This is a genomic window from Nostoc sp., assembly GCF_036916655.1.
Lineage (GTDB): Bacteria > Cyanobacteriota > Cyanobacteriia > Cyanobacteriales > Nostocaceae > Nostoc.
The window spans coordinates 1-89,083 of sequence record NZ_JBALFY010000100.1; the positions used below are offsets into that span (position 1 = coordinate 1).

Annotated in this window: 70 protein-coding genes and 3 pseudogenes; 41 read left to right on the forward strand and 32 right to left on the reverse strand. The window is 40.7% G+C overall.

The window, feature by feature from the left end; genetic code table 11:
* The first annotated feature begins 100 nt into the window (after positions 1 to 100).
* The gene (locus V7L31_RS26970) at positions 101 to 850 is read left to right on the forward strand and encodes a calcium-binding protein (protein WP_334699089.1); all 750 of its coding nucleotides are present in this window, start codon (positions 101 to 103) and stop codon (positions 848 to 850) included.
* Positions 851 to 1,117: 267 nt separating this feature from the next.
* Here V7L31_RS26970 and V7L31_RS26975 read toward each other — a convergent pair whose 3' ends face one another.
* The 4 genes from V7L31_RS26975 to V7L31_RS26990 all read right to left on the reverse strand — a co-directional run bounded on the left by V7L31_RS26975 (position 1,118) and on the right by V7L31_RS26990 (position 8,521).
* Positions 1,118 to 2,851 carry a DUF262 domain-containing protein gene (locus V7L31_RS26975; RefSeq protein WP_334699090.1) on the reverse strand — a complete coding sequence of 578 codons (1,734 nt, stop codon included), beginning with the start codon at positions 2,849 to 2,851 and terminating at the stop codon, positions 1,118 to 1,120.
* A gap of 157 nt (positions 2,852 to 3,008) precedes the next feature.
* A complete protein-coding gene (gene acnB / locus V7L31_RS26980; RefSeq protein ID WP_334699154.1) occupies positions 3,009 to 5,669 on the reverse strand; it encodes a bifunctional aconitate hydratase 2/2-methylisocitrate dehydratase in 2,661 nt (886 codons plus the stop codon).
* A 354-nt stretch (positions 5,670 to 6,023) separates the two neighbouring features.
* A complete protein-coding gene (gene cydB / locus V7L31_RS26985; protein WP_334699091.1) occupies positions 6,024 to 7,028 on the reverse strand; it encodes a cytochrome d ubiquinol oxidase subunit II in 1,005 nt (334 codons plus the stop codon).
* Positions 7,029 to 7,078: 50 nt separating this feature from the next.
* Complete coding sequence (locus V7L31_RS26990; RefSeq protein ID WP_334699092.1) at positions 7,079 to 8,521, reverse strand: cytochrome ubiquinol oxidase subunit I; 1,443 nt, start codon at positions 8,519 to 8,521, stop codon at positions 7,079 to 7,081.
* 608 nt (positions 8,522 to 9,129) lie between these two features.
* On the opposite strand from V7L31_RS26990, the pseudogene V7L31_RS26995 reads away from it, so the two are divergent.
* Positions 9,130 to 9,276: pseudogene (locus tag V7L31_RS26995) on the forward strand (iron chelate uptake ABC transporter family permease subunit); the annotation flags it as partial.
* Positions 9,277 to 9,310: 34 nt separating this feature from the next.
* Here V7L31_RS26995 and V7L31_RS32735 read toward each other — a convergent pair.
* Both V7L31_RS32735 and V7L31_RS27000 read right to left on the reverse strand, forming a co-directional pair.
* Positions 9,311 to 9,428: pseudogene (locus V7L31_RS32735) on the reverse strand (IS5/IS1182 family transposase); the annotation flags it as partial.
* A 32-nt stretch (positions 9,429 to 9,460) separates the two neighbouring features.
* Positions 9,461 to 10,846, reverse strand: coding sequence for a response regulator (locus tag V7L31_RS27000; RefSeq protein WP_334699093.1), 1,386 nt, complete (start codon positions 10,844 to 10,846; stop codon positions 9,461 to 9,463).
* 760 nt (positions 10,847 to 11,606) lie between these two features.
* On the opposite strand from V7L31_RS27000, the gene V7L31_RS27005 reads away from it, so the two are divergent.
* The 24 genes from V7L31_RS27005 (at position 11,607) to V7L31_RS27120 (ending at position 44,221) form a co-directional block, all read left to right on the forward strand.
* Entirely contained in the window at positions 11,607 to 12,281 is a 675-nt protein-coding gene (locus V7L31_RS27005; RefSeq protein WP_292847023.1) for a vWA domain-containing protein, read from the forward strand.
* Between the two features lie 49 nt (positions 12,282 to 12,330).
* Positions 12,331 to 13,113 (forward strand): PP2C family serine/threonine-protein phosphatase, encoded by a 783-nt coding sequence (locus tag V7L31_RS27010; RefSeq protein ID WP_334699094.1) that lies wholly within the window; start codon positions 12,331 to 12,333, stop codon positions 13,111 to 13,113.
* A gap of 56 nt (positions 13,114 to 13,169) precedes the next feature.
* Entirely contained in the window at positions 13,170 to 15,335 is a 2,166-nt protein-coding gene (locus V7L31_RS27015) for a tetratricopeptide repeat protein (protein WP_334699095.1), read from the forward strand.
* A gap of 629 nt (positions 15,336 to 15,964) precedes the next feature.
* Positions 15,965 to 16,738: a glucose-1-phosphate cytidylyltransferase gene (rfbF, locus tag V7L31_RS27020; protein WP_334699096.1), complete on the forward strand. Its 774-nt coding sequence runs from the start codon at positions 15,965 to 15,967 to the stop codon at positions 16,736 to 16,738.
* A 151-nt stretch (positions 16,739 to 16,889) separates the two neighbouring features.
* Complete coding sequence (gene lhgO, locus V7L31_RS27025) at positions 16,890 to 18,104, forward strand: L-2-hydroxyglutarate oxidase (protein WP_334699097.1); 1,215 nt, start codon at positions 16,890 to 16,892, stop codon at positions 18,102 to 18,104.
* A gap of 448 nt (positions 18,105 to 18,552) precedes the next feature.
* Positions 18,553 to 19,581 carry an NAD-dependent epimerase/dehydratase family protein gene (locus V7L31_RS27030; protein WP_334699098.1) on the forward strand — a complete coding sequence of 343 codons (1,029 nt, stop codon included), beginning with the start codon at positions 18,553 to 18,555 and terminating at the stop codon, positions 19,579 to 19,581.
* A 186-nt stretch (positions 19,582 to 19,767) separates the two neighbouring features.
* Positions 19,768 to 21,036, forward strand: coding sequence for a class I SAM-dependent methyltransferase (locus V7L31_RS27035; RefSeq protein WP_334699099.1), 1,269 nt, complete (start codon positions 19,768 to 19,770; stop codon positions 21,034 to 21,036).
* A 183-nt stretch (positions 21,037 to 21,219) separates the two neighbouring features.
* Entirely contained in the window at positions 21,220 to 22,173 is a 954-nt protein-coding gene (locus V7L31_RS27040; protein WP_334699100.1) for a glycosyltransferase family 2 protein, read from the forward strand.
* Between the two features lie 89 nt (positions 22,174 to 22,262).
* A complete protein-coding gene (locus tag V7L31_RS27045; RefSeq protein ID WP_334699101.1) occupies positions 22,263 to 23,270 on the forward strand; it encodes a glycosyltransferase family 2 protein in 1,008 nt (335 codons plus the stop codon).
* 42 nt (positions 23,271 to 23,312) lie between these two features.
* On the forward strand, positions 23,313 to 24,164 hold the full coding sequence (locus V7L31_RS27050; protein WP_334699102.1) for a phytanoyl-CoA dioxygenase: 852 nt from the start codon (positions 23,313 to 23,315) through the stop codon (positions 24,162 to 24,164).
* A 100-nt stretch (positions 24,165 to 24,264) separates the two neighbouring features.
* On the forward strand, positions 24,265 to 24,822 hold the full coding sequence (gene rfbC / locus V7L31_RS27055; RefSeq protein ID WP_334699103.1) for a dTDP-4-dehydrorhamnose 3,5-epimerase: 558 nt from the start codon (positions 24,265 to 24,267) through the stop codon (positions 24,820 to 24,822).
* Between the two features lie 60 nt (positions 24,823 to 24,882).
* Complete coding sequence (locus V7L31_RS27060) at positions 24,883 to 26,109, forward strand: glycosyltransferase (RefSeq protein WP_334699104.1); 1,227 nt, start codon at positions 24,883 to 24,885, stop codon at positions 26,107 to 26,109.
* 357 nt (positions 26,110 to 26,466) lie between these two features.
* A complete protein-coding gene (locus V7L31_RS27065; protein ID WP_334699105.1) occupies positions 26,467 to 27,780 on the forward strand; it encodes an NAD(P)H-dependent oxidoreductase in 1,314 nt (437 codons plus the stop codon).
* Positions 27,781 to 28,082: 302 nt separating this feature from the next.
* Entirely contained in the window at positions 28,083 to 29,174 is a 1,092-nt protein-coding gene (locus V7L31_RS27070) for a glycosyltransferase (protein ID WP_334699106.1), read from the forward strand.
* 178 nt (positions 29,175 to 29,352) lie between these two features.
* Positions 29,353 to 31,584, forward strand: a complete 2,232-nt coding sequence (locus V7L31_RS27075; RefSeq protein ID WP_334699107.1) for a GumC family protein — start codon at positions 29,353 to 29,355, stop codon at positions 31,582 to 31,584.
* A gap of 618 nt (positions 31,585 to 32,202) precedes the next feature.
* Positions 32,203 to 32,934 (forward strand): heterocyst development glycosyltransferase HepC, encoded by a 732-nt coding sequence (hepC, locus tag V7L31_RS27080; RefSeq protein ID WP_334699108.1) that lies wholly within the window; start codon positions 32,203 to 32,205, stop codon positions 32,932 to 32,934.
* Between the two features lie 209 nt (positions 32,935 to 33,143).
* Positions 33,144 to 34,994: a heterocyst formation ABC transporter subunit HepA gene (hepA, locus tag V7L31_RS27085; RefSeq protein WP_334699109.1), complete on the forward strand. Its 1,851-nt coding sequence runs from the start codon at positions 33,144 to 33,146 to the stop codon at positions 34,992 to 34,994.
* Positions 34,995 to 35,175: 181 nt separating this feature from the next.
* Complete coding sequence (locus V7L31_RS27090) at positions 35,176 to 36,336, forward strand: glycosyltransferase family 4 protein (RefSeq protein WP_334699110.1); 1,161 nt, start codon at positions 35,176 to 35,178, stop codon at positions 36,334 to 36,336.
* 65 nt (positions 36,337 to 36,401) lie between these two features.
* Positions 36,402 to 37,394, forward strand: coding sequence for a glycosyltransferase family 2 protein (locus V7L31_RS27095; protein WP_334699111.1), 993 nt, complete (start codon positions 36,402 to 36,404; stop codon positions 37,392 to 37,394).
* Positions 37,395 to 37,595: 201 nt separating this feature from the next.
* Entirely contained in the window at positions 37,596 to 38,798 is a 1,203-nt protein-coding gene (locus V7L31_RS27100; protein ID WP_334699112.1) for a glycosyltransferase family 4 protein, read from the forward strand.
* Positions 38,716 to 39,645 (forward strand): glycosyltransferase family 2 protein, encoded by a 930-nt coding sequence (locus V7L31_RS27105; protein WP_334699113.1) that lies wholly within the window; start codon positions 38,716 to 38,718, stop codon positions 39,643 to 39,645. The genes V7L31_RS27100 and V7L31_RS27105 overlap by 83 nt, the downstream gene beginning before the upstream one ends.
* A gap of 111 nt (positions 39,646 to 39,756) precedes the next feature.
* On the forward strand, positions 39,757 to 41,196 hold the full coding sequence (locus tag V7L31_RS27110) for an O-antigen ligase domain-containing protein (protein WP_334699114.1): 1,440 nt from the start codon (positions 39,757 to 39,759) through the stop codon (positions 41,194 to 41,196).
* Positions 41,197 to 41,247: 51 nt separating this feature from the next.
* Positions 41,248 to 42,381: a glycosyltransferase family 4 protein gene (locus V7L31_RS27115; protein ID WP_334699115.1), complete on the forward strand. Its 1,134-nt coding sequence runs from the start codon at positions 41,248 to 41,250 to the stop codon at positions 42,379 to 42,381.
* 190 nt (positions 42,382 to 42,571) lie between these two features.
* On the forward strand, positions 42,572 to 44,221 hold the full coding sequence (locus V7L31_RS27120) for a GMC family oxidoreductase (RefSeq protein WP_334699116.1): 1,650 nt from the start codon (positions 42,572 to 42,574) through the stop codon (positions 44,219 to 44,221).
* Positions 44,222 to 44,320: 99 nt separating this feature from the next.
* Here V7L31_RS27120 and V7L31_RS27125 read toward each other — a convergent pair whose 3' ends face one another.
* From V7L31_RS27125 to V7L31_RS27155, 7 genes are all read right to left on the reverse strand, one after another.
* Positions 44,321 to 44,518: a type II toxin-antitoxin system HicA family toxin gene (locus tag V7L31_RS27125; protein ID WP_334699117.1), complete on the reverse strand. Its 198-nt coding sequence runs from the start codon at positions 44,516 to 44,518 to the stop codon at positions 44,321 to 44,323.
* A complete protein-coding gene (locus V7L31_RS27130; protein WP_334699118.1) occupies positions 44,519 to 44,764 on the reverse strand; it encodes a DUF1902 domain-containing protein in 246 nt (81 codons plus the stop codon). It abuts the gene before it with no gap.
* A gap of 333 nt (positions 44,765 to 45,097) precedes the next feature.
* Positions 45,098 to 45,517, reverse strand: a complete 420-nt coding sequence (locus V7L31_RS27135) for a hypothetical protein (protein ID WP_334699119.1) — start codon at positions 45,515 to 45,517, stop codon at positions 45,098 to 45,100.
* A 184-nt stretch (positions 45,518 to 45,701) separates the two neighbouring features.
* Positions 45,702 to 46,241, reverse strand: a complete 540-nt coding sequence (locus V7L31_RS27140) for a DOMON-like domain-containing protein (RefSeq protein ID WP_334699120.1) — start codon at positions 46,239 to 46,241, stop codon at positions 45,702 to 45,704.
* The gene (locus V7L31_RS27145; protein WP_334699121.1) at positions 46,238 to 47,356 is read right to left on the reverse strand and encodes a phosphotransferase enzyme family protein; all 1,119 of its coding nucleotides are present in this window, start codon (positions 47,354 to 47,356) and stop codon (positions 46,238 to 46,240) included. Before V7L31_RS27145 ends, V7L31_RS27140 begins: the two co-directional genes overlap by 4 nt.
* Positions 47,357 to 47,518: 162 nt before the next feature.
* On the reverse strand, positions 47,519 to 48,823 hold the full coding sequence (locus V7L31_RS27150; RefSeq protein WP_334699122.1) for a Tudor-knot domain-containing protein: 1,305 nt from the start codon (positions 48,821 to 48,823) through the stop codon (positions 47,519 to 47,521).
* Between the two features lie 256 nt (positions 48,824 to 49,079).
* The gene (locus tag V7L31_RS27155; RefSeq protein ID WP_334699123.1) at positions 49,080 to 49,466 is read right to left on the reverse strand and encodes a hypothetical protein; all 387 of its coding nucleotides are present in this window, start codon (positions 49,464 to 49,466) and stop codon (positions 49,080 to 49,082) included.
* 299 nt (positions 49,467 to 49,765) lie between these two features.
* Here V7L31_RS27155 and V7L31_RS27160 point away from each other — a divergent pair, with 299 nt between their 5' ends.
* The 4 genes from V7L31_RS27160 (at position 49,766) to V7L31_RS27175 (ending at position 55,432) form a co-directional block, all read left to right on the forward strand.
* Positions 49,766 to 51,625: a response regulator gene (locus V7L31_RS27160; RefSeq protein ID WP_334699124.1), complete on the forward strand. Its 1,860-nt coding sequence runs from the start codon at positions 49,766 to 49,768 to the stop codon at positions 51,623 to 51,625.
* Positions 51,622 to 54,174, forward strand: a complete 2,553-nt coding sequence (locus V7L31_RS27165) for an ATP-binding protein (RefSeq protein ID WP_334699125.1) — start codon at positions 51,622 to 51,624, stop codon at positions 54,172 to 54,174. The genes V7L31_RS27160 and V7L31_RS27165 overlap by 4 nt, the downstream gene beginning before the upstream one ends.
* A 110-nt stretch (positions 54,175 to 54,284) precedes the next feature.
* Positions 54,285 to 54,662: a response regulator gene (locus tag V7L31_RS27170; protein ID WP_334699126.1), complete on the forward strand. Its 378-nt coding sequence runs from the start codon at positions 54,285 to 54,287 to the stop codon at positions 54,660 to 54,662.
* A 350-nt stretch (positions 54,663 to 55,012) separates the two neighbouring features.
* Positions 55,013 to 55,432 carry a response regulator gene (locus V7L31_RS27175; RefSeq protein WP_334699127.1) on the forward strand — a complete coding sequence of 140 codons (420 nt, stop codon included), beginning with the start codon at positions 55,013 to 55,015 and terminating at the stop codon, positions 55,430 to 55,432.
* Positions 55,433 to 55,678: 246 nt separating this feature from the next.
* On the opposite strand, the gene V7L31_RS27180 is transcribed toward V7L31_RS27175, so the two are convergent.
* Positions 55,679 to 55,891, reverse strand: a complete 213-nt coding sequence (locus V7L31_RS27180) for a hypothetical protein (RefSeq protein WP_334699128.1) — start codon at positions 55,889 to 55,891, stop codon at positions 55,679 to 55,681.
* Here V7L31_RS27180 and V7L31_RS27185 point away from each other — a divergent pair.
* Positions 55,890 to 56,201 (forward strand): threonine dehydratase, encoded by a 312-nt coding sequence (locus V7L31_RS27185; RefSeq protein WP_334699129.1) that lies wholly within the window; start codon positions 55,890 to 55,892, stop codon positions 56,199 to 56,201. The two genes, V7L31_RS27180 and V7L31_RS27185, sit on opposite strands and share 2 nt — an antisense overlap.
* 62 nt (positions 56,202 to 56,263) lie before the next feature.
* On the opposite strand, the gene V7L31_RS27190 is transcribed toward V7L31_RS27185, so the two are convergent.
* From V7L31_RS27190 to V7L31_RS27220, 7 genes are all read right to left on the reverse strand, one after another.
* The gene (locus tag V7L31_RS27190; RefSeq protein WP_334699130.1) at positions 56,264 to 56,404 is read right to left on the reverse strand and encodes a hypothetical protein; all 141 of its coding nucleotides are present in this window, start codon (positions 56,402 to 56,404) and stop codon (positions 56,264 to 56,266) included.
* Between the two features lie 327 nt (positions 56,405 to 56,731).
* Positions 56,732 to 56,941 (reverse strand): hypothetical protein, encoded by a 210-nt coding sequence (locus tag V7L31_RS27195; protein WP_292846924.1) that lies wholly within the window; start codon positions 56,939 to 56,941, stop codon positions 56,732 to 56,734.
* Positions 56,942 to 57,444: 503 nt separating this feature from the next.
* A complete protein-coding gene (locus tag V7L31_RS27200) occupies positions 57,445 to 57,588 on the reverse strand; it encodes a hypothetical protein (RefSeq protein WP_334699131.1) in 144 nt (47 codons plus the stop codon).
* A gap of 130 nt (positions 57,589 to 57,718) precedes the next feature.
* Complete coding sequence (locus tag V7L31_RS27205; RefSeq protein WP_334699132.1) at positions 57,719 to 58,984, reverse strand: hypothetical protein; 1,266 nt, start codon at positions 58,982 to 58,984, stop codon at positions 57,719 to 57,721.
* Positions 58,985 to 58,999: 15 nt separating this feature from the next.
* Positions 59,000 to 60,217 (reverse strand): diaminopimelate decarboxylase family protein, encoded by a 1,218-nt coding sequence (locus V7L31_RS27210; RefSeq protein ID WP_334699133.1) that lies wholly within the window; start codon positions 60,215 to 60,217, stop codon positions 59,000 to 59,002.
* Between the two features lie 25 nt (positions 60,218 to 60,242).
* Entirely contained in the window at positions 60,243 to 62,114 is a 1,872-nt protein-coding gene (locus V7L31_RS27215) for an asparagine synthetase B family protein (RefSeq protein ID WP_334699134.1), read from the reverse strand.
* 5 nt (positions 62,115 to 62,119) lie between these two features.
* Entirely contained in the window at positions 62,120 to 62,743 is a 624-nt protein-coding gene (locus V7L31_RS27220; protein ID WP_334699135.1) for a DUF3859 domain-containing protein, read from the reverse strand.
* Between the two features lie 277 nt (positions 62,744 to 63,020).
* Between V7L31_RS27220 and V7L31_RS27225 the strand changes: the two genes are divergently transcribed.
* A complete protein-coding gene (locus tag V7L31_RS27225) occupies positions 63,021 to 64,052 on the forward strand; it encodes a VOC family protein (protein WP_334699136.1) in 1,032 nt (343 codons plus the stop codon).
* A 204-nt stretch (positions 64,053 to 64,256) separates the two neighbouring features.
* Here the strand turns inward: V7L31_RS27225 and V7L31_RS27230 are convergent, their stop codons facing one another.
* Positions 64,257 to 64,514, reverse strand: a complete 258-nt coding sequence (locus tag V7L31_RS27230; protein WP_334699137.1) for a DUF7219 family protein — start codon at positions 64,512 to 64,514, stop codon at positions 64,257 to 64,259.
* 668 nt (positions 64,515 to 65,182) lie between these two features.
* Positions 65,183 to 67,021, reverse strand: coding sequence for a ShlB/FhaC/HecB family hemolysin secretion/activation protein (locus V7L31_RS27235; protein WP_334699138.1), 1,839 nt, complete (start codon positions 67,019 to 67,021; stop codon positions 65,183 to 65,185).
* Between the two features lie 193 nt (positions 67,022 to 67,214).
* Between V7L31_RS27235 and V7L31_RS27240 the strand changes: the two genes are divergently transcribed.
* Positions 67,215 to 72,071, forward strand: a complete 4,857-nt coding sequence (locus V7L31_RS27240; RefSeq protein ID WP_334699139.1) for a CHAT domain-containing protein — start codon at positions 67,215 to 67,217, stop codon at positions 72,069 to 72,071.
* On the opposite strand, the gene V7L31_RS27245 is transcribed toward V7L31_RS27240, so the two are convergent.
* A complete protein-coding gene (locus tag V7L31_RS27245; protein ID WP_334699140.1) occupies positions 72,046 to 72,189 on the reverse strand; it encodes a hypothetical protein in 144 nt (47 codons plus the stop codon). The genes V7L31_RS27240 and V7L31_RS27245 overlap by 26 nt on opposite strands.
* A 78-nt stretch (positions 72,190 to 72,267) precedes the next feature.
* On the opposite strand from V7L31_RS27245, the gene V7L31_RS27250 reads away from it, so the two are divergent.
* Both V7L31_RS27250 and V7L31_RS27255 read left to right on the forward strand, forming a co-directional pair.
* Positions 72,268 to 72,747 carry a YbjN domain-containing protein gene (locus V7L31_RS27250; protein ID WP_334699141.1) on the forward strand — a complete coding sequence of 160 codons (480 nt, stop codon included), beginning with the start codon at positions 72,268 to 72,270 and terminating at the stop codon, positions 72,745 to 72,747.
* A 677-nt stretch (positions 72,748 to 73,424) separates the two neighbouring features.
* Positions 73,425 to 73,772, forward strand: coding sequence for a hypothetical protein (locus tag V7L31_RS27255; RefSeq protein ID WP_334699142.1), 348 nt, complete (start codon positions 73,425 to 73,427; stop codon positions 73,770 to 73,772).
* Positions 73,773 to 73,821: 49 nt separating this feature from the next.
* Here V7L31_RS27255 and V7L31_RS27260 read toward each other — a convergent pair whose 3' ends face one another.
* Positions 73,822 to 74,832, reverse strand: coding sequence for a cyanophycin synthetase (locus tag V7L31_RS27260; RefSeq protein WP_334699143.1), 1,011 nt, complete (start codon positions 74,830 to 74,832; stop codon positions 73,822 to 73,824).
* Between the two features lie 838 nt (positions 74,833 to 75,670).
* On the opposite strand from V7L31_RS27260, the gene V7L31_RS27265 reads away from it, so the two are divergent.
* The 3 genes from V7L31_RS27265 (at position 75,671) to V7L31_RS27275 (ending at position 82,139) form a co-directional block, all read left to right on the forward strand.
* Positions 75,671 to 75,907 carry a hypothetical protein gene (locus V7L31_RS27265; RefSeq protein WP_179066311.1) on the forward strand — a complete coding sequence of 79 codons (237 nt, stop codon included), beginning with the start codon at positions 75,671 to 75,673 and terminating at the stop codon, positions 75,905 to 75,907.
* Between the two features lie 1,097 nt (positions 75,908 to 77,004).
* Entirely contained in the window at positions 77,005 to 81,174 is a 4,170-nt protein-coding gene (locus V7L31_RS27270; protein WP_334699144.1) for a PAS domain S-box protein, read from the forward strand.
* Positions 81,171 to 82,139, forward strand: a complete 969-nt coding sequence (locus V7L31_RS27275; protein WP_334699145.1) for a PleD family two-component system response regulator — start codon at positions 81,171 to 81,173, stop codon at positions 82,137 to 82,139. Before V7L31_RS27270 ends, V7L31_RS27275 begins: the two co-directional genes overlap by 4 nt.
* A 91-nt stretch (positions 82,140 to 82,230) precedes the next feature.
* On the opposite strand, the pseudogene V7L31_RS27280 reads toward V7L31_RS27275, so the two are convergent.
* The 3 genes and pseudogenes from V7L31_RS27280 to V7L31_RS27290 form a co-directional block, all read right to left on the reverse strand.
* Positions 82,231 to 82,494, reverse strand: a pseudogene (locus V7L31_RS27280) (helix-turn-helix transcriptional regulator); the annotation flags it as partial.
* Complete coding sequence (locus tag V7L31_RS27285; RefSeq protein WP_334699146.1) at positions 82,427 to 82,657, reverse strand: hypothetical protein; 231 nt, start codon at positions 82,655 to 82,657, stop codon at positions 82,427 to 82,429. The pseudogene V7L31_RS27280 and the gene V7L31_RS27285, both read right to left, overlap by 68 nt.
* Positions 82,658 to 82,660: 3 nt before the next feature.
* The gene (locus tag V7L31_RS27290) at positions 82,661 to 83,797 is read right to left on the reverse strand and encodes a cob(I)yrinic acid a,c-diamide adenosyltransferase (RefSeq protein WP_292846879.1); all 1,137 of its coding nucleotides are present in this window, start codon (positions 83,795 to 83,797) and stop codon (positions 82,661 to 82,663) included.
* Between the two features lie 338 nt (positions 83,798 to 84,135).
* On the opposite strand from V7L31_RS27290, the gene fraC reads away from it, so the two are divergent.
* From fraC to V7L31_RS27305, 3 genes are all read left to right on the forward strand, one after another.
* Complete coding sequence (gene fraC / locus V7L31_RS27295; RefSeq protein WP_334699147.1) at positions 84,136 to 84,684, forward strand: filament integrity protein FraC; 549 nt, start codon at positions 84,136 to 84,138, stop codon at positions 84,682 to 84,684.
* Between the two features lie 64 nt (positions 84,685 to 84,748).
* On the forward strand, positions 84,749 to 85,765 hold the full coding sequence (gene fraD, locus V7L31_RS27300) for a septal junction protein FraD (protein WP_334699148.1): 1,017 nt from the start codon (positions 84,749 to 84,751) through the stop codon (positions 85,763 to 85,765).
* Between the two features lie 130 nt (positions 85,766 to 85,895).
* Positions 85,896 to 86,675, forward strand: a complete 780-nt coding sequence (locus V7L31_RS27305; protein WP_334699149.1) for an ABC transporter permease — start codon at positions 85,896 to 85,898, stop codon at positions 86,673 to 86,675.
* 170 nt (positions 86,676 to 86,845) lie between these two features.
* On the opposite strand, the gene V7L31_RS27310 is transcribed toward V7L31_RS27305, so the two are convergent.
* From V7L31_RS27310 to V7L31_RS27325, 4 genes are all read right to left on the reverse strand, one after another.
* The gene (locus V7L31_RS27310) at positions 86,846 to 87,280 is read right to left on the reverse strand and encodes a four helix bundle protein (RefSeq protein WP_334699150.1); all 435 of its coding nucleotides are present in this window, start codon (positions 87,278 to 87,280) and stop codon (positions 86,846 to 86,848) included.
* 48 nt (positions 87,281 to 87,328) lie between these two features.
* Positions 87,329 to 87,724, reverse strand: coding sequence for a hypothetical protein (locus V7L31_RS27315; protein ID WP_334699151.1), 396 nt, complete (start codon positions 87,722 to 87,724; stop codon positions 87,329 to 87,331).
* A 271-nt stretch (positions 87,725 to 87,995) separates the two neighbouring features.
* Positions 87,996 to 88,214, reverse strand: a complete 219-nt coding sequence (locus V7L31_RS27320; protein WP_334699152.1) for a hypothetical protein — start codon at positions 88,212 to 88,214, stop codon at positions 87,996 to 87,998.
* A 109-nt stretch (positions 88,215 to 88,323) separates the two neighbouring features.
* The coding region (locus tag V7L31_RS27325; RefSeq protein ID WP_334699153.1) for a WD40 repeat domain-containing protein at positions 88,324 to 89,083 on the reverse strand (760 nt) is incomplete at its 5' end.

Here is an 89,083-nt window from a genome sequence, read left to right on the forward strand (position 1 = left end):
TTACCCTAGCCTGGATAGTGCCACTTTGTTTCTAACTTGATTGCTGATCAGGTAAATCCGCTTGTCAATAGGGTTTGAGACGCGCTAACCCTGGAGTGGAGTGAGTCAATACTATGTCAATGCCTTCATCTATTACGATCGCAATAATAATGGATTGATTGAGAGTGGAGAACAACTTTACTCTGATTATGCTAGTAATGGTCGGAATGGTCAAATTACTGCAACATTAGGAGCCGGGAATTACTATGTTGGAATTGCAGCCAATACCAACGTTAATTCCAATTATTCCTTACAGTTAGCCAACAATACCAGCACAAGCAATCAGCGTCTTACTGGTAATGCACTGAATAATACTCTGATTGGCGGTGACGGAAACGATCAATTGCAAGGGTTAGCAGGAAATGACACCCTCCAAGGAGGTAATGGTAATGATATTCTCACTGGTGGAACTGGTGATGATTTACTCTGGGGAGGACTGGGCGATGATATTCTTAATGGTGGAGCCGGGAGGGATAAATATCTGTTCCAAAGTAGTGGGGTTTTTAACACAAGCTTAGGTGTTGATTACATAACCGAGTTTGAAGCTGGACAAGACCAGATTGTGCTAAGTAAAACTACCTTCAATGCTATTACTAATACTGTAGGACAGGCTTTCACTAACTTTGCAGTTGTCAGTGACGATCAATTTGTCAATGCTAGTAGTGCGCGTATTGTCTTTAGTCAAAGTAGTGGCAGCCTATTCTATAACCAGGATGGTAATGCTTTGGGTACAGGAACAGTGTTTGAGTTTGCCCGTTTAGGAAATCCTGATATTACTCTGAGTAGTAGCAATTTCAGTCTGATTGCCTAGCTTTTTAGGTATTACATACGGGAACATCCCAATTTTGTAAATTTACCAAAATCGTTACTTGTCATTGCGTTCGCCCCTGGCGTTCCCGAAGGGTATGAAGCCTTTGCAGTAGCGTCTCCAAGAGTTCTGGAATAAAGCAATCGCAAACTACAGATGTGCGATTGCTTTGCTTCAGATCGCACGGATTTACCTCTCGGCTTTCTCTCATAGGTTGGGGGATTAGGTTTGTCTACAAAGTTATGAGGGTGCGATCGCATACAAATTCTTTTATCGAGGCCATACTTTAATCGCTATATTAGCTAAATATTCAGCACGATTTTTGATTTCCTCTTCATTCCAGATGTCTACCTTTCGGAAATACTGATTCAAAGTTACATTACTAGCCCTTAATATTTTCAATTTTTCCTCAAACGGTTTGTTAGATAATTCAGAGTTATATTGTGTTAGCGTGAGATTACCCAAAGTGTGAAGCCATTCCTTATGCACCTTGTTATAATTTTCGCCTAGCATTTCTTGCCATTCTTTACGTAAAGGTGACTTTTGGGGCATAATATGCTCAAGACTCATGGGTAGAGTATCAACACGCTCTTTGCTCAGAGATTTTTCTATACTTTCTAATAAAAATTTTACCCGCTCATTTGCTGTCGAGCTTTTATTATTATATAAAGGTTCATTGATGATATGTTGACAGAATAATTTGTCATCAGGGAATATTTGAGTTTTCTCAAAGCTGATTAGAACTTGGCGTAATCCATCTACTAAATTTTCAGGATTTTTTTCCTTTACTTGCTTATACAAATTGTTAAAGGTGATGCCTAAAGCTCTAGTAGGAATACCAACAATCCAACGGCGTACAAAGTATGATTCTAAATATTGCAGGATTTTCTCAAAATCTTGAATAGATAACTGTTTAGCCTCATACTCATAATAAATATTCAGCAGAAATATATGACAAGTAGTGAAATCCAGTTTTTTTAACCGCTGAAACCAATACTTTAGTTTTGGTTCTTGTTCTTCCTGATCAAAATTAAGACGTAGATAATAGTTAGTAAACTTTATAAGGTTCTGCAACTCAGCCTTGATACCTAATTCCGGTTTTTCAAAGCGTTTAGCAGATTCATCAAAACGTTGTTTTATTGATTTATAAACAGCTTTTTCATTAACTGCCTCTCCATCTTTACGTAGATAAAACCAAAAAGCATTAGTTAGTTCGTCCGCATATTCTTTTTGCTTCATGTTTAATTTAAAACTTTCTTGAAGAGGCAACCATTCGCTGTTGTAAACTCCATCTCTTTCTTCAGAAGGTAACTTCATAAATATATAGTTCCGAACTAAGTCTGCCTGAGTTAATTCTTCTCCTTTATTGTTCAAGCTTTCAAAAATAAGATATGGGTTATCGTTGTTGTCAGAAGTAATATTTACTAAGACTAAACGCTCTAGAATAATATTTTTAAATTTTACAAAATCTAACAAAATATCCTCATCTGCAAAAGGTTTTTTGAGCTTACCATCAAAAAATTTATAAGCTTCATATATTGCTCCTGATTGTGATTCTTTATTTTTAGTTTTAGGTGTCTTGTTGTCGATAATACTTTTATATGCGTCGCAGTCATCCTGAGTAGGTAGGACTTTATAAAAATCATCATTTTTTTGATACTTATTTATCAAAAAAAATTCATGTATCTGCTCTGCTATTTGTTTGTCAGACTTCTTAAGATAGTTTCTTAATGCCGCCAAAAGAATACTAAGAGTTGTAAAACGTTGTTGTCCATCTATAACAATATATCGACTTATACCATCAGCGGTTCCTAGTTCAGCTTGGGTTACTATAGGGCCAAGAAAATAAAAACCTTTTTCATCATCATTATAAAGACTCATCAAATCTTCCCACAAAGTCTCCCAGTTCTCTTTTTTCCAAGAGTATGGTCGTTGAAAAAGAGGTATTTGAAACTGTTTACCACCTTCTAGTAAGTTACGGAGAGTTGTTTCTGATGCTTTCATGCTTGTTATTTGCTTTATGTATTATATACGATAATAACTAATTTTTTGTATTATCAAAGACTTCAATGTGAGGGATTTATATTAAAAAGCCCGCTAATGCGGGCTTCCTTCCTGTAGCCACAGATTAAAACCTGGGGCATTTCACGTCAATTATTACCTACCTCGCCACAGTCGGCATACCCAAAATATCTTCAAGCCTTGGCATATCTTCCAACGCAATCACACGCCCTTCATCCTCAAAACCAGCAATTTGATCGAAGTTCAAATACCGATACAAATCATCGGCAAAAGGCTCAATTTTACTCGCCACAATATCCAAGTATTCCTGCACTGTCGGCAGTCGCCCCAGCAGCGCACAAACTGCGGCTAATTCTGCTGAACCAAGATACACTCGCGCATCTTTACCCATGCGATTATTGAAGTTGCGGGTAGAGGTAGAAAACACTGTTGTGCCATCAGCAACTCGCGCCTGATTACCCATACACAAACTGCATCCGGGCATTTCTGTTCTAGCACCCGCAGCGCCAAAAATACTGTATACACCTTCTTCTTTTAATTGGTGTTCATCCATACGGGTTGGTGGTGCTATCCACAGGCGGGTTTTTACTTCACCTGCACCTTCCAAAACTTTTGCTGTTGCCCGATAATGACCAATATTCGTCATACAAGAACCGAGGAATACTTCTTGTACTGGATCGTTAGCAACTTCCGATAATAACTTAACATTATCGGGGTCATTGGGAGCAGCTACAATTGGCTCTTTGATTTCGTTCAAATCAATTTCAATTATTTCGGCATACTCTGCATCGGCATCGCCTTCTAATAACACGGGATTTGCTAACCATTCTTCCATCTTGGCCACACGGCGCAGCATGGTACGCGGATCGTGATAGCCCCGTGCTATCATATTTTTCAGCAACGCTACGTTAGAACGCAGATATTCAGAAATTGTCTCTACACTCAGCTTAATTGTGCATCCGGCACAAGAACGTTCGGCACTAGCATCAGTGAGTTCAAAGGCTTGTTCGACTTTTAAATCTGGCAAACCTTCTATTTCCAGAATTCGCCCAGAGAAGACATTTTTCTTATTCTGCTTCTCTACTGTCAGCAAACCTTTTTGAATTGCCACGTAGGGAATGGCATTCACCACATCGCGCAGGGTAACACCTGGTTGCAATTCTCCTTTAAATCTTACCAATACTGACTCTGGCATATCTAAAGGCATGACACCCAAGGCGGCTGCAAAGGCTACCAAGCCAGAACCGGCGGGGAAGGAAATACCCAAGGGAAAGCGGGTGTGAGAGTCGCCGCCAGTTCCCACGGTGTCGGGTAGCAGCATCCGGTTTAGCCAAGAATGGATGATACCATCACCAGGACGGAGGGCGACACCGCCACGAGAGGCAAAGAAATCGGGGAGTTCGTGATGAGTTTTGATATCTACTGGTTTGGGATAAGCAACAGTATGGCAGAAACTTTGGATAACTAAGTCTGCACTGAAACCAAGACAGGCGAGTTCTGTCAATTCGTCGCGGGTCATGGGGCCTGTGGTATCTTGAGAACCAACAGTGGTAATAATGGGTTCGCAAGATGTGCCGGGACGCACACCTGGTAATCCGCAAGCTTTACCTACCATTTTCTGTGCTAGGGTGTAGCCTTTCCCTGTATCAAAGGCTTGCTGGGGACGGGTAAAAACGGTGCTGGGTTCTAAACCAAGTGCAAGACGGGTTTTATCAGTGAGGGTACGTCCAATAAGTAGAGGGATGCGTCCACCTGCACGGACTTCATCGAGGATAGTATCAGGTTTAAGGGCAAAGGTGGAAATGATTTCGCCTGCTTCATTGGTGATTTCACCTTTGTAGGGATGGATGGTAATTACCATGCCGGTTTCGAGTTTGGTGACATCGCACTGAATAGGCAAAGCACCGGCATCTTCTGCTGTGTTAAAGAAAATTGGCGCGATCGCACCACCTAAAACATAACCCCCAGCGCGTTTGTTTGGCACAAAGGGTATATTATTTCCTGTATGCCACAACACTGAGTTAATGGCAGATTTCCGCGAGGAACCAGTACCAACTACATCTCCTACGTAAGCTACAGGATGCCCTTTTTTCTTCAGTTCGGCAATGGTTTGTAAACTTCCCGGTTGCCGTGACTCTAACATCACTAAGGCGTGTAAGGGAATATCCGGGCGAGTTGTGGCGCTTTGGGCGGGTGATAAATCGTCGGTATTGGTTTCGCCAGGAACTTTAAAAACGGTGACAGTAATCGCTTCTGGGACTGTAGGACGACTGGTAAACCATTCAGCTTCCGCCCAAGAGTCAATCACCAGCTTGGCGAAAGGATTGGTTTTAGACAACTCTAAAACATCGTGGTAAGCGTCATACACCAAAAGAATCTTGCTTAAGGCGTTGGCGGCGTAGGCGGAAATGGGTTCCTTTCCTTGTCCGCCCATTACCAGGGGTGTTTCGGATGAGTCGGAGAGGGATACAGTGGGCAATTGCAGCAAATCGATTAAAGATTGCACATTGTAACCACCGATCATTGTGCCCAGCAATTGCACTGCTTCTATGGGCGCAATTAACGGACTAGTGATTTCTTCCTTAGCAATGGCGGTGAGAAATCCAGCTTTGACATAAGCTGCTGGATCGACACCAGGAGAAACGCGATCGCTCAATAAATGTAATAATATCTCCTCTTTACCCTTGGGCGGATTTTTCAGTAATTCACATAATTCTGATGTTTGCTTCGCATCCAATGGTAAGGGAGGAATACCGAGTGCTGCTCTTTCGGCAAGGTGTTTACGATATTGTTCTAGCATTTTTATCTTCTCCATTGGGATTTTCTCCCTTTAATTATGAAATATTTTTAGGCAATACTTGGCTATAAAAGTTTAGCTTACTTTTATTACTAAAAGTCTTACTGGTAATCGGTTATTAGCAGTTTTTTTTATACTGAAAGTTTGGAAGGTATTAGCAAATAGAATTCGCTACTACACAAACATCGTCCACCTCCGTGGACTAAAAGAAAATCAAGGATTTTTAACCAAAGTCGGCGGTTTCTGTCTGTATAGCGGCAATTTCTAGTACCGGAAGGCGGAATTAAGAAGTAAGATGTAGGAGTCTTAAACCCTTTAATTTACGATAATTATTTCTCAAATTGGTATTACCTATTCTCAATGTGTACCTGCCACTTTCCCTCGAAACACAATGTAATTATAGATGTTGTAGAACAACATAATGGGAATCAGAAATCCAATGAAAATAATCATGAACACTAACGCACTAGGTGCTGCGGCTGCCTGATAAATGGTGATACCTGGGGGGATGATATAGGGAAAAACAACTAATCCTAACCCCACAAAGGTAAGTAGAAAAAGCAGCACTGTCCAAACTAGGGGAGTAGTTTCTGCTTTGCGGTTCAGGCTTTGAACTAATAACCCAATCAGCAACACACCTAACACTGGAATGATTGAAAATAGATACACTTCTGGCTGATGAAATAACTTTGCCCTGGCATTTTCATACACAACAGGAGTGGCGATCGTGATTAAGATTGCACCTACAAGTGTTGTCCAGGCAGCGATTTTTGCTGTGCGGTAATGGGATGTTTGCAGTTCTCCCTCAGTTTTTAAGATGAGATAGGTAGAGCCAATCAATACATAACCCTGGATTAATGTCAAGGCAACTAAGAGCGATCGCCAATCGAGCCAATCCCACATACTGCCGATAAAGTGACCCGCTTCATCCACCTTAATGCCTTCTAAAATGGTGCCCAAGGCAAACCCTTGAAACAGCGCCGCCATAAAACTACCGACTCCAAATGCCACATTCCAAAATACTTTGTTTGTAGAATGCTCCCGAAATTCAAACGCCACAGCCCGAAAAATTAAGCCAAAGATCATGCCAAAAATGGGAATGTAGAGCGCATTCAAAATAGTGCCATAAGCGAGAGGAAATGCCCCAAACAACGCACCCCCCATCAACACTAACCAGGTTTCATTAGCATCCCAAATATTACCCAAACTCGTCATTAAGATGTCGCGTCGGTCGTCATTGGAACTGGTTAGCGATAGGATACCTACGCCTAGATCAAACCCGTCTAACATGACGTAGAGAAATAAAAACAGAGCCAAAATGACAAACCAAACTTGTGCTAGAAAGTGTTCTAGATTCTCCATACAGTTTACCTATTGATTTACCATACTCAATACTCAATAGTCAGCACTCTTTATTGCTCTGCTTCGACAGGACGTTGATCTGGAACAAATTCAGCCGGAGTAGTTTCTGCGGCAGGTTCGGTGTCAATGCCTGGAATCGGAAGCTCTAGGTTCGGGCCTTGACGAATGATCCGACTACCAAAGAATAAAGCACAAATAAACAGGGATGTATAAATTACAGCAAAAATCACCAGGGATGTTAAGATCTCACTAGCAGGTAGGTGAGAAACTCCATCTGCTGTGCGAATTTGCCCATAAAGTACCCAAGGTTGCCGCCCAACACAACGCACAATCCAGCCTGATTCGACGGCAATATAGCCCAATGGAGCCGCCAAAATCCAGATTCGCAGTAGCCATTTCTGCTTGGCGATCGCTTCTGGTGAGAGTTTGCCTCGCAACCACTGAATCACACTAAGTCCCATCAATCCAGCTAAGAAGAAGCCAATGCCGCTCATAATACGGAAGGAATAATAAATCAAACCCACCATCCGGGGGCGATCTTCAGGCTGCCAATGTTTCAGTCCGAGAACGGGTTTAGAGAGGTTCTGTTTGAATTCTAAAATGTAGCCTAAGCCGTTGGGAATTGAGATTTCCCAGTCATTTTGTTCGGTCTGGTTATTGGGTAATGCCACCACACTCCAGGGCGCAGGAAGACCTGCTGGAGAGGTTTCCCACTTGGCTTCCATCGCCGCAAGTTTGGTAGGCTGATAATCAGCTACTTGCTCGGCGCTGAGGTGTCCGACATAGATTTGTAATGGGGTGACAGCGATCGCAATTGCCAAGACAATTTTGAGCGATCGCCCAAAGAAAGCCTCATGACGGTTATTGAGAATATACCAGGCGCTAATTCCTCCAATCACAAACAGAGAAGTTTCCAGCGTCGCCAAAAACATGTGCGAGACGCTGTTGAGCATGAAGGGATTTAAGATTGCCTGAAAGTAATCATCGACAACAAACTTTCCGTTCACCATTTCCCCACCTGCCGGGGTCTGCAACCAAGAATTTGCCGCTAAAATCCAGAAGGTAGATAGGTTTGCGCCAAAGGCAACCATAATTGTGGCGAAATAGTGAACCACTGGGTTGACTCGTTCCCAGCCAAACAGCATAATCCCCAAAAATCCGGCTTCTAGCATGAATGCCATTGAAGCCTCAAAGCCTAAAATGCTGCCAAAAAAGTCGCCTACCGCTTCGGAAAACGGGGCCCAGTTCGTGCCAAATTGAAACTCCATCGGTAAGCCGGATGCTACACCAATACCGAAATTCAACACATATAGCTTTGCCCAGAAACGAGCATGGTGGTAGTAATCAGGATTGCGTGTTTTGAGCCACATTCCTTCAACGATAACCAGATAAATTCCCATCCCAGTGGTGAGAACAGGCCATAGCATGTGAAAAATCGCCGTTAGTGCAAACTGCATCCGCGATAGGGCAACGGTATCCGATAGAAAATCCATGAACTAACCTCTGAATTCGTTTAAATCTTGACTTGCACAGCATCTTTGGGTCATAGCCGTCTGTGAGATTTTAAGAAAAAGTACATTTTGTCAATCAGCTAAAATACTCAAAAGTTTTTAAATAAAAATGATAATCGTAGCAAAGGTGGGGGGAGGAGGCACTTTGCTGCAAAAGAGAATCAAGATTTAGAGTAGTCAAATTCTTGTCTAAAGTCCTGCATAAGCTAGGGCGTGTCAGCGATGAAGTCCAATTTCATTTTAGAACCAGCAAAGGATCTATCAAAATTCTTACTAAGGTTATTTTAAGTATTTTGACTGATTGATAAAAGGCACTTTATCTTAAATTTTCACGAATGCCCTCCCCCCCCTGTCCTCCATCGGTGCAAATATCCTGCACTTAGTTAAAGTTAACAAATATATTTTTCAAATAATCTATTTAATAAAGATTTATCTAGATATTCTTTAACTTTTTCCTAGATTTTTTAGTTTGACTAAATGTCATCGAAAAGAATGACAGTCTGTCTTTTGACATTTGTAAAAAGCTCATCATAAAATGGACAGACTTATTTATATTGCTTATAGCTCATCTGGGTCAAATAGAGATGATGAGTGCATCTATATTAGCTGGCGCAATTACCGCTTTTTTCGACCCCATCGCATTTTTAGGTGTAGCAATCCCCCATTTATATCGTAGTATGTTCAATACTTACGACCATCGGATACTAATTCCTCGTGTAACAATGATGGGTGCAATCTAAGAGGCTGTTTAAAAAGTTTTGAGGGGTAATTTTATGCTAATAATCGTCTTATCATAATCCGAATCATGGCAAGGTAGATAAACGTCTCTGATGTTTCCGGTAATAACTCAACGTCTGTTGACCAATCACCAACAGCCCATTAGCCACCCAACGTTTTTTGAGCTTATATTTTACCGTTAATTTAAGCCAAATGCATGAAAACTATTTTTAGTAATTCGGCGCGGGTAAACGGTTTCGTCAGATATCCAGAGGCCCCGACTAATTTCGCTTTTACTTTGTCTACAATTCCTTTATTACCAGTGACAAAGATGATAGGAGTTTTCTGAAATATTGAATTATTTCGTATAATCCGACACAACTCATAACCATCGATTCCTAGCATGTTTAAATCCAGCAAAATTAAGTCTGGTTTATGCCTTATAATTGACAAAACTGCTTTTACTGGGTCGTTGATAGTGACTACAGAAAAATTTTCGTTTTCTAAGAAATAGCTAATTTCTTTAAGAATTGTCGGGCTATCATCTACAGAAACGATTTTATGGACTTTTTTTGCTGTGACAGTAGCAGCCGTTACTCTTTGGGAAGTAGGATTTATGTTATTTAATATTGTTGGTTCCTGAAAGTTTTCTTTTGGAGGAGTCGAAATCTGTGGTAATCGCTGAACAGGAACTATTTTCTCTTCAGGAATATTTGGATAAGAATTGACAGTGGTACTTAGTTCTTGTTTGGTGTCAACTAACCCTGAAATCAATTTTGAGAAAAGCGATTGCTCCTCAAAAATCTTTGGTAATCTATCATAAGGTGGATCGGGTTCATGTAAAATAATCGCACCCTGAAGGATGTAAGGGTATAAATTGCGAGCTAATTGGATTTCATCTTGATTCAAAATTGCAGCCAGATGACACAGGCTAAAACCCTTCATCCAAGTAGTTAAATCTGGCTGAAGTTTTGGTAAATCTTGGTTCTCAAGTTTACTATTAATCAACAGGTATGGACGTTGATATGGAGAAGAAATTTGAGGAACAAAAGCTTGCCAATTCTGTAATCTTAGTTGGCAACGATCTAGGATCTTTTCTATATCTAGCCTGCAAATTTTTGTCATTCTACTAAGTGGTTCTGCTAATTCATAACTACCTTCTTTGATTAGCAAAAATGATTCAATCACTTCTTTAACTAATTCTTGAACCAGCACTGCTGCTTGCGTAGAATGTAGATGTTGTTGACTAACAAGCCAAGATATAGCCTGATACTCAGGAGGATAGTTTCTCGAATTGCTGTCATCTTCGATTAACTGACTGTGTACATCAGGTTCAAACATCAGCCTGACTTGAACACGAACTTCACTGCTAAGGAGTGGAATTTGGTGGCTGAGGCGACGTAAATGGCGTTCTAGTCTATCAAAGGGTTCTACTGAATGGGTGGCGTAGGTTATTTTGCCCTGTTCTAAGTAAATTGACCAAGAAACTGAGTTACTCGATGCTTGTAAACAAGTACTGTCGGAGCAATTGGATAACTGTCTTAACAAACTGAGAGGACGTAGTTGGGTGAATGCGCCTGAGTTATTCATATTTTTCAAGTTTTTTTGCGGAATCAATAATGGAACATTTGTAGATTAAAAATATCAGTTATGAAGTATTTTCTTCTTTGTAATATTTCTCTATGCACAAATTATTTCTTTGAAAATATGTATATATATTATTAAAAACTATAAGTTTTATAACCGATTTGTTACATTTGGCACGTCCTACTTAATTTATCTCAAAAAACAATTAGTGGGTATGAATAAAAGTAAATAATTATCATGGCTAGACTAACAGTCGATGTTAGTTCCTTCTAACCTTTACTGACTACTGACGAGTCTTGGGTGAAGACCTTAAATAATGACGTTTATTTATGCCTACTCAGAAAAACAAGCAAATTTGATTCCAAGTTAGTACAGTTACACTGGTATACTTCTAGAGTTAACGAGCTTAATTATGGTTAATTACTTTTCTCTTAAGGAACAGTTCTTCTACATAAAATCTTTAAAAAGTTATCTAGGAAAGTTTACGTATTTATTGTACTGTAGGTTTAAGGGATATAAATTTTTGGTAAATACATTACAACAGGTAATGCTAGATTTTGATAAACTATTTTTTGCTAAACTAAAATCTACTCCAGTTCTTCTTAAATATATAGACAACTTCATGAAAATAATTTGTTTAATAAAGATTAGAGCATCTACCACTAGATACTATATTCTATAGTCGCGGAAGCGGCTAGCTGAAATTACATACTCTCGAGCAAAGGGAAATAAAGCTTTGAACTTTAACATAACACAAAAAGTTATGCATGATACATTAAGACTTGATGAAGTAGTAGAATTTGCTGAGAACCCAGAGCCACGTTGTCCTTGTGTACTTCTATTAGACACATCTGGATCGATGCAAGGAGATCCGATTGAGGCTTTAAATCAAGGTTTACTCAGCTTAAAGGATGAATTAGTCAAAAATTCCTTAGCTGCAAGACGGGTAGAAGTGGCGATCGTCACTTTCGATAGTAATATCAATGTAGTACAAGACTTTGTGACTGCCGATCAATTCAATCCGCCTATTTTGACAGCACAAGGCTTGACTACAATGGGTGCGGGAATTCATAAAGCTTTGGACATCATTCAAGAACGGAAATCTCAGTATCGTGCCAATGGCATTGCTTACTATCGTCCTTGGGTGTTTATGATTACCGATGGAGAACCGCAAGGCGAGTTAGAACAGATTGTAGAGCAGGCATCCCAGCGCTTACAGGGAGATGAAGCGAATAAGCGCGTAGCATTTTTTACGGTAGGTGTAGAAAATGCGAATATGACCCGTTTAAATCAAATAGCTGTACGTACTCCCCTGAAGCTGAAAGGGCTGAACTTTATCGAGATGTTTGTCTGGCTGTCAACTAGTATGTCAGCTGTTTCTCATTCTCAGGTAGACGAACAGGTAGCGCTACCGCCGATTGGTTGGGGGACTGTTTAATTAAAATTGCAGCTTGGTGTTTACACAGCCGGCTGCTGGAAAAAAATCTATGAACATATCAAAACAGGTTACTCAATGGCGGATTGTTGCTGCGTCTGTATGTGGTACAAGTCACTTAAAAAACAATCAATTATGTCAGGATGCTCATCATTGGCAGATATTGTCAGATAACGTTTTAGTGGCGGCGGCAGCAGATGGCGCGGGTTCTGCTAGCCTGGGAAAAGTGGGAGCAATGATTGCTGTAGAGACAGCAATAGAAAACATTTCCACAAAAGGGCTGAACCGAAAAAGTTTGAGTGATGATGTCTACGTGCGATCGCTTTTAAATGATGCCATACTAGCTGCTAAAAAAGCTGTAGAAGCTGAGGCAGCTACTTCAGACAAACAGCCTCAAGATTTAGCAACTACTTTAATTATGACGGTTGCCACACCAGAAGTTGTCGCTGTGGCCCAGATAGGTGATGGTTTGGCAGTAGCAAAAGATCGTCTGGGCAATCTGTTGGCACTGACTATGCCTGATAGCGGTGAATATATCAACCAAACCACTTTTTTAACATCGCCCAATGCCTTAGATACAGCGCAGATGAGATTATGGCGCACAGACATAGTAAATGTTGGTATCATTACCGACGGACTACAAATGTTGGCTTTGAATATGGTTGTTGGCGAACCTCACAAACCGTTCTTTTTTCCCCTGTTTGAATTTGTCGCCAATACCGAGGATAAGATATTAGCTAAGGAGCAATTGGTAAAATTTTTACGCTCAGAGCGGATTACGCAACGCACCGACGATGATTTGACACTCATTATAGCCGCATTCAACGACTTATAAGCAATAAATTTACAGGTTTCTCATCTTAAATAACTCCCGTTAGCGGTAATTTCATTATGCAGGTACTACGTTGTTCCCCTAGAAAAGAAATCCTCAGCCTCAATGTTAGTTTGGGGCGTGGCGGTGAAGCTTGTGTTTACACAGTGCCATCCGATAACAACTTGGTGGCGAAGATTTACCACAAGCCAACCACTGCCCATGCTGATAAACTCCAGGCGATGCTAGCCAATCCGCCAGAAAATCCTACGGCTAGTTTGGGGCATATCTCTATCGCTTGGCCAGAGGATTTATTACGGGCGGCAGATGGCAAAAATAGCATCCTGGGGTTTTTGATGCCACGCATTCAAGGGATGCGTCCAATCATCGACTTTTACAACCCCAGAACCCGTCGCCAACATTGCCCCCTATTCAACTATCAGTACCTGCTCCGCACGGCGCGTAACCTAGCGGCGGCTTTTGCAGCTTTGCACGCTAGTGGATATTGTATTGGTGATGTGAACGAGTCCAATATTCTCGTCAGTGACACCGCACTGGTGACTTTGATAGACACAGACTCTTTCCAAGTACCAGATCCAAACAATAATGTTGTTTATCGCTGTCCGGTGGGTAAACCAGAGTTTACTCCACCAGAACTACAGAATAAAACTTTTGCTCAACACGATCGCGAAATCTCTCACGATTTATTTGGGTTATCGGTGCTAGTCTTTCAACTCTTAATGGAAGGCACTCACCCATTTTCGGGGATATTTCAAGGCGCGATTGAGCCACCACCCTACGAAGCACGCATTGCATCGGGTCATTTCACTTACAGCGAAAAGCGTTACGTACCTTACCTGCCAACACCCATTGCACCCCCTTGGGAAATTCTTCATCCCAGCTTACAAGAATTATTTATCCGTTGTTTTGAAGACGGTCACAACAACCCCCAACTGCGCCCCAGTGCCCAAACTTGGCTCTCAGCCATCGCAGAAGCCGAAGATTCCCTGATTACCTGCACGACAAATCCCCAGCATCGCTACAACAACCACATGCGTAGCTGTCCGTGGTGTGAACGTACTGTGCGCTTAGGTGGACGCGACCCCTTTCCATCACATCGGGCTATAGAAGCTAGAGAACATCTCCAACCGCGAATCAAGCCAAGAAAGCGCTACAATCAGACACCGCATTTTCCGCAGCGTGGGATGTCACCGCAGCTAAATTACTGGCAGCCAATAATTACCCCTAGTGGTTCATCTTATAAACCTTCCAAGAAGTCAAAATTGTATCCGGTTCTTTTCTGCTTGCTGGGTTTTGGTTTATTGGGATATGCGGACTTAATGATTAAATTTACTCAGCCGTTGGTTTCCCAAAATGCCTACACCCAACAAACCATCAAGTCTCTCAAGCCAAATAATAAACTCAGCTTTGCTGATTCTTATCAGCAAGGTTATATTGCTTACAAAGAACGAGACTATGACAAAGCAATTGTCAGCTTTACCGAAGCGATTGAACAAGAACCTACACATGCCAGAGCAATTGTAAATCGCGGTAATGCTCGCTATAACCTGAAAGACTATGAAGGGGCAGTTACAGATTATAGCCAAGCTCTCCAAATCAATCCCAATCAAATCAAAGCTCTGGTAAATCGGGGCAATGCCCGTTATATGCTTGCCGAGTATAGCAACGATCCCGATCATGAGTATAAACTAGCGATCGCTGACTATAATCAGGCTATTGGTCTGGATAAGAATGAAATCGAAGCTTATATCAGACGGGGAATTGTCCGCGCCCAAATGGCTAAATATAGCGGTGAATCTCAACAAGTTTACAGAAAAGCGATCGGAGATTTTACTCACGCCATCAAACTTAATCTATCCAAAGCCGAAGCTTACTTTCAGCGGGGTGCTGTCTACTATCAAGTTGCTCAATATAGCACCAACTATGAGCAAGAATATCATCAAGCGATCGCTGACTTTAACCAAGCATTAATCCTCAGCCCCAAACTAGCAAAAGCATATCTCAAACGAGGTATGGTTCGGTATGAACTAGCACAATATGGCGGTAGTGAATCTAGCCAAAACCAGACGAAAGCTGTCGAAGATATACAGGCATCTGCCAAAATCTTTCTTGAGCAAAATGACATGGATAACTATCAGCAAGCACTCAGTAACTTATGCGTAGTCGTAGAAAATAAATGCGATCCTTTATTCCAAGGAGCAAATAATGGGGACAAAACTAACTAGAAATAAGTAGTTTTTGTTACCTGCATATTGTGGTTTTGATTGAAAAAATCAATCCTTACTAGGGTTAGCTGGTGCTAATCCTAGTTATTTTGACGTGAGTTCGACAAGTCTGATTTGACCTCTCCCCCAGCCCCTCTCCGTGTCGGAGAGGGGAGCAAAAAGCGGAATTTTTCTTGCTCCTCCCTTTCCGTTTCGGAGAGGGAGGCTGGGAGGGAGAGGTTCATCGAACTCACGTTATTTTATTGGTAATATTTTTATTCAATTAATTAAGTAGTTTATTTTCATGTCTATAGATATTCATACAGCTTTTATATAGAAAAGATTTTAATTTATCTTTCCTTTATAATTTTGCCGGAAATTACAGTTAGATTATTGACGGAGAAAAAGAAATCAGAAATCAATTTTCCTCCATCTAAGTGCATCCTCTTCATTTCGATAAAGTTAACCAATTTTAGATTTTAGGTTTGCGGTTTGGGATTAGTCATTGAACGTCACCAGCGTCAGAGTAGATTTATTACACCCACTTTCAGAACGGGGTATGTACCAAAAAACTCTTTTAATCCAAAATCCAAAATCTGAAATTGGCACGGTCAAATAATAATATCCCTACAAATCTCCGAGGTAATTGCATGAAAGCGGTGATTTTGGCTGGAGGTCTTGGTACACGCCTCAGTGAAGAAACTAGTATCAGACCTAAGCCGATGGTTGAAATTGGTGGTAAGCCAATTCTCTGGCACATCATGAAAACTTACTCAGCCCACGGCATTAATGACTTCATCATTTGTTGTGGTTACAAAGGTTACGTCATTAAAGAGTATTTTGCTAACTACTTTTTACACATGTCAGATGTTACCTTTGACATGCGCTTTAACCAGATGAATGTGCATTCTGGTTATGCGGAACCCTGGCGCGTCACTTTAGTAAATACGGGTGATAATACCATGACAGGCGGACGCTTAAAGCGAATCAGCGAACATCTTGGTAATGAGACTTTTTGCTTTACTTATGGTGATGGTGTAAGTAATATTAATATCACAGAGCTAGTTAACTTTCACAAACAGCAAAAAAGCTTAGGAACACTCACAGCCGTTCAACCAGCCGGACGTTTTGGTGCTATTTCTTTAGGATATGAGCAAACCAAAATCACCAGCTTTCGGGAAAAGCCTGAAGGTGATGGAGCTTGGATTAATGGCGGTTATTTTGTGTTAGAACCAGAAGTAATCAACTTAATTGCTGATGACTCTACAGTGTGGGAGCAAGAGCCATTAGAAAAGCTAGCTGATATGGAACAGCTATCTGCTTTTAGACATGATGGATTTTGGCAACCAATGGACACCTTACGCGATAAAAACTATCTCGAAGGGCTGTGGAAAAACAATCAGGCTCCTTGGAAGGTATGGTAAGGAGACTGGGGACTGGGGACTAGGGATTGGGAAGATTTGAATGAAGATTCACATCCAAACCAAATCTTACTTATATTTTCTTACCCAGTACCCAGTACCCAATCCCAAATAACTTTATAGATTTACTGTAATTTGAAGTGCGATAATACTAATGTATGATTTTGCGATTATCGGTGGGGGAATAGTTGGACTCTCGACAGCGTTGGCTTTAGGAAAACGCTATCCCAATGCCCGGATTTTAGTACTAGAAAAAGAGAGTCAATGGGCATTTCACCAAACAGGCAATAATAGCGGAGTAATTCATTCTGGTATTTACTACAAACCAGGAAGTTTCAAAGCTAAATTTTGTCGTGATGGTTCTCGCTCAATGGTAGAATTTTGCCAAGAGCATGGAATTGACCATGAAGTTTGTGGGAAAGTGATTGTCGCAACTGAAGAACAAGAGCTACCACGCTTAGAAAATCTCTACAAACGCGGCTTAGATAATGGCATAGAAGTTCAGAGAATCAGCCCCGAAGAAGTCAAGCAAATTGAACCTCACGTAAGATGTGTCGGTGGAATTCGGGTATCCTCAACTGGCATTGTTAATTACAAGCAAGTTTGTTTGAAATATGCCCAGCTAATTGAACAGCAGGGTGGGGATTTACACCTCAATACAAAAGTCCTGAAAATCTCTCCAAGTGGTAAAAATCAGGTATTGCAAACAAACAAAGGTAACTTTGAAACCCACTTTGTAATTAATTGTACTGGATTGCATAGCGATCGCACCGCAAAACTAGGTCAAGTTGAGCCCCAAGCCAAAATTGTCCCATTCCGGGGAGAATATTACGAACTCACCCCAGAAAAACGCTATCTGGTTAAAACACTAATCTACCCAGTTCCCAATCCAGATTTTCCCTTCTTGGGCGTCCACTTTACCCGGATGATTGATGGTAGCGTCCATGCAGGGCCAAACGCGGTTCTATCCCTCAAACGCGAAGGTTACAAAAAAACCGACTTTGACTTACGGGATTTTCTGGAAGTTATCACCTATCCAGGTTTTTGGAAGTTGGCAGCCAAACACGCTGATGAAGGCATCCAAGAAATCATTCGTTCCTTTAGTAAGGCAGCCTTCACCAGAAGTTTGCAAAAACTAATTCCCGAAGTTCAAGCAGAAGACTTAGTTCCCACCCATGCAGGTGTTCGCGCTCAAGCCTTAATGAACGATGGCAAGCTTGTAGACGACTTTTTGATTGTTTCTGGTCAAAACTCCATTCATGTTTGCAATGCTCCTTCTCCGGCTGCCACATCTTCTCTAGAAATTGGCAAAGCCCTTGTGGCAGAAATTCCGCAACTTTCCCATCTAAATAGTGTGGTAACTGCATAGATAACATCGTTATTATTTCCGGGACTGTTGAATTAAGGGATGAATCTTGTATTGTGGGCATCTTTTCTTTATCTGCCAGGAAATACAAGGGACGGGTAAGATACCCATCCGACAAGATAAAAAGTGTAGTGCATCAATTAAGAACCGCTATAGAGCGCTGCTACCCAATGGGTTAGTCGGCAAACTATGTAATGAATGTTAGCCGATATATAGCGCTTTTGGTTTTAGTCCAATGACCTAACCCCCAACCCCTTCCCTACAAGGGAATGGGAGTAAGATTCAAAACCTCTCTCCTTTTAGGAGAGAGGAATGGAAGTGAGGTCGAGTTATTGCATACAAACGAAAAATATAGCGGTTCCCTCTTAGATGCAACACCCTATAGGGCGAATATCTGTGCGTCCCTGCTAAACGAAGAATTTAACTCATCAATACAAAGGCATTAACCACAATGAAAATATTAGTAACTGGCACAGAAGGCTATTTAGGTTCGTTATTACCACCTCTGTTAATTGAACGAGGACATGAAGTTATTGGTCTAGATACCGGCTTCTATAAAGTTGGTTGGTTGTACAACGCTAGTGGCGTGACACCCAAAACCCTCAACAAAGATATTCGCAACATTACCCCTGATGATTTGGAAGGTATTGAAGCAATAGTCCACATGGCGGAACTCTCCAACGACCCAGCCGGACAATTGGCACCAAATATTACCTACGAAATTAATCATGTCGGTTCAGTCCGTCTGGCTAGTCTGGCTAAGGCTATGGGTGTGCGTCGCTTCATATATATGTCTTCGTGCAGCGTCTACGGTGTTGCTACCGCAGGTGATGTCACAGAAGAATCTGCAATTAATCCTCAAACAGCCTACGCAGAATGCAAAACTCTCGTAGAAAGAGATGTCAGACCACTGGCTGACGATGACTTCTCTCCCACCTTTATGCGGAATGCTACAGCCTTTGGTGCTTCTCCCAGAATGCGTTTTGATATTGTTTTAAACAACTTAGCTGGCTTGGCATGGACTAGCAAAGAAATCAAAATGATTAGCGATGGCACACCTTGGCGGCCATTAGTCCACGCACTGGATATTTGCAAAGCCATAGTCTGCACCTTAGAAGCACCACGCGACATTGTACATAACCAAATCTTCAATGTGGGAGATACAGCAAATAACTATCGCGTTAAAGAAATCGCAGAAATTATTGCAGATATTTTCCCCGATTGTAAATTGTCTTTCGGTGACAACGGCGCAGATAACCGCAGTTATCGCGTATCCTTCGAGAAAATCAACACAATCCTACCCGGATTTAAGTGTGACTGGAATGCCCGACTTGGTGCCCAGCAGCTATTTGATTTATTTAGCCAAATACACATGGCTGAAGATACTTTCTTGTTTAGAGGATTTACTCGCTTAAAACAGCTAGAGTATCTGATTCGTACAGAGCAAATTGACAAAGATTTCTTCTGGAATAAAAAGTAGCTAGAGTTAGCTATTAGTGTGTAGATAAATAATTTAATGGTAGTGAATAGTCGTAATTCCTGTTTTAGAAATCAGGTATAAATCGCGAAACCACGAGAGTAAAATATACACACTAATAGCAGTATAAAAAGGTTTTTCAGACCTATTTCATCTATCCAATTATTTGCAATCAGTGACTTGAAAATTATGGCGATCGCAAAATGTCGTTTTAGTGGTCAACCTCTGCATCAAACCTTTATTGATCTAGGAATGTCACCTTTAGCCAATGCTTATCTTAGAGCAGAACAGCTAAATAATGCTGAAAAGTTTTATCCTCTCCATGCTTATGTTTCTGAAGACACTCTCTTAGTTCAATTAGAACAATTTGAAACTCCAGATCACATTTTCAGCGACTATGCTTATTTTTCTTCCTACTCGGTAAGTTGGCTAAAACATGCTAAAGCTTACACCGACATGATGGTAGAAAAGTTAAACTTTAATCATCATAATCAAGTTATTGAAATTGCCAGTAACGACGGCTACTTACTGCAATATTTTTTAGAGAAGGGAATCCCCGTTTTAGGCATAGAACCAGCAGCAAATATTGCCAAGGTTGCTGAAGAAAGAGGTATTCCTAGTATCAACAAGTTTTTTGGAGTCGAAACAGCCAAAGAACTCGTGATACAAGGAAAACTAGCTGACCTTTTGATTGGTAATAATGTTTTAGCTCATGTACCGGATTTAAACGATTTCATTGCTGGGATGAAACTCATCCTCAAACCCAATGGTATTTTGACGATGGAGTTTCCTCACATCTTACAACTCATTCAAAAAAATCAGTTTGATACGATTTATCATGAGCATTTCTCTTATTTCTCATTCCTGACTATTGAGAAAATTTTTGCAGCACACAATTTGCAACTTTTTGACGTAGAAGAATTATCAACTCATGGCGGTTCACTAAGAATTTATGCCAAACATGACTCCGCCGATCATATCAGTATTAATAACCGAGTTAGCCATTTGAAAGCTAAGGAAATTGCTGCTGGACTGCATCGTATAGAGACTTACATTACATTTGGAGAAAAAGTTCAAGAAACAAAGCATAAGCTATTAAATTTTCTCTTAAAGGCTAAAGCAGAAAGTAAATCAATCGCTGGTTATGGCGCACCAGCTAAAGGCAATACATTGCTGAATTACTGTGGAATTGGGAAAGATTTTATTGATTACACAGTAGATTCCAACCCTTATAAACAGGGCTTATTTTTACCTGGAACTCATATTCCTATCTTTGAACCAGATAAAATCCGTGAAACCAAACCAGATTATGTCCTAATTTTACCTTGGAATCTCAAGGAAGAAATTATGGAACAAGTGGCATTCATTGGTGAATGGGGTGGACAGTTTGTAGTACCAATTCCTGAAGTAAAAATTTATCCCTGTCCTATTCCGGATAGGCTTTTAATAGCGTCGTAATTACTAAAGAGAAGTAAAAACGCCTCTTATTACTAATAATTTAACTTTTTTGAGTAATTAAAAGGCGCATCTCTTATAAAAATTATGTCGTCAAATCGCAAAGAAATAAATTAGAAAGCAGCTTTTTAATTACCTACGCTGCTGTTAATACTGGTTCTTCTTCACTACAGAGTTGAGCTTAATATGAATAAATTGCTGACCATTGCCATTCCAACATTCAATCGCGCCCAGCTTTTAGATAAACAACTTACTTGGTTAGCCAAATCTATTAAAGGCTTTGAGTCTGACTGTGAAATCTTTATTTCTGATAATTGCTCTACAGACAATACTCAAGAAATAATTAAAAAATGGCAGATAATTCTTAGTAATGTAAAATTTACGTCAAGCAGAAATAGCGAAAATCTTGGCGTAATGGGTAATATTGCCTGTTGTTTAAAAGCACCAACTAGTGAGTATATCTGGACAATTGGTGATGACGATCCAATTCAGGAAAGAACCCTAGAGTATGTGTTAACAACACTAAAAAAACATTCAGATTTAGCACTGATGTTTTTAAATTTCTCCGGTCGTCAAAAACGAACGGGTCAACTTGTTGTAGAACGCTGGTTGAATAGCGATCGCGACGAACTAAGAGTTGATGGTAAAACTGTATTTCAAAGTTATCTTAACGAAAACTTTGGTGGTGTACTTTTTATATCAGCAGCGATTTATCGCACAGATTTAGTGCAACAAGCTTTACAAAAGTGGCCATCTGCTACTAGTAATTGGGCATCTCAAGCATATTGGACTGCATTTTGTGCTGCTCATGGAAGTGTCATTATCACTAAAGACACTTATTTAGAATGTACTATGGGTGCTAGTCTTTTGGATCTCGATCCAACATGGAACTTTAGAATGCGATATGCCTTCATACCTGAAGTTTATATAAAACTACTAAAGGTAGGGTATCCTCATAAGTTTTGTCAGAAAATGATTTGGCAGAATTTCCAACAAAAAACTGACTTAAAAATCTTATTAGGTGCTTTAAAACGTTGGCCTTTCTTGACAATCAAGATATTTATTCCTTACCTAAGTTTTTTAAGTATATCAGCTTGGGCAATTCTTTTTCCACCTAAACAACTAGAGAATAGCCTATAGCTTCGTGTGCTAATTGCCAAGTTACTGTTAACAATAGTTTTTGGCGATAACCACTTATATATCAATTTTATTAACTACTATTTCTTACCATGCCTAAATTACTGACCATTGCTATACCCACTTATAATCGTGCTGAGTTACTTGATAAACAGTTAGCCTGGCTAGCTCAAACTATCAAAGGTTTTGAAGATGATTGTGAAATTTTAGTTTCTGATAATTGTTCCACAGATAATACTCAAGAAGTAATTAAAAAATGGCAAATAACACTTAGTAATATTACATTTAAATCAAATAAAAATTCTAAGAATTTAGGTGTTGTCAAAAATATCATGTATTGCCTAAATTCTACAACAACAAAATATGTTTGGACAATTGGTGATGATGATCCAATTCAAGATAGAGCCGTTGCTTATGTAATTAGCAAGCTCAAGCAATATGAAGATTTATCATTATTATTTCTCAACTTTTCCGGTCGCAACCAAATCACTGGTGAACCAGTTCATCCACCCACAATTGTTGGTAATCGCTGGTTTGATATAGATAGTGAAGAAAGTGAGGGTGATGGTAAAGCTATATTTGAGCATTGTTTCTCAAAAAGTGTCGGTGCAGTAATTTTTCTGACTGCTACAATCTATCGCACTGATTTAGTAAAACGCGCTCTCCAAAATTGGCAAGATGCTGAAAATAACTGGATATCTTTAGCATATTTAGCCGGTTATTGTGCTGCCAATGGTCGTGTAATTGTCACGAAAGAGACTTATTTAGAATGTGTTGTTGGTGTGAGTTATTGGCAGAAAGAGCCAAAATCTGCGCTGTTAATGCAATACAAACACATCCCCGAAGTGATTTTGAAATTGGAGCAGAGTGGATATTCTAAGCAGTTTTGTCGGCGGATGCTGTTGCAAAACGGTAAAGAAGTCAACTTGAAAGTTTTCTTGGGTGCTTTAAGAAGATGGCCTATGTCAGCAATTAAGACAGTAGTTCCATTTTTGGCTTTAGTCAGTTTGTGTGCTTTTGACGTGATGATTTCTAAAGAATTTAGTTTAGCAGAATCAGGTGAAATATCTACTCAAGAAGTACAAAGCTATAAGCCATAATCTACTGATAAATTTACATCAAAAATAGAAGGAATTGACACCATGTTTAGTGTAATTAAACGCAAAATATCTACACTATCTTCTGACTTGGAATATTATCTAGCACGTTGGAAGCATAGCAAAAATCTGCCAGCATTGGAAGGGCGCGATCGCAAAATCCTTAATGCTCTCAAAAAAGATGGCGTTTGCGTCACAACTCTGGCAGATTTAGGGTTAAATTCTAGCTCAGAACTACTCAAAGCTGCTTACCATCAATTGTCTCAGATGGACAATCCCAACAACGACCATCTAGATGAAAAGTTACCACAAATTTCCACAGTTACAGGTTTACCAGAATTTTATGCCTGGGGAATGGAGAAAAGGCTACTCAATATAATCGAAAATTATATTGGTCTTCCTATTGCTTTTCATGGTGTACATTTACGCAAAGATTTCAAGAGCAAACATCAGTTTGGTACATTACTATGGCATAGCGATGCCGAAGACCGTCGCATTATCAAAATCTTCATTTACTTGAGTGATGTAGAAGAAAAAACTGGGCCTTTTCAATACATTCCCCGTTCTTTAACTCCCTTCTTTAGTTGGAATTATATTCAGCTTTTCTACAAACTTTGGAAGTCAGGCTATATGGGCATCGATGATGAAGAAGTAAAACCAGTTATCCCCAAATCAGCTTGGAAATCCTGCCCAGGCCCAGCCGGTACCGTCATTATTGTAGATACGAAAAATGCTTTGCATCACGGTACAGTCCGCACAGAAGACCGTTCAGCGCTATTCTTTTGTTACACCGCTAACCCTCCTGAAAGACCAGACCTCTGCACCCAATATTGGGATGATACTTATCCCAGAGCGGAGTTACGTTCTGCATCAGATGCAGTTAAAGTCTCGACTTAATACCCTTTCATTAGCAATAGCGTAATGCACCGAAAGCAGCTGCAAAACTAAGTAGTTAGCAAGTACTTTCTGTCCTCAACATTCATCTCAAAGGAATCACATGATTTTCACCGAAACCGCACTCAAAGACGCATTCATTATTGATTTAGAAGAAAAGCCAGACCACCGTGGTTTTTTCGCTCGGTCTTTTTGCGCTCAAGAATTTGAAGCACACGGATTAAAGCCAACAGTTGCTCAATGTAACCTGTCTTTTAACTACAAAAAAGGCACTATTCGAGGAATGCATTATCAAATTCTGCCAGCAGCAGAAACAAAATTAATTCGTTGTACTAAAGGTGCAATTTATGACGTAATTATTGATATGCGTCCAGAATCTCCTAGCTTTTTATCACACATTGGTGTAGAGCTAACCCCAGAAAATCGCCGTGCTTTGTATGTTCCAGAAATGTTTGCTCATGGCTATCAAGCACTGACAGATGAGACGGAAGTAGTATATCAAGTAGGTGAATTTTATACTCCTGGATATGAAAGAGGTTTACGCTATGACGACCCATTCTTTAACATTGATTGGCCTCTAGATGTTACTGAAATCTCTGAGAAAGATTTAAATTGGCCTTTGTTGAGAATGATGACTGTTGGTGGTACAGTTTCCAGATAAATTTAAACTCTTTATCTGCACCTCTAAGTGAGGTAAAAAATCATTAATTTGGGTAGAAAAATGCCAAAAAATATTCTATCTCGTGTTGAAAATACTATCTCTTTTGTCTCCAATAAAATTCAAGCTCGCATCAATTACGCTAAGACTTTACAGGTTGTTTCTCTAAAGCCTAAACAGCCTTCTAAAGGAAATGTACTTCTTTCTTATCGGATTGAACCATTTCTCATTAAACCAGGTCAGCCTATCCCCAATGACCAGAGTTGGAACTGGGAATGTCTACTAATCGCCCAAACTTTTTTAGACCTGGGTTATAACGTTGATGTTATCCAGTTCCACAATGATAAATTTGTTCCTCAAAAAGACTACGCATTTTTCATTGATATCCGTCATCGTCTAGAAGCGCTTGCGCCAAAACTTAATAAAGATTGCATTAAAATTTTTCACGTTGACATTGCTAATATGATTTTTCGCAATGCAGCAGAATGCAACAGACTTCTAGAACTCCAACAGCGCCGAGGAATTACCTTACGTCCACAGCGATTTGAAACGCCCAACTTAGGAATTGAGTATGCCGATTACGCTACTGTATTAGGCAACAATTTTACAGTTGATACATTCAAATATGCGAACAAACCAATGTATCGTATTCCCATTTCTTCATCACTTGTTTATCCTTCTCCTGAGGAGAAAGACTTTGAAGTGGTAAGAAAGAATTTTCTCTGGTTTGGTGGTAGCGCTTTAGTTCTCAAAGGATTAGACTTGGTTTTAGATGCCTTTGCCCAAATGCCGGAATACCATTTAACAGTTTGCGGCCCGGTAAGTAATGACAAAGAGTTTGAGCGAGCTTTCTATAAAGAACTATACGAAACACCTAACATTCATACTTATGGTTGGATTGATGTTAGCAGCCCTGACTTTTTAAAGATTACAAATAATTGTTTGGGACTTGTTTATCCTTCTGTTTCTGAGGGACAGGCAGGTGCAGTAATTACCAGCTTACAAGCCGGGTTAATTCCGATTTTAAGCTACGAATCTGGTGTTGATGTTCATGATTTTGGTGTGATATTTGATAACCTTTCCCTTGAAGAGATTCAGGCGAAAGTTAGAAGTATTTCCAATTTACCTGCTGAAGACCTCAAGCTGATGTCTATGAAAGCATGGGAATACGCAAGAGCAAATCATACCAAAGAAAAGTTTGCCCAAGCTTACAGAAATGCTGTGGAGCAAATTATCGAAAATCATAGCCAGAAAAAACAGACATCTAGCAAACAACTGGTCAGCATTTAGCCCTGGCGATTAGAAATCGCGGCTATACAAACAAAGTCCACCTCCGTGGACTAAGGAAAATTAAGGGTTTAAAACCCACCTCCGTGGGGGGTTTTGCCTGTGTAGCCATGACTTCTAGCCCTGGCGATTAGAAATCGCGGCTATACAAACTTTCGTCCGCCTGCGTGGACTAAGGAAAAATTAAGGGTTTTAAACCCACGGAGGTGGGTTTTGGCTGTGTAGCTACGACTTCTAGTCACTTGGTTTAAGATGTCGCTAACACAAAATGTACTTAATATTTAGCTGTAATAAATTATTAAGTGCAAAATTATCGAGAATTTGTAACACAACAAACAGTTCTAAAAAGGAGTTTAGTTCATGATTATTATCGATCGCGCCTTACAAGCCCGTGCAGCAGCAGGAAATCCTATCAAGGTGGGAATGATTGGTGCTGGTTTCATGGGTCGAGGAATTGCCAACCAAATTGTCAATTCAGTGCCAGGAATGGAGTTAGTTGCTATCTCCAATCGCCAGATTGATGCAGCTAAACAAGCTTATTCGGAAGCAGGAATTGAAGATATTCAAGTTGTTGCAACTGTCAGCGAATTAGAAGATGCGATCGCTAACGGTAAGTATGCAGTCACAGAAGACGCAAAGTTACTGTGTCGGGCTGAAGGCATCGATGCATTAATCGAAGTCACAGGTGCAGTGGAATTTGGCGCTCACATCGTTATGGAAGCGATCGCCCACCGCAAACATGTGATTATGATGAATGCCGAACTCGATGGCACTATTGGCCCCATCCTGAAAGTGTATGCCGATAAAGCAGGCGTCATTCTCAGCGCTTGTGATGGCGATCAGCCAGGGGTACAAATGAACCTTTACCGCTTTGTCAAAAGCATTGGTTTAACTCCCTTATTATGCGGTAACATTAAAGGACTCCAAGACCCCTATCGCAATCCCACCACCCAGGAAGGATTTGCTAAACGTTGGGGTCAAAAGCCCCACATGGTGGCTAGCTTTGCTGACGGAACCAAAATTTCCTTTGAGCAAGCGATCGTTGCCAATGCCACAGGCATGAAAGTTGCCAAACGGGGAATGCTGGGATATAACTTCAACGGTTATGTCGATGAAATGGCCCATATATATGATGTTGAACAACTCAAAGAACTGGGCGGCATTGTCGATTATGTAGTTGGAGCAAAACCAGGCCCAGGCGTATATGTATTTGCCACTCACGACGACCCCAAGCAACAGCACTATCTCAACTTATACAAATTAGGCGAAGGCCCACTTTACAGCTTCTATACTCCTTATCACCTCTGTCATTTTGAAGTTCCCTTGTCCGTAGCGCGTGCTGTTCTCTTCGGTGATGCCGTCATGTCTCCACTAGCAGGCCCGCTAGTAGATGTTGTCACCACTGCTAAAATCGATCTGAAAGCAGGAGAAACCTTAGATGGCATCGGCTACTACATGACCTACGGACAATGTGAAAATTCCGATATCGTCCAACAGCAAAATCTTCTACCAATCGGTCTAGCTGAAGGGTGTCGCCTCAAACGAGATATTTCTAAAGATCAAGTCCTCACTTATGAGGATGTAGAATTACCCGAAGGCAGACTTTGCGACCAACTACGAGCCGAGCAAAACAATTATTTCGCTCCAGAAAAAATCTTAGTAGCAGTTGGATAATATCGGTTCTCAAAACATTTGCCACAAATGAATTGGCTGTAGGGGTCTACAGCTGTACGCCCCTAATACGTTTTGGATAAGATCCCCCCGCCTACGGCGACCCCCTTTTTTAGGGGGTAAAAATTACAAAAAGCCCCCCTTTTTAAGGGGGGTTGGGGGGATCTCCGAGGCCCCTACCAACGTATTTGTCGCAATAATTTCGTTAAGAGGATAGGAAGCTATACTGCGGGACACTAAAGTTGTTGATAGTAACTTGCTAGGGAGCGTTTAAACAACCCCGATCGAAACTTTAGGTCAAATTCATGAAAATTGCTCTCGTCCACGATTATTTAACCCAGCGAGGTGGGGCAGAGCGTGTGTTTGAACTGCTTTGTAAACGCTATCCTGAAGCAGATATTTTCACATCTTTGTACGATCCCCAAAAAACTATCGATCTAGGCGATCGCATCGTTAATACAACCTTCTTGCAAAAAATTCCTGGTGCAGCAAAATATTTTAGGTCAATGGCTCCTCTATATTTTCCTGCCTTTCGTGCCTTGGATCTGCAAGACTATGATTTAATTATTAGCAGTAGCACCAGCTTTGCCAAAGCAGTGCGAAAAAACCCTAAGGCTCGCCACATTTGTTTTTGTCATAATGTCACCCGTTTTTTATGGGATACAGCAACTTATTTAAGAGAGTACGGAGACTATAGATATTTTGCTCCTTTAATCGAGCAAGTATTTCAATTAATGAGAAAGGTAGACCTGAAATATGCACAGGAGCCTGACCTTTACATTGCTAACTCTAGTGTTGTTGCCCGCCGGATTGAAAATATCTATGGCAAAAAGGCAATGATGGTAAATTATCCGATTGATACTAGTAAATTTGTTTTTTCAGATATAAAAGATGAATATTATCTCGCCTCCGCCCGGATGATCAGTTATAAGCGACTTGATATAATAGTCGAAGCTTTTAATTGGTTAGGGTGGCGGCTATTAATATCTGGTGATGGGCCAGAACTAGCACGGTTAAAATCCAAAGCATTACAAAATATTGTGTTCTTGGGACACGTAAGTGATAGAACCCGCAAAGACTTGTTTTCCAAAGCCAAGTCTATTATTGTCGCAGCCTTAGAAGACTACGGATTAGTGCCAGTAGAGGCTAATGCTAGCGGCACACCAGTCATCGCTTATGGAGCAGGTGGAGTATTAGATACTCAAATTCCAGGTGAAACAGGAGTCTTTTTCAAAAGACAGACACCCGAATCTCTCCAACTTGCATTACTAGAAGCCAACGGCATTTCTTGGGATTACGATCGCATCCGTAATCATGCAGTAGCAAATTTTTCAGAGAATGCCTTCTTTGGTAAGGTTGAGCAAATAATTAATCAAGCTTGTGGCGTGCATCTTTAATAAAGAATTCCGTAGTCAAAATTTAGCATGAATTTTGCCAAACTAGCGAAATCATAGGTTAAATTTACTAGTTTTCAATCAGTGACCCATTTAAATTATCTACTGATTACATTCTGACTTCTGAATTCTGATTTCTTCTTTATCTCTTAGCGTAAATCTCGAAGACAAGGATATAAAAGTGGTTCAAACTAGTCTAAATCCTCAGATAACTCCCGCTTCTGAAAGTGAACCAGGTTACGGACAAATGTTTGCCGTATTTGTGCGGAGATTCCCGTGGTTCTTAGCAGTATTAATTAGTTGTGTTGCTATTGCCAGCATAGTAACTGTAAAGACCAAGCCTACTTATAAAAGTTCTATGCAGCTGCTAGTAGAACCTAACTATCAAGGTAAAACTGAAGGTGGTGCTGGGGTAGATAATCAGTTTACTGACTCTAATGTGGTCATAGATACTGCTACCCAGCTTAACTTGATGCAAAGTTCAGGACTTATCCAAAAAGCAGTTGATAAACTTCAATCTGATTATCCAGATATAACTTCAGGTGAAATTAAAGCTTCTTTGGTCTTAACTCAATTAAGGAGCAAAGAAGATAATGTCGCTACAAAAATCTTTCAAGTTGAATACACCGCTGGAGATCCAGAAAAAACCCAAAAAGTTCTGGGCGCAATTCGACAAGTTTATGTCGAATATAACAAACAACAACAGAATTCGCGTTTACAAAAAGGTCTGCAAATCATCAGGGAACAGTTAAGTAAAGCTAGTGAAGAAGTAAACGCAGCTGAGACAAATTTACAAAGGTTTCGGAGAAATCAAAACTTAATCGATCCAGAGTCGCAAGCCAAAGCGATTGAAACAGCTTTGAACAATATTGCCCAAGAACGACAAACAACTCGTTCTCAATATGGGGAAGCTTTAGCACGCCAAAAATCTTTAGAAGAACAACTTAACCGTTCTCCTCAAAATGCTCTAGTTGCTTCTCGTTTGAGTCAGTCTACTCGCTATCAAAGCTTACTGAACGAAATCCAAAAAAGCGAACTGGCACTATCACAAGAACGCTTACGCTTTACAGATCAGACTCCGAATGTGCAAAAGCTCAAAGAACAACTTCAGGGACAGAAGGAGTTATTGCAACAAGAGGTAGGAAGAACTTTAGGCGGAAAGTCTGCTGGTAAAATGACTTCGGGAGACTCTCTTCTCGAACGAGGACAGATGGGTGAAATTGATCTCAGCCTGGCTGGTCAGTTAGTAGAAACGCAAACCACGATAGTTGCTTTAACTGCTCGCGATCAAACTTTGGCTCAGAAAGAAAACGAGCTACGTTTTGAAATCAAACGTTTCCCACCTCTGTTAGCTTATTACAATCGAATGCTACCACAGTTGCAATTTAGTCGTGAAAGATTGGAGCAACTTTTAAGAGCAGAACAGCAATTACGGCAAGAACTTTCCAAGGGTGGATTTAATTGGGAAGTGGTAGAAGATCCGCAAAAAGGCGCACAATTAGGCCCCAATCTCCAACAGAATTTACTATTAGGTGCTGTAGTTGGGTTAATGTTAGGAGGAATTGCTGCGTTTATTCGAGAATCGGCTGATGATGCAGTTCACACCACTGCTGAATTAGAGAAGCAAATGGCCATGCCGTTATTGGGAACAACCCCCAAGTTACCGCCAGCCAAACCCAAAGAATCAATGATCAAATTACCTTTTGGCAAGCCAGAAGTTCTCGCTCCCTGGACAATTCAGATATTGCAATCTCCACCGCGTTGGGAATCGCTGGATCTGATTTACAAAAACATTGAACTTTTAAATACTGTTACTAATTTAAAATCTTTGATGATTACTTCGGCTTTAGCCGATGAAGGTAAATCAGCTTTGGCGCTGGGTTTGGCAATGAGTGCTGCTCGTTTACATAAAAGGGTGTTGCTGATTGATGCCAATTTACGCGATCCCAGTTTGCACGAACAACTGAATCTTCCTAATGAACAGGGACTTTCAACTCTATTGGCGAGTGATACAACTCTACCCAACCAAATTAGTCTTCAATACTCAGGTTCCGCTTACATCGATATTTTGACAGCTGGCCCCAAACCTGCCGACCCCGCGAATCTGTTGAGTTCCCCACGGATGATGCAATTAATGGCAGCATTTGAGGAAAACTATGATTTGGTTCTGATAGATGCTCCCCCAGTTCTGGGCTTAGTAGATGCCATGCTGACTGCATCATCTTGCCGTAGCGTGGTCATGGTGGCAAGCATTGGTATTGTGACACGAAGTCAGCTTACTCAAGCGACAGCCATGCTGAGTAAGTTAAATTTGATTGGGGTTGTAGCTAATGGGGTATCAAACTCTAGTATTAATTACGTACCCAATATCAAACAACAGCAGTTGGCTCTACGTCAAGCTGTGGAAAAGTAGCTAGTATCGCTAGATGAGAAATCCCCGACTTCTTAGAGAAGTCGGGGATTTTGCGTTTCGTATTTGTAACCAAAATTTCATTTTGTTGCAATCAGGAAAAATTAAGTATATTTATGCTATCTATATTAGTTTTCAGAGAAATCGCTGGCTCTTTAAAGAGTAAATAAAGAATTTATTTGAGCGATCGCTATTTCTACATAGTCTTATATTCTAGAGATTAAAGCACTTCCATAAAGGTTAGAACACAACTGTAGACTAGTTTTGGGCATATCGACACAATGAACACCTTAGCCTAATTAAACATAGATATAAATTTATGGGTAATTTCCCTCTACACTTTACTACTGTCAGTAGTTCCCGGAAAATCATGATTTACCCATGAATGTTAATAGTAGCGGTGGCTGCTACATATCTAATTAGTATCTGTCTAATTTGTACATCTCTACAGCAGCAGAATTCTGCACAATATATGCTTGGCTGAGTGGTAAATAATAACATATTTTGCCCTCAATTATCTCCAACTTTTTGGAGTTACAACAAGATTTGGATTTGGGTCTTTGGCATTGATAGCCTTTGATAACTCCTCAGCAATTCACTCCTGTATAATCCCAAAGACTTATGGCAACTTCAATAATTCCAACCCTAGAAAATTTATATGATGTAACCCAGCAACAGCAAGTTAATCGATCTGGGCACTGTACACTCCAGTGGCGACGGGGTAAGTTGTTGGTGAAGCCGCTTGGACGAGTTAAACAACCATATCTACCTGCATTAGATAATAAGCGATCGCTAGTAGAATGCTTACAACATTCTCCGATAAGTTTGGTAAGCATAGATGCAAAACTAGGTGAAACTTTGCTCAGGTTTTGGGCGGATGCGTGTGAAGAAGCTCAAAAACCAATATTTCTCAGCTTACCCGCTAGCAAGAAACTGCCTAACCAACCCTGGAGACAATTACAGCGACTTATTGATTGGATTGCTGCCTTCGTCTTACTGCTATTAGTAAGTCCAGTCATATTGGGATTGATTGTATTAATGCAGGTTTATTCACCAGGATCACTTTTTTGTCGTGAGTGGCGTGTTGGAGAACGGGGTAAACTCTTTCGGGCAATTAAGTTTTGCACAACTACAAAGCACAACATCACACCATTAGGGCGTTGGATGCATAAATATGGTCTTGACAATTTGCCCCAGTTATTTAACGTTCTGCGTGGTGACATGAGTTTGACCGGATCTTGTTGTTGGACTTTGGAAGATGCAGTACAGCTAAATAAACTACCAGAAATTACAGCTTCATGGGAAGTAGAACCACAGTCCCATCTGTTACATCTGGATAGCCAAACACTGTAATTTATCTGTGCGGTAATTGATAATTTCATCTACCGCACTGAGGGTCAAACAAAAATTGTTTATGTAGCATCTATAAAGTAATACGGTTCTAGATAATTGGTCTTTCAAGACGCGATAAACTGCGTTTTTACATTAGGGTTTTTGGCTTGTCTGAACTGTATTGATTTATAGCGGTCTATCTACCTTGTCAAACTATTATTATAAAATTCATGAATTTGAATCTTCCACAACCACTCAGTAATCTGCTCAAAGCTACTAGCTTCTGGCAGGACAACTATTTGATATTGCGAGAATTTAAACACTTTCGCAAAATTGCCATTTTAGCTCTGATATTCTCGATTTTTGCGGCAACATTTGAAGGTGTAAGTATTGGCTTCTTACTTTCCTTCTTGCAAAGTTTAACCAGCCCCAATGCTCAACCTGTCCAAACAGGAATAGGCTGGTTTGATATTTGGATTTTAGGAGCTAATACATCAGCAATTAATCGTTTATATCGTGTATCTTTGCTGATTTTATTGAGTACTTGGTTACGTGCTGCCTTCAATTATTTTTCTCAAGTCTATACTGAATTATCTCAATTACATCTTGCCGATCGCTTACGTAAGCAAATTTTTGAACAATTACAATCTTTATCACTAAGTTATTTTGCCAAAACTCGTTCTGGGGAATTAATTAACACAATTACCACAGAAATTGAAAGGATTAGACAGGGTTTCAGTGGCGGAGCATTTTTAGTAACTAGAGGACTAACAACCTTTGTCTACTTAATATCAATGTTTTTGATATCGTGGCAACTAACAGTAATTTCCGCATTACTATTCACACTTTTAGGTGTGGGGTTGTCAAATCTGAATGCTAGAGTCAGAGAATCAAGTTTTGGCATGACAACTGCCAATGCTAACTTTACATCAACAGCCATAGAATTTATTAATGGTATTCGCACCGTTCACACCTGTGGTACTCAAGAATTTGAGCGTCAACGTTACTATAAAGCTAGCGACAAAGTAATCAGTACGACAACAAAAGTTGTGTTTACCTGGACACTTGTGAAGCCAATTGCTGAAGGGGTAGCGACTACAGTATTGATCGGAATGATTATTTTGGCCTTCACTAGCCTTGTAACTAACGGAACACTACAAGTTGCTTCTTTGCTAACTTTTTTCTTTGTGCTATTTCGCTTCATCCCATTTGTTCAAGATATTAATGGCACGAGAGCATATCTCAGTACTTTACATGGTTCAGCAGACAACATTAAAAATCTGTTGTCAAGTGATGAAAAATATTACTTTCAAAATGGCAGAGTTCAGTTCAAGGGATTAAAAAGGTCAATAGATTTAGTCTCTGTGGATTTTGGCTATGATGAAGACAATCTAGTGCTGCATAATATTACCCTGACGATAGAAAAGGGAAAAATGACGGCATTAGTTGGAGCATCTGGTGCTGGTAAAACAACTCTTGCTGATTTAATTCCCCGATTTTATAATGCTACAGATGGATATCTTTACATAGATGAAGTTGATGTACGCCAGTTTGAAATTAACTCCTTACGTCGCAAAATAGCTGTCGTCAGTCAGGATACTTTTATCTTCAATACTAATGTTTGGCAGAATATCTCTTACGGTACTCCAGAAGCGACTAATGATGAAATTCAAGCAGCAGCTAAACTAGCCAATGCATTAGAATTTATTTTAGAAATGCCTGAAGGTTTTGATACCCAATTAGGAGATAGAGGTGTTAGATTATCTGGAGGACAAAGACAGCGAATCGCTATCGCGCGCGCTTTACTGCGGAACCCAGAAATCTTGATTTTAGACGAAGCAACTAGCGCCTTAGATTCGCTATCTGAGAGGTTAATTCAAGATTCCTTAGAAAAGCTATCTGTAGGTAAAACAGTAATTGCGATCGCTCACCGTCTTTCTACCATTTCTAAGGCAGATAAAGTTGTAGTTTTAGAACAGGGACGGATAGTAGAGCAAGGTAAATATCAAGAACTCTTGGAACTCAAAGGTAAGCTTTGGAAATATCATCAAATGCAGTATGAAGTAAGACCATTGGATTAGAAATAATATCCAATTACCAAAATACTTGCAACATATTTATCGGCTGTATATATCTACAGCCGTAAATCTATAACTATGTATCAGTAGTTTTTTAAGTATTAAAAAACAGGTTTATAAATACTTATTGTATTTATAAATAAGTGTTTAAAATTAATGCTCTATTCTTAACAATAACAGAAATATGTATCAGAAAATAGTTGACCAAAACCTGATTTATCAATGCTCCAATTTTAATGTCGGTGGAAGCGGAGGTGTTGAAACTTATTTAGCTTCTCTATTTGAACATCGACCACCTGATATTAGCGATCGCGTGTTAAAATCACTGAAAAATATCGATCAAAGCCAGTTCAAACTGCTACACATCCACAGTCCAGATTTGCTATTGCAGCTTACAGGCGAATGTCCGACTATCTTCAGCGTTCATAATCACTCACTTTACTGTCCTAGTGGCACAAAGTATTTAGCAGAGCAACAGACAGTCTGCGATCGCAACTTCTCTTACTTAGGATGTACCTGGGGTAAATTAGTAGATAAATGTGGTAGCCGTAAACCCTTAAGAACCCTTAAAGAACTGCAAACCACTCATCAGTTTTTAGATGTATTAAAAAAGATAAAAATTACTTTTATTGCTAATAGCGAATATGTCCGGCAAGAGTTAATTAAAAATGGTGTACCTCCAGAACAAACTGTAACTCTACACTGTGGAATCTCTATACCACAAACAGCAACAGCACCTTTGAGTTTAGAAGTCCATCAAAATCATAGAATTTTATTTGCTGGACGGATTGTTTCTGATAAAGGTCTGGAATGGTTACTCAAAACCTTAATACATACAGACCCAAAAATTCAACTTGATATTGCAGGTGAAGGTTGGGAACGACCACGGTTAGAAAAGTTAGCAAATACCCTTGGATTGAATAAGCGGATTACTTGGCATGGTTGGTGTGACGCTGACAAACTAAATAAACTTTATCAACAGTGTTTTGCAGTTATCTTTCCTAGTGTTTGGCCTGAACCTGCTGGTCTTATAACTCTAGAATCTTATGCCCGTTACCGACCTGTAATTGCTAGTGCAGTTGGAGGAATTCCAGAACATTTACAAGATGGAGAAACAGGTATTCTTGTTCCAGCTAATGATATTCAAAAGCTGGCTGATGCTATTCATGAGTTGTATATAGATCATGAGAAAAGCCGATACATAGGTGAACAAGGTCATGCTTTATTGATGAAGGAATTTACAATGGCGGCTCATGTAAATAATCTCCGAACAATTTATGCAAAAACAATAGCTGAATTTCCTGATAAAGCTAAAAAAATATATAGCATTTCTCAAGCTAAATAAAGTTTAGTTTGATCAACATATTAAATGGTGCATCTTTTATCTATGAAATATCAAGGCAGAAAAATATGTCATTGCATCAAGAATACCAACAACCTTTAGTCAGCGTTGTTATCCCCACCTATAATCGGCCAGAGTATCTCAAGCAAGCGATCGCTAGTGCTATAAAACAAACTTATCAAAATATTGAAATTATTATTTCTGATAATTGTAGTTTAGAAAATCCTCAAGAACTTGTCGAATCTTTTGGTGATTCACGCATCAGATTTTGGCGACATCAGCAAAATGTGGGTATGTTAGCTAATCAGCTGCATGGCTTCAAGATGGCGCGAGGTAAATATGTTGCTAGTCTCCATGACGATGATATCTGGAATGAAGACTTTTTAGCAAAGCTTGTACTACCACTAGAAGCAAATCCTGATTTAATTATCGCTTTTTGTGACCAATATATTATAGATGCTAATGGCATAATTAATGATATTGGAACTGAAGAAAATACACGTGGTTATAAGCGAGATAAATTAGCAGAAGGAATTCATCAACCTTTCTATAAAATTGGGTTGATAGATAAAAGCATACCTACCGCAGCATCTTGTGTGATTCGCAATAATTTTGTGAATTGGGATAGTATTCCCTCAGAAGTTGGCGGTATGTGGGATTTATATTTAGCTTATCTATGCTGTATATCTGGTCATGGGGCTTACTATTATCCAGAAAGATTGACGCGATATCGTGCCCATGAGCAAACTGATACTATGCTCAGTGGTAGTCGAGATGTACAGGCAAAACTCCGCAAAGCTAAAAGCGAAATGTTTTGTTATCAAGTCTTTATGGAAGATGCTCGTCTACAAGAATTTAGAATTTATTTTCAACAGAAATGGTTAGAAGCTAATACCACTTTTGGAATTGGTTTGCTAAGAAGTGAACAAATAGCAGCAGCACGTCCTTATTTTTGGAAGACATTGAAAAAACAAAAGTTTAATGTCCGAACTTTGGCGGCATTTGGTCTTAGTTTTATTCCGCGTTTTTTAGCCAAAAAATTGATGGAAGTAGCGAAATAATTGAGTAATTGTATCTAAATAACATATTTAATTACAAGAAAAAAACGAACCGCGAAGGACGCAAAGGACACAAAGAAAGAAAGAAAGAAAGAAAGAAAGAAGTTAAAAGTGTTTAGTGCAGCCTCATAAAGAAGAATAGAAATATGTTCAAATTTTGTTTTACATCTTTATGTGAGTTTATATTACTAAGGAATATATTGGATGAAACTTTGTATTGTTACTCATAAAATCAAAAAAGGTGATGGTCAAGGACGGGTAAACTATGAGGTTGCTCAAGAAGCAATTCGTCGTGGTCATCACTTGACATTATTAGCTAGTGAAGTTGCACCAGAACTAGAACAAAATAACCAAGTTAATTGGATTAAAATTCCAGTTAAAGGCTATCCTACAGAATTTATACGTAATTTCATATTTGCCCAAAAAAGTGCAGATTGGTTACGTCAACATCGCTCTGATATTGATTTAGTTAAAGTCAATGGAGCAATTAGCATGGCTGCGGCTGATGTGAATGCTGTACATTTTGTCCACAGTTCATGGTTGCGATCGCCTGTTCATATTTCCCGCGATCGCCACGATTTATATGGTTTCTACCAATGGCTGTTTACGGCTTTTAATGCCCGTTGGGAAAAACAGGCTTTCCAAAAAGCGCAGGTTGTGGTGGCTGTATCGGAAAAGGTAGCTCAAGAATTAGTCAACATTGGTGTACCGCGTTCTCGAATTCAGGTAATTGTCAATGGCGTTGACTTAGAAGAGTTTACCCCCGGTGAAAGCAATCGTCAAAAATTAGGTTTACCGGAGAATGTCACCTTAGCGCTGTTCGCTGGAGACATCCGCACACCTAGAAAAAATTTAGATACAGTACTAAACGCCTTGGTGCAAGTTCCCGATTTACATCTGGCGGTGGTAGGTCATATCGAAGGTAGTCCCTTTCCACAACTAGCGGCTTCTTTGGGGTTAAGCGATCGCGTGCATTTTGTCGGATTTCGTCGTGATATCCCCGAAATTATGCGGTCAGTAGATTTATTTATTTTTCCTTCCCGATATGAAGCTTGTAGCCTCGTATTGTTAGAAGCACTTTCTTCAGGACTACCAGTAATTACTGCCACAGCTACCGGGGGTGCAGAGTTGGTGACACCAGAATGTGGCATCGTCTTAACCGACTCAAATGATATCGATGCTTTAGCTGTGGCGATGATGTCCTTGGTAAGCGATTCTGCCCTGATGCAACAGATGAGTCAAGCTGCTCGTTCTGTGGCAGAACAACATAGCTGGACTACTATGGCACAAACTTATGTGGATCTATTCGAGGAGTTAAGCAAGAATGCGGAACACCGTTCTGATACCAACTTATCGCCGTCCACAAGACTTATCACGCTGCCTTTTGGCGCTACAGGAGCAAACTAAACCAGTCGATCAGGTGATAGTCGTTGTCCGCGATACGGATGCAGAAACTTGGCAATTTCTGGCGCAACTAAACACGGAGAACTTGCCACTACATACTGTAAAAGTAACTGAACCTGGGGTAGTAGCAGCCCTCAACGCCGGACTAGCAGCAGTGGAAGGCGATATTGTTTCCATTACTGATGATGATGCCGCACCTCACCCCGATTGGTTAGAGCGTATCGCCGCTTACTTTATCTGTGATAGTCGCCTCGGCGGTCTGGGAGGGCGTGATTGGGTACACCACGGCAGCAAACTAGAAGACGAATCCCGCCCAGTAGTGGGACAGTTGCAATGGTTTGGGCGAGTCATTGGCAACCATCATCTGGGAGTGGGAGAACCCCGTGAAGTCGATATTCTCAAGGGCGTAAACATGAGTTTTCGTACCCAAGCAATCGGACAACTGCGTTTTGACGAGCGAATGCGCGGTACTGGAGCGCAGGTACACTTTGAGATGGCGTTTACTCTGACATTAAAGCGGGCTGGTTGGAAGATAATTTACGATCCTAACGTTGCTGTAGATCATTATCCAGCACAACGTTTTGACGAAGATCAGCGAAATAACTTTAATGAAATTGCCTTTATTAATCTAGTCCATAATGAAACCTTAGCTTTATTAGAGCATTTGCCATTTATCCGCCGGATTGTATTTTTATTCTGGGCAGTATTCGTGGGTACATGCGATAGTTTGGGCTTAGTACAATGGCTGAGATTTTTACCTAGTCAAGGGCAGTTGGCAGGGAAAAAGTTATTAGCATCTTGGCGTGGACGTTGGCAGGGATATAAACAATTCGTAATTCGTAATTCGTAATGAATTCAATTTTTTCTTAGTTCTAGTTTACAGACTGGGAATTAAGACGCTTGGGCTGCTGTCTCTAGAGAGCCAGTAATCCAAAATCTAAAATCCAAAATCCAAAATTGAATGAATTCTAGACAGATACTTTTCAATAGTTTTTCACAAGAAAGCTATTCTCCCGAAGAGCGATCGCTACAGGGGTGGATGGCGATCGCAGGCTTTATACTACTAACTGTAGTTTGCTATTTTGCTGGTGCTACTGCCGCATTGCGCCTAATTTACCCGGTGACAGCTTTAGCAGTAGGCATATTTTTATATTTGCGGCATCCCATTCTCTATATCAGCTTTACCTGGTGGATTTGGTTTCTCACACCTTTAGCTACCCGCTTAGTTGACTATCGAGTGGGTTGGGACGCTACTCGTCAAATGCTCATAGCACCTTACTTGGTAGTTTTTGTCACCATAGCAACATTCTTCCGACACTTTCCCCGCGCTTCTCGCGAAGGGGCTTTGCCGTTTGTTTTGGCTTTTATCGGAGTGTTTTATGGCTTTCTCATCGGTCTGGTTTACAACCCGCCTATCCCTGTAGCACGCGGATTAATGGATTGGCTTAGTCCGATTATCTTCGCTTTTCACTTATTTATTAACTGGCGAGATTATCCTAGCTATCGTCAGAATATCCAGCGAACATTTCTCTGGTGTGTATTGATTTTAGGAACTTATGGCGTATATCAATTTGTGGTAGCTCCTGAGTGGGATAGGTACTGGCTGATACAATCAAAACTATTCATGAGTTCTGGAAATCCTGTACCTTTTGGGATGCGCGTCTGGAGTACATTGCACTCAGTCGGCCCCTTTGGTTCTGTTATGCAGGCTGGGTTACTGTTATTATTTACCAGTTCAGGAAACTTAATTTTTCCGGCTTCAGCTGTTGGTTATTTATCTTTTCTATTAACACAAGCACGTACTAATTGGGGAGGCTGGTTATTTGGAATAATTATGATTATGGGTTCAGTTAAAGCCAAAATTCAAATGCGCTTAATTACCATAATTGTGGTTATGGCAATTTGTGTTGTACCGTTGACAACTATCGAGCCAATTGCTGGAGTTGTAGCAACCCGTTTGGAAACTTTTTCTAATCTTCAAGAAGATGGCAGCTTTAAAGATAGATCGGGAAGTTACGACAAAAACCTTGGTTTAGCTCTTTCTAATGGTCTAGGTAACGGCTTAGGAAATATCTGGAAAGTCAACGAAAAAACTGGTCAAATTGAAGTAGTAGTAATTGACAGTGGCATTTTAGATATGTTTTTCACCCTTGGCTGGTTTGGAGCCATCTTTTATATGGGTGGATTAATTTTGTTAATTGTTAGTGTTAGCAGTTATGGTGAAGGTCGTTTTGATAGCTTTATCAGTGCTGCCCGTGCCATTGGAATCAGTTCCGCTTCACAGCTAGTTATCGGTAGCGGTATGTTGAGCGTAGCCGGGATGATTCTTTGGGGATTTTTAGCTATGGCGATGGCAGGACATAAGTACTATAGCAATCCCAAAGATCCCCGACTTCTCTAAGAAGTCGAGAATCTGATAAATCTTACAACTTAAATAGGACTCTTATAGATTATGAAAGTAATTATTGTAATGCCACTGGCCGAGCAACGAGGCGGCGGTGAAATGATGCTTTGGGATTTGGTGCAGCAGGGACGTAATGCTGGTGTCGAGTGGCTGGTGATATTTTTAGAAAACGGCCCGATGGTCGAACAAGTAAAGTCCCTTGGTATTGATGCGCGAGTTGTGGAAAGTGGACGTTTACGCCAAATCCACCGTTTTATTGGCGCTGTTTTTCGGATAGCTGCGATCGCACGCCGCGAACGTGCAGATATAATTGTCAATTGGATGTGGATCACGCATATATCGGGAGGTTTGGCGGCAATGCTGGCGGGCTTGCCTGCTGTGTGGTATCAACTAGAAGTACCTAGTGATAAAACTTGGTTAGTACGAATCGCTACTTTAATCCCCGCGCGGGCAATTATCACCCTTTCCCAAGATGGTAAGCAAGCACAGGCAGAGATTTGGCCCCACAGACCAACACCTCTGGTTTATCCTGGTGTCGCATTAGACCGATTTGAGCCTAATGCTTTACCAACTCCAGAAGAAGCACGGCGAAAACTAGGCTTACCTTTACACGGGCCATTGATTGGAATTGTGGGACGATTGCAACGATGGAAGGGAATGCACGTATTGGTGCAGGCGATGCCCAAAATTTTACACAAGTATCCCGATGCCCATTGTGTGGTGGTTGGCGGTAAGCACGATTTAGAACCAGATTATGAAGACTTTTTAAAAGCTGAAATCACTGCTTTAGGCTTGAAAGACCAAGTAATTATGGCTGGACTACAGCGTAATATCCCGGAATGGGTGCAGGCAATGGATGTATTCGTTCATGCTTCAGATAAAGAACCCTTTGGGATTGTGATTATTGAGGCGATGGCGCTGGGTAAACCTGTAATTGCTGGCAGTGCAGGCGGGCCGACAGAGATTATTACCGATGGCATGAATGGACTATTAACACCTTACGGCGATGCGGATCAATTAGCGATCGCAATTCTCCGCTATCTTGACGAGCAAGAATTTGCCCGAAGTGCTGGAATAGCCGCCAGGCAACGCGCCCTCGATTTTTCAACGCAGAATTATGCCCAAAATTTCATTAATACAATTCGCTCTGTAATGCCTAGTCCTTTATCGCAAAAATTTTAACGATAAGGGACTTCCAAATTAAAAAATATCCCAAATTTTCTTGTGGGATTGGTGTCCCCACCCGTCCCAGATTTAGGGCGGGCAAGATGCCCACCCCACAAGATGGATAATTTATTTCTTGGAAGTCCCTAAATCACTACAAATCCTTCTGCGTGAGACAAAAAATATTTATTCAAAAGGAATTAAATTAATGTTGATTGATAGCCGCAAAGTGCCAATAGATGAAGTTATCAATACCGAAGTTTGTATAGTTGGTGCTGGCCCAGCAGGAATTACACTTGCACGAGAATTAATTGGGCAAGATTTTCGAGTTTGCTTACTAGAAAGTGGTGATATTGAATTTAATCAAGAGACTGCATCTCTTGGTGAAGGCGAAACTGTTGGAGATCCTTTTCCACCCTTACAAGATATGCGCCATCGTCAATTTGGTGGACTAGCTAATGTCTGGAATATTGAAATTAATAAAAATCAACTTGGTCTGAGGCACGTACCGTTAGACGAAATAGATTTTGAAAAAAGAGATTGGGTTCCATATAGTGGCTGGCCTTTTAGCAAATCTCATCTGAATCCCTTTTATGAACGCGCTCAAGCAGTCTGTAAACTCGGTTCCTTTGCTTATGAAGCCGAGGCTTGGGAAAATACTCAATCTCCTCGGACACATTTCACAAGTGACCGAGTTACTACTAGTATGTTTCAGTTTGGCCCACGCGATATTTTCACCAATGAATATCGGCATCAAATTAATCAATCTCCTAATATCACGACATTACTGAACGCCAACGTGGTAGAAATTGAGGCAGATGAAGCAGCCCAAACGGTGAAACGCGTACAAGTTGCTTGTTTATCTGGTAATAAATTTTGGGTAGCTGCAAAAATATTTATTTTAGCTACAGGTGGTATTGAGAACGCGCGTTTATTATTACTATCAAACCGAATTCAAAAGAATGGATTAGGCAATCAACATGATTTAGTGGGTAGGTTCTTTATGGATCATCCTTTTATCCGTTGTGGTATGCTTGTTCCGCAAAATCGCAAAATCTTTAATTCGATGGCTTTGTATGACTTACGCCGGGTGAATAATGTCACAGTGATGGGAAAATTTGCCCTAACAGAACAAGTAATGCGCCGCGAAAAATTACTAAATATGACTGCGTTGTTATATCCCAGAGATGAAAGGTTTAGGTCGGCGGCAAAGGCTTCTGCAAAAATTTTATTCTCTTCACTTCGGCAAAGACAGTTACCTAAAAATGTTCTTCAACATTTGCAAAATGTTATTATCAATATTGATGATTTAGTAGCTGATTGGTATAAGTATAATGTCAAAAAAGAATATTTGTTCCCGGATTTGAGTCATGGAGGATGGTCTGAGCATGAAGGGAATGAACAGAAATATACAAAGTTTGAAGTTCTCAGCCAAACCGAACAAACACCAAATCCAGATAATCGGGTGACACTTAGTAATCAACTAGATAAGCTTGGTTGTCCTCAAGCAAAATTAATTAATCATTGGGGCGAAATAGATATTTGCAGTGTGAAGCGATCGCAGTTATTATTTGCACAAGAGTTTGCTAGTGCCGGTCTGGGTGAGTTGCAGATTGAATTGGATGGAGATCGTCCAGTTGCTTCTCTTAGTACCCATCATAATATGGGAACAACGCGTATGCATCATGACCCACAACAAGGAGTAGTTGATGCAAATTGTCAAGTTCACGGCATCTCTAATTTATTTATGACAGGTAGCTCTGTTCTCCCTACAGGAGGCTATGCTAATCCTACGCTCACCATTGTTGCCTTAGCAATCAGATTGGCAGACCATCTGAAAGCACAATTGTCTCACTAAGTATAACTTTGCGTAAAAGTGTCACGGTTTTAGATGTAGCGATCGCTATTTTCTAAGACTTATCCAGTATCCAGGATATCGACACAAAAATTATCAAAATTAAAACGCTTTAGACAGTCCTGCTTGTTTCAAAACTGTGTTAGCTGTATGGCGTGATTTGATAAAACTATCTACCACAAAACGACGGTCTGTGATTGGACTATACCAAATTTCATGATCTCCCTTGCCTTGCCTTTCAAAGTAGCACCCAGCTTCCACAAGCATCTTTTTCAACTCAGGAGTAAAAGACACACCCATTTATGAAGCCACCTCTATTAACTCTTGGCGATGGCTGGTTAATTCAAAGCTGATAGAACCCACATAATCAGAAGGCACAATTCGATTCAAAACAAGGAGTTCTGGAATCATTTCTCTAAGCTTTTGCGTAAGAGACTCAATCGTAGAAGCTTCTGTTACCAATCCTGGCACGTTCTCACTAGTTGCCACCCACACTTCTGCATCTTTATCCCAAAATGCATCAACCTTCAATGTGTTTTGTGTCATGATCGAGCGCTACACACAAATTTACGACGGTAATTCAAGTTTAAAACAATTGAACTAAAAATGTTGAGGCAGTTAATAGCCAGTGTGAGTTACAATTTTCACAACCCAGATAGGATGCGATCGCTGTTACTTAACCGTTGAATAGTATAATTCGATTAAGATAGCAGGCACGTAATGTTTTTACTTAATATAAATAGCCGAAGAACCTAATCTAAAACCCCCATACCTTAAACGTACAGGGGTTATTTCAGCTTGCAGGGAAGGTTCAAAGAAAAGGTTAACTTGTATTGCATTAAATTACAAATTTACAAATAGCCATAGATAAAGTTGTAGTTATCCAGGATAATTTGCTCCGGTTAATACCCCCAATTGCAGATTTACAGCGCTTATGTAATCTTGATTATTTAAAACTTGTGCTGGTAACTTGTTAGCTTTGATCGCAGCTTTGACTAAATCTTGCGGAGTAATATTTCCACGCCGACCTTCATCAATCAAAGTTCCTCCACTAGGAACTCCTTGCTGTTTTAAACCACCTTGGTAAGCAAGATTAACTAGATTAAAGGGTTGAATATAGCTGACATTGGTGGAATTACTGCCTAATGCAGCAGAATTAACTGCTGTGTTTATTGGTTTCTCACTAGTAGCATCAGTACTTATATTGTTGTTTGCGGCTGTTTGAGCGCTAGCAATACCAGATGTGAGGGCAAGAGAAACAACGATCGCTGTAGAATTTATCAATGTTGTTAATTTCATAACGTACTCCTTAAGTACAGAGAAGTAGAATCAATAGTTTCTACTAATAGATTCCTCTTATTTACATTTATAGAAATTAACCTTAGAGAATTAACTCACCCAAACGGGTGATTTGTTTCTCATCCAAATGAGTGACTTATTTGCTGGTTTATCATTCTGGCATATTGGTAGCAGCAAGCACATCTCATAACTCAATGATGAAACTGTCTCGTAGATGAAAGTCAGCCGCCGCACCCCGATGAGTTAAAGCCCAGTAAGTTACTTCACCACCTCTATGTTTAATAACGGTAGTAATGCCAACTTCAATTGCTTGTTCTGCCGAGATAATTTTATCCAAATTGACATCTAACGCCAGCACCAAAGCATCGGTTTGATTCTGAACACTAAACGGTAGCTTTTCAAAGGCTGTTTCCTCTTGCATTCCTTGACGATACCCATCAAAGCGATAGACATTCCAGTGTCCGGCAGGGGAGAGGTTAAATTCCCAATAACGTTGAGAATCTTTGATGCCAAGGAAAAACTCAAAGCAAGTGTCTTCCCACAATTTGTACTTGCGTGATGGTGCATTTGATGGTGAAGAAATTGCAATTTCTTTTAAGTCCCCTCCAAGGCTGTAGTAGATAGCAAGTTGATTAGAATTTCGGGAGATATTGCCTGTAATTTTCAAATTAGGAAAGGACTCAGTAGAAGGGAAAGGTTGCAGGGAAAATATCTGGTTGTTCATTTCATGTCTTGAATAATTTTGCGAATCTGCGTTTCTTGAGATTCAATACTTTCGGTAAGCTTAAACTGGACGATCGCTCTTGCTAAATTGTGTTCTGGATGCTTAACTTTAAAGTAGACATTCCCTGCTAAATAATCAGCAAAAAATCTCAGTCCTAGTTCAAAAGTAATTAGACGAATCGCATCATATATGTATGCATAATCATTCTCGGTCAGAAATGCCTTAGCCACAGCGAGATAACCCTGGAGGATTTCTTGACACAAATCGGTATCGAAATAAATACTTTCCCAATTCTCGGTTTCTTCACCAGCCGGATTGCAACCCGATCGCAGGCAATCACCAATATCGTAATGTACCAGACCGGGTTTCACGGTGTCTAGGTCGATGACGCTGACGGCTTGCTGGGTAACAGTGTCAAACATCACGTTATTGATTTTTGGATCGCCGTGCATCAAACGCAGAGGTAGAATGCCTTCAGATTTGGCATTTTCTAGGATATATGCAAAGACTTGGCGATCGCTAACAAACTGTAAGCAATAATTAACTTCAGAAGATTCACTCACACTAGTTTTCGCCAAAATTTCTTGGTAATGTTGGAGATAAAGCGGTGTAATATGGAACCCTTCGAGGGTATCAGCAAGTTTTTCTGGCGGCAAATCGCTGATGAGATTGTGGAACATCCCCAAGGCATAACCGATTTCTTTCGCGTGTGAGCGATCGCCTATACTATCAAAAGACTGGGAACCTTCAATAAAGCTAATTGCCCGCCAAAATGAGCCATCTGCATCCTTGCAATGGTCTTGAGTATCTTTGGTCAATAGTACACGTGGTACTTCCCAGCGACGATTAAGCGGTGTATCCTGCAACCGTTGGTGAATATGTTCCGTGAAGGTACGCATATTTTGCATAATCAGTTGTGGCTGACGAAACACTTGTGTGTTAATGCGTTGCAGGACAAAATGTTGTTCTTTTGAGGAATCTAGAGTTGCTAAAAAAGTGTCATTTATATTACCACTGCCAAATGCTTTAACGCCTGTAACCTTTCCCTGTTGGGCGAATTGGTTAGCGATCGCCACTAGGTTTCGGGTATTCTGTGTATTTATTTGTTCTGTCATGTGTTTGACCTGTACTACTCCTCATATACATTGCACGCAAGCAATAGGGGATATCGTAGCGCAAGTATCAATATAATTCGTAATTCGTAATTGGTAGATAGGAAAAACAAGATCCCCGACTTCGTAAAAGTTGTCGGGGATCTGCGGGTTGCAATTTAATAGTTAGGAAATCTCATCGTTATCAACCCACTCGTCATAAGATGAGTCATAACCAACGTAGTGAAGAAAGTATTGCTGACCTTGGATTTGCTCAATCGTTGCGGAATACCAAGCCTCTTGCTCATCATCCCAACATTTTACCTTTTGACCGACTGCATATCCATTGTCATCAGTAGCACGAAGATCGCGAGTGCGAATGTCATCTTCGCCTACCCACTCGTCATAAGATGAACCGTAACCAAGGTAATGAATAAAGAATTGGTCATCTTGGATTTTTTCTATTGTTCCCTGATACCAATCTTCCTCATCATTATCCCAGACTTCCACTGTTTTACTTACTTCATACTGATTCTTATCTGATTTAACAGCAGAAGAGACATCTTGAATCGGCTTTTGTTCATCTTGTTTAATTTCTTCTTTTACTAAAGTGTATGCTTGCAAAATCAAATTGCGAGCGACAGTTTGAGTTCCTGTATGCTCGTAGTAATTGGTAGTTTGATCTAGGAATGCTGCAACAAAATCTAAATTATCATCAGCAATCTGAATAAAATTACCCAAATTACTAGAAATTGATTGCGGGGTGATGCCTGTTTTGGATACTAAATCATTCATCCAGCCTTGCACTGAGTTGAAACCCTGACTGATAAAACCAACTTTATCAGAAGGATTATTACCTGGAAGAAAGTTATTAACCGCTAAGAAAACTGGATTTTGAGTTATTGCACTAGCATCAGTGCCGCTAATAACTCCGTGAATTTTGCTCAGAAAATCGGGGCCTAAGGGTAGAATTCCATCTAGACAAACTAGAGCCACCATCCGCATTAGGGACGCATTTTGATAGTTGTTAGCGAGGGAATTAGCAAACTCTTGGGGATTAGGTTGAGGAATACCGTTTATTTTGCAAAAGGCAATGATTTCAACAGCTATTTTTAGTGCTAAGTCAATGGATTGAGTGACATCCGCTTTAGGAGTAATTTTGCCTAAAAAAGAAAGAAAGCCAATTTTCTCACTAACTTTATTCGCTAAAGCCGCCGCTCCCATTGCTGTGTCTGCCTTATCAATTGTTTGATAAAGTTTGATTGCAAACTGGTAGCCTTTTTGAGGATCTTCGTATATTGTAGCGGCGCGATCGCGGATTTTCTGGATTACCTTAGCATCGGTTTCTCCAGTAATGGTACGAATACTATTGTCAAAGCCCGTCAAATTGCTCCATTCCCCTGGTGCTACATAATCAAGAGCTTTTAAAACTTTGACAGTAATATTGTCAGTTGGTAATTCGTCAACCAACTGAATAATCGATTTGTCCATCAGCCGATCCTCAAAACTCAAAATATGGTTACAATCTGATTCAGAGTAGCCCAGCGCTCACAAGAAGCTTTTTTCTGGTGGGTACTGGGCAATTACTAAACCGTATTTATAGAGTTCCCCGAACCGATCTAAAAATTAAGGGCGACTGGCAAAAATTTTGGGTTTTCGAGACGCGATAAATCGCCGTCTCTACAAGGATTTTGGTCTTATCTGAAAAGTGCTGAGTTATTATTCTCCTTCAGTCCCCAATCCCTTTTCAAGCCAAATTTTGCGGACAGTAGCCCAATCCGCGAATATAACCTTGTCGGAATACTTCAATCTCATCAGGCTGCGGTCTACCATGAGAAACTACCGCTATCTTATAGCGTTTCATAACATTAATTGGTGGTTGTCCAGTTTCCAAACTGCTCAGAACCTTACTAATCAACTTGGATGGGGAGTAAATAATCCCTAATTCGTTTAAGAAAGCTCTAATATCTTTATCCTTTTCTACAGGAACAAAAGACTTAGTTTTGACGTTGATTATCCAACCATCAAATTGATTAATTACAGTCACAAATTCAACATAAAATTCATTTTTACTAAAATATTCAACAACCCGCAATGTCAGACTAGCATTGGCCAGATAGTATAGGTATTGCATAATTTCTAGGGCAGAATCGATACTTTCAAAAAATAATCTCTAAATCTAAAGATTTCATGAGGATTATAAATTTTTACAGAAAAATTAAATAAATAAATCTTTCATCATCAAAGTGAATGTAAAAACTACTTTAATTATGGATATTTGTAAATAAATATCTGAGACTATCAACTTTAAATTAACTTGTTGTAATGTTTGTAACAATATATTAAAATTACACAGTAACTTGGCCATGACTACGGTGATGGTGTGCCCGGCGATCGCATAGGTGTCATAAGCATCTTCTTTGGATACAATCTATGAAAATTTTGTTGGTAGAGGATGACGTATTACTGAGTACAGCACTCTTCGATTTGTTGAGTGCAAATCGTTATACTATCGACATAGCAAGCAATGGACAAGCTGGATTAGAACTAGCGACATCGACTGAGTATGAGTTGATTTTGCTGGATTGGCTAATTCCCAAACTGGATGGGATTAGCTTATGTCGGCAACTGCGATCGCAAGGCTACCGTAAATCTATTCTGTTGCTAACAGGGAAAAATTCTAATGCAGATATAGTGGCAGGCTTAGATGCCGGAGCAGATGATTACGTCATCAAACCCTTTGACCCAGAAGCATTACTAGCCAGAATTCGCTCTTTATTACGACGCAATGAGGCAATCTCATCATCCATCTTAACCTGGGGAAATCTCTGTTTAGATCCAAGTGCCGGCAGAGTAACTTGTCATGGGCAAGAAATTCCCCTCACCGCCACAGAATACAAACTGCTGGAATTATTTTTGCAAAACCCAGATCGGATCTTTAGTCGAGCAGTGATTCTAGATCGGCTCTGGGGATTTGGGGATGCACCGACTGAAAATGCAGTTACGACTCATATTAAGGACTTGCGAAAGAAACTGAAAACAGTAGGTTTAGCAGAAGAATTTCTAGAAACGGTATATGGTATGGGCTATCGCATCAAGCCTGCACCTAATCGCTCCATCTCTGTTGTGCAAACGAATCAAGATGGCAAGAAAAAAACTGCTCCCAAAGATATGACTGCTGTCAATCGAGTGCTGGAACGATTTCGTAATTCCTTTGTCGGTCAGGTTGTAGTGCTGGAGCGGTTAAAAACTGCACTTTTAGTTGGGAATTTCAATGAGGAGTTGGAGTTACATCAACAGGCATTGCATGAAGCCCATAAGCTAGCAGGCTCGATGGGATCGTTCGGTTATCCAGAGGGTTCGCGGTTGGCACGGAAAATAGAGCATTTGCTGCTTGGAGATTCCTCGTTATCTACCGAACAAATCTCTAATTTTTCGCAACTGGTAACAGAATTACAGCAAGAGTTAACTAAGCCTGCGGTCACTTCTACCGCTCAAAACTTCCCGGTAAACCAAACTTATCGTTTATTAGTCATCGATGACGATACGACACTGACAGAGCAGTTGCAAGCAGAAGCCGACTCATGGGGCATCAGGATGAAGGTTGCACCAAACTTAGCAACGGCCCGATCGCTATTTTCCTTAGCAACTCCTGATGTAGTTTTGCTGGATTTGAGTTTTCCTGGAACAGAAGAAGATGCATTAATATTATTGAGCGAGATAGTAGAGCGATCGCCAAATATCCCAGTAATTGTTTTTACAGGACGAGATACCCTAGCAGATCGACTGGCAGTCTCGCGTTTAGGAGCTAGACAATTTTTGCATAAACCGGCGACAACCGAGCAGATTTTTCAGGCGATCGCTCGTGTCTTACCTCAACCTCAAACTTCCGAAGCCAAAGTTTTAATCGTAGACGATGATCCTGTAATACTGGCTGGATTATCGGCGTTACTAACTCCTTGGGGGTTGGAAGTAATAACCCTCTCCCAATCACAACAATTTTGGAAGGTGCTGATTGCAACATCTCCAGATTTGGTGGTACTAGATTTAGAAATGCCAGTAGTGAACGGCTTAGAATTGTGCAAAGTCGTGCGCCAAGATGCCCAGTGGGGAGATTTACCGATTTTAGTAGTTACAGCCCATACCGAAGCAGAATTTCTTCAGCAAGCCTTTGCTGCCGGAGCCGATGATTTTATTAGCAAGCCAGTGCTAGGGCCAGAACTTGTAACACGGGTACTGAGCCGCATTCAAAGAACGCGCTGGCGCTCTCAACTAGGGAGAAGTCAAGCATGATCGGAAATTCACGATTATTAAACTACGGTGTCGCTATTGGCTCCACAGCGATCGCCCTCCTGCTGTCACTTTGGCTAGAACCGCTAATTTCTCGAACCATTGGGGCATTTTTCTACATAGCGATCGCTGCAAGTACTTGGTATGGTGGCTTTCAACCAGGGATTGTTACAGTTGTCCTTTCCACACTGGCAATTGATTATTTTTTAATTCCCCCTCGCTATCAACTGGCGATCAATCAACCAGAAGATATATTCCGGCTAGCTCTTTTCTTACTAGTTGCCTTGATAATTAACCTGGTGACAGGCAATCTTCAGTACAGCAGACAGAAGATTCACCAACTCAACCAACAATTGTCTCAAGAGAATGCCGAGCAATCGCGGATGACTCTTGACGAACGCAAACACACACAAGAAACACTACAACAGCAATTTGAGCAACAGCGCTTAGTCATGGAGATGAGCCAGCGTATCCGGCGATCGCTCAATTTACAAGATATCTTGCAAACTACTGTTGATGAAGTGCGGCATTTTCTGGAGTGCGATCGCGTTACTATCTTCCAATTTTATCCAGGTTGGGGTGGAACCATTGTTGTTGAGTCTGTTGCACCGGAATGGATGGCTCTTTTACCACTCCAGATTCTCGATCCTTGTATTGGTGAACAGAACGTCGAACCCTTTAAACAAGGCTTAGTCACTGCGAAAACTGATATTTATACAGCTGGAATTAGTCCCTGTCACGTTGAATTTTTGGAAAGTCTCCAGGTGAGGGCAAATCTGGTTGTTCCCGTTTCTTTGGGAGATGAATTATGGGGATTATTGGCAGCTCATCAATGTGCGGCTCCTCGTGAGTGGCAATCTTCAGAAATTGCTCTGTTGCGGCAGTTAGGAACGCAGGTAAGCATTGCGATCCAGCAGGCAGATTTGTTCAAACAGTTACAGATAGAACTAACGGAGCGCAAACAAGCAGAAATTGACCTACAACAACTCAATGCCGAACTTGAACAACGAGTGCAAGAACGTACCGCACAACTGACAGAGACGAACGATCGCCTGCAAAAAACAGTGATCGAGCAGCAACAAACCCAACTCACACTTTTAGAACAGTCACAAATGCTGGAGCTTCAGGCTGTAATTACCCGAAATATGGGAGAAGGCATTTGCTTAGTGAAAATTGATAATGGAATGATTGTCTATGCCAATCCGAAATTTGAGGAGATGTTTGGCTATAACTCTAGCGAACTCAACGGTCAGCACATTTCCATTGTGAACTATGTCACCGAATCGGTAACTACGAAAGATGTAAATCAAGCGATTGTGTCTGCCGTCTTACAAAATACTGAAGCTACTTATGAAGTCCAGAATGTTAAAAAAGACGGAACACCATTTTGGTCTAGTGTGACGACTTCTGTATTCAGGCATCCCAATTACGGCAAAGTTCTGGTTGCGGTTCACCAAGATATTACTGAGCGCAAAGGCATCGAAGAAGCTTTACGGGAGAGCGAAGAAAAGTTTCGTCAGCTGGCAGAAAACATCCAAGCAGTATTTTGGATGACTGATAATCAAAGTCAGCAAATTCTATATGTGAGCAATGCTTATCAAACCATCTGGCAAAGAAGTTGTGAGAAGTTGTATCACAACTATTCAGATTGGTTAGATGCAATTCACCCAGAAGATCGCCAGCGCGTCGAAATTGAACTCATTGAACAACTCAGATCGGGGCAATACGATAAAAAATATCGCATTATCCGTCCTGATGGTTCAATCCGTTGGATTCGCGATCGCGCATTTCCGATCAAAAATGAATTCGGCGCAGTAGTTCGGATAGCTGGTATTGCCGAAGACATCACTGAATTAGAGCAGATTAATTTGATCAAGAGTGAGTTTATTGGCATCGTTAGTCACGAACTCCGCACTCCCTTAACTGCAATTCGCGCCGCATTAGGCTTACTACAAACTGGTATCTACGACAAAAAACCAGACAAATTCAAGCGGATGATTGAGATTGCAGCCATCGATAGCGATCGCTTAGTGCGTCTAGTTAACGATATTCTCGATTTGGAACGCTTAGAATCGGATCGAGCTATTTTAGAGAAAACCACCTGCAATGCGGCTGACTTAATTCAACAAGCAGTAGCAGGAGTGCAAGCGATCGCCAATCAGCAAAATATTACCTTTAAGATCCACCCTACCAATGCTCAAGTTTGGGCGTCGGCTGATGCCATTGTGCAAACACTCACCAATTTGTTAGGTAATGCAATTAAATTCTCGCCGGCTGATTCTACTATTACCCTGACTGTCCAACAGCAAACAGACCAAGTATTATTCCAGATAAGCGATCGAGGACGAGGTATCCCCGCAGACAAGTTAGAAGCAATCTTTGGACGATTTCAGCAAGTAGATGCCTCTGATTCTCGCACCAAAGGCGGCACAGGCTTGGGATTGGCAATCTGTCGTAGTATTATTGATCAACACGGTGGGAAAATCTGGGCTGAGAGTACTCTTAGTGTCGGCAGCACGTTTTTCTTCACTCTGCCATTGCCGGGAAATTAGGCAGGGGGCAGGGGGCAGGGGGCAGGGGAGCAGGGGAGCAGAGGAGAATAATAAATAACCAATGACCAATGACCAATGACCAATGACCAATGACCAATGACAAATGACAAATGACAAAAAAATTGTTAATTGTGGATGATGAAGAACGAATCCGCGAATTAGTACAAGCTTGTTTAGAAGACTTGGGAGGATGGGACACCCTGACAGCTGCATCAGGAGAAGAAGGACTGAAAATCGCCCAGACACAACCCATTGATGCCATTCTACTTGATGTCTCTATGCCTGATCTTGACGGCTTTGCAGTCTACGAAAAGCTTCAGGGAAATTCTGCAACCCAAGGGATTCCAGTGATTCTGTTAACAGCAAAAGTCCAAGGGAGCGATCGCGCCCGTTTCGCCCAAATGGGAATTGCTGGGATTATTACCAAACCCTTTGAACCTACCTCTATTTGCAACGAAGTTACCAATATTTTGGGGTGGGACGATTAATTCTTGAAGAAGAATTCAGAATGGGTTACGCCCCACTGCGCTAACATAAGTCAGAATTCAGGAGCGAAGGTGTCATATCATGTTCGCCTAATCACTTATTAAAAAAATTCTCCGCGTCAGTCTTAATGATAAGTATTCAACCGAACTTTATATCAGAATCAATGAGTAGGGGACGTGAACCCGTTTATTTATGCAGCGATCGCACAGAATTCTGGCTCCTGACTCCTGAATTCTGTTTTTGAAGATTTGTAACAAAATCTATATCTTTATTAGTTTTTTATTTTTATCATTTATATTTTTTGTTTGCAGATAAAAATATTTTCTCTCACAGGAAAGCTGTATGAAATGACATGGATATGCTACGGGAGGTAAATATAACCGGCAAAACGATATTGCTCATTGATGATGAACTGAATGTACGTGAGATAGTAAAATTTTGTCTCCAAGATTTAGCTGGTTGGAATGTGCTGACAGCAGATTCTCCATCAGAAGGATTGCAGAACGCAGTACACCATAGTCCTGACGCGATTGTATTGGATATCTCAATCCGTGATATGGCTAGTTTTGAGTTTATGAATAAACTCAGAAACAATACAGAAACTAAAACTATTCCTGTAGTGCTGCTAAGTGCTAAAGCGCGATGGCTGGATTCGCAAATTTTGCAAAAGTATCAAGTTGCAGGTGTAATTCTCAAACCCTTTAATCCAGTTACCCTCCCTGCTCAAGTTGCTCAACTACTGGGTTGGGATTTTACTTCACTAATGGAATAAACAAGAATAAAGAAGTTTACGAATCATTTAGGATTGACATATTAGGAATCGTATTTGATTTTTGAAAAGATACGTAGGCGGGGAGTAGGGAGTCAATACTTGTCAGTTAAGGGGAGAAGGGGAAAGGGGAAAGAAAAACCTTTAACCCCAGCAACTTGAAAATAATTTAGAGCAGCTTCCTGAGCGAGATCGACTGCACTCTCGACTGAGATGCTAACATCGCCAGCATGAAGCGCAGAGACATTGTTAATCCCGTCTCCCAGATATCCAACTACATTCCCCGCTTGTTTGTTTGAGGGCTATATTAATTCTTCTGCCATCTTTGGCAGTTTGCTCTGTATAACCTCCACAAAAGAAATAGCTATACCTATCCACTGGTAGATTTTTGCCATAGCACCAATTCTGCGATCGCAATTGAGTCACAATATATAGATAGGCAATCATTGAAGGTGGTGTCATGCTTCGTCTAACTCAAGCTATTCGGAACTTTTTCATTCGCGTTGAAGGCTTGTTTGGTGTTTTATTCCAAAGTTTTTCTAATTTTGTCGGAAATATATTTGGTTTTTTTGCCAAGCTTTTCGGATTCACTAGTTCTGGTTATTTCTTGGAATCTGATGAAGTGCAAGGTGTAAACCTAACCGCCGCTAAACAGCCAATTGAAACGAACCGAGATAACACTAGTAAAATTTCTACCAGTAACCGCCGTCGTCCTAATGCCAAGCTTGACGACTACTACCTCAACATGGCTCGTGATGTGAAAAAGAACTGACAAAAAACATCCACATCAATCGAAGGGTGATATTTTAGTAATGCGTTCACCATAGACGATGGTTATTGAGCGATCGCACTACCCATTTTTTCTCTCAAAATTTTATAAATTATTGTCGCCTGCACTGATGTAATGTGAGTGCGCGAAAACCATCCAGCCGCAATTAACCGATTTTTCTGTGCGTAGGCTAGCAAAAACCGCAAGTATCGCACCTTTAATAAAACAGGAGTCAGAATTCGGAATTCAGAATACTTTACCCATAAAAGGATAGGGTTTTAAGGCGAGAATATTTTAATTTTTTTCGCCTACCAGGAGCGAAAGCGCGTACCGGGAAGTGCCCCAATGGGGATCTTGCTAGCGGTAGCACCTCATAGAGAAGTACGATTTTAACTGATATTCGTCACCCACTCGTACAGAATTCATACTGAATTCTGACTCCTGAGTTCTGAATTCTTCTTATAAAAATTTTGTCCAGCTTCAAGCTGGACAAGAACTAGAAATATTTTTGAGATTGAATATTTACTTGATTTTTAACTTACTAAATCAACCAAAGCGTTACTATGAAAGCGAACTATAGATGAAACTGAGCAACCACGATAATTCTCAGAGGTGAATACTGATAGTGTGATATTAGTTTGACCGGGATCTAGTATGCGTTTTACCTTGCAGGTTTGCATTTTGTTGTTGCAGTAAGCAATAATGCGATCGCCAGCCTTGACTTCCAACGCTTGAATTTTCAATTAATACCAACCTTGCCCAGGAATTTGCTTAGTTAAAGGAAAAACATATTGCTATATTTCAATTCTTTAATAATAGCAATGTTTATTTAAGTATAACACAAAAATTAAAACCCTGAAATGGTATCAATTTTATCTTGATAATGTCAACGAAAATCGGCGGCTATCCCATCCGGTGTCCGCAATAGCCGCCCGCCGATTTAGTCATTAACGTGAAAGCAAGCCTATAACTAGCTTTTAGATTGCCTCGTTCCCAGAAAAAGGTATCAACTTAACGCGAAACGGGCGGTTAGAAACCGCGTCAATACAAACAAAACCCACCCCCGTGAGTTTCAAAACCTTGATTTGACCTTAGTCCGATGAGGTGGACAATGCCAGTGTAGCCGCAAATTTTATGAGACTATTGGCAAATTAATAGGGGGTCTAACCCATCATTATCTATTGCTCTTGATTTCCCTGATTTGAGTCCGTTTCAACGGACTTGAGCTATTAGCCCGAAATTGATTTCAGGGCGGGAAAGCAACGCCAAACCAAGGTTTTAGGGGTGAGGGGTCAAACCCATTGAGAATTGACCATTCTATTCGCCAGGGCAAAAGTAGACACCGCTCATCCGCCGGGAATTGAAATTCCCGTCTCATTGCTAAAGTCATCTGAAGATGACTAAATATCGCCAAAAGTCTCCAGTCTACTTCAGTAAACTTAAGCTATTAGCCCGAAAATTTATTTCCGGGCGGGCATGGAAGCCAACAGTTAAGCTATTTCTAGCTTAAGTTGAGAATACTAACCGAAACTTTCAATAACGTACATATCATTTCCTGTATTGCCGACTAAAAGCAAACTACTGTCATCACCTTCTAAAGTTTGGCTGCCAGCAATACCCTTTTGCAGAACTTTAATTATTCTTTGGGGAGTAAAAGATTCCAATTCCACAAATCTTCCAGATTCTAACCATACTAATTCTTCAGCAGATAATTTTTGACGTATTTCTTCAGGCAATTGTCTAGCTGCTTGCGCCGACTCTGGAGAGGATTGAATAAACATTCCACGTTTGGTAGCGATAATTTGACGTGGTGTTAATCCAATATCAATAATCACAATCTCACTATTGAGAAACCAATTAGCATTGGTTTTCAAATGATGAACTAAACCAATTCCTCGTGGATTGCAATCATGTATTGCATAGACTTTCAAATCGGGATTGCGGCGCAGCATTTGCATTGTGGTATCAAAAATGCTTTGAGGATATCCAGTAATGCTGAGAATTGCACAGTTGTTTTCAAAGTGAAAATTGTTAGCAATTAATAGTTGAGCAATACTAGCACTATCACAAATGACTAATCTATCAAAACTGTAAGCTGTTACATCAGGATTAATCGTGGCTGGTGTATTTTCCTGCTTTGGTGAAGGAAGAATTTTGAGAATTGAACCATTGATTTGCTGCCAACGGTTTAGCCAATCTTTAACCTGAGATTCAGAAAATAAAAATTCTTGTGTTACTAATTCGATTCTACTTGACTGTCGAGTTCCTAAGTATATCGATAGCATCCCCATACTAACGAAAATAACAAATATAGTAAATGAATTCACATTGATACTAAATAAAATTCCTCCAGCAAGAATGATTCCTCCTAAAATTTGCAAAGCCTTGGCATTTGATTGGCGATCTTTGTTATTGAGTTTACGAGACTTACTAGATTTAAAAAAATTTATAATAAGAATAAAACTGAAAATAAACGGAACTATAAAAGAACTAGGAATGGCTGTAAAAAAGCTAATCATTAGAAATGGAATTAACCAGCCAAATCCTGAAAATGATTTAGCCCTCAGACGATTATCTAGAAAATAAAGCAGTTGCTTGGGTGTAAAAAACAAGGTGTTATTTGCAGAAATGTCAGCGATCGCCTTTGCAAAAAAAGGATCGGTTATCTTAATATTGCTCATACTAGTTGGCTCAAAGGCAAACAGATGATTGCATTTTATACACCGACCTTGATTAGCTGTCCGGTCTTTTAATTTATTATCAGTTACGCAGTTAATACACTTCATAATGCTTTTTTGATGTTAGTTATCTAGCACCTGATTTGTTAATAAAACACTGTAGTCTTCCCGCCGACGAATCAAGCGATGTGTGTCATTTTCTAGCAAGACTTCCGCAGGTTTGGGGCGATGTAAAAAGTGAGACGACATCGCATAACCATAAGCACCAACATCTAGAATGGCAACGATATCACCAATTTCTAGTGCTGGGAGTTGGCAATTTTTCCCCAGATAATCTCGTGAATATGTGGTGTTACCACAAATATCAGTTGTGAATGGATTGTCTGCTTGTTTCCAAGTGATAATTTCTCGGTAGCCGCCGTGTACTGAGGGTACTGAAAGATTCGCAACAGTGGTATCAACTCCAACAATCTGTTTTTCTCCTTGCCATTTTACAGAAACAACTTGAGCAAGCAATGTGGCACATCCGGCGATCGCACTTCGTTCCGGTTCAACTACCAAATCAATGTCCCGTCCTAAACGAGTAATTCTCTCGGTTAATTCAGCCCCAAATATTTCCCAGTCAAAGGCTGTTTTATTGTGATGATATGGATAGCCAAAGCCACCACCAAAATCTAAATATTCCCAATCTGGTAACTTTTGGGCTGTGGCGATTACTGTATCAATCACCTCGGTGAAAGCTGCTGTAGCGTTAGTTCCCGTACCTCGATAGAAGTGTAAACCACTCAGCTTTAATCCCACCTCACCAGTTATAGCGATCGCATCACCAAACTCCTCTGGACGCACACCAATGCGGCTATCTCCGGTAATTTCCGGCAAATTGAGCCGTAAACCCAGCCGAATCGATTTCTCTATGTGTTTAGGCAAAACTTTGCAGCACAACTGCAACTGAGCAAGGCTATCGAGATTGAGAGTTGTAATTCCCCAATTCAGGACTTGTAGCATCTCAGCTTGATTCAAATTACTGCCGCTATAAACAATCTCACTAGGATCGAAACCAGCTTCTAATCCCAGGTAAATATCTCCTGGGGTATTGGCGTGAAGTCCCCACCCAAATGAACGAAAAATTTTTAACAGCGCAATGTTGCCATTGGTAACGCTAGCAAACCGAAATTGCGTGCGCGGATAGCTGACTGCTTTGTTAATCCGCTTAATAGTTTCGCCCAAGCGATCGCCATTATAAACATAAAGCGGAGAACCGTAGTTATTCAGTAACTCCTGAGCAACTTCCCTGGAGAATGGGAGAGTAAGACAATTTTGAGTTAAATTATTTGATAGCATTTACTGAGAATCCTGATACATTAACTTACGAATTACGAATTATTTTGTAATTTTTCCATAGCCAACGATTTAACCAAAAGGGATGATCCCAAGAATGTTTACTTTGTTTTTCATTTAAAACGTGCGATCGCCAAAGTTGCCACATAATTAGTAACCAGAGTGTTTCACCAATCCGACGGCCTTGAATAGCTGCTCCTAGTTTGCCTTCAACGATTTGGGTGGCAATGTGAGGATAAAAGTGATTGTGAACGCGAAGTATCTCAGGATTGAGCCAGATACCCAGTTGATGCCAAAAATCATTTAAACACCAAGAAGTTAAAGGAACCCCCATACCGCGTTTTTGTCGCCAGACAATTTCGGATGGCAGCCAATTTTCTACAGCCCGTTTGAGGATATATTTTTCACAAGCTCCCTGCAAACAGAGTTCTCCAGAGAGGCGGAATGTCCATTCAGCCAGAGGTAAATCACAAAAAGGCGATCGCACCCACAAACCATGAGCAAACGCCAATGCAGTCGCACGGGGATGGATATTCTGCGCTCCTTTGAGCATCAAACTAGCACGGCGGAGGCGATGTAGCAAAGATGGACACTCATTGCGATTTAAAGCTGCCAATAGCCAATCTTCGGGATGCAAATTTTGGATCTGTGCATAAACCTCCGACTGATAAACTTGAGATTCGTATCCCCCAAGACGGTGAAAGGTGCGGAGATATTGCTGGATAAAAGTTTCCTGTCCGGCGGGATTTTCTGCTTGATAAACACCTGCGGCAATTAAAGGTTTGTTCGTCCAACCGGCAAATAATTGATCTCCACCTTCGCCATTAAAAATTACCTGAGTTTCCTGACTCGCTCTCTCTGACAGGAGATACAACGGCACACACACGCCATCTCCAAAGGGCAAATCTAATGCTTGCACAGTCGGAATTAAGGCATTCTCGATCGAACTTGGGGTTACTGCAACTTTAATTAGCGGAATTTTGAGAAACTCGGCAACTTGTTCAGAGTATGGATATTCTGGAATCCCTGCGTTACCAAAATCTAAAGTGTAAGCGCGGACTTTCACCCCTGCTTGTACCAGCAGCGCCGCCACCACTGAAGAATCGAGTCCCCCAGAGAGAAACACCCCAACAGGCTCATCGTTTAAATCGGCAATTTGTCGCTCAATGGAGTCTTTGAGGAGAGTTTGCAATTCAGTAATTGCTGTAGCTTCATCTGTTAACTGTTCTGGTGCTTCCCGCCACGAGTGGATTTTTTTAGATTCAGGTGTTTGCAGAATACCTGATTGGCGATCGCTCTGCCAAACTAATTCAGTTCCCGCCGTCACCGCAAACACTTCTTTAATAGGAGTTAAGGGTGTGGGAACGTAAGAAAAACAGCTATAGCCATATAACCCAGGAATGCTAACTTCTGACTGTTGCAAAATCGGTAAAAGTAATTGCAGTTGGGATGCAAACCAGATTATTTGTCCTTGCTGAGTCCAATACAAGGGCGCTTTTCCGAAAGGTTCTCTTCCCAAAATTAGGCAGTTGTTTTCTTGGAGACTTACCCAAGCGTCGGGTGAATTTAAAAGTCCTGATGCGGAGATAGCAGCAATTTGATTTTTAGAACTTACACAGAAGAGATCCCCCAACCCCCTTAAAAAGGGGGCTTTCAAGGTTCCCCCCTTTTTAAGGGGGGCTAGGGGGGATCTAGATTTCAGGTGTTCAGCGTGTAAGTCCTGATTTTGTTGCCTTCTGGAATTTCCATCGATTTCTATATAAACAAGATTCCAGATGGGAAAATTCAAAGCCTTTTCCCTTTTAGGGGCGAGGTTTTTCACAACACTAGTTAACAGCGCTTCCAACTCCTGTTGAGCGCCGTAACCCCAATAGCCAAGAAAGTGATGCGGGATACCCATCTGGACTATTTAACTTCAAAAGTTTCATCGCTAATCTGCCGACCTTCTAGGAACATCTGCACTTTCCAATTACCAACAGTTGCAGCCGAGTTAATAGTGTAGCGACACTGTGTATCCCAGACAGACGTATTAATCTCGCGGGTTTGATAGTTATTTTGCTTGACAATTTGACCACTTGGGTCAATCCAATGACAAGAGAGAGCCAGCTTTTTACCCAAAGGTGCATCCTTTAAGGTGACACGATACAACACTTCTGGATTAGTTTGGCGGGAAATTGTCTTTAAGTTCTCGCTACTATTTTGTGCCAAAGTGATGCGGTCTTGTTGAGCAGAAATACGAGAAAGTGCAGAATTTTGCTGCTGCATGAAAAATATTGTAGATGCAATGACAACCACTACAACTGCCACGACTCCAGAGGTAATCCAGCGATTCCGGCGTTGCTGTACCTCCAGTGCTTGGCGGCGATTTAACTGAATCAGCGTTTCATCTAGTAACTCAGGCGGTAAATTCAACTCCTGTAAAATTTCTCTCACCTGTTGTTGGTCTAGTTCCGCTTCCCGACGCAATTGCAACCCTTGTACTTCTGTGACTATTTGTGATAATTGCTCTTGAGTCAGTCGTTGCGCCATAGCTTAACTCCTGTTAAAAAAATTTGATTGCGATCGCTAATTACGTGTAATCAGAAGAACTTGGAACTTTATATATTAGATATCTCACTTTTGTAAGTACATCATAAGCTACAAAAAAAGGTTGTTGTTTTTCAGATTCTTTCTGAGATACTTTTGTAAACACAGACGCGATTCATCGCGTCTCTACTCAATACTCTTGTACAGACGCGATTCATCGCGTCTCTGATTTATAGCGTCTCTGATTCATCGCGTCTATATTCCTAACTCAGCACTGATTATGACTCACGAACAACAAACCGCTATTGAAGGTATCTATGAAGTCTGCATCGGCATCCCAGAGCCAATTTCTGCAATTCAGTATTGGGAGCAATTTGGCTATCGCATTGGTGAAGTGGGTGAATTAATCGCAGATGTAGCCCATCAATTATATGGGGTGAATTCGTCTTTACGCTCAATTCGCCTCTACCACCAAAATGCAGATCATGGTTTGATTCGGCTGATGGTTTGGCAAAATCCCACCCATGAAGGTTTGGGAATTGCGTCAATGAAAATTAAAGGAAATCGTTGGGCAACAAGTTTAACTGCGGATGTCTTGAGTATTTTAAATCATATAGAGGATGCAAAAGCAGCAGGTTTCCCTATTAGGTACTCTAACCCTTATTGGGAAGTCATCTACAACAAACAGAGGAAAAGCCGTCCTTTTATTGAGCCAGCAGTTGGTGTGCGAGAAATGCTGTTGCTGCAACCCTTAGCTAGACAAGTTTTGTTTCAACGGTTTGGTTATACACTACCGCATTACGGACAAGTTAACCAGAATGCACCTCTCAAGACTAGTCAATTTACGCACATGGGGATTATTGTTCAAGATGACAGCAAAGAAACCCTGAAGTTTTATGAAGAAGTTTTGGGTTTGCTGCGTGTGCGGGATGGTGTCGAAACTAGCTATGAATCTTCGCCAGCCGGTAAAGATATTTTTGACCTTAATCCTGGTGAAAAGTTTATTGTCACTACCTTTGACGATCCTCGTTCTTCTCAGTCTGACCTCATGGCTACACGTAGCGGTAGACTTTATGCGATCCGATTCCCAGAATCCATTGATTTAGAATCGCGCTTTGAGGCAGCCCAACCAGGTAGCTTGGGTATGTCTTTATATACCTATCGGGTTAAGGGAATACAGGAATATAGCGATCGCATCAAGGCGAGTACTGCACAAAAAGTTACAGACATTATTAGTAATGAATTTGGCGAGACGAGTTTCTCTTTTGTCTCACCAGATGGCTATTTCTGGACTTTGGTAGAAGGTAATTAACTTGGTAAGGAATATGGATTATTAAATAAGATGCAAAACTTCACCCTATCTCTAGCTTCCCTCTCCAATATATCGGAGAGGGATTCAGGGTGAGGTAAGCCAGGGACATAAATTGTATGTTATTTAATTCTTATTCCTAAAAGTGATGAGGGAGAATCATAAAATTACCTCTTTTCCCTCTACCTCTTTCCAATGCCCATTATTTTAAACTTCTTTATTTTCACTAATAATAGCCAGTTGCTTTTTACTGTGTTTCAACTGTTTCCATAGTGCTTTAATTTGTTCATAAGCTTCATCCTGAGACAGTTTCCCCCCTGTTTCTAAGCAAGTTATGTAAGTAATTTTTTGGGCAAATTCTTGGAGGTTAGCATTGAACACTAAATTTCCTGGCTGAAATTTACCATAATACCGACTACGAGGATAGAGAAAGTTGTTTTTGTCTTGCGAGTTAGATTCTGTCATAAGTTTACTCCTGTAATTCTTTGTTAAAGTTATAGACTTAATTTTGATCTGTGTGTAAATACACACCTGAAAATTTAAATTCCAGAAAAAGTGAATATTCTTAGGTTTAAAGATTAAGTTAACGCAGGAGAGAAAGGTAGTTAACTGTGGAAAATACTGAAATCAAAAGCAAAATAGCATTTTTAGTAAGTAAAATAACATTTTGCTTACGGAAAACACTAATCAATATGGTGAAGAAGGCTTCATTAGGGGTGTAGGGGCTAAATTATCTAATATTGTGGGGTGGGCATCTTGCCATAGGTATCAAGTTAAGCTCAAACTAATTATGTCAATAAGCATTTATGCTTAAAAGCTTGGTTTGAAAGGGACAAAAAACGAACTTTTTCAGGGACTATTAATGCTTTGTTTATTAGCATCACTCCCGGCTTGCGTATAAAAGTCATGACAGGTTCACTTTTATACTTTGTTCCTAACAAAACCCATCGTTGACAAATGGGTTTTAACCTTAAGTTGACACTAATGGCATCTTGCCCGCCCAGTCTATAGGGCGGGCAAGATGCCCACCCCACAAGAGTTAATTATTTTTTCTTTATCAGTGCCTTAAGAGTTCCCTATTCTCTTTTAGAAGTTGTGAATTTAGCATAATAAGTACGGTGCAGGCAAAATTATTAGGGTTGATAGCGAAGACTAAAGTAAAAGCCATCATCTTGAGCGTTATTACCACGATCGCTCAGATCGATGAATGGAAATCCGTAATCGAGGCGCATAAAGAGATTATCAATTCCCAATGCCTGATTCCACAAGAATCCTAAGCCTGCGCCCACTAAAAAAGTTTGATTGGGTAGCTGATTAGGATTATTAGACTGATTCCAGACGGCTCCCATATCTACAAATGGTGCAAGTTGAATTGTAGATAATCCAGCTTCATTACGCTGGACTGTAAACCGATCTTCGATCGCTACCCGAAATCCATTATCCCCAGAACGGATATTTTGACGATATCCCCTTACAGATTGTCCGCCGCCAATGACAAATTGCTGGGACGGTAAAAGGCTATCTGGTGTCAGCTGCAAGTCTGCTTGAATGAGCAATAAATGATCGTTGCTAAGTTGCTGTACGCGCTGGGCTTGACCTAGCCAACTAAAAAAGCGACCATCGGGTATGGGGTCATTGTTGATAGTTGCATCTAATATATTAATGCCAAAGTTAAATTGCGATCGCAAAAACCAAGCTCCTTGAGGTTCGCGCTTGATATAATCTTGACCAAATTTAATTACACTGGTACGGCTCACACCATTAGCATCAGGCCCAATGCCAAAGGGAGTTGCCAGGTTATCAAACAGGAAAGTTTGACCATCTTGATAGGTAAATCCTAAAGATAAGGCAAATTCTTCTTTAGGCGATCGCATTAATGGTTGACGATAATTGATTTCATAAAGATCCTGGTTTGCCCGAATACCAAAGGCGTTAAAGGGTGGCTCAGTGATTTTGTTACGATTCAATGCCGCTCGAATCTGCACTTTGCCATTCATGGCGTTCACGGGAATCTGATAGCTAAAATCAAAGGCATCGGAACCACCAGAGAGTGTATGGTAATAGGAGCCTGCTAATTCATCTCCCATACCAGTTAAATTGCGATCGCGCAACTCAACACCCAATCTTTCCGCTCCAATACTGGGAGGCGAGTAATTATCTACGCCCAAGCTACCAGTTAAAGGGTTTGCCTCTTCAACTCTCACAATGAGAACACTTTGACCAACTTTGCCCGTCGGACGCAGACGCGCTTCTACATTGGTAAATAGGGGATCGAGTCGCAACAATTTTAGTTGTTCTTCGAGCTTACCAGTATTGAGAGGGATACCAGCACCCAATTGGATGCGACTACGAATATAAGATGGGTTTAATCGCCGCGTACCTTCGATATTAATCTCTGTCAAACGCCCTTCCAACACCCGAATTACTACAACACCATCTGCGGTACTCGTAGATTGTTTAGTGTCTGGAACTGCTCTGGAATTTATATAGCCTTTATTTAGGTAAAGCTGGGTAATAGCATCTGCGGCTTGTCTGATTTCTTCTAAAGTTAAATCTCGTTCTTCAAAGGGTTTTACTACTGGATTAAAGTCATTTTCATTAAAAACTGTGCTACCTACAACCTGGATTTTGCGAACCCGAATGCGTTGTGGTGTTTCTGGTTGTGGATTCGGTTCGGTTTGATTGGGCTTAGTTGTCAGGGTAGGTTCTGTTTCCTGTACTATTTGTAACTCTGGCTGACTGCTATTTTTAGCCGCGTCTGGTGTAAAAATATTCGCTGTAGCTTTCAGTTCATTTGCAGTTAAAATCCAGATCGCAGGCAGAATTAGTAAGCCACACTGAAAACTGAAACTGTGCTTACTCCATTTAGTAGTTGCTAAACTCCGCCAAGTGTCTACCTGATGAGAGAAACAGACAATCTTTTGCTGAGTAATTATTTCAGATTTAACACTAGTTTCTGTTTCTTTGCTCATTTCTCAATGGAGTGCCTTATCTAACGACTGGGCTGATGGGGATTGGGGATACGATAAGTATTTCAATATCATATTTTTGACATTCAGATTTCAGAAGATTTGTAACTAAAACTATAATTAACGGCGATTTCTTCTAAGTGATAGTCCCTAGCATTATATTGTGGTAACAGGTAAAAAACTTGGGAATACTTCGATGTCGCCACTGATCTCCATTGTCATCGTCAATCACAACCGCGAGTCTTACCTTCAAGAAGCGATCGCCAGCGTCTTAGCGCAGACATGGCAAGACTTTGAGCTACTGATTTGGGATAATGGCTCTACAGATAGATCGGTGGCGATCGCAAATGCTTATACTCAACAAGATGAACGAGTGCGGGTACTGGAGGCAGAGAATCAAGGAGTTGCTGCGGCTTGTAAAGCAGCGATCGCCCAAACTAGGGGAACTTACATCGGTATATTAGACAATGATGATATCCTCGCCCCTACCGCCCTTGCCCAAACCGCCACAGTCCTCAACCGCCATCCAGAAGTAGGATTTGTTTACACCGACTATTTAAATATCGATCGAGACGGCAAAGTTATCAGCTACGGTCATCGTTGTAATATTCCTTACTCTCAAGCAGGTCTGTTAGTGAACTTCATGACGTTTCACTTCCGCTTGATGCGGCGATCGGTTTACGACCGAGTGGGAGGTGTTAACGAATCATTCTCTTGCTGTGCCTATGATTATGACTTATGTCTGCGACTTTCAGAAGTAGCCCAAGTGCTACGAGTCAAAGAGCCACTCTATTTTTACCGAAATCATTCTCAAAGCATCTCTGTTAATAGACAAAAAGAACAAATACTCTGGTCTAAACGAGCGATCGCACAAGCACTTTGGCGGCGGGGATTAGCAGATAAGTTACAAATCGATGTAGAATTAGCCACAGGTCGCTTTATATTGCGGCGCAAAAAATCTTTACTGTCAAATATCGCCGCTTCAGTCCTAGTTATTGCCTCGCTGGTAAGTCCCAGATTAGCTCAAGCACAACAAATAGTTCCTGCTAACGATGGGACAAACACAATTGTTACACCCAATGGTAATCGACTTGATATTACTGGTGGCACAACTTCTAGAGATGGTGCAAATCTGTTCCACAGCTTTCAGCAATTTGGGATTTCACCAGAACAAATCGCCAACTTTCAAGCTAGTCCGGCGCTGCAAAATATCCTTGGTCGAATTACAGGCGGGAATGCCTCGGTTATTAATGGCTTAATTCAAGTAACAGGTGGCAATCCTAACCTTTTTTTGATGAATCCAGCCGGATTTATTTTTGGAGCAAACGCCAGTTTAAATGTACCTGGTGCTTTCACGGTGACAACAGCTAACGGCATTGGTTTTGGCAGCAGTTGGTTTAATGCTATCGGTGTTAATGAATACAGTAATTTAGTTGGAAACCCCAATGGATTTGCCTTTAGTACGAACCAGCCAGGAGCGATCGCCAATGCTGGAAATTTGACAGTAGGTGCTGGGCAAAATTTGAATTTATTGGGTGGTACTGTAGTCAACACCGGGCAACTTTCAGCACCGGGAGGACAAATTTCTGTCGCATCCGTACCAGGACAAAATTGGGTGCGTCTTAGTCAGCCAGGAAATTTGTTGAGTCTGGAAATTCAGCCCCTCGCCTCTAGTAGCAGCCAACCCAATAACTGGACAATTCCCATTGTATCTTTACCCGAATTGCTCACAGTTGGGAACACAGGGTTAACTGCTAATCCTGATGGCACTGTAAAATTAACAGCCTCGAATGTAACAATTCCCACAACACCAGGGACAACCATTGTTTCTGGGAAAGTGGATGTATCGAGTCAAACAGGCGGTAAAGTAACTGCTTTGGGTAAACGAGTCGCGGTGATTGATGCCAACATTAACGCCTCTGGAACCAATGACGGCGGTACTGTACTAATTGGCGGTGATTTTCAAGGTAAGGGGACTTTACCCAACGCCGATCGGACTTATGTGGACTCAAAATCTGTCATTAATGCTGATAGCAATTTGAATGGAAACGGCGGACGGATAATTGTTTGGGGGAATGACAGAACCCAATATTATGGCAACATCTCGGCTCGTGGAGGAGCAAATGTCGGCAATGGTGGAAATGTCGAAGTATCAGGCAAAAATTCCTTGACCTTCAACGGTTTAGTAGATACTTCAGCCGTCAATGGCAACTTTGGGACGTTATTACTAGACCCCAGCACATTGACAATTATTGATGGTGGGATAGGGACATTTGATGCTACAGCAGGTAATATTGCCTTTGGTGATGCAGATATTGGGGCTAATACCGTTTCTTGGGGTGCGATCGCAGCATCAGGCACAAATATCAACTTACAAGCTACAGGTAATATTACCATCAACGACATCACCGGAGCTACACCCTTAGTAACTACCCTTGGTGTCGCTACATTAAACTTGGGTAATGGCGGTAGCTTCAGCCTGGCTTCACAAAATGGTTCTGTAAACTTTGCCAATCCTGCCAACACAATCAAGACAACCGGGGGAGCCATTACCATATCGGGAGCCAGCCTATTATTGGGAAATTTGGATACAACTGGGTTTGGATATGGTGGTATATCTGCTGGAACAGTGAATTTAAGTGCCACAGGCGACATCATCACGGGTAGAATTACTTCCTCTGCAACTAATGGTACTAACTCAGGTACAGGTGGAAATGTAATCGTAACAACTACAGCAGGCAGTATTACCACAGGGGCCATTAACTCATTTGCATCAAAGACATTACCAGGTGGAGATTTTACAGCTAAATCTGGTGCAATTAGTTTAACTGCCAGAGATAATATCACCGTGAATGACGGCATTGATGCCTCAGCAACAGCCACTAACGTCGATGGTACTGCAAGTGCCACAGGTGGCAACGTTACTTTACAAACTACCAACCCCTTTGGCAGCACAATTCGCTTTAACAGCATCAACACACAGGCCACAACGGATTTTGGTAATGCCAACACTGTTCAAGGTGGCAATGTCCAAGTGCTGACAAATGGACTAGTACAAGGAAGAAGCACAGGTACTACCATCGCGACTGGCGGAATTTTGGATTTTGGAGGAGGAGGAACCACTAGCATTGCGGGAGGCACTGTCGCAATTCGACATGATGGTGGTCAAAATAATGTGCCATTTATCGTAGGTGATGCAGCGAGTACCAATGGCACAGCCGGAACAATTAATGCGGGAGACACTTCAATCCTCGCTTCTGGCAACTTTCCAGTCTTGCCAAATGGTGGAGATGCTACTGGCACTCCAACCCGAATCACCATCACATCTGTGAACACCCCACCGACAATAACGACAAACAGCCTCCTCTCATCCAATGCCCAACCCAATCAACCCTTTTCTTTCACATTTACTGCCAGCACTAATGATGTGAATATTGATAATACGACTGTTGTCATTGATGCCATCCAATCAGGAACCCTGAAACGAGGCAATACCACTTTAGTTGCGGGAGAAAAATTAACTATAGGTGAAACACTAAATTATACGCCACCAACTAATACCACAGGGCTAATTAATGCTTTCACCGTCAAAGCTAGCGATGGCGTTTCATCCTCAACACCTGTACAGGTAGGAATTAACGTCAATCAGACTCCTACTCCAACTCCTACCCCAACTTTTACCCCGAATCCTCCCCCTTGCTCATTCCAATGTACTCCGGGTAAACCGAATGTTCCTGGCCCTAATAATCCTAAGATTGACAATCCCATTATTAATACCGATCCCACACCCGAAGATAAATTCACAGATGATTTTAGCGACCATTTAGGCATTCCCACTCCTCAAATCAAAACCCTGGATGAGTCCAAAGAAATTGCTCGCAAAATTGAAGAAGCTACTGGCGTTAAACCTGCATTTATCTATATCAGCTTTGTTCCTGTGGAGGTTATACCAGAGGGAAGTTTTGGCAAAGCTCAAAAATCTACTAAACAATTGAATACTCTCGCAGAACAAGATAGCGACCAACTGGAAATAGTCGTAGTAACAGGAAAAGGCGATCCTATCCGCAAGCGCATCCCAGAAACTACCAGAGCCAAAGTTCTCCAAGTCGCTCAAGAATTCCGTGACCAAATAGTTAGTCCACAAAATCGTCGCCGCACCGGTTACTTGGGTTCATCCCAACAACTTTATCGCTGGATTATTGCACCACTACAAGCAGATTTACAGGCAAGACAAATCAATAATCTGGTTTTTCTACCAGATATTGGCTTACGTTCAACCCCAATGGCAGCGCTTCATGATGGTAAAGGGTTTCTAGTAGAAAAATATAGTATTGGCTTGATGCCGAGTATTAGTTTGACTAACACCCTTTATAAAGACATTAAAAAATCTCAAATTTTAGCGTTGGGGGTTTCTCAGAGTACACAAGGACAAGAGCCTTTACCAGCAGTCCCACTTGAGTTATCAACACTGGTGTCTAAACTCTGGCAGGGCAAATTATTGTTAGACAAGCAAGCCACCTTAGACAATCTCAAAACCATCCGTCGCCAACAACCTTTTGGAATTATCCACATGGCAACCCATGCCGATTTTGCCACTGGCGCTTTGAGTAATTCCTATATTCAACTGTGGGAAGACAAGTTACGCTTGAATCAACTACGACAGTTGCGGCTGAATGAACCCGAAGTTGAAATGCTGGTGCTGAGTGCTTGTAGAACAGCTTTGGGTGATGAAGAATCCGAACTAGGATTTGCAGGTTTAGCAGTGCTGGCAGGTGTGAAAACTAGTGTTGCTAGTCTTTGGTCGGTTAATGATGCTGGGACAGCAGCGTTGATGACGAAATTTTATGAGAACTTAAAGACAGCCCCGATTAAAGCAGAAGCCCTCAGAGAGGCTCAGGTAGCTATGGCCAAAGGGCAGATTTTCGTAAAGGATGGACAAGTGCAAGGTTTGGGAGTCGTCGGGAACTTGCCTTTACCTGCTGACAGCGCTGATGAATCCCTAACGCATCCTTATTACTGGGCTGGATTCACAATGGTTGGTAATCCTTGGTGAAGATGAGGAGTAGTGAGTAATCGCTTGCGATCGCATCATCCAGCCAGCTGTGATAAGCGATCGCTTTCTGGTGATATACGTCATCCCCTAAATCCTGCTTCCAGTCAACATTTACCATTTGCCGCATTCTTTTTTCAAATTGGTATTATCAGGTATGTGTAGATAAAATAGCGAGTATGTTGAGAAAAAAATCTGTATGACAAGCTACCCAGAAACCCTAACTAGTAACGAATCCATTAATGGGCTAATCACTGAGACAACCAGCATTAACCATCTGGAGGTAATTGAAAATGTCATCGACTCTTTGGAACAAGATGATAGTGCGATGGTTAGCCACACTCCAGAAGGTGGTTATCTCTGGAAGTTTAAGTACGGAAGTGTAGAAGTCTTTGTCCAACTCAATGGCACAACCGATGAAGACACCATAACGGTTTGGTCTACAGTGCTAAATCTACCTGCTAAAGATGAACCTAGATTGCTGCGTTATCTTTTGGAGTTGAACTGCTCTAGCACTTTTGAAGCACGTTTCGGTATTATTGAAAATCGCGTAGTTGTAATATCAACACGCACCCTAGCAGAATTAGCTCCTGGCGAAGTATCTCGGCTAATTACCATTGTGGCAACGATCGCTGATAATAACGATGAAGCTTTACAGTCTGAATTTGGTGCGACTTAAGGAGTTTTGGATTTTGGATTTTGGATTTTAGATTTGGCTATTGCTGCATCAGATGCCGATCTATTTCCTTAAGTATTTGGTGCAGAATCTTTTACTAACATGCATATAGCACCAAGTTTCGCTTTAAGTTTGCTGATTATACAGCCTTTGCTGTATACGATATTTTGAACTTTAGGTGATTATCTCAAAAACTTTTTCTGTATACCAATTAAAAAGCGCCTGGGAGTGTTGCCGTGTTTCCACCCCAGACGCTTTTTATTTTTAACTTGCTCCTCACACAAGTAAATCCTATCACTGCTTCAATCAAAAGGCAAGTATGGTGAGTGACACTTTCAGAACTGCACCACCAATTTACACGGCTTTTGAAGTTATATCTTAGGACTACTTTGTTCGCATCAGCATTTTGCAGAAAAGATAGGGACTTACGCAAAACATTAAATAATTATTAAAAATATATACATTCCCTTAATTCATGCCTGAAACTTTTTAATAATCAATCAAACTCCTAAATAAATATTAGCACTCAATGCTTGCCAGTGCTAATTTATGACTGAGGTTTAATGCCGATGATCTAAACCAAATCTAAACTTTTTCTAGATGCTTTAGTTCCTTTCCAGACGTGATTTTAGAAAAACTAAATCTTCCCTAAAATATAGTTTAAAACTGGGAGTACTAGCATGAAATACACTTTTGATATTGTCGGAGTCTCTCCACTTTTGCAGTTTTTTAATCACCAACAGCAAAGTGGACAAAAATTACACCAGCAAGGTGTGGAATATTTGGGAATGTATACATGTACACTAGATACATTTCTAGAATCGGTAGAATCAGTTCCAGCAAAATGGGATTGGAATCTAGATCAAGTAGTAGATACCGTAATTCAGTTTTGGTTGAACAACTCAGACAGTATTCGTTATTGGAAAGTACGTTTAAGTGATGCTGGCAAGGATAATTTACTAGTCACAAGATTAGCAGATATAACCGCCTTACAAGCTGAGTTTGAATCCTTACTAGATAAGGAATGATAAAGAGATAGCTAAAGCGGAGTAAGAGTTACTCCGCCTCCAATCAAAATCAATGCTTTTCTCTATTATTTTCGTTTTCAAGTACTTTGAGAACTTTAAGATATAAATTTTCTACTCTTTTCGTCTGAACTTCACCAAATGAAGCGTAGTGAGTTAAGCTAGGAGCGCCATTTATTTCAATGAGCGTGTAATCTAGCATTGGTGACGTTAGATCGTTAGTCAGAATATCCACACCGGCTAATCTCAATTCCATATCTTTTGTAATATTTACTGCTAATTTTTGAAAATCAGGATGTATATTTTCAGTGAAATCTACTGCTTCACCTCCAGTTGATAAATTTGCATTGTCTAAAAGATAGATTATATTGTTCTTGGGTATAACAGTATTAAACTTTAATTTCCGTCTTCGCAAATTTTTTTTAATTCTATAATCTTCAAAATCTATAATTTCTTTTCTACCATTATTGATAAAATTTTCCTGTTTTTGTTGCATAAGTTCCCAAACATTAGATTTACCATCCCCGATGATAAATAAAGGAATTCTTTGATATGCTGAAACTACTTCATCATCAAGTACTACAATTCTATAATCATTACCACTATAGAATCGCTCAACAATAAATCCTGACGTTTTTCGCAATATTTTCTTGGCTGCTTGATAGTATTCTTGCTTGCCATGAACCTTTGTAACAAATGTTCCTTCACTGAGATTAATTGGCTTGACAATTACAGGAAATCCTAACTCTTGAGCATAATAAAATCCGGCATCTATATTCTTAAGATCGGCTATTTCTTCGCATAATTCTTCACAAAAAAATGTTTTTCCTTCGGTAACTTTATAACCAAATTGATTTAGAAAAAAGTTTGAAGCCCCTTTATCTTTAGCTATTGCTACAGAAGCAAAAGAATTAATGCTAAACCTGCTACTACGAAAAAAAGTTTTATTGCCATTTTTAAACGTAATCATTCCTAAAACTCTACATTCTGGATCTACCAGAACTACTGCTTCCATTTCCTCTGCTAGTTTTTGAATTATTGATGTTACAAATGGTGTTTTCATTATCAAAGCTATATTTTGCCGGAGAAATCTTACCTATTTTATGGCAGTTAGTCAAGATGTTTTAAATTAAATAATTGGAACACAGATAGTGATCCGCTTTGATTATTGAACTGACTTGCGTAGGCTGGGAGTGGGAAGTAGAGAATAAGCCTTTTCGATTGGTACTTAATTTGTTCAAAAATCAAATAGGAGTTTTATATTGTTGCTACACATCTAATAAAAGTTTTAGGAAAAATTCATTTTTTTTATATCTAATTGAAAAAGAATTCAGAATGGGCTACGCCCCGCTGCGCGATCTGCCAGTTATACAGAATACCTTTCCTGAATTCTGACTCCTGACTCCTGAATTCTATTTGATAAACTATGAAAATTTAAATATTCTAAACTAATTATAGAAAACGTAAATGCCCGCAATATAGCTTGACCGTAGGTATAGCACTATAAAAAAATTAAAAGGTTGTCTGCACCTATTAATTCTACGCACGTTATTGTTCTTTTTTTAGTGAGTTTCTAATAGTATTTTTTCAGACATTGATGTTTGCTTTACCACTGATGCGGACTTTACTTATGTGTAGGCATACAAATCATGCAAGCCCAATAATTGCCAAACTATTTGCTTGAGCATTGTTGTGTGCTGGAAACAATTGCAAATTAAGGATTTGAGATTCATAACTATCTGAAAATTTCGACTAAGTTGGTCTAAAATGTAGCGCTAAGTGTTGACAATTTATTCATAATCGAATAACAAGGTGGCAGCAGCATAAAAAAAAGCGTTAGTGCATTCCTACCTAGAAACTAATTAACGCCCTTCATTAAACTTCATACGGATAACATAATTATGCCAGAAAATACGGATAACAAAGCTTCTAAATCAGACAATCAGGCTATTGCTTATAAAGAACGCCTGAATTCTTGGGCGATCGCTCGTCTAGTTCCTAATACACAACAGGAAATTGTGGCTCGCTTCCGCACCCGTTCTGATGCTGATGGCTATATGCGACACCTCCCTCAGGAAATACCAAATGCTTCCTATATGGTTGTTTTTGATTGTCAACGCCAAGAAGCTGTAATTTAAAATACAAGTACAGAAATAGACCTATCTTAAAAAATAGGTAACAGCTTACACGTGAAAATAACCCAATACGCTTGGGTTTACGCTAAAAACTAAAACTGCCGTAATAATTCAGCATCCAGGAGTCAGAATTTATAAGAACTACAGAATAATTAGCATATTTATCTATCAAATGTTCTTCTTATTCTTTAACTATTCTGACTCCTGAATTCTGTTCGATCAAATACTAGTCCTATATAAATCAATACAGTTCACTTAAGGGCTACTAGCAACAATTTTGGGTTTTAGAGACGGCGATTTATCGCCGTCTCTACAAGTGTTTTGACCTTATCTGAACTGTATTGCTATATAACTATAAATTATTAAGTTTTTTGCCAACGATTATATTCAAATGTTTTACTTAAAAATAAATTCCGTAATTGTACCCTTGACATTGATATTTTAGATTACTTAGAAGTAAAAGTTAGTGTATTCAGGAGGAAGGAGTAACTCACGTTTAAAAGCGTGGGATTGAAGCAATACTGGAAGCTTTGTATCAAGACGTATAGCGCGAGATACAAATCTTCTTTTTAAACTGGGTAATAGTCCAGAAATCATTTATAGTTCTTTACTCCTACAATCGCTGCCTGATGCTCTCTAAGAGATGCTGCGCTGTCTAGCTCATGACTTGAAAGTACTGTTAGCGGATAGCTAAGGTTTAGCCCGTGCTGAGTGAGTAGTTACTATTCCCGGATTTCTCACGCATAGTATAGGCTTCAGGGGAAGAGGAGGTGTGGGGAGTGTGGGGGGTAAGACTTCTTCCCCATCCTCCCACACCTCCCACACCCCTTGGATTTCTCACAAGTGAGAAATCCAGGTATTGTCTCCCCAGTACCTAATCCCCAGTCCCCAGTTATTCTTTCATTCAAGGCTTTTGAAACTTGTTTCATCGGGACTGCCTTCTCTGATAAGCCCTAAAGTGCTGGAGGGTTAATAAATAGTCAAACAGCACTGATATGACCGAAAACGACTCATGATACAAGTCCCTAAATTTGTTTATGGGGATTGTAATTCTTAATTTTTAATTTTTAATTCCCCGAAGGGGTTGCTGGTTTAAAGCTGTGAAATTTTTCCGCAAACAAGAATTACTAGCGCTGTTGCTGGGGATTGTCTTCTCAATCTCTGTAGTCCTACTTTGGCAGAGACTTTTAATCCAAACTCCGGGGTTATTCACACAAGTAGTATTGATTTTAGGGTTATTTCTTGTTATCACCCTGATATTATCAATCTATTTTACCTTGATGATGAAAGCAAGTAACCAACAGATAAAAGCAATAAATCAGGAATTAACTCATCGGATTTTTGAACAGAAACAAACAGAAATTGCCCTCCGCACCAGTGAAAATCGTTTGCGACAGCTGTTGGAAACTGTCAAAGTCATCCCTTGGGAATTAGATTTGAAGACTTGGCGATTTACTTACGTTGGGCCGCAAGCGGTAGACTTGCTAAATTATGCGATCGCACAATGGTACGAGGAAAATTTTTGGGTTAATCATCTGCATCCACATGACAAGCAAAAGTCGGTTTGTTTTCGCCAAGAAGCAACTGCTAGGTGCGAAAATCACGAATTAGAATACCGAATGTTAGCAGCCGATGGGCGAGTTATTTGGCTACGAGACATTGTTAGTGTCGTTAAAGAAGCAGGAACTCCTACCATGCTGAGGGGGTTTATGTTTGACATTACTGATTTAAAGATGGTTGAAGAAACCTTGAGACTGAGGGAGAGGGCACTTGCTGCTACCAGTAATGGAATTATTATTGCCGATGCTAGACTTGCTTACAATCCGGTTATTTACGTCAACCACGCCTTTGAGCAAATAACAGGCTACAGTGCTACTGAGGTGATTGGGCAAAACTGTCGATTTTTGCAACGCACAGATACCCAGCAACCAGCACTCAATGAATTGCGCTCATCTCTTCAAGCTGGAACAAGTTGTAAAGTGGTTCTCCGCAACTATCGCAAAGATGGTACTTTGTTTTGGAATCAATTGAGTATTTCTCCGATCTATGACGAAAATGGCAAATTAAGCCACTTTATTGGGATTCAGACAGATATTAGCGATGTCTATGAGGAACTGCGCTTACGCAAGCTTGCCGAAACGAGTCTACATCGGCAAGCCCTTACCTTTGAAAACATGCATGATAGCGTAATTATCACAGATTTAATCGGCAATATTATTGACTGGAATCCTGCTGCCGAAACCATGTATGGCTATAGTAAAGCAGAGGTTTTAGCTAAAACTCCTAGTATTTTGCAACAGCCGGAAGTAGCCCCAACATTAAGCAGCAAAATTCTCGAAACAATCAACCAGCAGGGACGCTGGTCGGGGGAAATACACTTTATTCGTAAAGATGGTAGCGAGGGAATTTCTGAAACAACCGTAGTCTCCTTACAGGATGAACAGCGAGAAACGATCGCCACTGTTAGCATTAATCACGACATTACCGAAAACAAACGGGCTAAAGAGGCGCTGCAAAGGCAATTGCATCGCACTCTACTACTTGAACAAATTACTCAGGAAATTCGTCAAAGTCTCGATACTAGCAAAATCTTTGAGACGGCTGCTACCCAAATTGGACAAGCCTTTAAAGTTGATTGCTGTCTAATCCATTCCTACGTTAGTCACCCCACACCCCAAATTCCTCTAGTAGCAGAGTATAATATTTTCCCCGATCGCTGCACTATGTTGAGATCGGAAGTTCCCCTGACTGATAATCCCTATGCAGAGCAGATGATGGCGCAAGAAAATGCGATCGCTTCTTGTGATGTGTACGTCGATCCTTTACTCCAAGAGACTGAAGCGATCTGCCGAAAAATGGGGCTGAAGTCTATGCTATCAATCCGCACATCCTATCAAGGAGAACCCAATGGTGCGATAATCTTACACCAATGCAGCTATTTTCGACAATGGACACAAGACGAAATCGAATTACTAGAAGCAGTGGCGGCTCAATTAGGTATTGCTCTAGCACAAGCTCACTTACTGGAACAAGAAACGCGCCGACGGGAAGAACTTACCTTGAAAAACTTTGCTTTAGAGCAGGCAAAACGTCACGCAGAAGCCGCAAATCGGGCCAAAAGTGAGTTTTTGGCAATGATGAGCCACGAAATTCGGACTCCAATGAATGCTGTTATTGCTATGACAGGTTTATTGCTGGATACTGACCTCATGCCTCAACAACAAGACTTGGTGGAGACAGTTCGCAGTAGCGGAGATGCTTTGCTCACCATCATCAACGACATTTTAGATTTCTCCAAAATTGAGTCGGGCAAACTGGAATTAGAAGAACAGCTTTTTGATTTAAGGGCTTGTGTGGAACAAGCTATTTCACTTGTGGCTCCAAAGGCTGCCCAAAAGGATATCGAATTAGTTTACCTAATCCAGCCCCAAGTTCCTACTCAGATCATCGGCGATTTAACACGTCTGCGCCAAGTCTTGATGAATCTCCTTAACAATGCCATTAAATTTACTGAACAGGGAGAAGTGCTACTCTCTGTGGAATTGGGGAAGGTGGGGCCCCCTCTGGGGATAAGGGGTAATGGGGATCGGGGATTGGGGATAAGGGGTAATGAGGAGGATCAAGAAACTTCTCCCCAGTCCCCAGTCCCCAGTCCCCAGTCCCCAGTCCAAATTCAATTTGCTATCAAAGATACAGGTATTGGCATCGCACCAGATAAAATAGAACGACTATTTCAACCCTTCACTCAGGCTGATGTCTCCATGACTAGACGATATGGCGGCACAGGGCTAGGACTGGTAATCAGCAAGCGGCTTAGTAAAATGATGGGTGGCACTCTTTGGGTAGAAAGCCAGGGATTTGTCGGTGGCAATCCTAGCCCTAGATGGAAAAATGGAAAATTATTATTTCCTGATTCTTCACAAGGTTCAACATTTTACTTCACTATTACAACCAAAATAGCGGCTCAGTCAGAACAACCGGAATTCAGCACTCCGCCAGTGCAGCTTGCATCCAAGCGCATCTTGATTGTGGATGACAATCTGGCGAACCGCCAAATTCTTAGCTTGCAAGCAGAGTCTTGGAAGATGGAAACTTATGCTGCCAAATCTGCGAAAGAAGCTTTAGCTGAACTTGCTCAGGGAACACAGTTTGATATTGCCATTTTAGATATGCAGATGCCAGAAATGGATGGCATAACCCTAGCTCGTCAAATCCGTAAGCAATCTAGTTGTCAAAATCTGCCTTTAGTGATTATGACTTCTTTGGGTAAAGTAGAAACTTCCTCTGACTTTAATGATGTCCAGTTTGCTGCCTCTTTGAGTAAACCCATAAAACAGTCTCAACTCTACGATGTTATTACCCGTATTTTGGGAAATCAGCCGATCGCAGCCAGTGTTTCTCATTTTCCCTTAGTCGATCGCCATTTAGCCCATCGATTGCCACTGCGGATTCTTCTAGCAGAGGATACGGTTGTCAATCAGAAAGTTGCCCTATTGATGCTACAAAAAATAGGTTATGGGGCAGATGTCGTCACTAACGGGCTAGAAGCGATCGCAGCTTTGCAAAAACAGCCTTATGACGTAGTGTTGATGGATGTCAATATGCCAGAAATGGATGGGTTAGAAACAACTCGGAGAATCTATCAAGAATGGGGAGTGGGTTTTCGTCCTTATATCATTGCCATAACTGCTAATGCAATGCGGGGCGATCGCCAAGTTTGTCTTGCTGCTGGTATGGATGACTACCTTAGCAAACCGATTCAGCTTCCAGAGTTAGCTCAGGCTCTCAGCAAATGTCAACCTCAAAGAAGTTCTGAATTTACTTCTATGGGCAAACAAGGGAAAATTATTTGGCCAGAATTGCCACCTTTGCCAAATATTATACAGTCAGGGCAAAATCAGATATTAAAAAGCGCCAATAATATTGATGCCAAAATCATCCAATCCTTGCGGAATATGGTCAGAGGAGATCGTCTGGTATTTGCTCAACTAATTGAGTGTTATCTTACAGAAACACCGAGACTAGTAGAAGATATAAACACAGCTATTATAAATCAGGATACCGAAACCCTATGGAAGACAGCCCACAAACTTAAGTCTAGCAGTGCTTCTGTTGGAGCGATCGCCTTGGCGCAGCTTTGCAAGCTGTTAGAAGCACAGGGACGCAGCAGTAAATTAGAAAACATCCTAGAATTATTTTCACAACTATATCAGGAATATGAACAAGTTAAAACTGCCTTAGAAAAAGAACTCGCGAAGGAAGTACCATGAAAGCCACTGCTCAAGAAAGCCAATCTTTAGTTCTAATTGTTGATGATGAACCTTTTATTCGCCTGATACTGCGGCATTTCTTGGAGCGGGAAGGCTATCAAATAGCGGAGGCTCAAAATGGTATAGAGGCTTTAACTGTTTTTAAGCAACTGCACCCTGATATAGTACTCCTTGATGCCATAATGCCGGATCTGGATGGGTTCGAGTGTTGCACTCAGTTACAGCTTTTGGATTATAACAAGCACACTCCAGTTTTAATGATTACAGGACTGGAGGATCAAGAGTCAGTTGACCGTGCATTTGCAGTGGGAGCAATGGATTATGTTACCAAACCGATTCATTGGCCAGTGTTGCGACAACGGGTAAAACGCTTGATTGAGCAATCTCAGTTACAGCAAAAACTGGAAGCCGTAAATATGGAATTGCAGAGATTAGTTACTATCGATGGATTAACTCAAGTAGCTAATCGCCGACGATTTGAAGAGTATTTTAACCAAGAATGGCAGCGCCTAAAACGCGAACAAAGTCCGCTCTCCTTGATTCTTTGCGATGTTGATTTCTTCAAATTATATAATGATACTTATGGTCATCGGATAGGCGATCGCTGTCTTCAAGAAATCGCTCAAGCCATCAAAGATATTATTAAACGCCCAGGAGATTTAGTTGCCCGTTATGGCGGGGAAGAATTTGCTGTCATTTTACCCAACACAGATACCGAGGGAGCAACTTATGTTGCCGACAAAATTTGTCATGCTGTCCGAACACTAGCAATTCCTCATCAAAATTCCCAAGTTAGTCCTCATGTAACCATTAGCGTCGGGTTTACGACGGAAATTCCTCAGGCCGATTCTGACTTAGAAGAAATGATTGCCGCAGCGGATCGGGCCTTGTATAAAGCAAAGGCAGCAGGACGCGATCGCTTTGTGCAAAATATTTTACTACCGAGAAGTAAAAATTCCTGCTAGTTGTCAACTTCTTTAAGCGGTTTTCTTCTTCTATCCGTACTAAACCAGCACGATATTGGGCTTCGCGATTGAGCCAAAATGCTGTTGTACTCCCTAAAACTCGTTCTAGCTTCAGGGCTATTTCTTCATTGATGGGTGCTTTGCCGTTGATGAGTAGGCTGATATGTTTCGCAGTGTAGCCTAATCGTTCTGCTAACTGTACTTGTGTCCAATCACGTTCTTCTAATATATCAGCGATGGTATCACCGGGAGGAGATACCCAATCTGGAGTGAATGTTCGGGTTGCCTCAATCATGGTAATCTCCAATGAAAACAATACAAACAGCAGTAACTTTTGACCAATCAATGCTCTCATCCTCGGTAAGAGGAATGGGGTCGTTATCTGGCTTAAATACAAGTCGTTTACCACCTTCTAGGTCTACTGCAAATTCACCTGCACGATCTCCTTTTAAGGGATGGGGATGACCTGCAAACAATTCCTTGACACAGCTAACAGCTACAAGGTCACTAATCAGCAACCCTTAAAAATCTACGCCTCGTTTAAGTTCTACACCTTGATTGGCATAGTGTTTGTGGCAATAAACTTCTGAGTGGACGCTAGCTAAGTCGAAGTACGCCGGTGGGTTTTGACAGCGGCCAGTAATGATGATTTCGGTGTCGCGGGGTTTGCGGAGTAAAGCTTGCACAATGGGTTCAACGGGGAGTAGTTCTAAATCAACAGTGGGATTAAGTTCATCGAGAATAATAGTTTTATACAATCCAGAAGCGATCGCAACTTTCGCAATTTCCCAACCCCGTTCGGCTTCTACATAATCTAATTCTTGCCGAGAATTTCGCCAGACGATGGCATCTCCACCGCAACGCTGATGATCCACCACTTCTGGATACGACTGCTGCAAAGCGGCGATCGCAGCATCTTCGGTGTAGCCACTACCACCTTTAAGCCACTGCATAATCAATACACGGGTAGATCCTGGATGATTAATTCCCCTACCAATGGCCTGCAAGGCTTTACCCAATGCACTAGTAGACTTACCTTTACCAGCACCAGTATAAATTTCAATCCCTTCAAGTAAGAGAGCTTTGGCTGTTGGGTGGTGATGAGGTTTCATTTCTGAGTGCAAATCTGCAATATCAAGTAATTTTTGCGGTGCAGCGCGTCCAGTGGCGATGATTTCTAACTCTTGGGGTTTGGATTTTAATGTCCGTACCACTTCATCTACTGGTAGCAAACCTAAATCTAGAACGGGGTTAATTTCATCCAAGACGACAACTGAATATAGGCCGCTAGCGATCGCACCTTTGGCTACATCCCACCCCCGCGTCGCCTCATCTCGATCAAAGATCGTAATTTCATCATGCCCAAAAAATTCGGCTCTCCCCGTGCGAACCTGGTCAATTAAATGGGGAAATCCGCGTTGCAAAGCTGCGATCGCGCCATCTTCGTCATAATCACGTTCTGGCCCTTTTAAAAACCGCAGCAGCAAAACGCGGTTAGAATTGCTAGGCGTATTTATCCCCAAGCCAATGGAGCGCAAAACCACCCCTAAAGCCGCTTGGGACTTACCTTTACCCACGCCATCGTAGACGTGAATTTGACCAACGAGCCGTTCCTGACGCACTTGCGCCGTGCGAATACCAATACCGTTCCTTGTCATTTCTCGAAAAGCTATAACGTGGCAGTCTTTAATCTTACCTAACGTCTTGTCTTCTCAGGTAGAGAAACTGCCGCTCTCAGGAGTCCGTACAATGGCTAAATTAATGTATTAAAAATATTGATAATGGAATACTCGCACACCAGCATAGTAAACCCGGATTTCTCACGCATAGTGTGGGGAGTGTGGGGGGTAAGACTTCTTCCCCATCCTCCCACACCCCTTGGATTTCTCACTTGTGAGAAATCCAGGTAAAGGGCAAAAACAATGAGATAATTTCCCCCATTACCCTCTCTATCCCAGTTATACTCTCTACAGTTAACCCTTACCCTTGACGATTCATGCCTGAAGATTGGATGCTTCCGAAGATTTTTCCCATTGGTGGAATCTTGTTTGACCTTTTATTTGTAATGATTGCCATCCCCATCGAAGCTTATGTTTTACACTCTCGACTCAAATTTGACAAAAAAACTAGTACTTTTTATGCCATTTCTATTAATCTTTTTTCTAGTGTAATTGGTTGGTGCATATTTTTTGTATCTGAACCACTATTACCGATACAGGTGAAATCAGAATTAATTAACTATATGCTTTTTAATAGTTTTAAATTGCCAAGTACCCAAACTTTAATTATATTAACTGCCTGTATAATTTTCTTCGCTACTTTTTTGATGAAATTTTTCATTTTAAGAGTTTTGCTATTCTCATTGCATGAACCAGTGGTTAAAAAAGAAGCTAAAGAAGAAGAAACTAAAATATCTCAGAGGCAGCAAAGGCTTCGTCTAAGCAGCGTTAACTTTCAAAACACTAATTTAGTTACTACTATATTAATAGCCAATTCTCTGAGCTATACTGCTATAACTATTATTTTATTATTTCGTTCAAAGTAGCAAGAATTTAATTGTTTAATACAGAGGAAGATTAGCGATCAATTAATCAGGTGTAGGGAGGAGTATGAATACGCTATTTAAAGATGTATTTGGGGTTTTTAAATTTGCGGAAGGGCTTTATGCGGGAATTAGAAAAATATTAGTTCCACCGAAAGCCTATTCTTGGCAGACATTTATTTATCTGAGTGTTTTTTCTTGGGGAATCTCATATTTTGCCACAGGTTATATTAAAGATATCATTGCTTTTTTTGGTTGGTTATTTTTAATTGCTGGCACAGCTTGGTATACAACTGAAGATCCTTTAAGGGTTCCTGGTACTTTTATGCCAGTTGGTGCAGTCATCACAGGATTCTTAGTAAGTGTTTTTGCCTTTGGAAATCAAGAGGATGTAATTACAGCAAGAACAATCGTTTTTTGGCCGACACTTTCAGCACTAATTACAGCAATACCAGAATTTATCGAAGGAAATGACACTGACGCCAAAGCTCGAATTCCTAAACCACAAGACCGCCAAAGAATCATAATTTTAGTTGCTAGTAGTATGCTGCTAAGTTGCTGGATTCAGTTTTATTTTGTGATGGATAATTGGTTACAACAATATCCTAGTTTGCAGGCAGATACTTTTAAACGTAGTACCTTTGTTGTCAGAACAGAAGAACCAGTAAAAATCCCACGAAACGGCGCTATAATTCTAGAGAAACTTCAACCAATAGTAGAAGAAGAAATAGCTAAAAGACCTTGGTCAGAAGTAGAGAAATGGCTGATACCTCAAAAAGATCGGGAGCATCGCGTAGTTACTCTGGGTAGGCAAGTAATTCAAAAAAACCTGGGTAAATATGAAGAAAGGAAAGTATGGCGTGTTGAACCGCGTGTAGATAATAATAAGTCTGGATATATATTAGATTTACTAAGTATTTGGACAGGCCCAAGTTCTAACCCACGAGGCTATTATTTGAAAAAATCTTGTCGGATTAAACAACTTCCAGCAACCAGCGATTCCGGCAATAAGATTATAGTTGCAGACATTGAATGCGATGTCGCCAGTAAATTGATTCCTGGTTCACCACTTCCGCAGCTGTGAGGAGTGGAGCAGAGGAGCAGGGGAGCAGGGAGCAAGGGGGACAATAATACAATTACCTCTTTTCCTTCCGCTATCTCCCCCTCTACCTCTTGCCAATAACAAATGACAAATGACAAATGACAAATAAAAAATGGCTATTAACAGAATTTTTGTGTTAGCAAAGAATGTTTTTCAGGAAGTGGTACGCGATCGCATACTATATATTATTGGTTTTTATGCGCTAATACTCGCCATTGCCTTCCGCACTCTTCCTGAATTTGCAGCGACGACTGAAGGCAAAATGTTTTTAGACTTTGGGATGGCAGCGATGAATGCCATCGGTTTAATTATTACGATATTTATTGGTACCGGACTAGTTAATAAAGAAATTGAAAAGCGCACTATCTTGGTATTGATTGCTAAACCTGTCAGTCGTAGCGAAATCATCGTTGGCAAATACTTGGGTTTATCCGCAGTACTAGCCGTACTGATCGCTATAATGACAGTAATTTATCTGGGATTTCTGCAATTTGGCAATATTCCTCATCCAACGGCGAGTATTTTCATCGCAGCACTTTTCTTATTTTTGCAGTTGTCATTAATCACCGCCGTGGCTATTACCCTCGGTGTTTTTACTGCTTCTCTGCTAGCGACTATCTTAACCTTTGCAGTATATTTAATCGGCAATATTACTCAAGATTTAGTACAACTTGGTCGTCTTAGCCGCAACCTTGGCATAGAAGGCCTAACTCAAGGTTTATTTCTCATCTTGCCAGATTTATCTCGATTAGATTTGAAAAATGATGCCGTTTATGGTTTGCAAGCACTACCTGATACAACTACACTGATTCTGAATGCTGGCTATGGCTTACTTTATAGTGCCATGTTGTTAGCGATCGCTATTTTTATCTTTTCACAACGCGAATTTTAGATATGTGGCGTTGAGGTAGGGTGTCATCGTCGGTGAAGCAAAATGAGTAAGGAGTAAGGAGTAAGGAGTAAGGAGTAATGAGTAAGGAGTAATGAGTAATGAGTAAGGAGTAAGGAGTAAGGAGTAAGGAGTAAGGAGTAAGGAGTGATGAGTGATGAGTGGATTATTTTTTATTTTTCTTTCAATTTGTTGATTGAAGTTGTTAATATCTTAACAATTCTTTCATTCTCTTCTATCAGATTTTGAAATTTTGATTTTGACACTAACTCCGATTTTATCATTATTTTTATCCAATAAAGGGTTTCACTGGCTTCCTTTAAGGCTATAGAATACTTATTGATAAAGTCTTTATTTGATTGTGCATATTTAGCTTCTGAACAGTTTGTACCTATTGATGTACCGCTTCTTAAAAATTGTTTAGACAATATCTTACCAGCGTCGTCAAAAGGTCTTTTATTTAGCTCAGAATAAGCTTTGATAACTCTTATCGCAAAATTTTCTGTTCTTTCTTGAATACTGATATTTACGTTATAATTAATCATGAGTAAAAAAATATAGTAATTCAATTTAACTTTATAAGTAATGAGTAAATACCTATTACTCATTACTCATTACTCATCACTCATTACTCATTACTCGTATTGCTTAAACATCTACAAGGATTGAGTGCCTTGGCTAGATGTCTTTTGTGCAATAGTTTTTAGGCGAGTCGCTCTGCTTTTACGGATACGTTCACTTTTGCGAACTCCACCAGCCATCTCATATTCGCGGCTATCTTTGCCGTATTTAAAGCCAATTCCCATCAGCATTTTTTCGGAGAAAGTACCCAAGGTTTGTTCTAATTCTTCAATTTCTACTTTGGAAGAGTCAATTGTGCTGAGAGCAGTATTATGAGCTTCTAACTTGCTGCGTAATTCCTCAATTATTTCTGTCAGGGCTTTTAAATTACAAGTATTTCCAAGATCCAGATTGGCATCAATTGCTTTGAGTCCAGCAAATCTTAACTCAGCATTTTCTAGAACGCGGGATGTACGTTTTCTCAAAGACATAAATTTAGTTACTCGTAACATTTATATAGTTACTATGTCCTACTGAAAATACATTCTGGTTCAGCAAAATCCACAAAAATACTTATACTTTTTATGAGAGAACTACTGGTAAATTCTCTTAATTTATCTAAAGCGTCTATCTATAGCGGTTCTCAATTGCATGAAATACAGACCTAACCCCAGCCCTTCCCTACTAGCGTTGGGGGGTAAGATTCAAAGCCTCTCTCCTTTTAGGAGAGAGGAATGGAAGTGAGGTCAAAGTGTATTGCACCTAAACGAGAAGCGCCATAATCTTAATTACAGCTTGAGCATTTGTAACCACAGAAGAAGCTGTGCTAACTATAGCTTGAGCATTCATAACCACAGAAGAAGTTGTGTTAACTACAGCTTGAGCATTTATAACTACAGAAGAAGCTGTGTTAACTACAGCTTGAGTATTCATAACTACAGAAGAAGTTGTATTAACTATAGCTTCAAGTTTACTTATCATATAATGAGCGTCTGTAACTACAGCTTCACCATTAATAAGTACTGTTTAAGTTGTATTAACTATGGCTTAAGCATTACTTATAACGGTTCCCGCATGGGTAATATCGGTATTATGAATTACCAACACCATCGCACAGGTGCTTGTCACTCTCATTATCAGGGGGATTGGTTTTATAATACTCGCGCATAAAACTGCACCCTTTCTGGAGTAAATAATCAAAATCCAGCCTCCACAGTTTCACCGTGTTGTCAGCAGTGGCAGAAGCTAGCATCTTGCCATCGGGACTGAAGCTGATGCCATAAACCCAGCTTGTATGCCCAGTAAGGGTTTTGATTTCTTTGCGTGTGGTGGTATCCCACAGTTTCACCGTGTTGTCACGACTGGCAGAAGCTAGCATCTTGCCATCGGGACTGAAGCTGATGCCATAAACCTCGTATGTATGCCCAGTAAGGGTTTTGATTTCTTTGCCAGTGCTGGTATCCCACAGTTTCACCGTGTTGTCAGCAGTGGCAGAAGCTAGCATCTTGCCATCGGGACTGAAGCTGATGCCCCAAACCGAGTTTGTATGCCCAGTAAGGATTTTGATTTCTTTGCCAGTGGTGATATCCCACAGTTTCACCGTCTTGTCACGACTGGCAGAAGCTAGCATCTTGCCATCGGGACTGAAGCTGATGCCCCTAACCGAGTCTGTATGCCCAGTAAGGGTTTTGATTTCTTTGCCAGTGGTGGTATCCCACAGTTTCACCGTCTTGTCAGCACTGGCAGAAGCTAGCATCTTGCCATCGGGACTGAAGCTGATGCCCAAAACCGAGTCTGTATGCCCAGTTAGGGTTTTGATTTTTTTGCCAGTGGTGGTATCCCACAGTTTC

Bases quoted from the DNA above. Each gene is read 5' to 3' on its own strand.
- V7L31_RS27275 (WP_334699145.1), top strand. From the start codon at position 81,171: ATGAAAGCCACTGCTCAAGAAAGCCAATCTTTAGTTCTAATTGTTGAT.
- acnB (WP_334699154.1), bottom strand. From the start codon at position 5,669: ATGCTAGAACAATATCGTAAACACCTTGCCGAAAGAGCAGCACTCGGT.
- V7L31_RS27155 (WP_334699123.1), bottom strand. From the start codon at position 49,466: ATGCAATACCTATACTATCTGGCCAATGCTAGTCTGACATTGCGGGTT.
- V7L31_RS26990 (WP_334699092.1), bottom strand. From the start codon at position 8,521: ATGGATTTTCTATCGGATACCGTTGCCCTATCGCGGATGCAGTTTGCA.
- V7L31_RS27255 (WP_334699142.1), top strand. From the start codon at position 73,425: ATGAAATACACTTTTGATATTGTCGGAGTCTCTCCACTTTTGCAGTTT.
- V7L31_RS27240 (WP_334699139.1), top strand. From the start codon at position 67,215: ATGTCGCCACTGATCTCCATTGTCATCGTCAATCACAACCGCGAGTCT.
- V7L31_RS27140 (WP_334699120.1), bottom strand. From the start codon at position 46,241: ATGAACAACCAGATATTTTCCCTGCAACCTTTCCCTTCTACTGAGTCC.
- V7L31_RS27045 (WP_334699101.1), top strand. From the start codon at position 22,263: ATGCCTAAATTACTGACCATTGCTATACCCACTTATAATCGTGCTGAG.
- V7L31_RS27125 (WP_334699117.1), bottom strand. From the start codon at position 44,518: ATGGGTGTGTCTTTTACTCCTGAGTTGAAAAAGATGCTTGTGGAAGCT.
- hepC (WP_334699108.1), top strand. From the start codon at position 32,203: ATGGCAACTTCAATAATTCCAACCCTAGAAAATTTATATGATGTAACC.
- V7L31_RS27290 (WP_292846879.1), bottom strand. From the start codon at position 83,797: ATGACAAGGAACGGTATTGGTATTCGCACGGCGCAAGTGCGTCAGGAA.
- V7L31_RS27095 (WP_334699111.1), top strand. From the start codon at position 36,402: ATGTCATTGCATCAAGAATACCAACAACCTTTAGTCAGCGTTGTTATC.
- V7L31_RS27060 (WP_334699104.1), top strand. From the start codon at position 24,883: ATGCCAAAAAATATTCTATCTCGTGTTGAAAATACTATCTCTTTTGTC.
- V7L31_RS27110 (WP_334699114.1), top strand. From the start codon at position 39,757: ATGAATTCTAGACAGATACTTTTCAATAGTTTTTCACAAGAAAGCTAT.
- V7L31_RS27090 (WP_334699110.1), top strand. From the start codon at position 35,176: ATGTATCAGAAAATAGTTGACCAAAACCTGATTTATCAATGCTCCAAT.
- V7L31_RS27185 (WP_334699129.1), top strand. From the start codon at position 55,890: ATGCTTCGTCTAACTCAAGCTATTCGGAACTTTTTCATTCGCGTTGAA.
- V7L31_RS27135 (WP_334699119.1), bottom strand. From the start codon at position 45,517: ATGAAATTAACAACATTGATAAATTCTACAGCGATCGTTGTTTCTCTT.
- hepA (WP_334699109.1), top strand. From the start codon at position 33,144: ATGAATTTGAATCTTCCACAACCACTCAGTAATCTGCTCAAAGCTACT.
- V7L31_RS27000 (WP_334699093.1), bottom strand. From the start codon at position 10,846: ATGAATAACTCAGGCGCATTCACCCAACTACGTCCTCTCAGTTTGTTA.
- V7L31_RS27230 (WP_334699137.1), bottom strand. From the start codon at position 64,514: ATGACAGAATCTAACTCGCAAGACAAAAACAACTTTCTCTATCCTCGT.
- V7L31_RS27120 (WP_334699116.1), top strand. From the start codon at position 42,572: ATGTTGATTGATAGCCGCAAAGTGCCAATAGATGAAGTTATCAATACC.
- V7L31_RS27245 (WP_334699140.1), bottom strand. From the start codon at position 72,189: ATGGTAAATGTTGACTGGAAGCAGGATTTAGGGGATGACGTATATCAC.
- V7L31_RS27220 (WP_334699135.1), bottom strand. From the start codon at position 62,743: ATGGCGCAACGACTGACTCAAGAGCAATTATCACAAATAGTCACAGAA.
- V7L31_RS27265 (WP_179066311.1), top strand. From the start codon at position 75,671: ATGCCAGAAAATACGGATAACAAAGCTTCTAAATCAGACAATCAGGCT.
- V7L31_RS27310 (WP_334699150.1), bottom strand. From the start codon at position 87,280: ATGAGTAATAGGTATTTACTCATTACTTATAAAGTTAAATTGAATTAC.
- V7L31_RS27250 (WP_334699141.1), top strand. From the start codon at position 72,268: ATGACAAGCTACCCAGAAACCCTAACTAGTAACGAATCCATTAATGGG.
- V7L31_RS27050 (WP_334699102.1), top strand. From the start codon at position 23,313: ATGTTTAGTGTAATTAAACGCAAAATATCTACACTATCTTCTGACTTG.
- V7L31_RS27115 (WP_334699115.1), top strand. From the start codon at position 41,248: ATGAAAGTAATTATTGTAATGCCACTGGCCGAGCAACGAGGCGGCGGT.
- lhgO (WP_334699097.1), top strand. From the start codon at position 16,890: ATGTATGATTTTGCGATTATCGGTGGGGGAATAGTTGGACTCTCGACA.
- V7L31_RS27210 (WP_334699133.1), bottom strand. From the start codon at position 60,217: ATGCTATCAAATAATTTAACTCAAAATTGTCTTACTCTCCCATTCTCC.
- V7L31_RS27200 (WP_334699131.1), bottom strand. From the start codon at position 57,588: ATGACTTTAGCAATGAGACGGGAATTTCAATTCCCGGCGGATGAGCGG.
- V7L31_RS27170 (WP_334699126.1), top strand. From the start codon at position 54,285: ATGACAAAAAAATTGTTAATTGTGGATGATGAAGAACGAATCCGCGAA.
- V7L31_RS27160 (WP_334699124.1), top strand. From the start codon at position 49,766: ATGAAAATTTTGTTGGTAGAGGATGACGTATTACTGAGTACAGCACTC.
- V7L31_RS27035 (WP_334699099.1), top strand. From the start codon at position 19,768: ATGGCGATCGCAAAATGTCGTTTTAGTGGTCAACCTCTGCATCAAACC.
- cydB (WP_334699091.1), bottom strand. From the start codon at position 7,028: ATGGAGAATCTAGAACACTTTCTAGCACAAGTTTGGTTTGTCATTTTG.
- V7L31_RS27130 (WP_334699118.1), bottom strand. From the start codon at position 44,764: ATGACACAAAACACATTGAAGGTTGATGCATTTTGGGATAAAGATGCA.
- V7L31_RS27165 (WP_334699125.1), top strand. From the start codon at position 51,622: ATGATCGGAAATTCACGATTATTAAACTACGGTGTCGCTATTGGCTCC.
- V7L31_RS27065 (WP_334699105.1), top strand. From the start codon at position 26,467: ATGATTATTATCGATCGCGCCTTACAAGCCCGTGCAGCAGCAGGAAAT.
- fraC (WP_334699147.1), top strand. From the start codon at position 84,136: ATGCCTGAAGATTGGATGCTTCCGAAGATTTTTCCCATTGGTGGAATC.
- V7L31_RS27235 (WP_334699138.1), bottom strand. From the start codon at position 67,021: ATGAGCAAAGAAACAGAAACTAGTGTTAAATCTGAAATAATTACTCAG.
- V7L31_RS27315 (WP_334699151.1), bottom strand. From the start codon at position 87,724: ATGTCTTTGAGAAAACGTACATCCCGCGTTCTAGAAAATGCTGAGTTA.
- rfbF (WP_334699096.1), top strand. From the start codon at position 15,965: ATGAAAGCGGTGATTTTGGCTGGAGGTCTTGGTACACGCCTCAGTGAA.
- V7L31_RS27180 (WP_334699128.1), bottom strand. From the start codon at position 55,891: ATGACACCACCTTCAATGATTGCCTATCTATATATTGTGACTCAATTG.
- V7L31_RS27150 (WP_334699122.1), bottom strand. From the start codon at position 48,823: ATGGACAAATCGATTATTCAGTTGGTTGACGAATTACCAACTGACAAT.
- V7L31_RS27030 (WP_334699098.1), top strand. From the start codon at position 18,553: ATGAAAATATTAGTAACTGGCACAGAAGGCTATTTAGGTTCGTTATTA.
- V7L31_RS27015 (WP_334699095.1), top strand. From the start codon at position 13,170: ATGCAGGTACTACGTTGTTCCCCTAGAAAAGAAATCCTCAGCCTCAAT.
- rfbC (WP_334699103.1), top strand. From the start codon at position 24,265: ATGATTTTCACCGAAACCGCACTCAAAGACGCATTCATTATTGATTTA.
- V7L31_RS27040 (WP_334699100.1), top strand. From the start codon at position 21,220: ATGAATAAATTGCTGACCATTGCCATTCCAACATTCAATCGCGCCCAG.
- V7L31_RS27105 (WP_334699113.1), top strand. From the start codon at position 38,716: ATGCGGAACACCGTTCTGATACCAACTTATCGCCGTCCACAAGACTTA.
- V7L31_RS27175 (WP_334699127.1), top strand. From the start codon at position 55,013: ATGGATATGCTACGGGAGGTAAATATAACCGGCAAAACGATATTGCTC.
- V7L31_RS27320 (WP_334699152.1), bottom strand. From the start codon at position 88,214: ATGATAAGTAAACTTGAAGCTATAGTTAATACAACTTCTTCTGTAGTT.
- V7L31_RS27100 (WP_334699112.1), top strand. From the start codon at position 37,596: ATGAAACTTTGTATTGTTACTCATAAAATCAAAAAAGGTGATGGTCAA.
- V7L31_RS27215 (WP_334699134.1), bottom strand. From the start codon at position 62,114: ATGGGTATCCCGCATCACTTTCTTGGCTATTGGGGTTACGGCGCTCAA.
- V7L31_RS27260 (WP_334699143.1), bottom strand. From the start codon at position 74,832: ATGAAAACACCATTTGTAACATCAATAATTCAAAAACTAGCAGAGGAA.
- V7L31_RS27205 (WP_334699132.1), bottom strand. From the start codon at position 58,984: ATGAAGTGTATTAACTGCGTAACTGATAATAAATTAAAAGACCGGACA.
- fraD (WP_334699148.1), top strand. From the start codon at position 84,749: ATGAATACGCTATTTAAAGATGTATTTGGGGTTTTTAAATTTGCGGAA.
- V7L31_RS27070 (WP_334699106.1), top strand. From the start codon at position 28,083: ATGAAAATTGCTCTCGTCCACGATTATTTAACCCAGCGAGGTGGGGCA.
- V7L31_RS27225 (WP_334699136.1), top strand. From the start codon at position 63,021: ATGACTCACGAACAACAAACCGCTATTGAAGGTATCTATGAAGTCTGC.
- V7L31_RS27005 (WP_292847023.1), top strand. From the start codon at position 11,607: ATGCATGATACATTAAGACTTGATGAAGTAGTAGAATTTGCTGAGAAC.
- V7L31_RS27010 (WP_334699094.1), top strand. From the start codon at position 12,331: ATGAACATATCAAAACAGGTTACTCAATGGCGGATTGTTGCTGCGTCT.
- V7L31_RS27145 (WP_334699121.1), bottom strand. From the start codon at position 47,356: ATGACAGAACAAATAAATACACAGAATACCCGAAACCTAGTGGCGATC.
- V7L31_RS27305 (WP_334699149.1), top strand. From the start codon at position 85,896: ATGGCTATTAACAGAATTTTTGTGTTAGCAAAGAATGTTTTTCAGGAA.
- V7L31_RS26975 (WP_334699090.1), bottom strand. From the start codon at position 2,851: ATGAAAGCATCAGAAACAACTCTCCGTAACTTACTAGAAGGTGGTAAA.